This window comes from Marinobacter salinexigens, assembly GCF_008370345.1.
In the GTDB taxonomy this organism is placed as follows: Bacteria; Pseudomonadota; Gammaproteobacteria; order Pseudomonadales; family Oleiphilaceae; genus Marinobacter; species Marinobacter salinexigens.
Genome location: NZ_VTUU01000004.1, coordinates 230686 through 346028, shown reverse-complemented (window position 1 = coordinate 346028; position 115343 = coordinate 230686). Strand labels below are relative to the sequence as shown.

The following is a 115343-nucleotide window of genomic DNA, read 5'->3' as shown; positions in this document are numbered from 1 at the left end:
ACGATCTGATCCCCACCCTGGTCCGAGCCCTGGGGTACGGTGACTTTCTGCTGGCCGCATCCGATGATCTGATTTACAACCCGAGGACCATCAAGCACATTCTCCTCACCTCGTACCGCCGTAACCGAATCGTCATTGGTCCGAGCCAGGCTTACGTCAAAGCCGGTTCCCTGGCATCCAGTTACGCCCCTTTTCCGGTTATGGCAAACCTTGCTGCCCGCTTTATCAACACCTATTTCAGCGATGGGAAACTGCCCGCTCCGTCCTATCCTGAGAGCTATAAAGTTGAAGTGAACAAACAGGTTGCCAGATCACTGAATATCCCACTACCCGACAGAGATGAAATCGCGGAAACCGTCAATGTCCGGCTTGGTGATCATGGAGGGGCTGAACATGAGTAAGTCCAGGCTGGTGAAACACCAGGCCCCTCTTACCCGAAAACTACTCTTGCTGGGCGCGTTGCCAGCCGTTGTCATGTTCATCGTGCTGATGGTGTTTTTTACCACCGCACGACTGGAGGACGCCCGCAGGGATCTTTCCCAAAGCAGCCAGATGATGGCAGACAGCCTCGCCCCTGCCCTGGAATATGGCGTGGTGTCCGGCAACTCCATCGCACTCAATCAGGTACTGACCCAATCCTTGCGCCATAGCCGTGCTGAATGGATTCGGGTTTACGATGTACTGGGCGAGGAGCTGGGGTTCGTCAGCAATACTGACACAACACCGGCCGCCAACACCGAGCGTTACACAATCTACGAGGCGGAGATCCTCCAGCAGCCGCTGGAACTGGGTTCAGGTGGCGATGCCGAGTGGTTTGAACCGGACTACGGATTTGGCACTGGCGCTCTGCGGGTGGGTACCGTACAGGTTGGCGTGAATGTCGATCTGCTGGAAAGCCGTCGGGAAGACATCCTCTGGACGTCACTTGCCGTCGGTATTTCTCTGCTACTGTTCACCATGATTCTGATTAACCACTATCTCAATACCATTCTTTCTCCGATCCGGTTACTTTCCGACCGTATCAGCCGGCTTATCGACAGGGATTTCACGGAACAACCGGTGCACGACCATGGCAGCTCCCAGGAAGTGGTTGCTATCGAATACCAGCTTAATCAGCTTGCAGCTCATCTGGAGGAGCTCAGAACGTCCAGAGCCCACACCCTGAAAGCGTCCGAAGCGGCAAGGGAGAAAGCTGAAAAGGCCAACCAGGCGAAGTCGGAATTCCTGGCAACCATGAGTCACGAACTGCGCACCCCGCTGAACGGGATGCTGGGAATGATTGATCTCGTGCAGGAAGATCCGCTGACCACCAAGCAGTTGGATTACCTGGCAACGGCACGGCACTCCACCGAGGATCTCCTGACGGTCATCAACGACATCCTGGATTATTCACGGATGGACAGCGGCACTCTGGAGATTAACAGTCAGGAATTCGATCTGCGTCGCCTGATTACAAACTGCACGGCCACCTACCGGCAACTGGCCGAACAACAGGGATTAAACCTGAGTTTGAGCCTGTTCGGGAACTGGCCTGAAAACCCGGTAGTGGTTGGCGACGCGCCGAGGCTGAGGCAAATCATTGCCGGGCTGTTGGACAACGCCATCAAGTTCACCAACGACGGGTTCATCAATATTCAGGCCGGCTACCTTCCGCTCGAAGATAACTGCATCGTTCTGAATTGCTCCATCAGCGATTCCGGTTCCGGCATTCCGCTCGATCGGCTTCCGGACATCTTTAACTCGTTCCAGCAGCTCAACAGCGGCGATCAGCGTACTCATGGCGGCACCGGCCTGGGGCTGTCTCTGGTACAACGCCTGATCGAGCTTATGGGGGGCCATATCCAGGTGGAAACAGACCTGGGCAAAGGCTCGTCGTTCCGTTTTGAATTGCCATTTGATCTCGCGGCAGAGCAACCCCTGCACCCGAAATCAGAGCCCGCTAAGCTGGAACGAACCGAACCGGCTACCGGCAGAGCACTCGTTGTTGAAGACAACCTCGTCAACCAGCGGGTCGCCATTGCGATGCTGACCCGATTCGGGTTTGAAACCTCTGCAGCCAACAATGGGCGGGAAGCCCTGGAGATGATTCAATCAGGGCATTCCGGCTTTGACGTGATTTTGATGGACTGCCAGATGCCTGTGATGGACGGCTATGAAACCACGCGGCACATTCGCGACTGGGAGCGCAATATCGGATATGGCGAAACCCCCATCATCGCGCTAACCGCGGACGCACTGCCCGGCACGGAAATACAATGCAGGGACTCCGGGATGAACGACTACCTGGCAAAGCCTGTCAGGCAGGAAAACCTCAGGGAAGTACTGGGTCGCTGGATACAACTTGAGAAGCCATAAAGCCCGATAACAAAAACGCCCCGACAGGCTTTTCCTGACGGGGCGTTTTTGTATTTAGCCGGGACCAGAATTCAGGCGACTGGCTCACGCATAGTAACGAACTCTTCTGCAGACGTCGGGTGAATACCGATGGTTGCATCAAACTGTGCCTTGGTCGCGCCCGCCTTGATCGCCACCGCAAGCCCCTGAGTGATCTCTCCGGCATCTGCGCCCACCATGTGAGCTCCGAGGACCTTATCGGTTTCATCATCCACCACAAGCTTCATCAGACAGCGCTCGTCCCGCCCGCTCAGCGTGTGCTTCATGGGTCGGAATTCGGAGCGATAGATTCTGAGCGTATGGCCCTGCGCTCTGGCTTCGTCTTCGGTAAGGCCGACGGTACCAATGTTGGGTTGGCAAAAAACCGCGGTTGGAATAGCGGAGTAATCCATATCACCCTGCCCGTCGCCAAATAGCCTGCGGGACAGCACCATGGCCTGGGCAATGGCCACTGGCGTAAGCTGCGGTGTGCCGATCACATCACCAAGCGCGGTTATGGACGGTACAGCGGTCTGGAAGTGATCATCAACCACCACGTGTCCGCTGGCATTCAATGTGACACCGAGTTCCGTCAGGCCGAGCCCGTCCACCAGTGCCTTGCGGCCAGTAGCCGCCATCACCAGCCCGGTTTCAAGGATTTCGCCATTGGTCAGACGGACCTTGTAATGGGAATTTTCCGCCTCCACAGCCTCAATATTGACGCCGAACTGCAAGTCGATGCCCTTTTTACGCATCTCTTGCTCGGTAAAGCGGCGAATATCTTCATCGAATCCCCGTAGGAAGAGGTCGCCACGATAAAGTAGCGTGGTCTCTACTCCGAGTCCGTTCAGAATACCGGCAAACTCAACAGCAATATAACCGCCGCCCCAGACGACCGCGTGCTTCGGCAACTGAGGGAGATAGAACATTTCATTGGAGGTAAGCACGGATTCCTTGCCGGGAATGTCTGGTACAACCGGCCAGCTACCGGTCGCAATCGTAATATGGCCAGCAGTGTATTGCTTATCGCCAACTACCACGGTATTGGCATCCGCCAGCGAAGCCGTACCTTCGATCACCGTTACACCGGCATTCTCCAGAAGGCGTCCGTAAATGCCGTTCAGCCGCTCAATTTCAGCGTTTTTGTTGGCAACCAGGGTTGGCCATTCAAAGCGGGCTTCATCCAGCGGTAGCTTCCAGCCGTAGCCAGCTGCATCCTCAAGATCTTCATGAACGTGAGAGCCATACACAAACAGCTTTTTCGGCACACACCCAACGTTGACACACGTGCCCCCCAGGTACCGGGATTCCACAACAGCCACTTTTGCCCCCCGCTGGGCAGACATCCGGGCCAGACGAACACCACCAGAACCGGCACCAATTACGATCAAATCAAAATCATGGGTATCAGACACAGTGTCTCCTGTTGTTCAGCCAAACATCATCCGCGGCCTTCCGCCGCTGCCGCTCCTTCGGCGTGTACTTCCCTGAACAAAACGTGATCTTCAAAGTCACCCAGGCGGATCTTGCCAAGGCTTCGGAAACCTTCAGATTCATAAAATGGAAGATAACGGCTATTGCCGGTGTCCAGCACCAGACCGCTGCCGCGGGGGTTTTCGGAACAGAGCCTTTCCACGGCTTTCAGCAACACCCGGCCATACCCCTTGTTCTGGTATTTGGGATTAACCCCCATCAGGGGCAACTGATGAGCCAGGGGCTGGGGCAGCATGGATTGAATCGCGTGATGGTAATCAAGATACCGCCGGGTTGACGCAAAACCAGCGGTCAGCACCATGCGGATGCGCCAGCCAAGCTGCTCAGTGAGATTCATCCGGAGCTCCGGGTCACCGATAAACGCGACTGCTACGAGGGTATCATCCACCATAACGCCAATCGCATCCTGATCCAGTTCCATATAAAGCTCGATCAGCTCCCGAATCGTCGCCCGAACCCGGGTTTCGTACCCTGGCTTCCGGTGATCAAACAGGTACTGAAAGGTAGGCTCGTCCTTATAAGCACTAAAGAGAATGGACCGCGCCTCGTTCTCTGCCTCCGCATCCAGACGCACAATGACAGGCTCAATGTTGTTCTTGTTTTCATTGCCGTTGCTCATCAGCACTCTCCCGCATCGGGCCGGAGCCCATCGCTCCGGCATCCGGTTTTCAGAGTCAGATCGCCAGAGTCAAACGGGCCGAAATCAACCCGGGTTCCCGGGATCGGTCCATGGCGGCCTGATCAATGATCACACCATGTTCGGTTTTCAGCGTTTCCAGCCAGGCGGCCACATCCGCAAATGGCGCATCCTCAATCCAGACCCGGACTGCGTCGTCTCCGCTTGGTTCAAAGCGCTGCAGAGACAGCCCCCCATCTCTGGCAGATCGGGTGACCAGCGCCATCAGCGCTCTGCCGTCTGCAGGCGTATTAGCTGCTGAGGCATCCGAGCCGGAACCCGAAGAACCAAGGCGTTTGATTGTGGCCTCATTGGCTTGCATCCAGGCAAGCAGTTCAGTGGCGTTTTCCCGCTCCGATGCGGCCGTTTCGCTAAACACCATTGCCGGGCGCCATATTGCAAAATAGAGGATGCCGAGGAATACGGCCAGTGCAAGAACCATCAATGCCTGCTGGTCCCTGCGCGGCAGCTGATCATATTGCGCAATCAGTTTACCGACCGCGGGTTGGTCTTTGATCTTGTCAAACATACGTTATCCCCCAGAAACCGTCAGGCGACCGCGGGCACCATCAGCTTCATTCACCACAGATCCGATCTGTGCTTCCAGCCCACTGTTAGCCAATCCGTTGCGCAACGTACTCAGCCGCTCATAGCTGTCGGCCCGCACATCCACCACCAGCTCAGCCCTGTTACGGCTGTAATTGACGGAATTGAAATCAACGGACGCATTGGACGGCAGTTTTGAATACTGCTCGCCGGTAAACTTCATCAGTGTAATGAAATCCAGCTCAGGCCCCTCAGCACCCGCAACACGCAGCTGCCCCTGAATGACCCGGCGAACATTACCCGCAGTGGTTCGGCGGTCCTGCGGAAAAGCATTGCGATAGATCACCATAGCCTGTTGCTCAAGCTCACGGGCCTGCTTCTGGTGATAGAACCCCATCCCGACCTCAAGGGCTACCTGAAGCACAAACCATACGGCCGCAACTGCAATAAGTGGCTTCCATGGCTTCAGCGGGTTGGCCCTGTCGGCTCCAACCGCAAAACGGCCCTGGCACAGGTTGATCGGCTGACAAAGGTGATGATGGTGTGCATGGGCAAGCAGCTCCAGCGGCATCAGTTCCAGCGTTTCCGTCTTCACCGATAACCGACCGGTTGAACTCAGGCCAGACACGGCCGTCTGCTGAAACTCCAGATCGGATTCCGTGGCGTAAATCATCATCGGAACTTCCGCAACCACTTCTTCGGTCGGTGGAACGGCAAGGGTCTGCGCAAACATCTCCAGGTTTGCCGACTGCATACTGAGCCATTCACCACGGTCACTTGCCATCAAGACCTGTTCACCGGAAAGGCATATCGTCCAGCCACCTTCGGTCACCGGCAGCAAGGCGGCATCGGGGTAGATGGCGTCAAGGCGGATATGATCCCAGCCGCTGAATAGCGCAACCCACTGGGCCATACGCTCCTGATCGATGACGGCTACACCGTATCCGTCACTGCCATGGCGCCCCAATGCCAAATGAACGGAATCAATATCCTGAGCAATCTGCTCCTCAACCGCATAAGGCAAAGCCTGCTGAATGAACCGGGACTGTTTGGCAGGAATATCGGCGGTACAGAACAGGGCTTCATCGCCCGGAATCAAACCTGCAAGCAGGACATTCTCCAGTGCATTCTGCCCTAGCGTCTGCTCGATAACATCCCGAGGGTCGGCAGCCCCCTGAGCCTGGGTATGACCACTGGCATCCTGCAGTACCCAGTTGAACAACTGGGCTTCAGGATTCTGATCCAGGTCCGCCAGCGGCAGCGTTGGTCGCACATAAAGGCGATATGACATGGTTATCCTTCTGAAATGGTAAAAGGCTCTTTGGTTATTCTGTTCTTTTGCCCGGTATCCCTGCGAACCGTCCGGACTTCACCTTCCTGATTACGGAAAACGGTACTGACCATATTAACGACACGGTCATCGTAGGTAATCCGTGACACAACTTCAAAAAACCGGGTCTGAAGCGTCAAACCGGTCGATTTAAGGCCAAGGCCGGCAAACTCCGACCGGGCAAGAAAGTCCTGCAGGTTCTCAAACCGTTCTTCAAGCCTTGCTTCCAGAATAGACTCGGCCTGGGCGTCCGTCAGTTCCTCATGGAGACTTCTAAGGACCGGGGCTGGTGCAGTGTTCACGTTGATCCCCAGGCCGGTCACCGGAAGCGCCGTTACGTTCGGCTTGAGCGCCTGATAGATTTCTTCTGTCATACCCTCGATCAGGCGTAACTCAGAAACGCTGACAAACGGCTGGTTGCCCGCCCGATACCCGGGTTCGGCAACGAGATACTGGCCGTCTTCAGCACCATAGGCGCTGGTTGTCTGGTCATTGGAGTCAATCCAGTCGATCAAGGCATCAACGCGAATATCCGTTATACCAAGAACGGAAAGCAGCCGGGCGAACCGTTCCCGCACCACCGTATTCACTTCCCCGTTGGTACCAACCAGGTCATTCAGATTGATCCTGCCGCCCAGATCATCAATCTGAACCTGCACAACGCCATTGTCATCCAGTGGCAGAACGGCTGAATTTTTGGCCCAGAACTCGTCCAGGCTATCCACCATCAGGTTGTCTTCCTTGTCCTGATCAAAATCCCGGACCAGGATCTGTTTGGCAAACGATTCCGCCCCAAGGGCAATCGTCATCCCCTGCTGTTGTGCCAGGGCGTGACCCGCCTTGAAAACTCTCAGGCTCTGATGCTGCGTCATCCCAGCGGCCAGCATCACAACCAGCGCCATGGCTAACAGCACCATAATAAGAGCCACACCGTTCTGGCGGTTACCGGATGACAGTGGTGTCAGGCGTATCATTGCGCTAGGACCCCTGCTCCTGATTGGCCGCATTGTCTTCGCCCGCAGACTCGTCTTCATTCTCTTCCGCGTCGTCACCCTCTTCGGCTGATGCGTTGAAGTCATTGACCAGTCCCTGTGCTTCATCTACGTCGAAGTCGGGCAATACGAAGGTCCGTACAATCGTTCCAAAGACCTCATGCTCCAGAGTCAACTCCAGCCCGAGCGGCAGCGCAACAAGAGGCAGGCTGCCCTGCGTCAGGTTGGCCATCGTCTCATCGGTAGGCCATTGTTCCTGCCAGTTTGCGTTGTCATCCAGAAACCGGATTTCGAGATCCGTTACGCCTTCCAGCAACAACAGATCAACACTGTTATCCTCCTGCCCCTGATCCACATTCGGCCAATACCGGCGATGTAATTCATTGCCAGTATACTCCCAGGCAACCCGTTGCAGCTCACTGCGCCGGGTTCCCAACGGGTTTCGCCAACCCTGACGCGTCAGCATCAGAGAAAACCCTTCTTCCCGGGTCGTCAGCGCTGGCTGGTAGTCACCGTACACATCCCGTGCCGGTCGGTTTACCACCTGGGTGATGTCCCGCTCCAGTAACAACATGGCACGCTGAAGCCCATCAAACTGATCTGCTGCCACATCCACCCGGTCCCGGGATCGAACAACTCCGTTGATGACCTGCCATACCCCCAGGCCGATCACCGCCGTAATGGTAACGGCGATCAACACTTCCATCAGGGTAAAGCCATTCTGGCGAGCGATTTGGCGGAAGGCGAGACCGTGCATCAATTCTCCCCCACAAACGCCGACAGGGTATGCACGGGAGCCGGCTCAGAGCTGTTGCTGGTGTAGCGGGCTACGGTTACTTCGATACGGCGCATGGTCGGGTCTTCGGTGGCAAGCACACGGGTGGTGACTTGCCAGCGGTACGGGCCGTATTCCGTGTCGCGGGTGTTTTCCGAGATGCCCGGCAGTTCCTTTTCGAGGCGAAGTTCATTGATGCGGTTATCCGCCATCCAGGCTGCCAGCGTTTTATCCCGGACGCGTTCGTAGCTGCCAATGTACTGACTACCTACTTGCGCCGCGGCACTGGCAATCAGACCGAATACCAGTAATGCAACAAGCACCTCGATGAGCGTAAACCCGTTGTGCTTTCTCACAGGTCGTCCTCGTCATCCCCGGGCTGTCGCCATTCCAGTGGCGAAACCCCGTCGGAGGCGATCACGTGCATATAGTCGCTACCGGTACCCAGGGTAAATTCGAGTTCGAAAGGCGTTGTCTCGCCACTGGAGAAAAACACCACATCGGGGAGAAGTTCGTCTTCTGATGAGGCCAGTCTCGGCGCATCGCTCTCGATAAACTGGGTAACAACCATCCATTCAGGAAAGCTGCGAGCCTGGAAGATACGCTCTCCAGAACCCTTCCAATCGCCGGTCTGATCCTGGAAGGCCACAAACCGGTAGCCGGTTTCGGTGAGCTTCAGCCCCATCTCGAGGTTATTCATCACCGCCTGTTCCGATGCGGTCTGCATCAACAGGTACAGCTCCCGGATTTGATTCTCCATTTCGCGCTGCTGGGAGCTGCCGCCCATGCTGAAAACAGCCAGGGCAGCCAGCAAACCTACAATGATCAGGACAACCAGAATCTCAATGAGGGTAAAACCCTCCTGCCGGGTCCTGACTCGCACGCTCAATCAGCCCTTCTTGTTCCAGACACTGATATCAGCCGCATCACCGTCGCCACCTTCCTGACCGTCGGAGCCGTATGAGTAGAGGTCATAAGGGCCTTCAACACCGGGGCTCACGTATTGGTATACGGAACCCCAGGGATCTTCAGGAACGCTCTTAAGGTAACCATCCGGATTCCAGTTTTTCGGCTCCGGAGAACCACTGGGCTTGGAAACCAGCGCCTCCAGGCCTTGCTGAGTGGATGGGTAATGGCTGTTATCCAGACGGTAAAGGTCCAGGGCATTGGCAATGTTGCTAAGCTGGGTTTCCGCCACGGTCACCTTGGCCTGGTCACTCCGGCCCATGATATTCGGCGCAACGATCGCCACCAGAAGCCCGAGAATGACCATGACCACCATGATTTCGATCAAGGTGAAACCCTGGTTGGCAACGCGTTTGTTCATCATTGGTGTTGTCATCTTTTCACTCGTCATTGGCAGAAATTCCTTTCAAATGGTTCTTGAATCCATGGTTGTTCCGTAACGTGGTTGTCCCGGGAGATTAACCCACCAGGTTACTCATATTCAGAATCGGCAGCATAATAGCCAGAACGATAATGAGTACCACCACCCCCATGAACAACAACATCATAGGCTCGAACAAACCTACAATGGCTGCAATCTTGGACTGCAGAGTATTTTCCTGCATTCTTGCGGTCCGCTCCAGCATGCTGTCCAGTTCACCACTGGCCTCGCCGCTGGCGATCATATGCAGCATCATCGGCGGGAAATAGCCCGTCTGGTCCAGTGACCGGTGCAACGAGCCCCCTTCACTGACCTTCTTCGCCGCCTCCCGCAACTCCGTACGCAGAAAATCATTCGACAGCACTTCACCGGCAATTCTCATCGCTTCCACCAGCGGCACACCGCTCGTTGTCAGAATACTCAAAGTGCTGGCGTATCGAGCTGTATTTACCCCTCTCACCATTCCAGAAAATAATGGTAAATGAAGTAGTTGACGATGAAACTTCATGCGGAATCCAGGTTTGGTCAACGCAAACCGGAAACCAACCAGCAAAGCCACCAGCAGAATAAACAGATAGACACCGTAATTGCCCAGAAAATCCGACACCGCCAACATAGCCTGGGTCAGCGCTGGCAATTCCTGCCCCTGCTTGAGGAACACTTCAATGATATCCGGCACTACGTAAGTCAACAGGAAGACCACAATCGCAACGGCAACGACACTCAGGATGATCGGATAAATCGCCGCCAGCTGGATTTTTTGGCGCGCTTCCTGACGGCTTTCCGTGTAATCCGCCAGCCGGTTCAGAACCAGGTCCAGATGGCCCGCGTGTTCACCGGCAGCGACTGTGGAACGGTATAAACGGGGAAAGGCCCGGGGAAACTCGGCAAGGCTGTCTGCCAGGCTATAGCCTTCCATCACCTTTGCCCGTATGGCGATCAACATACTGCGAATACGGGGTTTGGTGGATTGTTGCGACGCCGCAGATAACGCCTGCTCAACGGGAATTCCAGACTGGATCAGGGTTGCGATCTGGCGGGTCACCAGCGCAAGATCGCTGGCGGACAACGAACCGCGGCTGCTGAAAGGCGTTGTCTTATTCTGTTTATCGGCCGCCGGCTCCACAGCCAGCGGCGTCATGCCCTTTTCCCGAAGCTGCTGCCTGACCGCCCTGGGAGCATCCGCCTCCATCACGCCCTGTTTCTGCTTGCCCCGGGAATCCAGTGCCTTGTATTCGTATGCAGGCATGACTTACTGGCTCCGGTGGGTGACGCGAAGGACCTCTTCGACGGTGGTCACGCCCTCCAATATCTTGCGGACACCATCGGCGTGAATACTGGGACCTCTCAACCGCGCTTCCTTCTCCAGCTCAAGTTCACCCGCGCGTTTGTGAATCAGGGCGCTGATCTCTTCATTGATTTCGACAACCTCATAGATACCGATTCGTCCCCGATAGCCAAGTTGATTGCAGTGATCACACCCTTTTGCGCGGTAGATCGATGGCGGATTTTCAGGATCCTGCTGCAGGAATTCGCAATGCTCGGCCGTTGGTGTGTAGGGCTCACGACACTCCTTGCACAATACCCGGACCAGTCGCTGGGCAACGATACCCACCAGACTGGACGAGATCAGGAATGGCTCAATCCCCATATCCATCAATCGGGTAATGGCACCAACCGCCGTATTGGTGTGCAACGTTGAAAGCACCAGGTGGCCAGTCAAACTGGCCTGTACCGCAATCTCTGCCGTTTCCAGGTCCCGGATCTCACCAATCATCACAACGTCCGGATCCTGACGAAGAATGGCCCTGAGCCCGCGGGCAAAGGTCATATCCACCTTGGTGTTGACCTGGGTCTGGCCAATGCCGGCCAGGTTGTATTCAATCGGGTCCTCGACGGTCAGAATATTCCGCGTACGGTCATTGATCTCCTGCAACGAGGCATAGAGCGTGGTGGATTTACCGGAACCGGTGGGACCCGTGACCAAAAGGATACCATACGGGCGGTTGATCAGTTTTCGCAGGGTGGTCAGATCCTGACCCGTCATCCCCAGCGACTCCAGACGGATCGCGCCGGCCTGCTTGTCGAGAAGACGCAGTACCACCCGCTCACCACTGGATGACGGCATGGTCGAAACCCGAATATCCACTTCCCTGCCAGCGACCCGCAAAGCAATGCGGCCATCCTGGGGAATTCGCTTCTCGGCAATGTCGAGCTTTGCCATAACCTTGATACGGGACACCAACAGCGGCGCCAGTGCCCGCTTGGGCTGCACCACTTCCCGCAACACACCATCAACCCTGAAACGCACAACCAGGCGCTTCTCATAGGTTTCGATGTGAACGTCCGAAGCGCTCGTCTTTACCGCCTCGGTAAGAATCGCATTGATCAGACGGATGATCGGCGCATCGTCTTCCTGCTCAAGCAGATCTTCCGTTTCAGGAACCGAATCCGCCAGCGAGGCAAGATCCATGTCATCGCCAATGCCCTCAACCATCTGCATCGCTTCGGCAGAATCGTTCTGATACGCCGCATTGAGGGCACTGTCGAACTGTGAGGGATCAATGGTAGAAAACCGCGCACGACCACCGCTGATCCGGTTCGCTTCCGCCAGCGCTGAGTGAGATGCACCGGGTTTAACCAGAATCACCGGCTCCCCGTCTTCCGAGCGCGTAAGGATGACGCCGTTACGCTTTGCGAACGTGAAAGGAAGACGGCCCAGCGGAGCATCCTGCTGCTGTAGTTCGGTTTCTGTCGTCAAGGTCGTTCTCGTTATGAAATTCTTTTTTGATTCAATTAATTCAGAAAGGCTACCACAGGATATGGGCCCGCTGAATAACTCTATACACTATACTGCCACTATTACGTTTCAGTCTGATAACCTGTGGGCCTTTTTTCTCAGCCCACTCAATTGCATCCGGGACGATCAATGCAGTTAAACGACCATAGGCTTCCTGGCATTCTCGCCCTGGCTGCAGGAGCCACCATGTTAGGTGTGACTGCCTGGCAGGGGTACAGTTTCTGGCAAAAGGAAAGCCAGAACCCGGGACTTCAAACCCAGAATGTCATTACATCCGAAGCACAACCCGCACAACAAGTGCCAACCGTTAACCTGGGATCACTGGCCCTGTTTGGAAACGCCGATGCGAAAACGGCTGCGGCGGCCCTGAGTACGGAAAATCTGCCTGAAACCAATCTTCGTCTGTATCTCAGAGGTGTTCTGGCTGCGGACGGAGATTTCCCCGGCAGCGCACTGGTCGAAGACGAGCAACGAAATACGGAAGCGTATCTTGTGGGCGATGAGCTGCCCGGTAACGCCACTCTCCGTTCAGTCCATCCCAACCGGATCATCATTGAACGAAGCGGCAAACTGGAGAACCTGTTTTTCCCGGAAGAAGACGACCCGTCGGGTATGTCTGTAGCGTCGAACACGACACCAGAGGCGACCCCGACTCCTGTTTCCGAACCCTCTCCCTCCCCGCGCGCGACCTCGACCGACAGCGCCGAGCAACAGCGCAGGGATGAGATACGCAGGCGCCTGGAACAACTCAGGGAACGCCTGCGCAATAATAACTGAGAAACGCCATGGCGCCGGCAGCCTCCTCCTCGTGTCGCCGCTCCATGGTTTTGCCAGCGCTGCTTCTGGCCACCGCCCTTGTTGGCGCGGTGGAGCTCAGCAACAGGTTGATGACGTACGTTCTTGAAACCTTCGGCACCGAAGCCCATCAGCGGCTCCAGAACTGGCAGCAGTTGGAATCCCTCGCCGCAAATGCCCCGGTCGACCGAAAACTCCGGCTGATTAACTCTTTCTTCAACCGTGTTGCTTTCGTAAGCGACATCCAGCACTGGGGCGAAGAAGACTATTGGGCAACCCCCGTTGAACTTCTAACCACCAATGGCGGAGATTGCGAGGATTTCTCCATTGCCAAATACCTCAGCCTCAAATCCATTGGTGTGCCGGATGACCAGCTCCGAATCGTTTATGTCAAAGCCCTGGAGCTGAATCAGGCGCACATGGTGCTGGCATGGTATCCCCAGCCAGACGCCGACCCACTGATTCTTGACAACCTCACAAATGACATTAAACCTGCATCTCAACGCACTGATCTTGAACCCGTTTACAGCTTTAACGGGGACGGTCTCTGGCTTAATAAATCCGGCGGTGAACGCACACGGGTTGGTCAGGCACAAAAACTGTCCCGCTGGCAGGAACTTAATAGCCGGCTGATGGAATCACTCCGGCACTGACCCGCGTTTTCATTCACACACCTCAAGATATCTACGCCGGCGCAGGACTGGTTAGCAACCCAACTAGATAACCTGACACCAACGGACTATCCTCATGGTATTGCTTACTTTGCACCGCGTAAGTGGCTAACCATGAGGATGCTTGCCCCTAATGCAAGACAGAAAAGGAATTCGCTCAGCCACAGAAGACAGTGAGAACCGGTTTTACGAGCTTATAGAAAGCCTTCCAATGGTCGCTGTCCAGGGTTACGACAGACACCGCCGCGTCATCTACTGGAATGAGGCTAGTGCCCGCCTGTATGGGTATTCCCGAGAGGAAGCCCACGGGCGGCTTTTGGAAGACCTGATCATTCCGACCCACATGCGTGATGACGTGATCAAAGCGCACCGTGCCTGGCTTGAGAACAACATCAACATCCCCTCCGACGAACTCGAATTGAGGCATAAACAGGGGCACCTGGTACCGGTTTATTCCAGCCATGTGATGATCAAACAGGAGAGCGGTGCCTGTGAGATGTTCTGCATCGACATCGGACTGGAAGAGCAGAAGCGCGCACGAGATGAGCTCTACCGAAAAGCGAGCTTCGATGATCTGACCGGATTACCCAATCGCAACTTCATGGAAACTGAGTTGTCGGCCAGACTGGATAAGGCTGATCGTCTGCAGGAGGAATTGGCGGTTGTTTTTATTGACCTCGACAACTTCAAGGTCATCAATGATACCTTGGGCCATCATCACGGCGACAATCTCCTCAAAGCCGTTGCAGACACCCTGAAACAGGAACTTCGAGACGGAGACCTTCTAACTCGCTTTGGTGGCGATGAGTTTGTCCTTCTGATATTCGATTTCGAGGGGCAAGAAAGCATACACGAACTTGTTTGCCGGCTGATTAACGCCCTCGAACATGAGGTTCGGCTTGAAGAGGATTGTTATCAGGTAACCGCCAGTTTCGGTGTTAGCCTGTATCCACATAACGGTGGAACCGTAGCAGAACTGATGGGTAACGCAGATGCGGCCATGTATCAGGCGAAGGAGACTGGTAAAAATGGCGTTTGCTTTTACACCCCCGACATAAACGACAGACTCGTCCACTATCAGGAAATCACCAACCTTCTCAGAGACGCTCTCAACAACGATGGCCTGGAATTGCACTTCCAGCCCCAGATCCATCTGGCAGAGCGGACGAGCAACTCCTGCGAGGCGCTGATTCGGTGCTTCCACGGCCAATCCCGGGCAGTGTCACCTGCCGTTTTCATCCCCGTGGCAGAGAAATCCGGCCTTATAAATCGTATTGGCGAATGGGTGATAGAGGCAGCATGCAAACAGCTCAGCGCATGGCAGAAAACGCCTCTGAATAATTTTCGGGTTGATATCAACCTCTCAGGACGACAGCTTACCAACCCGCATCTTGCGAACCACATTCTCGAAACCGTGAAACGTTACAACCTGCAGCCTCACCAGCTTGGGGTCGAACTGACTGAAAACGAGGTTTTCGGCAGCGATGAAAGTCAAACCAAACAGCTGGAGAAGCTGAAACAAGCTGGTGTACACATTTCAATCGATGACTTTGGTACTGGGTATTCTTCTCTCGTCTATCTCAGAAAGCTCCCGGTCAGCGGCATTAAAATCGACAGAAGTTTTCTCCAACATGCGATGCAGAATAACGCCGATATGGCCATCATGGAGGCCATGATTACAGTCGGCCACAGCTTGGGGTTAAGCGTGTTGGTTGAGGGTGTTGAAACAGAGGAGCAAGCCCAGCTCGTCACGAAACTGGGGTGTGATCTTGCCCAGGGTTTTCTCTACGCGAAGCCTATGCCGGCTCAAAAGATGGCAGAATTTCTGGAAAGCTTCTGACCGATTGAGCCCGCCTCCTTGGCGATTCGGTTACGGTGAATTCCTGTTAGCTAATCAGAAGGTTTCATTGTTACAGGCCCAACCATTCGCCTAACTGAAGATTGGTTTTCAGTCTCAATCGCTGCTGAAGCATCCCCTCAAAGACGCCCTCGACGGTTCGCTCCTGCCCCAGCAATGGCAGAGAGGCCTCAGCCTCCGAGAAGAACTGATCCTCACGAGACGTGCCCACGATGGCTTGTTCCCACCAGTTCAATACTCGTGGGTACGCCTCCTTGAGTAGCAGGTCCGCAGGCAGCTTTTCTGACTTCGATGCATTCGCAGTATGAGTCGCTGGCATCAGGTTCCAGAGATCATTGTTGTTCCATCGTGACCATGGAAAACAGTGGTCGACGTCAAACCGCTTCTCTTTGAGATTTTGGGCTGTCCATACACACTCTACCCTGCCAGTCTCGAGCTCCTGATTAATCATTTGACGGACAGCTGACGTATCGCGCCGGCCCTCAACCCACTGCAAACCACGATGATAGACATCCATGGAATAACGCAGATCCCAGCTTCCCATCAAATCAACCCATTCATTAACAATCGCAGGCTCGATCCAGCACGCATAGCGACTGAATGCATCCCAGAGGAATGAGGGAACACGGAAGGTACCGAACCGGGAAAGCGTTGCCTTATCCAAGCGCACGGGCGCCTTCTTGATGGTCATCCTGGCCGAACCGCCCTCAAAAACGGGACGGTTAGAGCCGGGCCAAGTCGTATAGTGCGCGGGATTATCGAGAATATTGCGGCAAGCCGCCTTGATCGCACGAAGAACCATCGGCGCAACATCCGCCGACAGCGACATACCCACGCTGAAATCCAAAGGCGAGAAACTCTGCAGCTTGTAAAAGTCCTGCGTTGCGAAGCTATAGCCGCGGCTACCTGGCGCTTGCCTCAGCTGATGCCTGAGAACCAGAGGGTGATAGAGCATAATCCAGAACAGCCCAACCGCGCCAAGCGGAATCTCCACCCAGTCATCGCTACGATTAAGCGCCAGGCCGGGCGCACCGTCCGCCATCCGGACGAGGGTTCGCAGCAAACCCAATTTGTAAGTCGAAGACTTATTATCATTAACGATGATGTGGCGGACTGTCGGCAAAGCGCCAGTGCCATCGTCCGCCAACCGAAATGCCAGTGTCTCCCAGGAAACTCCGTCCCTCTTCAGTTCATCCCTGCTGCGCTCTACCGGCACCGGAAGCGGGATCAATGCCCGGCGTTTGGCAAAACCCTCCAGCTCTTCCCTACTGACATCGTAAAAAAGTCGTTCGCCATCACCGGGCCCATGCCGGAGCGTGATCACCAGCATTCCACCCGGTGCCAAAAGCTGTGTCAGGATTCGAAACGCACGTTCACGATCAGAGGGCGGGACATGCATCCAGACTGCGGAAACAAGAATCAGATCGAAGCGATAGCTCAGCTTTCGGATCTTACCTAGATCGGGTAATTGATCGTCTAGCCAGTGAATACTCTGATCGCGAGTGGCGTTCTGCCCCAACTCTCGCAAGCCAGTTGCGGGCTCTACTGCGACGACGTCCCATCCCCGCCCAGCAAGAGCACTGGAATCGCGGCCGCTGCCTGCGCCGACGTCAAGAGCAAGGCCTGATTTATCGCCAAGGAAGGAGAGCCAGTCTTGGTGTACCTGTTCGAAGGTCAGGGACTGGTATTGGGTGAAGAAGTTTTGGGCGTTTTTGTTATAGGGACCGTAACTCATGCCGCCGCCAGCTTCGCTGCCTGCTGCCACATAAAGTTCGGCATTGGCGTTCGGAGTTTCCAGGTAATACTCATCGGCTGGGAACCGGTGTGAGACACGTAATCCACCTCACCATAATTCACAAACCCCATCGTGCGACCATATTCGTCTTTCGCCTGCTCTCTTACAAACAAGAACAACCGCTTGTTGATAGCTTGGTGTTGAATATAGTCCTTCCCTTTACCACGGTCAGGCCGGGAACTGTTTTGCGACTGCCAGTGGAATAACTGCTCATTGATGGCGTAGTCGTGGTACATGGTGGTTGGGGAGAACTGCTTTTCGTTTTTGTCCAAAGTGACAAACAGCAGCTCAATATTTTTATCCTGAATGACATATACACCTTCCCTCGATGGTGGCTGATGCTCGAACGTCATCGCACCAAAGCCAACCAGAATCTGCTCTCGGGAATAGCGGGCGTGCAATCGCAGCGGGACTTCCCGCAACTCCAGCATCGCCGGCTGCTCGTGTTTGGTTCTCGCCAATTTCCAGTCGAGCACGTCCATCAGCTCCTGCTCCAGCCCCAGCTTGCTGAGTTCTGCCAAGCTTTCTGTTAGCGAATCAAATTCCAGCTCTGGCCCTGCTTTCTGCCAGAAGTCGTAATGGCACATGAGTGCCTGGCGACCTTTCGGGTCGTCACAGCTAAACCCTGCGTGGCATAGCTTCTTAAGAAACAGCAGGTACTTGTGATCGTCGCAGATCAAAATCCGATTGTGGATAGCCTTCTTCGCCAGTTTAAACGAGTCATCGGCTCTGTCTTCGTCTTTTGCCTTGCTCACCAACTCGGCCCAACTGGCCCGTTTGTAGAGTTCGTTCAGGTCAATGTGGGGATGATGGGTTATGAAGTTCTTCAGCGTGAGGGGCTGAGTGAAATGCTGAGGGAACTGCCGAACAAGAGACACCAGCCGCTTCATGGTCAGCGTGGCTTGCCGGATGTTGCTCAGCACCATTTCCTGGGTTTTCTTGGTGAGCTCAATTCGGCAACCCAGTGGTGCATGGGGAAAGCCCTGCTTCAGTTCTTCCGAAATTGAGCGATCTGACTTACCCACCAGTGCCCGGAATTTATTGGCGAAATCATATTCAGGCCGAGAATTACCAACAAAGTCCAAGACTGTGCAGCAATCTTTGTCGTCAGCAAGGCGTAAACCCCGACCCAGTTGCTGAAGGAAGATGGTCAGGCTTTCGGTTGGGCGTAGGAATAACAGGGTGTCGACTTCCGGAATATCGACGCCTTCGTTGAAAATGTCGACCACACACAGCACGTTGATTTGCCCGGAGCGAATGGCTTGCTGCTTTTGTTGGCGTTCGTGGCTGTTGTCACTGGTGAGCACATCGGCCTTGATGCCGTGTAACAGGAGCTGCTCCACCATGAAGGTCGCGTGTTCACGGCTCACACAGAAAGCGAGAGCTTTCATGCTGGCTATATCGGTGACGATTTCCCGCAAGCTTCGCAGAATCTTTTTTACGCGATTCTGGTTGTGCGTATACAAGTTAGTCAACTGAGCAATATCGTAACGCCCACGACTCCAAGGAATAGTGCGCAGGTCGGTGTCATCATCTATTCCAAAATATTGGAAGGGGCAAAGGTGGCGGCGGTTGATGGCCTCCGGTAACCGGAGTTCGGCGGCAATCACGCCACCAAAGTCGCCGAGAATATCGCCGCCATCGTGTCGCTCCGGAGTCGCTGTCAGTCCCAGCAGTATTTCGGGCGAGAAGTGTTCCAATACCGCCCGATAACTCGACGCGGCAATGTGGTGCACTTCGTCGATTACGATGTAGTCGTAATAGCCTTCAGTGAGCTTTAGCTGATCCAGCTGGTTATTCAGAGTCTGAATCGAAACGAACAACTGCCGGTAGTGTTCCGGCAACTGGCCGCCTACCCAGAGTTCACCGAAAGCATTATTACGCAGCACGCCACGGTAAGCTTCCCGGGCTTGGCGCAGAATTTCTTCCCGGTGCGCCACAAACAGAAAGTGTGCGTTTGGTTTTGCTTTCAGGAAGCGCCGAAAATCAAACGCCGAGATCAGGGTCTTGCCGGTGCCAGTGGCGGCCACCACGAGGTTTCGGAAACGCTGGTGCACGTCCCGCTCAACAGAGAGTTGCTCTAGAATGTCTTTCTGATGCGGAAACGGCGTAATTTCGAAATAGTGGGAGGAGCCGGGAGCGCCCAACCCTTTTTGTTGTTTTAGTGCGCGGTTGAGCTTTTCGGTACTCTCAGCCCGGCCATCGAACCATTCAAAGTCTTCCGAAGCCCAATAGGTTTCAAAGGTGCTGAGCGATTTGTTGATGATGTGAGGGATTTCCTGAGCGGTGATCTTTAGATTCCACTCAAGGCCATTGGTCAGCGCCGATCGGGATAGGTTTGATGAACCGATGTAACCGGTGTGAAAACCCGTGTTCCGGAGGAACAAATAGCTCTTGGCGTGCAGCCTTTCACGCTCGGTGTTGTAGCTCAACTTCACTTCGGTGTTCGGCAGGCTCGCCAGATACTCAACGGCTTTGGCATCCGTTGCCCCCATGTAGGAGGTGGTGATGATTTTCAGCTCTCGGCCACTCGCGGTGAAGGCTTCCAGTTCTTTCCGGAATATCCGAATTCCGGCCCATTTGATGAATGAGACCAGCCAGTAAATCCGGTCCGCTGACAAAATCTCGCGCTTTAGCTCTGATTCCAGTGACAAGCCAGCATTACTGCCTGAAAATAACTCACTCTGTGTGAGCCCTGAAAGCGGAAAAACGTCTTCAACATACTGCTTCAGGTTCGCAGCAACCGGGCTTTCCAGTTCATAAAGCGCGGTAAGGATCTTTCCTTGGCTATCGAGGAGGTTCTCATCCAAGAACCCATCATCCTGCACCTTCCCCTTGAGCCACATCAGCAACTGATTCGATAACTCGATTTGCTCCTGAAGTCGGTTATCGCCCGAAGGCACCGACCCAATAGCGAACTCCAGAATGTTAGTCAGGAATCGTGACAACCATACGGATGCTTCCACACTGCTAAGCTGACGCTCGCCTACGTAAAATTGTTTCCGGTCCAATCTGTTTTCTACGAGACGGGTAATAAGCTGCTCGTAAATTCCGGTCTGCTGCATCGTGTACATCCCACCTTGATGACTTCCACAAGAACGGCGCTATGGCCACCGGCATTCTTTATATCCGCAATCAACGGCGACTCAGTCGTCCGTTGCATTGCTTTGTTCAACTATTTGGATTTCCGCTTCTGATAACCCATAGAGTTGATACACTAATTTATCTATCATTTTATCGGTCGACGCAATCTGAGACTCAAGTAATTTTGCTTTAGACGGGTTACCCTCAGTAGAAGCTCGCTTAACCAAATCCAACATGCGCTTTACTAAAACAACCATCTTGCCATGTCTTTCCTTTTCATCAGATTTTTCAAGATCAACGACATGTATCGGAAAACGTTTGCAATCCCGAATAAGGATTTTTTGGAAACGCATTTTAAATTCATCTAAAAATCTTTTCTGATGATAGAAATTTAGTAGCTTAGAATTAAGTATCCCCAAAATATACTCTAGAGAAATATCGCTCTTAGAAAGTAAATTAAATGCGTTCTGAGAATTATAAAGCTCATCGGAGGTTAAAGTAGACCATATCCGCAGACTACCCCAATCTATAATCTGTTTGACAAGAATACGTTTTTCCGTAAAAAAGCGTTGTTCTCTCGGGGCACCCAGCCAATCTCCATAGCTAATCCATGTTTCTCCATTCCAAGCAACATGGTACCTTCGGACATCGTTACCTTTTAGCAGCTTTTTGAAAGTCGAATCCTTTTTGTAATCAGCATGAAAAACCTTTTCCTCAATCTGTTTCTTCGTGTGCCCTTTGTACTTGTCATAGGGTGTAAAACCCAAACAAAACTCAACGAGCGTATCGAGTTGAACACCCTCACTTTCAATTTTTTTAAGAACTAAATGCTGCTCATCTGTCGTACTGATAGGCCATACAAAATCTGGACTTTGGGATAAATAGTCCACTGATAATTTGCCCGATACGTGAGCTGCATCCTTGGTTATAGATGTTATCCGTTCATATCCGCGATACGCTATTAAATTAACGGAGACACTAGGCTTTCGTGGGGTATTCCATGTAACTATTACAGTATCAACTTTTACTTCGCCCGCAGCAGATCCAAAAGATTCATTAGGCAATCTAGCGATATCTAGAAGCGTTGCTTCATTTATAATTTTTTCTCGCAATTCTGCATAGGATGCCTGAGAAAGAATAGAGGTAGGAACAATCATAGAAAAATAACCGGATTCATTCTTTATCAATGAAAAAGACTTTTCCATAAATGTTGCAAATAAGTTAATTCGATTATTTGCACAACTGTAATTCTTAAATATATATGACAACTCCTGCTCAGGAAAACCTTTCAAATCAACATATGGCGGATTTCCAATTATGCAGTCAAAGCCGCCGGCCTTAGATACCTCAGGAAAAGAAGATTCCCAATCGAATACATTTAAGCGGTACTCAATTTCATCATCTAAAATCTGCGATTCTTCAGAAAAGTAGATATTTGGGCCAATAAGCGAATTTCCGCATTGTATATTATGCCCTAAGTCTGGCAGAATTCTTTCTCTTGCTGCAATGAAATCTCGTTGAAGTTGTTGCTGAGTCTCCCCTTCAAGCACCTTTAGTAATAGCGAAAGCTTCGTAACTTCTACGGCCTGAGAATCCAGATCAACTCCATATATATTGTTCAAAAGAATTCGTTTTCGCTCATCAACCGTCAACCGCCATTCCCCTGTGGGAGTCTGATATATCTTAGGAGACTTTCCGCTTGAATGTCTCTTCAACTTACCTTTTTGCAGCTCTCCAGTTTCTATGTCAGTTGTATATTGCTTCAAATGCCAGTCGATTAAATATTGATAAGCTACAATAAGAAACGAACCTGATCCACATGCTGGATCTAACACTTTAATCTTCGCGGCGCTTAACACTGAAATCGGATTTTCAATATCAGGATTGGTGCCATTCAATATATTGCCTAGAGTTTTTTCCACGATGTAGTCGACGATATAACTTGGCGTATAGTACACGCCCCCCGATTTTCTAACTTCAGGCTTTTCTTCGATCTTAGCTTGATGAGATGCTGTCAGTCGAATTGTTTTACCTAAGAACTGTTCGTATACTTGACCAAGTATATCTGCTGGTAGTACAGAAAATTCGTAAGGTGAGTCTGGGTAATAGAGGTTAGAAATAATGTCTTTTAAAACTCTATCATCTACAATAAGGCCGGGAGTTAGGCTATCTCGTGCACCCCGCCCCTTTTCGCTGGAGAAATGAAAGAGTCCAGAGTTATAGCGGTCATCAGCTTCTTTAAAGAGCTCAACAAGGTTGTGGTATACCTCCCTCTTGTTTAAAAGCGAAGCCAAACGTTTATAGTCTTCAGTTCCTCGATCTTCGCAAATTCGTAAAAAAACAATACGATCAATAGTCTTTTGAACTGCGAAGTTTAAATCTCTAGCATCTAGTTCAGCATTTCTTAATGCCAGATTTTTAGCAAGTGAGCTTCTCCAGCCTTCAATTTCTTGAAGGAACGCTTTGTCAACAGTCTCCGTCCCTTTGTGCCTTTTAGAGTCTATAGTGTATTTATCAAAGGAACCTTTTAGTATTGCGTCCTTGGAAAAAATACTATAAATTTCATCCCACCTATTTACATATTCATCAAACTTGAAATAGCTAATGCGTGAGGTTGAAGCTTTTTCGTTTCGCTTTGGGCGTTTACGGCAATCGTAAATGGCGAATTCTTCGAAGTCAGTTAATATTGATACTGGTAGCTTGGCAGACCACCCATATCGCCTAAGTTGATATGCTGGCTCTGAGTCATCTCGAACATTAACAGATGGTTTTTTTGCTTCGAGAAAGAATTTGTACTGCCCATGAATAGAAAAAGCATAATCGGGCGCCTTTGTAGAACCTCCAATTTTGATCGAAGCCTCGTGAATTACATCCCTATATTGAGGCGCAAATCCAGATACATTATCCATATCCCAGCCTAGTTCGCGAAAGAATGGATCTAAGAATTCTTTCCGCATTTGAGCTTCGTTATACTTTTCCGATTTATAGAAATTTATATTGTTGCTGAAAGTGTCAACTAATCGTTTTACGATTTCTGGTGCTGGCATCAAACTTTCTCTTTTTAATAAACCTATAGGGTTGAACGGTTGCTTATGAAACGAACTCGGGCAATAAGTCGCCGAATCCCCAAATCAAAGTCCCGATAATCACTGTAATGTGAGCGAAATATCGTAATCTCTTTTCACCATCCGCAAGCAACGCTGCTTTCCCAACATCTCCCAATGAAACTGGGGCGCCGGGTGAATAGAAAGTTTCTTCTTGACCTTTTGTGGAAATCTTATATCCCAGAACTACGCCGCAAAGGGTAAGAACAGCACCAGACCTTCCGAACAAAGCAAAATGAGCGGTATAACCTGCCAGATCTGTCCAGATTTCTATGAACGAACAACCCCAAGCAATTACGGCTAAAACTGAAGCAGCAATGATCACTTGCTCTCCTTTTCATAGACATTATGACTCCCCACTAAGGGGCTGCCCCCACCTCGTGGGATAGCCTCAGCCAGAGCCACAATTTACGTGTTCACATGCGTAAAATCGTGGGGCAGCACCATGAAAAAACATAGCACAGTGTTCATTGGCCTGGTGACCTGCCCGCGGCGAATGAACGGGTTCGGGAACACACCTGGAAGAAAATCGATGAGCAAACACAGCAGCTCCGGGATACCTGGCTCGACCTTAAAGAACGCGGCGTCAAGGCCGAACAGCTAGCCATACTGAGTCCCTATCGCCCGGAAAAAAGCGGCGGTATCCGCGCAATGCAACAGCAATTCCCCGAAGAGGACTTCGTGATCAGCACCATTAGTAGTTACAAAGGTCTTCAATCGCCGTTTGTTTTCCTGGTCGATATGGAGAGTGGCGATTTCGCATCCCGCGAGGATCTTTGGTATGTGAGCGCAACACGAGCAACTGTTGGCCTACAGGCCTTCGCAAAGAACGAGAGCTAAACGAGGCGACTCCGTAGCGTCATAGATTGTCGCACCAGTCCCCCATACTGGTTTCACGTTGGCAACCAAGGGGGATTGAATGACCAGCTATCAAACCTACATCACCAGAGATACCGCAGGCGGTGCCAGCATCGCCAACTTCCCGGGCACAGTCCTTGAAATAGATGAACCCGATGTATTTGCGCTGGACATTTTGGATGCGCCAAACCTGAAAAGCATCCACATCAAACGGCTGAAATCCCTCAAGCGCCCACACCTGATGCTTAGCAATCTGCCAAAGCTTACCCAAGTGTAGTGGTCAACTCATCCCCACTCCTTATCGCTATTTCATAGCAAGGTGAGCGCATCCTCTCCTGCCCTAAAGCACCTACTTTCCCGTCATTCGATCACCCGTACACACCCACTCAAACCCGTCAGCAGACAACAACTGCTCGCCACCAAAACGGTATGCACATAACTTCCCTCCGGATTTTCCGGCGACACTATAGTCGAGACATGCGATATGCTCATTCAGTGGTTGCGGCTTTCCATTGAGCCAATAGTGTCCAACAAACACCGGTTTCTTTCCGTCGTAGCCCGGCAACACATCGGCTTCCACCGGGGTGTGGGGAATCTTTTCAATAATATCTTCTGGCACCATGGCCAGGTCACGATAGGTAAGGTCACCTCGCCGCCACCATTCGGTGCGAATATCGGTTCGCTTGTTGTCATCTTTATCGAAAAAGTGATGATCGCCTGGCAACGGAATTTCCAAACCTTTGAGCAAGGTCTCGATGGCTTCATAGGCCTCAGTACCCTTCCGGCTCGCCTGTTCCCATGTCTGTGGCAGCAGTTGGTGGTCTGCATTTACGTAGCCGGCTATAGCGGCGATCTGGTCCGGATGCCAGCAGGCGTGAACGACTCGAAACTCAGGTAGTTCCAGATAAACAGGAAGGGTTTTGAACCATTCGATCAGGCTTCGGTGTAGTTCGCTGCCCTCACCGACCTGCTCAAGAAAGGCTTTGTGCTGTTTCAGGTTCTTGTCGTTATGAGGCCGGAGATATTCGCCGGCGTTTTGCGGGTCCTCTGTCGCCCAGGCGACAGCGTTGAATTCATGATTGCCCATCACTGCCAAGGCGTTACCGCTCTCAACCATGCTGCGGGCAATGTTGACAGTCTCAATTTGTGCTGGGCCCCGGTCTACGAAATCACCCAGGAAAATCACTTTGCGTTCGGAGTGCTGCCATACTCCGTCAATTTCACGGTAATCCATTTTAGCCAGGAGAGCTTTGAGCTCTTCTGCGTAGCCATGGATATCGCCAATCAGGTCATACATCTAAATTGCTCCATCATTCGTTATTTCTGCGAATCCCTCGAGAAACGACATCAAGCTCCCTGCCTCCGGTCGCCTGATTGGCTACAGGCCCCTCGTGCCTGCTAATTACCTCACCGTTCAGACTCAATAGATAGGCTGCGTCCTTTTCGTAATAAAACCAATACTGCTTTATCTCTCCCCAGATTCCAAGTTCTCTCCCGTTTTCATACACATGCTCTTGAACACGACACTTCGCCACACCCAGCTGCTCATCAATAGAGAGCCGCCAGAAATCTTCAGGAAAATGCAGGTACCGCTGGTGTTCGCATACCGCCAACGCGAAAATCGGTTGGCTCTTTCGCACAAATCCGGTGTCCACCCAAATAAAAGGTTTGAATGCCTGGCGCTCTTCCTCCAGGCGGGATCTGATTTTCTGAATACGCGCATCAGCAACCTTGGCGTTTATTCCCACCGCCACGCACAAGGCTCTCAGAAAATTATCGCTACTGTATTTAAAATCAAAGTGACTTTGGCCTAACCCAAATTCGGGGTCATCCAGCACCACCTGAAGGCGCTCGAACTGGGCCTGCGTTGGCTTGCCGTAACCCATGGAACGAAGAATGTTGTCCCTTGCCTGACCAGCCACTCGCACTATCAGGTCGGTTTTGAAGTCGTCGATCATTCCCTCTCCCAAGTCAGCAGGTCCAGGGTGGACTGTAGCCGGCTGGAGTCGAATCCATCGCCATCAAAAAACCAGGCAGAGATTTCCTCGATCAAGGCTTGTTCCAACCTGCAGCCAAGCTTAAGTCTTTCGGAAACAGCTTCGGCGACACGATGATATTCGTCAAAGCAACCATTCTCTTTGCAGCAGGTGTTCATCGGATCGGTTTCGAACAGAGCTCGGGAGATTTGTTTTATGCTTGGTTTCTGGATCATCTAGCTCCTCCTGTATGGGACTTTTAGATCATCCAACAGTAGGGCGACAGCTGGTGTCGCTATCAGGCAGCATGCGTTAGGTATCGAATTATCAAGGAGACACGCTACGGACAAAGCGAAGCTACATGAGGAGAAGGAGCTTGTACTGAGACAGGGAGCAGCGCCCTAGAGCTCTACCGAGAATTATCTACCTGAGTTGACGCAACCTGTAACACATCAACGATTTCTTATCCTTATCCGTATTTTTGACACCACCATCGGTGAGTGCGTTGTACTTTCGCTCGGCCTCTTCAAAGGACATAAGCGCGCTTTCAAAACTGTCTGAGGGCGTCATACGGTCGATATAGTCAATCACCCAAAGTTTTTGGCTTAGCTCTTTTTCTTTTTTATCTTTCCCCATTCTGATCTCCTTCCTGGTCCCCATAACTGGAACAGCGATCGGTTTCGCCACATCGAACTTTGACACTGCCCCAACCAAGCGACAAGCATTGTCGCAAAGCTAGTTAGAAGCTTCATGAGCTTGAAAAGAAGCTCCGTTTTTTACACTGTACGAGCCAAGCCCCGCTCCAACGTCGAAGCAATCTCTTGACGCAACCACGCCGGCTCCAGAATATCGCAGTGCTGGGCCTGGGCAGTGAGCCACCAGCGCAAATCCTGGGTATCGCCCACGGTCACTATTATTTCGAAGGTGTTTTCGTCGATGTCCGTTGTCACCTGGTCAAAGCCCAGCGGCGATTCGATCAAGTGATTGAGCACTGGCTTATCGCAGCGTAGATGCAGAAAGATTGGTTCCCGGGAATGAAGAATCCCCATTGCACCGGAAGAAATGTATAGATCTAAATCAAAATCCTCAGGGCGTTCCACGGGTTGTTCAATGAGTTGCCCGCCAGATGCGCGGTGCAGAACTAATTGCCGAACACCCTCCCTACCCTCAATATTTCCGATCAGATAGACATTCGGATCCCGAAAAATAAGCCCCAGCGGGTGAACCAGAATTGCTTCTGGTTCTGGCCAGCTTCGGGCCTGGTAGATGAGCTCGCACCGGAATTCCTTTAACAGCGCCTCAGTGACTGTTTCTAGCACATCAGCGTCAATACCGGGCCTCTGGCCTCCAAGGCCGCGGTTAATTACCCGGATTCGATCAGGCCATTTCCCAAGTGGGCTTTTCTCCCGCAAAAGCGCCCTGTGAGCCTCTTCAAAATGCGGCTGTAAGTGCGAAAGGGCTCGCGGCGGGAGCATGGGCTTGAGATAGGCTCGGGCGAGCTCAAAAGTAAGTGCGGCTGGTAGATCAAGCGCTGGAATGATGTCCAGGGTTGCTTCCCGGTCAAATGACCAACGGTACGGGCGCGCATCGGTATCCACGAGAAGCGGGAAAAAAGCAGAAAGTTTTTCGAGATCTCTCTGTATAGAGCGCTTTGTGACGGACATTTCCCGGTCATTTAAACGCTCTGCCAGTTCCGTGGTGGTGATCGACTTCGGGAATCTTGGGACCATGCGGAGCATGGTGAGATATCTGACCGCCGTTTCGGACATGCATTCGCTCCTTGAATCTACAACCGCTGCATCAAGCAACCCGATGGATTGAACATGCCGGAAGACTATAGGAGCTAATGATAAGGAAAGAAAGTGATCAGATGACTTGCAGTGATCTGCCAGCACCGATTGCATTGGAATCAATCCAGCTGGAGAACTCACGATAAACGTCAGGGAAATAATGGAGGCGCGGGTCGGAATCGAACCGGCGTACACGGAGTTGCAGTCCGCTGCATAACCACTCTGCCACCGCGCCGGAAAAGATCGAAGGGATCAGATCTTTGTGCTCTCAGGTGGGCAATGAGAGACTTGAAATTGGAGCGGGAAACGAGATTCGAACTCGCGACCCCAACCTTGGCAAGGTTGTGCTCTACCAACTGAGCTATTCCCGCTCTTCGTTTTTGAGGTGTTGCCTCATCAACGGCTGCGTATTCTACGGATTCCGGTCCTGCCGTCAACACTTTTTTTACAAGTTTCTGTTTTTGCGGGTTTTTGAACAAAGTTTAGCCAGATGCCCCAGATCCCCACATGCAAGAGCAACCAACACCCGTGATACACTTGCACCTTCTCAACGGGGTGCCTTCCGTATCAGGAGGCTGAGACCATACCCGCGGAACCTGATCCGGTTTGGACCGGCGAAGGGATTGAGCATTCACCACGTTCATGGTGACTTCCGCAGTGGGCTCTACCCCAGGCCATTTCCGGAGGAATACCCGCCATGCCGAACCGCCTTTCCCCACTGCTGTCCGCCGCGCTTTTCTGCGTTGTGTCCTCCGTTCAGGCATCCGAAGAACTGACGATCTATACCCATCCTTCCTTTGCCTCTGAGTGGGGCCCCGGGCCGGCAATCACGGAAGCCTTCGAAGAACAATGCGACTGCCAGGTGAACCTGGTAGCATTGGACAGCGGCGGAGACATCCTGCAGCGGTTGAGACTGGAAGGATCAAGCAGCTCCGCAGATCTGGTGCTCGGGCTGGACACGGGCACCATGGAAACGGCCCGCCAGACAGGGCTGTTGGCACCACACGACATCGACCTGTCTGCGCTAACGCTTCCTGTCGATTGGAGCGACTCGCTTTTCGTTCCCTATGACTGGGGATACTTTGCCTTTGTGTACAACACCGAGCAGTTGCCAACCCCTCCCGCAAGCCTGGACGATCTGATCAACGCGCCAGACGACCTTAAAATCATCATTCAGGACCCCCGCACCAGCACGCCAGGGCTTGGACTGCTGTTGTGGATGCGTAGTGTGTATGGCGATCAGGCGCCTGAGAAATGGGTAAAGCTTAAGAACAAGATTCTGACGACCACAAAGAGCTGGAGCGACGGCTACTTCTCACTGTTTATGAATGGCGAGGCGCCCATGATTCTCTCCTACAGCACCTCGCCCGCTTACCATATGGCAATCGACAAGACCGATCAGTACCAGGCTGTACAGTTTGAGGAAGGCCATTACCTGCAAGTGGAAGTGGCGGCTCTGGTTGAGGCTTCTGAGCATAAAGCGCTGGGCCGGAAGTTTCTGGAGTTCATGCTCACCAGGGACTTCCAGCGCCACATTCCACTGAAAAACGTGATGTACCCCGCCACTGATCTGGGTGCGGAATTGCCTGGCGTGTTCTCGAAGCTGATACAACCTGAAACCACTCTGTATTTTGATCCGGCAGAGGTCGCGAGCAATCGGTCCAGGTGGCTCAATGAATGGCTGGACGCCATGACCCGGTGATGCACCCTCCCCTTTCCCATCCAGGCTGGCAGACCTGGCCCGGTGCCGTGTTTGCGATGGGTATCCTCGGGCTCAGTCTCTCGGGGCTGGGCGCTTTGATCTGGCAATCACCCGGGGTTGATATCACATCCCTCTGGCACAGTTCCTATCTGCGCGGAGTGATCGCATTTTCCTTCTCACAGGCGACCCTCTCGGTTGCACTCAGCCTCTTTGCGGCCATCCCTGTCGCCCGGGCCCTGGACCGTCACCGCAACTTCGCCGGTCGGAGTCTGCTGTTGCGATTGATGGAGCTCAGCCTGGTGCTCCCTACCATCGTCGCTATTTCCGGCCTGGTCGCTATTTATGGTCGACAGGGATGGCTTACCCCCATCATCAGTTACCTGGCACCAGCCCTGGACTGGAATCTCTATGGGCTATCGGGGATTGTTCTGGCCCATGTGTTCTTCAACGCGCCGTTGGCTGCACGCATCCTGCTTCAATCCTTTGAAAATATGCCATCTCAGCAGCGTAAACTTGCCAGTCAGCTCGGATTAGGGTCGCTCTGGCTATGGCGTACCATTGAGTGGCCGGCCATTCGAGGCATTCTCCCCGGCTTGGCCGGACTGATTTTTACCCTCTGCTTTACCAGTTTTGCCATTGTCATGACGCTGGGGGGCGGGCCATCCGCCACCACTCTGGAAGTGGCCATTTATCAGGCCCTGCGATTTGAATTCGATTTTGGCCGGGCCGCGTTGCTGGCACTGGTTCAACTGCTGGTTTGTGGCTCACTCTGGTGGGTTGTAGTTCGCCACAACACCAATGCCGCACTCATGCCCAACAGGGTTTCACAGGAGCATCCGAGCCGTCGTGACAGCACCGGCATCAGCCATATCACCGACAGCTTGATGCTCCTGTTTTTTTCAGCGTTCCTGGTGTTGCCCCTGGCCGCTATCATCTGGCGAGGTCTGCCTGGTCTGTGGGATGGTCAGGTAAGCCTTCTGCTTCCTGCCACGCTTCGTAGCTTTGCGATAGCGTTACCAGCAGGGGCACTGTCTGTCATCGTTGCATTGCTCATCGTGACCGCATCCGGTTCAACTCGATCCCGAATCATTTCGAGGCTGTGCGACATAGCCGCCCATTTCCCGCTGATTATCCCCGCAATCGTCATGGGTACGGGGCTATTCCTGTTGCTCAGGCCGAGCCTTGGCACCCGTTACGACGGATTTGCTCTTGTTGCGTTGATCAATGCGTTGATGGCATTGCCTTTCATAGTCCATTTGCTCCGGGGACCTTTGCAGGGGCTTGATGGCGATACCCTGAAGGTGGCGGACCAGCTCAACATTCGCGGCTGGTACCGTTGGCGCTGGTTGCACTGGCCACGCCTGAGAAAGCCCTTGGCTCTTTCAATGGCCTACGGTACGGCGTTATCCCTCGGGGACTTTGGTGTTATTGCGCTGTTTGGCACCCCCGCACAACCCACCCTCCCGGTGCTGCTGTACCAGCAACTGGGTAGTTATCAGATAGCCTCGGCGGCAGGTACCGGCCTATGGATCATCGCGTTGCTGCTGGCTAACTTTGGAATGTTCAATTTGCTTGGGCGGTCTCCACGCCTGAAAGAGTCCAACCATGCTTGATGTGCAGAACCTGACATTTTCCTATGCCCCGGAACAAACGCCGTGGACGTTCAGTTTTCAGTTAGAGCCTGGGGAATGTATTGCCATTCAGGGCCCCAGCGGGTCAGGTAAATCCACCCTGATGAACCTGCTGGCGGGATTCCTGACACCCCGGAGCGGAGACCTTCTCTGGAAAGGCAGGAGCCTGCTCAAGACAAAGCCCTGGGAGCGGCCGATAACCAGTGTCTTCCAAGAAAACAACCTGTTTGAGCACCTCAATGTTCTGCGCAATATCGGCCTGGGTATCCACCCCGGAATGAAGCTGTCAGTTGCTCAACAACAGGCTGTAGAGAATGGGCTCAGGGAAGTGGGCCTTGGCGGGCTTGGCAGGCGCATGCCGTCCGAGTTGTCCGGTGGCCAGCGCCAGCGAGTCGCGCTGCTTCGTGCCCTGCTTCGCGATCAGCCTTTACTGCTGCTGGATGAGCCGCTGACCGGGCTTGATGCAGAAACCCGGGCACTGCTGCGAAGTATGTTGCTGCAGCATAAGTCCCGGGGTACAGCCATTGTCCTGGCGAGCCATGATGAAGAAGATCGGCAACGGCTGGCGGATACTGTGTGGAATCTCTAAGCTAAGCGGTAAGAGCCTGAAAAACCAAGAGACTGGCAAGTATTGTGAAACCGGCTTCCCGCAATCAAGCATCCGATGAAAGCGGATCGGCGCCCGCCAATCACGGTCGCGTAACCCAAACCAATACCACATTGGCCATTCATGGCGATTGGACGCTGGGCGGCTACATGCCGCAGAAGTCGGTCGTCATGGAGTACTCGGCACGCAACCTCGGAGACCTGTCACTGGACCTTTCCGGCCTGGGTGTTGTGGATACATCAGGTGCCTCACAACTGGTTTCGCTGCTGGGCACAGAGCGCATCCGCAATACACTGGCGCAACCAGGCCTGTTACCGGATGAAACTGCCGCGTTACTCTCTACCGTTTGCGCTGCGATGACGGATAGAACCGAGCCCGCGGCGGAAAAGCACCCCTGGTGGATAAACCTGCTCTCCGAAACCGGTCAACGGGTAGAAAGCCTTTTCCAGCTGCTGAAGATGCTCAACGGGTTTATCGGCCAGACATTAGCCGCCCTGCTCTGGACCCTGCCTCGCCCCTGGCGTTGGAGGTTCACACCGTTTATAGCCGCCGTACAGGATACCGGCCTCAATGCCCTTCCCATCGTCGCTCTGCTGACCTTTCTCGTCGGGGCTGTTGTCGCCTTTCTGGGCGCGACGGTTCTTGAAGAATTTGGTGCCACGATCTACACGGTCAATCTCGTGGCGTTCTCGTTTTTGCGGGAATTCGGAGTGTTACTGGCCGCCATTCTGCTCGCCGGAAGAACCGCCAGCTCGTTTACTGCACACATCGGGGCGATGAAAGTGAATGAGGAGCTGGATGCCATCCGGACTCTGGGCCTCAACCCGATTGAACTGCTGGTTCTGCCGAGGGTCCTGGCGATGATTGTCAGCCTGCCCATCCTGGCGTTTGTCGGCATGATCGCCGGCCTGGTGGGTGGGGCCACGGTATGCGCGCTGGTTCTCGATATCTACCCCGCCCAGTTCATCGCTATCGTCGAGCGGGATATCGCCCTGCGGCACTTTCTTGTGGGGCTTTCCAAAGCGCCTGTCTTTGCCTTTCTGATTGCCGTTATCGGCTGCCTGGAAGGTTTCAAGGTTGGCGGTAGCGCCCAGTCTGTTGGCGAGCACACAACGTCCAGCGTGGTTCAGTCGATCTTCATGGTTATCCTGCTGGACTCCATTGCCGCACTGTTTTTTATGGAAATGGGGTGGTAAACATGCACGAGAACGCCCGCGAACACACGTCTACTTTCTCCAGCGCCCAACCGGTGATTGAGGTCCGGGGGCTGGTTAATCGCTTTGGTAATCATGTTATCCATGACGGCCTGGACCTTGATCTCCAGAAAGGCGAAATTCTCGGGGTTGTCGGCGGCTCCGGCACAGGAAAAACAGTTCTGCTGCGGACCATTATCGGGCTTAACAAACCGGCTGCCGGGCATATCCGGGTCTTTGGTCAGGACCTGGAACAGCTTTCAGCAAGGGAACGTTCCCAGGTGGAACAGCGCTTTGGCGTGCTGTTTCAGGGCGGAGCACTCTTCACGTCCCTGAATCTTCAAGAAAACATTGCGCTCCCCCTGATTGAACATGCCCACCTGCCCCGCCCGGATGCGGAGGCTCTTGCCAGGGTTAAACTGGCTTTGGCGGGTCTCCCTCCGGAAGCCGCTATCAAGTACCCCTCGGAATTGTCTGGTGGCATGGTGAAACGCGCCAGCCTCGCCCGGGCGCTCGCGCTTGATCCGGAAATTCTGTTTCTTGACGAGCCTACGGCAGGGCTGGACCCAATCGGCGCAGATGCATTTGACCGGCTGCTGGTCACCCTCAGGGATGCCCTTGGTTTTACCGTATTCCTGGTTACCCACGATCTGGATACGCTATACGCAAGTTGTGATCGGGTTGCGGTTCTTTCACAGAAGAAAGTGCTGGTTGCAGATACACTGGACCGCGTCGCATCCACCGACGACACCTGGGTTCAGGAATACTTTAATGGTCCACGGGGGCGTGCAGCCAGTCACAGCCCCCACGGCCTGTTACAGCATAATCACCGGGAGTAGTGATCATGGAGCCAAGGGCTCATCACGTGATTATTGGACTGTTTACCCTGGCAGCGTTCGCTTCGGCCATGGTCTTCGCACTGTGGCTGAGCAAATCTTCTGCTGATCGCGACTGGGCCTACTATCAGATCGGTTTTGACCATGCCGTCAGCGGGTTGGCGAAAGGGAATCCGGTTCTGTACAGCGGCGTCCAGGTAGGCGATGTGCTGGAGCTGAATCTCGACACCGAGGACCCGAGCCATGTGCGGGCGCTGATCAGAGTCGACAGCTCCATTCCGATTCGGGAAAACACCAAAGCCAGCCTGATCCTCGCCAATATCACAGGGAGCATGAGCATCCAGTTCAGCGGAGGCTCAACAGACAGCCCCATACTGACGGGTGACGAACAGCGCCCACCCCTGATAGTGGCCGAACCCTCCGCCTTCAGCAATCTCGTCAATAACGGAGAAAGCCTGCTCGCCCAGGCCGAAAGCCTGCTGACAAACGCTAACCGGGTATTTTCCGAGGCGAACATCGACAACCTTGCCGGAATCCTCGCCAATACCCGGGAGGCCTCTGATGCGCTCCTCGCCCAGCGAGAGGACTTTATTGCACTACTGGAGCAGTTTGATGCCGCAGCCATCCGGGCTGAGGAAGCCGCCATCAAGGTCTCTCAGGTTTCTGACAACGCCAACGACATCCTCGATCATCAGGGCCGGGAAGCTCTGGAAGCAATGACGCAAGCCCTCGCCACGATTCACACGGCAACACAGCGAATAGACCGACTGACAAGGGAACACGAAGGTGCTGTCGCCTCCGGCCTGCAAGGTATGGGCGAACTCGCGCCTGCTTTGCGGGAATTGCGCAGTACCCTGCGGAATCTTAATCAGTTCACCCGTCACCTGCAGGAGAACCCTTCTGGCCTGATCTGGGGAGGCGAAACCTTCAAGGAGATATCGGATTGATCACACACGTTGTAAAACGAACTCTGGGCCTGGCAGCGGTTGTCACCCTGGCTGGCTGTACTGTTTTTCCTAACCCGGAACCGCCGAGGGTTATGGATCTGTCGGTCTCCCAGCCGGTTTTCCAGGCGGTAGTTCGCTCGGATAAAACCCTTCGCGTAAACACACCCCAGGCTTCGGAGCCCTTTACCGGAACCCGGATTCTGGCCAAGCCCACACCCTATGAATACAGGGTTTACGGGAAAGTGCGCTGGCGCACGACAACACCGGTGCTGGTCAGGGATCTTCTGACGGAGAGTTTGAGGGCAAGCAACAGCTTTGGAACCGTCATCAGCGATGCCAGTTCTGCAGAAGCGGATGAAACACTGGTGAGCGAAGTGACGGCTTTCCATACCGAAAGCCACGGTGGAGACACTAATGCTGTCATCACCCTGCACGCCCAGATCGTAGACAACCGATCCCGATCGATTCTCTGCTCCAGGAGTTTCAGCAGCCTTGAGCGAGTGCAGAGCGACGATATCGAACGGGTTGCCAGGGCATTCAGTGTTGCCGGAGAAATCCTGGCGAGGGATATCAGCGAATGGGCTGCAACCTGCCGCTAGCTGGCTTTGCTATCAGGAAACAGGTCAGGCCACGCGGCTTTCAGGTACAACCCCATGGACCACAGTGTCAGCCCGGCCGCCAGATACAGCAACGCTATGGAAACATCGGCCCAGATCACTCCGGGAGGAAACGCCAGCAGACCCACGATTGAAGCCATTTGAGCCGTTGTCTTAATCTTGCCGATGTAAGAGACCGCAACACTGGCGCGGCTGCCGATTTCAGCCATCCATTCCCGCAGTGCAGAAATCACGATTTCACGGCCGATAATGACCGTTGCAGGAATCGTCAAGACGATCGCAGCATGCTCTTCAATCAGCACGGCCAAGGCGACCGCCACCATCAGCTTATCGGCTACAGGATCCAGGAAGGCGCCAAACGGCGTGCTCTGATCAAGCTTCCTGGCCAGGTATCCGTCCAGCCAGTCGGTGGCACCTGCGAGCGCAAAAATAGCGGCGCTGACAAGATAACTCCACTCCACCGGCAAATAGAAAATCACCACGAACACGGGGATCATGATGATGCGGGAAAGAGTGAGTATGTTCGGTAAATTCATGCTGTCCTTACTCGTCGTGCAGTGCTGCGTAGATGGCTTCTGCCAACGATTTACTGATGCCCTGTACCTTGGCCATCTCGTCGACACTGGCTTTGCGAATTTCCTGTATACCACCGAAGTAGCGAATGAGTTCCCGGCGACGTTTGGGCCCCACGCCTTCAATACCTTCCAGTGTTGACTGGCGTCGCTTCTTGTCCCGACGGGCGCGATGGCCGGTAATAGCGAAGCGGTGCGATTCATCCCGGATATGCTGGATAAGATGCAGTGCCGGAGAGTCCGCCGGAACCCGGAAGACGTTGTCGGTCATGGCGTCTATCAACTGCTCCATACCCGCCCGCCGAGTGACGCCCTTGGCGACACCAATCAGTGGTATATCAGAAATCCCCAGCTCATCAAAGACTTCCCGGGCAATATTCAACTGGCCTTTGCCGCCGTCGATAAAAACCAGGTCGGGGCGTTTGCCCTCCCCGGCCGTTATGCGCCGGTAACGCCGGGTAAGAACCTGACGCATGGCAGCGTAGTCATCACCGCCGGTGATCCCTTCAATGTTATACAACCGGTAATCACTTTTCAGCGGCCCATTCTCGTCGAAAACCACACAGGATGCGACGGTATTTTCCCCGTGGCTGTGGCTGATGTCGAAACACTCCATCCTTGAGGGCGTTTCTGCAAGGTCGAGCAAATCCCGCAAAGCCAGCAACCGGCGATACACGGTCTCCTTGCTCGCGAGATGGGTCAGAAGAGTCTGACGTGCATTGGTCATCGCCAGTTCAAGCCAACGCCGGCGCTCCCCCCTTACATTGCCCCGAATGCGGGTTTCCCGGTTTGCGGCTTCTGTCAGTGCCTCTGCAAGCAGTGCCTGACCATCTACATCGACCGGTACCAGAATGTCTCTGGGAATTTCACGACGGGTGTTCCCCCCGAAATAATACTGACCAAGGAAAGCGCTCAGCAATTCGCCTTCGGTCTGCTCGATGGAAAACCTCGGAAAATAATCCTTGGTACCCAGCACACGGCCGCCGCGTACAATAATGACGATAATACAGACAATCCCCGCATCCTGGGCAATGGCAATCACATCCGCATCGCCACCCTCGCTGTCCACGGATTGCTGTTCCTGAACATGGCGCAGGTGATTGATCTGGTCCCGGTAGGCCGCAGCCTTTTCAAACTCCAGCGCCTGGGAAGCCTCCTCCATGGCATTCATCAGATCGTGGATGATGACCGGGTTCTTACCCTCAAGAAACATGGTGGCGTGACGGATATCTTCCTGATAGTCCTCGGGGCTGATATAGCCAACGCATGGTGCCGTGCAGCGGTTAATCTGATACTGAAGGCACGGACGATTTCTGTTTCTGAAATAGCTTTCATTACATGATCTTATCCTGAATATCTTCTGTAATACATTAAGACTTTCCTTTACCGCTCCCGAGCTTGGAAAGGGTCCGAACCAGGTACCGCCACCTTTCTTTGTACGGCCACGACGGAACGTCAGTGACGGATAGTCACTGTGAGACGACAGATAGATATAGGGATAGGATTTATCGTCCCGCAGAAGAATGTTGTACGGCGGGCGCAGAGATTTGATGAGGTTCTGTTCAAGCAGGAGCGCTTCGGTTTCACTGCCGGTAATCGTCACTTCAATCGAATGGATCTTCGCGACGAGCGCCTGGGTTTTCGGGGAGAGGCCTGTCTGCCGGAAATAACTGCTGACGCGGTTTTTAAGGTTCCGGGCCTTGCCCACATACAGCACCTCCGAGGCTTCATCGTACATACGATAAACGCCCGGGCGCTCTGTGAGTTGTTTCAGGAAGCTTTTGCTGTCAAACTTCCAGATGTCGCTTTCTGGCTGATCAGACCTTTTCGGCATCCAGTAATCCAAGCCGTACAGCCATCAGAGCAAGCTCAACATCACTGGAAATTTCCAGCTTTTCAAAAATGCGGTAACGGTAGCTATTGACGGTTTTAGGGCTCAGGCAGAGTTTGTCGGAAATGTCCTGAACCTTCTGGCAATCCACCACCATCATGGCAATCTGCATTTCCCGCTCGGACAGCCGCTCGAAGAGCGACAGTTCGCCATCTTCGTCACGATCACCGCCAAGCTGCTTCAGCGCCATTTTCTGGGCAATTTCGGGGCTGATGTAACGCTGGCCAGAATGCGCCATGCGGATGGCACGCACCATCTCTTTGATGTCCGCGCCCTTGGTGATATACGCCGTAGCGCCACTTTGCATAACCCGCGTCGGATACGGATCATCCGCGCAGGCAGTCACCACGATTACCCGTATGGAATCATCAATGCGAAGGATACGGCGAGTCGCCTCAAGACCACCAATTCCGGGCATGCGGATATCCATCAAAACGATATCCGGGCGATCCTTGCGCACAAATTCGATGGCATCTTCACCCGAAGATACCTGCCCGATGACGTCCAGGTCGGGGTTATCGGCCAGCATCCGGGTAATACCGGAGCGAACCAGCTCATGGTCATCGACAACCAGTACCCTGATCAACATTCACCTCGTATACGGCTTTCGAAAACAGCGGAATTGTACTATCTACCGAGGATTCACGGTAGGTAGTGATCAAAATTATGTACTTTGATTGATGCTCAGGCCGGAGCGCCCAGCCCTGCGGTATTCTCCACAGGGTCAAACCAGACAACGAGTTCCCCACGCTTGACTGCAGCCCGTACACGATCCCGTTCTGCCAGTGGATTCTCGGTATCATTCAGACCATGGTAACGGGTGCAATACTCTTCCACCAGCCCGGCCACCTGATCTTCTGTCAGCAGGTCTGTATCGACTACGAATTTTTCCTGGCGTGGGTCAGGCTGCGGTTGGGTACCGGAATCGTCGGACATAGTTCCTCCTGCTGAAATCAACATGGTAAGGATTATGGCCGGGAGGGAGAAGTCCTTTTCTCCCCATTGACGGCTGGTCGGGGTCAGATGGTGTCGGTGGCGGTACGGAAACGGGCAATGACCTGCCGCATACCGACAGACTCCTGGCGAATCTGCTCACTGATGGTTCGGGTGGTTTCAACGTTTGCAATCAGAAAATCAGCACTCTCGTCCAACACGGCAGAACGGCGCCCTACCCGGCCAATTTCGTCCCTCTGGTAAACCACGGCTGAACCGATTTCTGCACTGTGCTTTTCCAGCTCCACAAACTGGAGCCTCAGGCTTTCCAGGTGGTCCCGCAATGCAACCAGGTTGTCGCGGTTATGGCTGCCAGCATTCCGCATTTCTTCCAGCAAACCATCAACACCGCCAACGCCTGAAACCAGATCCTGTACCCATTGTCCGATATCACGGGTTGATTCCGACGTGCGCCGGGACAGCGTTCTGACCTCATCAGCAACTACGGCAAAACCCCGACCATGCTCACCGGCCCGTGCCGCCTCAATCGCCGCATTCAGGGCCAGAAGATTGGTCTGCTCGGCAATATCGGCAATCACACCGATCACCTGTTCAATCTTGCCGGTGGATTCGTTCAGTGTATGAATGGACTCCGACACCCGGGAGATTACATCCACTGTATGTTCCGCAGCCTGCTCGCTGGCAACCAGCCGCTGCTGGACCTCCTCATTCGCGGCCACCGCGTCTTTCACAGTTTCGGCAGACTGGGCTGTCGCACCGTCAATCGCTGACGCCTGATCAGCAATCACCGCCATAGCCTGGGTAACATCCCGGATCTGTTGCCGGGTCTTTTCAGAGGCTTCCTGCAGGGACTCGGCACCAGTATCCAGGGCACCAGAACGGTCATCCAGCCCACCCGCTGCATTGCGGATATCAGCGATAAAATGCTCGAATCGGCTTACCAGGCCGCCGAGCGCCCGGCTTACGCCCGCAACCTCATCACGACCGGTTAATGACGGTACCCTGGTCAGGTCGGAGTTGGTTTCCATGTCGGTCAGATCCCGCTCCATTCTCTGCAGACGGAGGATCACAGACTGCCTCAACCACAAGGTCATTCCGATCACCACCAGCAGGAACAGCAACGAACCGGATGTGAGCCATACCTGCTGGTCCGAAAGGAAAGCGAGGAGCTCGTCAGCGCCACTGGAAACAGCTTCCCGGCTCTGCATCTGGCGCTCATTCATGGCGGACAACATCGGCTCAAGGCTAGGAAACAGATTAAAGTCCACCACCTTACCAACGCTGTAATAGCTTTTCTCGGCAATGCCTTCGGCCATATCATCCATAAGCGCCACGACCTTGGCATATTTTTCGCCATTTTCATCGGCCCACACAGTCAGCCCATCGCTGCTCTGTATGGCCAGCCAGTGTTCCGGCAATCTGCTACGAATCTTGTCAAAGGCTGGCTGGATTTCGTCCCATAGCAGCAGCTGAGCTTTTATTTTGAACGCAAGATCCTGCAGCTCGCGATGATCCTTCTCAAGATCCGCCAGCAGCCAGGACTCCTGCAGGCTGGTACGGATCAGCGTATTCGAAGCCTCTTCAGCCTTAAGAATAATGGTCCAGGACAGGGCTCCCAGCCCTGCCAGAGCAAAGACCGAGAGAAAAGCAAAGCACAGGATTCGGGTGCGAACGGTACCGAACATGACTACTCCAGCGGTGGGATTCTGCGGGCATGTTATGTCGAATTCATGACACTTTTATGTCACATGTCGTGACAGTATTTCGTTCGCCCAGCAGACTTCGCCCTTTTGCCCGCTTTTAAATCGCGCCCGCGTTCTCTATCATCGCCGCTTTTGAAAGACGGATGCCGATGAACCGTTCAGTTTTCCACCTCACCCTTCCGGTCCTCTTTGGATACCTGCCTCTGGGCATGGCCTTTGGGGTACTGTTTTCAACCCAACTCGATTATGCGTGGTGGATAGCACCCCTCATGGGCGTTGTGATTTACGCGGGCGCAGGCCAGATTCTGGCGGTCAGCCTGCTGGCCGCCCATGCGGGTTTACTGGAAGTGTTTGTGGCGATGCTTGTACTTAATGCCCGGCATCTGTTTTACGGCCTGTCGTTGCTCAGGCAGTTCCATGGTGCCGGGTGGCGCAAGCCCTATCTCATTTTCGGGCTCACGGATGAAACCTATTCCCTGTTAACCAGCCGCCCCCGAGGCCCGGATCGCGCCCATGAGCAGGAAATTGATTTCCGGATTACGGCTTTCAACCAGGGCTACTGGGTGATCGGCTGCGCTCTCGGCGCCCTGCTTGGCAAAAATGTCGCCTTCGACAGCACCGGAATCGAGTTCGCACTGATAAGCCTGTTCATCGTACTGACCATTGAACAACTCAAGGCCCTTGGGCAGAGCTTTCCGATTTGGTTAGGGGCTGGAGCCGCAGCTATTGCCGTCATGATACTCCCGCCGGCCCATCAGCTCATCGGTGCCATTGCCATTGTGACAGCCGTGCTGCTGTTGCAGTACGCCAAAACAAGGGATACGGAAAATTTTGAGGGGCAGGAACATGGCTGATGAGATCTACCTGGCCGGCTTTGTGGCACTGGCGGCACTGGCAACCTTCGCAACCCGGGTGATTCCTTTCCTGTTCCTGCAGGGGCATACCGATCATCCGCTGATAAAACATCTTGGCAGATACCTGCCTGCGGCAGTCATGGCTCTGCTCGCGGCGATATTTCTTCAACGCTCGGCTGATTGGAGCACAACAGTACCCGGCGTGGATGCCTTGATACCCGGGCTTCTGGTGGTGGGAGTACATCTGTGGCGACGGAACGCACTGCTGTCCATCGCCCTGGGAACTGCCAGTTATATGGTCATTCAACAGACCGGCTGGCTGGGGGGTTAACTCTGGTTTTCCAGATTGGCGACCAGGCGAGAATCCTGTACCGCCGCAGTTCTGTGCCTGACAATACCTTTGTATTCGTGGCTTTCGATCATCGCCATAAAGGCATCAATGGAAGGATAACGCACCAGCAACACCTGATCCCAGGATTCATCAGGCGGCGCAATTAACGAACCAACACTGCGCCCCGACCAGATAACTTCGGCACCGACGGATTTCACGCAGTCCGCCGCTTCCTGCATATACAACTTGTATGCTTCCCGGCCAGAACGCTCCGGAACATCCTCTTTATAATCTGCCCGCTCTCTGAACCTGAGCAGATTCAACATCACCACTGGCTGGTCTTTCGGGGTATCGGCGAGCACTCTCTCCAGTTGCTCGGGGGTGGGATTTACGGACTCCATTCTGATCCTCTTGTTCTGCACCATGTGCGGCCTACTATAGCCCACTCTTATGGCGGGCACACAAGCGTTTTCTGCGTTTTTTTCGATATGGTAACAGTCCAAATACCACCAGAATTAGACGAATAGCCAATATCCGCTAGGTAGCTTACTACCCGCCCATTCAATACACTGATCGGCTCCCCGGGGCCTCCCCCTTCTACTCTCTTTCGAAATCTGTGAGCCGCCATGACCATAGCTGACGTATTCCTTCAGACCCTTGAAACGACACTTCCCGTTTTTGCCATGGTCTTTATCGGAATGGGTCTTAAAAGAATCGGCTGGATTGACACATCGTTCATTCATACAGCCTCTGCCCTGGTGTTCAAGGCCACTCTGCCCACTCTCGTTTTCCTCAGCATTATCCGGGCTGACTTGAATGTCGCCCTGAACCCCGGCCTGCTGGTGTTTTTCCTTTGCGCAACACTGGTGAGCTTCGGCCTGACGTGGGCCTGGGCACGCTGGCGCGTCGCACCTGATGACCGGGGCGTCTATGTACAGGGAGCCTTTCGGGGCAACTGCGGGATTGTGGGATTAGCACTGGCTGCCAATCTCTATGGTGACTTCGGCCTGTCGGCGGGTGGCATTCTGCTCGGACTGGTCATCATCTCCTACAACGCGCTTTCCGTCATCGTCCTGCTTGCTCACCTGCCGGGCCAGAGCGCAAGTTGGCAAAAGATCCTGCACGACATCAGCAGAAATCCACTTATCCTCGCGGTGGTTTTCGCAATCCCCGTCGCATGGCTTGACCTCCAGTTTCCCAAATGGATCATGACATCCGGCGACTACTTCGCCTCATTAACCCTGCCATTGGCCCTTCTGTGCATCGGCGCCACAGTGTCCCTGAACTCGGTTCGCGGCGACAGCAGTACAGCCATAAGCTCCAGCCTCATGAAAATGGTCGTCATACCCGCACTCGGCACGCTCGCCGCCTGGCTTGTCGGCTTTGAGGGACCCGAGCTTGGGCTCCTGTTCCTGTATTTTGCCAGCCCCACAGCTGCTGCGAGCTTCGTGATGGTGAAAGCCCTGGGGGGCAATAGCCGTCTCGCGGCCAACATCATTGCGCTCACCACACTGATGGCCAGCGTAACGGTGACCCTTGGAGTATTTATTCTGCGCAGCACCGGTCTCGGCTGAGGGCACATCGGTGTTATCTACAGGTGGCATCTACAGGTGCTATCTACACACTTGAAGCCTATGGCCCGGTGGCAGTAAATTCAGAGGAGCACATACTGATGCCCTATTTTGAAAAGGACAGATGAATGACCGAAAAGCGATGGCATATTCTGGTTTCCGGCATTGTTCAGGGCGTTTACTACCGGGCATCAACGGAACAAGAGGCAAGGAAAATCGGGATCACCGGATACGCCAGAAATCTGCCTGACGGGCGGGTGGAAATTATTGCTGAAGGTACTGACCGGCAATTATTGCAGCTCAAAGAGTGGTGCCATCAAGGGCCGCCCGCAGCAAGTGTGGATGCCGTCGAAGTCAGCGAACAGTCTGCTACCGGAGAATTTTCAGAGTTCGGGGTTCGTTACTGAGAGGCAATAAAAAACCCCGGCATTTCTGCCGGGGTTCTCTTATTGGCGGAGAGGGAGGGATTCGAACCCTCGATACGCTATTAACGTATACACACTTTCCAGGCGTGCTCCTTCAGCCACTCGGACACCTCTCCAATAAACTGTTTCAAATCAGCAACCTCGTCGCTCATTTGAGGGCGCAAACTTTAATGGTTTTTCCCCCGCTTGGCAACTCCCTTTTGAAAATTCTCGAAAAAAATTCCCTGGACGCAGGCGCAGGCTAACCAACCGAGCATTTGCAGCGTATGGTTAGGGTCATACTCATAACAACAAGGAAATGCCCAATGATGATGAAAGCCGAACAGTCCACCCTGGTATTCATAGACCTTCAGGAAAAGCTGATGCCAGCCATCAGTCACGGACAGGAGGTTATTGACCAGTCCGTCATTCTAGCTACCATCGCTGGTCTTCTTGATGTTCCGGTTCTCGGCACCGAGCAGGTACCAGAAAAACTCGGTGCCAACGTCCCGGATATCCGGGAATTGTGCCAGCAGACAATCGGCAAACATCATTTTGACGCCTGCCCCGATGGACTGATCGACCAGCTTCCCGAAGGGCGCCATCACATCGTGGTCGGCGGATGTGAAACCCATGTCTGCATGCTACAGACCGCCATGAGCCTGCTGGATGCCGGCTTCAAGGTCTGGGTCGTGGCGGACGCCACCGGCTCCAGAAATGAATTTGACCGCGACGTGGCTCTGGATCGCCTTCATCAAAGCGGCGCAAATATCGTGACAACAGAAATGGTCGCCTTTGAATGGATGCGCGACTGCCGGCATCCCCGATTCAGGGATGTTCAGGCCCTGATCAAGTAAAGAGGTACTTCAATGCTCAACATGGACTTCTCAAAACGGGTGGTTATCAGAACCCAGGATCAGCCATGGGTACCCAGCCCTGCCGGAGGCGTTCTCAGAAAGCCCCTGGCCAGAGAAGAAGCCGAACGGGGGCACGCGACCAGTATCGTCCAATACGAGCCTGGCGCCTCCTTCAAGCGCCATGAACACCCTCTGGGGGAAGAGATCCTGGTGCTTGAAGGGGTGTTTTCAGACGAGACTGGCGATTATCCGGCCGGCACCTACTTGCGCAACCCACCCGGAACCGGCCACGCTCCGTACAGCACTAATGGCTGCACGCTGCTGGTGAAGCTCCATCAGTTCAACCCTCAAGACCGGGAACCGGTGCGTATCGATACCCGCTCGGCCCCCTGGTTACCCGGCAACGGCGGTCTTGAGGTTATGCCGCTCCATGATTTTGAAGGTGAACATGTGGCATTGGTGAAATGGCCAGCGAACGAGGTCTTTCAGCCCCACAGACACTTTGGCGGAGAAGAAATTCTGGTACTTTCAGGAGAGTTCTGTGACGAGCATGGCCGCTACCCGGAAGGCACCTGGATACGAAGCCCGCACCAGAGTACCCATCATCCGTTTGTTGAGCAGGAAACCGTGATATGGGTGAAAACCGGTCACCTGCCGCTCCCGTGGTGAGCCACCATGCAGCCCGGCTCAAGCCGGGCGTGGGATTTTTACGATATCACCGAAGGTGACATATTCGCTGCCGCCAAGGCGGCCAATGGGGTCGATTTTGTCACCATGGATTTTTAACCGCCCCTTCTCGTCTTCGCCGGTGACACTGTCATCCAGATAAATACCCTTCACCCGACCAAAGATAAGCGATTGCGGCGCCGCACCAATTTCCTTGATCTCTTCCAGCTCACAGGCCATGGCTACGCGACAGTCTTTCAACCTGGGCAGTCGTGATCCTTCGAACTCCACAACTTCCAGCCCGATATTCGTGAGCTCTGACTCGCCAAGAGGCAAGGTTCTGGAGGTTTCCGTAACAGCCGGAGCTAATTCCCGGTGAGCTATGTGAATCACGAAGTCCTTGCGGGCTTCGATATTGACCCGGGTATCCTTATTCGACTTATCCGTCGGTTTCTGACCAACAGACAACATGACCAGCGGTGGATTGCTGGTGACTGGAGTAAAAAAGGAAAACGGTGCCAGGTTGTATCCACCGTCAGGGTTTTCGCTCAGTACCCAGGCGATCGGCCTTGGTATAGCGGTCTGGGTCAGCACATGGTAGATACTTGTGGGATTCATCCCGTCAAAATCGACAAACATCAATCACCTCTTCTGAGTAAAAATCTCTTCCCGGATCCTCAGGCAAACACAGGGAGTGGCGCTATTTCTTCCTGTAGATGATCCCGGGATGACACTGCACCATCTCATAAAGGTGCGGCAAGCCGTTAAGGGATTCCGATGCACCAAGAATCAAATAACCGCCCGGGTTCAGCGTGGCGTGGATACGGGTGAGGATGTCCTTTTTGAGTTCCGCAGAGAAGTAGATCAGCACGTTTCTGCACATGACCACATCAAACTTGCCCAGCATGTATCGATCCAACAGGTTCAACTCCTTGAACTCGACCATGCTCTTGAGCTGCGGACGAATCTGCCAGCCCCCGTTAACCGAAGGCGTGAAAAACTGTTTCTGGCGCTCTGGTGACAAGCCGCGGCCAATGGCCAGCATCTCGTACTCCCCTTTTCGGGCGACTTCGAGAACACTCTTGGAAATGTCGGTGGCGGTAATGCGGACATCCCGCAGCTTACCCGGGCGGGTACGCCGGAATTCTTCCAGGATCATCCCGACGGAATATGGCTCCTGGCCCGTAGAACACGCAGCAGACCACATCCTGAGGGGTTGCGCCCCGTTGCGATCAGCAAACTCGGGAAGCAGTTTGTCCTGAAGAATTCTGAACGGATGATTGTCCCGGAACCACAGGGTTTCATTGGTCGTCATGGCATCGATGACAACCTCCCGAAGACCACTCCTTGCCGGACGTTTAAGGCGCTCGAGTAACTCCCCAAGAGAGTTCAGCTGGTTTTCCTCAAGAATACGACGCAACCGGCTCTTCACCAGGTACTGCTTGTTTTCGCCCAGCAAAATGCCACACGCATCCTGCAGGAACGTCTTGAAGGCTTCATATTCCTGTGGAGTGATATCCGCTTTCATTAGATCTCTGTTCTGAGTGGATCAGTGAGCGTCGCCGTCATTCCCGATCGATGATTTCCATCACTCGTTCGGCTAACTCATCAGGGCTGAACTTCGCCATAAAATCATCAGCGCCTACTTTCTGGACCATCGCCTTGTTGAACACGCCACTGAGCGATGTGTGGAGCATGATGTACAAATCTTTGAGCGACGGATCCGCCTTGCAACGCGTTACCAGGGTATATCCGTCCATTTCAGGCATTTCGACGTCGGAAATCACCAATTCGAGATGATCAGTCGCTTTGCTGCCATCCTGAGTAATTTCCTTCAGATACTCCAACGCCTGTTTGCCGTCGTTCCTCAGCACCACATCCATGCCGATCGCTGTGAGGCAGCGCTCAACTTGCCTTCTTGCCACTGAAGAATCATCGACCACCAGAACAGGCCGAAGGCCCGGTGCGCGCTCAGCACTCTTACTCACAATGGCTTCAGTTACGTCTTCCCGCAGCGGAGAAACCTCTGAAAGAATCTTCTCTACGTCGATGATTTCTACAAGTTTATCATCAATTTTTGTAACAGCGGTAAGGTAGACATCCTTTCCGGCCCCCTTTGGCGGAGGAAGGATCTCTTCCCAGTTCATATTCATGATCCGATCTACGCCCACCACCAGGAATCCCTGAGTCTTTCGGTTGTACTCGGTAATGATAATAAAACTGGACGCCAGCTCTTCCTGGGGAATGCCCGGCAGGCCAATGGACATGGCAAGATCAATAATCGGGATGGTTTCGCCACGAATATGTGCAACGCCGCGAACCACGGTCTTGCTGTTCGGAATCGACGACAACTTCGGGCATTGCAGGACTTCCTTCACCTTGAAGACGTTGATCCCATACAGCTGCCGCCCCCGCAGGCGGAACAGCAGCAGCTCCAGGCGATTTTGTCCAACCAGTTGGGTGCGTTGGTTAACGCTGTCCAATACCCCTGCCATGTTTGTCTCTCCAGCCTTTGGGAATTCACCCGGCATGCATTTTGCTGTTGTATTTATCAGGTAGTGTTCGACGGAAAGTCGACACTTTCGCATACAGTCAGCCCGATTATCGGCGGGCACGCCCGAATCCTTAGTGTTATTCGGAACTTTTGCTCCATAAACGACAGCATAGGACAAACTGACGCAGATGCGCACCACCATTTTGGCTACAACACTGGCAATATCCGCCTTTTCAGGAATTGCCTCGGCGCAAACCACCGCCGAACAGATCCGGGCCGCTGCGCTCCGGTTCCTTGACGGGTTTGCCAGTGAACAAGCTAGTGAAGGATATCGCGTCAGCTACGAAGCCGGGCAACTCGATGACCGGTTAGCCCTGGCACAGTGCGATTCCGACCTGCACGTTCAGTTCAGCGGGGACCCATGGGAAAGTACCCACCCCTCACTCCAGGTTGCCTGCGAAGGTAAACGCCCCTGGCGAATGTTTGTCACGCCAGAAGTCAATATTCATGGGCCAGCACTGGTCGCGACACGTGCCCTGGCAAGGGGTGAATCGCTCTCTGCCAGCATGGTGACCACCCAATCGGTGGTGGTGAACGCCAGTCGGCGGGGTTTCACGCGGCAGCTTTCTGACGTAAACGGCATGGAGATCCGAAGGGCAATCAACGCAGGTACGCTCATCACGCCGGATATGCTTTCCGCCCCCAACGCAGTGGAGCGCGGGGATCATGTTATTATCGTCGCCCGAAGCGGAACCTTTTCAGTCAGTTCCCGTGGAGAGGCGTTAGCAAGCGCAGCGGTGGGAGAACAGGTCAGGGTTCGTAATCTCCGTTCCGAACGTACAATCCGGGCCAATGTGATCGCGCCCGGGCGTGTCGAAATTCCCATGTAGTCCGGGTTGACAATGTCTGCCCCGGTTGCCGGCCGGCAAGCCTTTGCCCACAAACGGCAACCACTTGCAGGCAAGACTTCACCAGGTGAACGGAAGTTAATAAAAAAGATCCGGCTTTTCGCTAAAGAATCTGAATAGCGGGCCGCTAAACAGACATAAACTCGAGTAGGCCATGCATAGCGTGGCACCCAAACTAGCAGGTATTGATATGTCAGTTGACTTCAACGGAATTGGCCCCGGCCAGGTCAACACCCAAAGAACCACGGCCGACAAGTCCGGCGCCACCCAGACTGCCAAGCCGTCAACGGGTGAACAGGCACGCACGCAGGCCCAGAGTGCCCGTGGCGAGCAGGTCAGCCTGAGCAACCAGGCAAAGAATATGAAACAGCTCGAGCAGAAGCTCGGTGACTACCCTGAAATGGATGACGACCGTATTGCGCAGATCCGCTCCGCGCTGGAAAACGGCACATACAAAGTGGATGCCGAGAAGCTGGCCCAGAAAATGCTTGAGATGGATCAAAGCATTTTCGGATGATTAAATCATGGCCGCAATTGATGACTTGAAGCACCTCCTTTCTGAGGATGTCCGCCAGCTTGAAACACTGTCGGGCATCCTTAAGTCCGAGCAAGACTGCCTTGCCACATCAGATCTGAAATCTCTTCATTCTCTGACAGCTGAAAAGAACCAGCTACTCGGGCAGGTTCGCGAACGTGCGAAGCAGAAAATTCATGCGCTCGTGGCCATCGGTTTCCGCCCGGAAGCCGGAGAACCCTCCCGCTTTATTCGCAGCGCCGGCTTCGCTGAACTCTATGACCTATGGAAACAGGCGGATTCCGGCCTGCGCCAATGCCAGGAGCTCAACCGTCACAACGGTCGTGTTATGGGGCACCTGCAGACGCGACTGAACCGCCTGACCGATATATTCAGGGGATCAAGCGGCCAGCAGAAGCTTTACGGCGCGACAGGCCAGCAAACCTCCGTTTCCAGCAGAAACGTGCTGGCCAGCGCCTGAGATTTAGCGGGTATATATAGTCATACGCGAGTCCGGATGGAACCGGATGTCGTGGATGCTCACGTTACCCAGCGAAGGGGCTGCGCTGCCGATAACCCGAATGTTGTCCATTCGAATCTCGTCGATGCGCTCCGGCATGGCCAACACCAGCGCACCGTCATCCCGTATCGAGTAGCGCCCCTCACCCTCTCGAAAGTGAACACCGGAGATGGTCAGGTTGGAATCCAGAAAATTCAGCATGGGAACGAACACATTCGCCGTCAGTTTCAGGCCTTCGATCGCATCCACCTGATCGTCCTGCCCTTCCGCTGCAGCCGACGGCATTGCGGTCACTCCCGCAATCCGGGCCAGGAGTTTTGAATCGCCCTGCCCGGAAACCACTGCCAGCTCATCGTCGGTCAATTCGGACAGCCCGCTTCCTTTGTGGAATTCGCCGGTATAGAGCTCGCCGGCTTCAAAAGCCTGGGAAGCATTCGCACTGTTACTCGCCGCAAAACTGACCAACGGCTGAAATGGCAGGGTGACCATAGTCACCAGTGCAGCCGCATTGCGATAACGGGACTGGTGTTTCAGTACGCGATCCAGCTCTTTCTGGCTGATCCAGCCAGACTGGATAAATACCTCACCGAGCCGCTGGCCGGTTTTGTTTTGTAGCCGGAGCCCCTCTTCTACCTGAGTTTCAGTTAAATACCCACGATTGACGAGGAGTCGGCCAAGCCGAGACCTTTCCTCAAATCCCTGACGGATTCTCACTTGTTTCTCCTTTCTTCCAGTGAAAACCGTACAACCCGGCCCGGCAGTCTGATTATTGTTATCCTCTGGAGCTTAGTCGATTGGTCGGATTCCATCGCGAAAACCACCGAAAACCGGCGCAATCTGCTAACATCCTGCTCCATATAACGGGATACGTTGATTATTGCAGGATTCCCGGCCGTCACTCACCAGGAGATGCGTTTCCAAATGATAAATTCCGTAAAAACAACACATAATGTGATCCCCGCCCTGCTTTTTGCATTTATCGCCATGACCCTGACATCATTTGCACGAGCAGAGTCGCCAGATACAGCCGCTGAGCAAGCGCTTCCGGAAGTTCGAGTGGTCACCAGTGAGGGCGCTTTCACCCTCCAGCTCCGCCCTGATGTAGCACCGGAAACCGTTGATAACTTCCTGGAGTACGTAAACAGCGGTTTCTATGACGGCACAGTATTCCACCGGGTTATCCCCGGATTCATGGTTCAGGGCGGAGGGTTTACCGGAGACATGTCACGCAAGACAACCCGTGACCCGATTCGCAATGAGGCCACCCGCAGCCTGCCCAACCTTCGCGGCACAATTTCCATGGCACGTACCAACGCGCCCCACTCCGCCACCTCCCAGTTTTTCATTAACGTGGCCAACAACGGCTTTCTCGATGCCGGCGTACGGGGTGCGGGCTATGCCGTATTCGGTAAAGTGACCGAAGGTATGGGTGTTATCGACGCCATTGCGAGCAAGAAAACCGGCATGAGCAACGGAATGGCTGACGTCCCCGTCAACACCATCACGATCGAATCCATGTCTGTGCTCGACCTTGACCTCGACCCCGACGCCTGATCCGTGGCACAGCAGGTACTGAAGCCGGGGATCGAACCGGCAGATCTGGTCTGGAATGACGGCGTCCCTGAATCCACTCGCTTTGGGGACGTCTACTTCAGCCGGGATAACGGTCTGGAAGAAACCCGTTACGTATTTCTGGACAGAAACCGTCTCCGGGAACGATTTCAGGCGGTTGAGGATGGCGGGCACTTCGTCATCGCCGAAACGGGTTTTGGCACCGGCCTCAACTTCCTTGCTACATGGGAGCTGTGGCAGGAAGTTGTCGCAGACAAAAGTGCAATCCTTCACTTTGTTTCGGTCGAACGATTTCCACTAACTCCCGAAGACCTGGCCCGCGCGCTGGAATCCTGGCCGACTCTCGCACCTTTTGCAGAGGAGCTACGGGCAAACTACCCACCTCTGACCCACGGCGTTCACCGTATCCATCTGGCTGGTGGCCGAATTCGCCTGACGCTGTATTTCGGCGATATTCTGGACGCCTGGTCGGAGCTTTCCTTCTGTGCCGATGCCTGGTTTCTTGACGGCTTTGCGCCTTCGCTCAATCCGGAGATGTGGCTTGATCAGGCCATTGGCCACATTCGCTCTCACAGCAAGGCAGGTACAACACTGGCCACGTTTACCGCCGTCGGCAGAATCCGAAGGGCCCTCGCCGATTCCGGTTTCACCATGCAGAAGACTGCCGGATTCGGGCGCAAACGGGACATGCTTATCGGCGAACTCGAAGACCCGGCTCAAACACCCGATACGGGCATCAAAGAAAGCCACCCTGCCATCACCATTATTGGAGCCGGGATTTCGGGGTGCCTGCTGGCACGCAACCTGGCCGACAGAGGCGTACCGGTTACGCTGATTGAAGCGGCCGATGATGCCGGTTCTGCTGCGTCGGGCAATCGACAGGGCGCCCTCTACGTCAAGCTTGGCGTCGAATTCAATGACCAGACAGAACTGGCCCTGACAGCGCTCACATTCAGCCAACGGGCCTACAAACCCTATGAGGGCCGCTTCTGGCATCCGACAGGCCTGCTCCAGCTCGCGTGTGACGACAAAGAAGCTGAGCGCCAACAGCGCTTTCTTGAGCGCTCGCACTATCCCGAAAGCCTTCTGAGGCCCGTGGACAGCATGCAAGCAAGCGAACTCTGTGGCATCGCAACGCAGCACTCCGGGCTCTGGTTTCCCGGATGCGGTTGGCTGGAGCCTGCAAAGGCATGCACGCTGCTGGCTGAACATCCTTTGATTCAAAAACGCTACGGCGTTCAGGTGGAAATGCTGTCGCGGCACCGGGAACGCTGGCACATCTCGGCTTCGGACGGCAGCACCTTTGAATCAGAAACGTTAGTTCTGTGTACCGGGCACACGACCCCCGACCTGCTGCCGTTTAGCGGTAACATCCGCCTGAAACGCATCCGCGGTCAGGTCACTCATATTCCCTCGAACGATCTGAACAACCCGGACTGCGTCGTTTGTGGGCACCGCTATCTGAATCCCGTCAGTGATGAGTATGCGGTAACCGGCGCAACCTTTGACCTGCGGGATGATAACCCGGATGTCACTCTCGAAAGCCATCGTGAGAATCTCGACGAGCTGAATCAGATGCTACCGGGTGTGGGCGCCGCCCATTTACTGGAAGGGCTCACGCTGAACGATCTGACTGGCCGGGTGGCCTTCCGCTGCACAACTCATGACTACCAGCCAGTGGCAGGCCCTTGCGATATCGGCTCTGATCACTCGGGCCTCTACCTGTTTACCGGCCTCGGCAGCAAAGGCTTGACTTACGCCCCCCTGCTTGCCGAATACCTCGGGGACAGACTGACCGGGCAACCATCCTGCCTTCCGCTGAAGCTTCAACGCCGGGTAGACGCCAACAGGATACTCCGATAACTATGGCGATTTGTTAATAAACTGTTTCTGAAGTTTTTTGGCCATTCGCCGATAACCTGAATGAACCGTGTAGAAGTCGGAGTCATAACCATGTCCATATTCGTCAGTGAACCTGGTCGCCCGGTAGGCGCCCGAGTACCGGAAATATACCGGGGACGGCGCGTGGATGATGTGTCTGAACTGACCGAGAGCCACCCTGTGAACCCGAGCCGCAGCGAAGCGACCGATGCGGAGTTTCAACAAGCGGCGAATTCGGGCCGGCATAACCGGGCCCTTGAGGAATATGGCTCTGCTGGCGCCGGAGAAGCGCGATTAGAGCGGCCTTACCTTCCTGTCTCCAGCTTCTGCTCACCGGCGCTTTATGTCATTCCCGCAGCGGCGTCAGTCTCAGAAGCCTTGACGAGCATGGATGAACATGGCGTTCAGCACCTTGTGGTGATGTCAGAAGATAACGTTGCCGGGCTCGTAGAGCTACGGTGGTTGCTGGAATGGGTCCACAGGAACGGACCGGATGCCATGGCTCAGGGGCTGGTTCACATAGAACTGCCTGCATTTCTCACCGCCTCACCCGAAACCGATGCGCACCAACTCGCCCGGCTCATGCTGGCACATCGCCTGAGTGCCGCACTGGTTATTGATAGCAATGGCCATCCCACGGGTATTGTTTCGAGCACCGATTATTTGCGGCTCTACGCCAGCTCGGGCCAGCAACAGGGTCTGGTCTGACTTTATGGAGTCAGGATGACACCTTCGGGGCTCAACACAAGTACCTCCCAGCTGGCCCCTTTGCGGGCAAGAACCGTAATTTCATCGTCGCGGTAGTTCCCCAGGCTTTCAATACTGGAATCGGGGTCTTCCAACTGGTCACGCCATTCATTCAGGAATACCTCATCAGAGCCAGAATCACCTGATTCATTCAGGGAGACCCGGGCTGCAATTCCCTGGCGCTGTCCTGAAATAACGGCGCTACCCGTGAAATCTCCGTCGCTACTACCACCTACCACGAGATCTCCGTCAAATACGATGACAGAGGCCAGGACGTCATCGGCCTGATCAGCAGGGTCATTCAGGGTGATTGCCCGATCAATATCCCCCGACAACCCATAATTGAGCAGAAAACCCGCCGAGGTATTCGTGGCGGATTGGGTCAACTCGTCGTCACCGTCTTCCAAGGTCTGAACGCGATATTCAGCGGCACTGTTACCAACTAACCACAACCCGGTTTCGTCATACAGGCCATCCGTTACCGCCTCATCCCCGGACGTACCGACCTGCCTCACTGAAATGTCTGTTGATGCCGTGGAGGTACTGTAGAAATAAGCATCTACACCACCAATCACTGAAGCACCGTTGACGGCTCCCCGGGCGGAGCCAAACAAAGTAGGCGTCAGAGACGAGGAAGAAAGGCCGGCGACGGAATCGTCAGAAGATGATCCAACCTGGCGGCTCCAGGCGAGCGCTGGTACGTAGCTGGCACCATCGAGCGTGGCATCAATTCTCTGCAGGAAGCTGTCGTCGCCGCCAGCAGAGTGCTCTTCCGGCCAGGTCCCTGTTGTTTCTCCAGCAACGAGAACATAGCCGCTGTCTCCGGCCTGAGCGATGGCTTTCACAACATCATCGCCACTGGTTCCGGTGCGGATACTCCAGTCAGGCACGTATTCGCCACCGTTAGCGGCAGAGTCGTACCAATATCGATGTACCAGAACATCCTGCCCGCCATTGGAGATCGTGCCGGTAATCTCAGCATCGGTACTGTAGGCAACTGCAAGTTCGTAGCGATCAACCTTGGTTGCACCCGATGTGACCTCACGGGTCTGTGTCGACAGTGTTGGCTTCGGCGATGACAGAACAGCCGCAGGATCCGATACGTCGATGTTCTGAAGCAGCAACCCTTTCTGGTTGAATATCCTGACCTGAACCTGATCGTTGTTGGCGCTGTCGTAACCGGCCACGAATACCCTCCCGGAATGAGCCACGACCAGATCAGTGGCCACAAAGTCCTCGGTGGCGTTCAGCACTAGAGGCGTTACCAGTTCATTCAGGTTAACCCTCAGTACTGAGTCATCCGGTGCTCTGGCAAAGTTTTCGCGGCCGGCCTGGTATCGCTCATCCAGTGTCAGCAGGATAAACCGGTCATCCAGGGCAGGATTGGAATAACCGGCAGCATCAACCCGAATTCTGAAGCGCACTTCATCAACCTCAACCGGGAATGACAGAATGTCATTCTCTATCCAGCTGTTGTTTTCATAGGTTTCGGTAACAAACTCGGTGCCAAGCCGGGCTGTCGAACCGTCAGAATGCACAAGCTTCGCGGAATATTCCTGATCCCTCTCGCCTTCGAGTCTGGCAACATATTCCCCGGCAGTGCCAACATTCAGTGCGTCCCGCTCTCCACCTTTGGCCGTTTGCAGTAAAACGAACGGCTCGTTGTCATCAATGATCACGCTTGCCTTCACGCCGCTGTTGCTCTCACCCAGCCCTGCGAGGCCGGAGCGAACCTCAGTCAGGGTTATCAGCGCCGATTCCGACGGCTCGGGGAAGCTGTCATTAACCACTTCCAGCCGGATATAACACTCGGTAATGCCTGGCTCCAGCGTGACAACGCCTTTTGAGTAATAACCACTGTCGTCCTGTTCGTAAGTCAGATAGTCCAGTTGCTCAAGAAGCTGCGAACTGTTGCTTCCCAAAGCGACCAGATCCTGCCCGATAATGGCATCGCCGGCATTGGCGTCGCTGTAGTCGCAACGCTGGTGGGGAGCACTAACCTCCCCGTCGCAGCTGTCCGGGTTGTAGGGCGATGTTAGCTCAAAGGCAACCGCAACACGGGTCACAGAAGGTTGGTCCAGGATAATCTTCACCAGGACCGGATGCGTGTCTGCCGTCACTTCCTTGCTGCCAGTCACCGAACCATCAGCGGCATATTCGTTAATGGTAAAGGTGTGGGAACCGGTCGTTTCAAGATTCGGCAGTGAGCAATGTTCCCGGTAACCCTCCTCTGTTTCAGACACGGCACCTTCAACGTAAGTGTCTGTCTCGAGAGCAAGTGGATTGTATTTGACCTCCACGTCGAAAGGCTGGACCCCGGACATGCTGCCATCCGTGGTGACGAGGTTGATGTCGGATACTTTGCCAAGGTCCGCTTCGCCCCGGTTACCGCCGGTCAGGCCTGGAACACCTCGCATAATAACCCCCTGCCGGGCTTTATTACTGGTGTCTTCCAGTGCAAGCCAGGATGGAGCATTGGTAAGGGAATAATCGAGAATACCTTCACCACCATAGGCACCGAAGTTGTAGTAATACTCGACGCCGAGGTAGGCCGTTGAAGGAGGAACGCCCAGAATCGTCGGCTGATCCGGAGCCTTTTCGGTTTTACACGCGACCAGTGTGGCGCCCAGAAGAACGATGGTCAGAGAGCGGAAAGCAAGAGTAAAGAAAGAGGAAACATCGGCGCGCATGTATAAATCCGTTTAGCACATTATTGTTATGGGCATGGCCGGCCAATCTGCTCAGAACTCGTACGGGCGCCGGTTTACATACCGTTACAGATCATCGCCATGGTAGCCAATTTAGAGGCTGGGAGATCTGCGCGAGTTCTCAGATTCACCTGCCAGCCTGCGTCCCTGCATGGCTGGCACGGAAGGACCTATTCGGAAATAGTCAGTTGGCCATACCGTATTGGCCGAGAAGTTCAATCAGAGCTGATTCGTCACGAACTTCAACTCCCAGTTGCTCGGCTTTCGTTAATTTTGAGCCAGCCGCTTCACCCGCAACAACACACGCCGTCTTTTTTGAAACGCTGCCAGCTACCTTCGCCCCCAGTTTCTCCAACCGGGCCTTGGCCTCATCACGGGTCATGGCAGACAAAGTACCTGTGAGCACCCAGGTCTGACCCTGTAAGGGCTTTTCGCCCTCATGCACTTCCTCTTCCTGCCATTCGACGCCTGCCTGCTTCAGTGCATCCAGGGTTTCGCGGTTATGGGGTTGCTCAAAGAAACTGCGAATGTGGCCAGCAACGATAGGGCCCACGTCATTGACTGTTTGCAAGGTCTCTTCGTCTGCCCCGGCGATGGATTCGAGGGTTCCGAAATGGGATGCAAGGGATTTCGCGGTTGCTTCGCCCACTTCCCGAATGCCGAGAGCATAAAGGAAACGCCAGAGCACCGGGTTGCGAGCCTTATCGATCGCCGCAATCAGATTCGATGCAGATTTGTCCCCCATCCGCTCGAGGCCTGTAAGGTCTGCTTTTCTCAGGCGATAGAGATCAGCGACGGTTTCCACCAGCTCGCGGTCAACCAGAATGTCGATCCATTTATCTCCAAGGCCCTCGATATCCATCGCCTTTCGTGACGCGTAGTGACGGATAGCTTCCTTTCGTTGGGCCGGGCAGTAGAGACCACCAGAACAGCGCGCTACGGCCTCTCCTTCGATCTGTATAACGTCAGAGTCGCACACCGGACACTTCGAAGGGAGTACCACCCTGAGCGCGTTCGCGGGTCGCTTCTCCGGTACAACCTTTACCACCTGAGGGATGACATCGCCCGCTCTGCGGATGAATACCGTGTCACCGATGTGCACGTCCAGACGTTCGATTTCGTCCATGTTGTGCAGGGTAGCGTTGCTTACGGTCACGCCCCCGACGAACACCGGTTTCAGTCGCGCTACCGGGGTGACAGCGCCGGTGCGGCCAACCTGAAATTCAACGTCTTCAATGATGGTAAGTTCCTCCTGGGCAGGGAACTTCTGTGCAATGGCCCACCGTGGCGCCCTTGAGACGAAGCCGAGCTGGCGCTGGAGGTCCAGGCGATTGACCTTGAATACGATCCCGTCTATTTCATACGGCAACGAATCCCGCTTTTCCATCAGATCACGGTAGGCATCCAGGCAGGCCTGGGCGCCTATGGCTTTGCGCATTTCCGGGTTAATCCGGAACCCCCACTCTCTGACCCGTTGCAGGCCATCCCAGTGGTTGTCACCGAGATTCTGGCCTTCTGCTACGGCCACGCTGTAGGCACACATCTCAAGCGGTCGTTTCGCCGTGACCGTTGATTTCTTCTGCCGCAGGCTGCCAGCAGCGGCGTTACGGGGATTTACAAAGGTTTTCTCCCCCTGATCCGCCAGCCGCTTGTTCAGAGCTTCAAACCCCGCCTTGGGCATGTAGACTTCGCCACGGACTTCCACCAGTTCGGGGATTCCTGCTCCCCGCAGTTTTAGCGGGATCGAACGAATGGTGCGTATATTGGCGGTGATATCCTCACCGGCGTAACCATCCCCTCGGGTGGCTGCAACCGTGAGCACACCGTTCTCATAGGTCAGGCTGACGGCCAGGCCGTCAAGCTTGGGTTCGCAGACATACTCAACAGGATCTTCACTACCCAACCGGTCCCGAACCCTTCGGTCGAAATCTTCCAGCTCTTCCTCGCTGAACGCGTTGTCCAGAGACAGCATCGGGATACGATGAATGACTTCATCAAAAGAGGTTTCAGCAGAGCTGCCTACCCGTCGGGTCGGTGATTCGTCCGAGGCCAGTTCCGGATAATCCGCCTCCAGCTTTTGAAGTTCCCGAAACAGGCGATCGTATTCCGCATCCGGCACCCGAGGGTCATCCAGCACGTAATACTGATAGTTGTGGTTTTCAATCACCGACCTGAGTTCGTCAACCCGTTGTTTGATGTCCGGTGTGGCGTTGCTCATGAATGGTTGCTCTCGAATATCAAAAAAATGCCCGGAACGATCCGGGCATTGTCCAATCGGTTGTCACCCGTCGATCAGACCCGTCGGGAACGCTCTTTGCGTTCAAACTCGCGGATGCGCTGGCGACAATGCTCTATGGTTTGGGGTGTCATCACACTACGCCGTTCGTCCTTGAGCTCACCGCCCAGGTTACGCACCACGCACTGGGCGGTCTCCAGCATGAAGTCAAACGCCTGGAGGGCACTCGTTGGCCCTGGCATGCTCATGAAAAAACTGATTCCGGGGGTCGACAGGGTTTGCATATCCTCCGGCCGGAAGGTACCTGGTTCCACGGCATTTGCCACACTGAACTGTACCGGACTGGTGGTGTCTGATGATTCATGGCGGTGGTAAATATCCAGATCCCCGAATTCGAGACCACAGGCATCAAACAGTTTTTTCAGTGCGATACCCTGGAACTCATTTGCATCCCGGGCCAGGACGTTAATCACGATCACTTCCCTGGCCTCAGGGCGGTTTGCACCTGCTAACGGCTGGCTCCCCCGTGACGCAACATTTTCTCTGCGAGCGGTATCTTCCTCTACTTCGCTGGTGACGACAGGAGGCGGAACTTCCTGATTGTCCCCGGAAGCCTGGGCCACTTCAGGCTGATCGTCGTTGGCGCCCCAGCCAGCTTCAATCTCCGGTTCAAGATCATCGCGGGATGAGAAACCGGTATCGTCTTCTACGGCATTCTGCACGTCACTGTCGTCGGGTTCCTGAGCTGGCAGGCTATCCTTGACCGGACGGGTAGGTTTGGGGGGCGGCGTGGCAAATCGGCTGGGTTTCTCCGGTTTGACATACCCGCGCTCTTCCAGGGTTTCCCGGGAGATCGTCCTGGCACCGCCATTAGGCAGCTCCGGGTTGTACTCTTCGTCCAGCGGTGACTCTTCAAGATCATCGGCGCCCATTCCGGACGAAATGGCTATGGACTCTTTGCGAGCCCGCCGCATCCGTCGAACGCCGTCGATAACAATGCCGATGATAACCAGGGTACCGATGGCAATTAACCATTCCCTAAGTGACATAGTGCTGCTGTCCTGTTTGCAGATTCTGTAACGTTGCTACTCTAAGAAAAGCCCGTAACGAATACAACGCACACCCGGGCCAGATGGCGTTTTTGTCATGCTTGCCGATTTTCTACCCAGACATCGGATCAGGCCTCGGCAAGGGCCGCGGCTTCTTCCACATCCACCGAAACCAGACGTGAACAGCCCGGCTCGTGCATGGTGACCCCCATCAGCTGATCCGCCATCTCCATCGCAATCTTGTTGTGGGTAATGTAGATGAACTGAACTTGTTTGGACATTTCTTTGACCATATTGGCATAACGGCCCACGTTCGCGTCGTCCAACGGGGCATCCACTTCGTCCAGCATACAGAAGGGTGCCGGGTTGAGCTGGAAGATGGAGAATACCAGCGCAATAGCCGTCAGCGCCTTCTCACCCCCTGACAACAAGTGGATGGTACTGTTTTTCTTGCCCGGTGGCCGCGCCATGATCGCCACACCGGTTTCCAGAAGGTCTTCACCAGTCAATTCCAGGTACGCATTCCCGCCTCCGAAAACTTTCGGGAACAGAGCCTGCAGCCCACCGTTTACCTGATCGAAGGTTTCCTTGAAACGCTGGCGAGTCTCCCGATCGATTTTGCGAATCGCATTATCAAGAGTTTCCAGAGCTTCGATCAGGTCATCATGCTGGCTGTCCAGGTATGTCTTGCGTTCGCTCTGGACCTGATATTCTTCAATCGCTGCCAGGTTAATGGCTCCGAGCCTCTGAATACGATTGCCGATCTTTTCCAGCTCTTCAGCCCAATCCTTCTCGTTCGCCCCATCGGGCAACTGTTCCAGTATTTCCTGAAGTTTTACGTCCAGCTCTTTCAGCTGCTCCAGATGGTTACCCGAGCGTATCTCCAGCGCCTGGGACTCCATTTTAAGTTTTTCCAGACGTGAACGGACATCCTGAATTCTGTGATCGGTGCCGGTCCGGCCCTGCTCCTTGTCACGAACCTCCCGGTCGATTTCCTCCAGTGCATCCCGCGCCGCAGCCAGCTTTTCTTCTTCAGCCACTCGGCGGTCAAGCAAGCCTTCCAGCTGCATCTGAAGATCTTCCATAGGCTCTTCAGCACTCTCCCGGGATTCCCGGAGAATGTCCAGCCGCTCTTCAAGTCGTTCTTTCTGGAGCTGCATCCGTTCAATCGTCTGCCTGAGCGCATCCCTCTGGCTCGTGAGCGACTGTGTCTGCAACTGGAGTTGGTGGGAATGGTCCCGGTCGTGCCTCGCCTCCTGACGCAAACGATCCAGGTTCTCCCGCAGGCTGTCCCGTTGTTCCAGAAGACGCTCCTTTTCCTCGTCACTGTCTTCGGTCGCCATCAGGGCCTGCTGCCATTCCTCCCGGACATCCTCCAGGCTCTCCTGCTGGGACTCCCGGTTCATGGCAACATCCGCCAGATCCTCGCTGATGCGTTCAAGGCGGTCGTCGATTTGTTCAGCCCTTGCGCGCAAGCCACTGACCTGTGACTGCAAGCCGCTCAGCGCCCGCTCCGCATCGCCAAGAGCAGACTGGGCCTCCTCGCGAGCGGCCTCTGCGCGCTCGGCACGCTCCTGGTGTTCATCCAACTGCCCGGAAGCCTCTTCAAAGGCGGCTTCCGCCTCGGAAAGCTGATCGGTCAGCTCTTTGACCTTCTTCTGACGCTCAATCACCCCGACCTGCCCCTGATCAGAGTTCGGCATCAGTACCCAGTCCCGGGAAACCCACACGCCTTCCGGGGTAATTGCACTTTGCCCCGTGCTCAATGTAGCGCGAAGCCCCAGCGCATCCGACAAGGTGTCAACGGTCTCTATACCCGTTAGCAAAGAAGCTACACCATTAACGCCGGACACCTTGGCTGCCAGCCCGGTTCTGGTGGCGCCCGAATCCGATGCCGCGTCGACTACTGCAAGCCCCTTCGGAGCATGGCTGAAAGCTCCGTTAAGCGGTTCGATGCCTGCCAGAGACAATCCCTGAATGAATCGGCCGATTACCTGTTCAACCGCAAACTCCCAGCCGCTTTCAATGACCAGTTGGCTGGCAACCCGCGGAGAGTCGGTAAGACCGTGCTCCAAAAGCCAGTCCTGCAGTTCGTTATCCTGACTCCCCAGCTGTTCATCAAGCATCGCTTGTTGGGACTCCAGCGCAGCCCGCAACGACTGAACCCGCTGGCGCTGCTCGGAAACGGTCTGCTCTGCCAGCTTCTGAGCCTGACGGGCATCCTGCAGCTCTTCCTGAACGACACCAATCCGATCGGCGGCTTCCTCCCGACGAAATTCCAGGGTTTCCTGCTGCTCCAGCAGTTCCTCGAGTTCGGCACGATCAACCTGATCATCGAGCTGGGCTCGCTCGTCCTGCAGTTTCTGGTGGCGGGCAGACAGCTGTTCTATAGAGTCTTCGATTGACCGAATCCGGGACTCGGCAAGCTCGGCTTGTCTTCGGGCATCAGAGGAGCGGGAGCTGAATGCCTCCCATTGATGCTGCCACTGTGTCATGGCGTCTTCCGCCACCTGGAGTTTTTCTCCGGATTCCTCGGAGCGGATCGCCAGAGATTCCATTTCCGGCTCCATCATGTCCAGCTCTTCCTGGATCCGGGCCAGTTTGTCTTCGTCCTGCTCCAGTTCGCGGCTTACCTCCCGCTGGTTCGCCATCGCCTGATCCAGCTCTGCCGCGGTCTGGCGGCTACGCTCTTTCTGGTGCTCCAGGCTCTGCTCGATACGGGCAATGTCCGCACCCGCTTCGTAGTAGCGGGCCTGGGCGCGGTTAAAATGCTCCGTCCGGTCGTGATGGCTTTCCCGAAGTGATTCCAGAGACGTCTCGAGATTGACCCTCTCGGTAAGATGCTTTTCCAGTTCCAGTTCCGTATCCCGGATTTTTCCGCGCCAGGTTTCCAGATCATCATCCAGCGCCCGCCACCGCAGAACAGTCAGTTCCGCTTTTTTCTGGCGTTCATCTTTCTTGTACGATTTATACTTCTCGGCAGCGGCTGCCTGGCGTTCCAGATGCTGCAATTGCCGCCCCAGCTCCTCGCGAAGGTCGGTAAGGCGTTCCAGATTCTCCTGGGTACGGCGAATACGGTTTTCCGTTTCCCGTCGACGTTCCTTGTATTTAGAAATGCCCGCGGCTTCCTCGATGTAGATCCGCAGTTCTTCGGGTTTGGCTTCAATAAGCCGGGAGATCATTCCCTGCTCGATGATGGCATAACTGCGGGGGCCCAGGCCGGTGCCCAGGAACAAGTCGGTAATGTCCCGCCGACGGCATTTTGAACCATTGAGGAAGTACTCGGACTGCCCTTCCCGGGACACCCTTCGCCGCACGGAGATTTCGTTAAAACTGACAAACTCTCCCGGTGCTGTACCATCACTGTTATCGAAGACCAGCTCGATGGATGCCTGGCCGACTGGCTTTCGGGCACTGGAGCCATTGAAGATAACATCCGTCATGGATTCGCCACGCAGATACTTGGCGGAACTTTCACCCATGACCCAGCGCACAGCATCAATGATGTTGGATTTGCCACAACCGTTCGGCCCGACAACGGAGGTCATGTTGGTCGGAAAAGGCACCGTGGTCGGGTCAACAAAGGATTTGAACCCGGCAAGCTTGATGGATTTCAGGCGCATATCAGGCGCTCTCCTCCTCCCTGAGAATCTTGAGAACCTGCTGCCTCTGATGTTCACCGAAAGTCCGGATGACGGACTGAAGGCCTTCGGCATCATCACTGACTGCAGCGTCCGCTAACTGGCGGAAAAACGTCGCGGTGGCCGCGATATCCTCACGAAAATAATCCAGCGTCACGTAATAGGTACGACTTATGGCCGGACGGAAATTTTCCAGTGTTTCTTCAAGAAACGGATTTTCTACCAGCCGGTAGGCATAATGAATAAGCCCGAATCCGGCATCAATTACCTTCTCAGCGGCATCGGCACCGGTGGTATTAATGGCATCAACCACCGCCTGAAGTTCGCGTACCTGCCCCATCAGCCCACGGAGCTGGTCACCCGACCAGCGCTCCAGCACCTTCCTGCCCAGCATACACAGCAGATCGATATACATATCGTACAACGCATTGACGCTGTCCGCCGTCAAACTGGAGACCACCGCCCCACGCCGGGGAAAGATATTGACCAGGTGCCGTCGTTCCATAATCAGCAGCGCTTCGCGAACAGAGCCCCGGCTGACATTCAGCTCCCCGGCGACTTTGAGTTCCTGAATACGCTGCCCCGGCTTCAGTTCCCGGGTAACGATCCGTTGACCAAGATGCTGGGCGATTTGCTCGGACAGACTTTCAGGGGCCTGAAACCTCATAGAACCTGGTGCTCGCTTTGCAGACGACAGACTTACAAAGCGCCGAGTTTACCACAGCCTACCCGCATCCCAATCCCCCTTGTCGGACATTTTGATTGGTCACCAGAACCCTATGGCAATTATCTGCCGGATTTTTGGCAGCTCAGGCCAAAAATCCGAAATTTTGTTAGAACTCACTTGATATCTACAGCTTATCTTATTGTTTATACGTACTTTATATATTTAGGCACGGGATATGCTGAATACATGTTCAGTCACCTTTGAATCTGTCAGCGACCGAGTACACTCACGTGAAAAATATCCCGACTATCCAGCGCTCTGCTTCGCAGCCCAAAAAGCTCGCCGATTTGTGCCAGGCTCATCAGGAATGGGTCTCTGCGCCGGACGTGCTGACCCGACTCACCCGTCGCTTGTCCACCACTCTGGCACTGGAAACACAACTGGGCATTCTTGCTGAGGAGCTCGGCCAGATAATCCCATTTGATTCCATGAACTACCGTCACCGGATCAACCGTCAGGATTTCGTATTTTCCACCGGCATGGGTGGTCCACATCGCTGTGAATATCGTCTCAATCTTGAGGGCAACTGTTATGGCACGCTGCCCCTGAACCGTAGACAGCGCTTCAGCGAGGAAGAATTGCAGGGTGTAGAAACCATCATCAGCGTGGCAATCTGCCCGCTGCGCAATGCTTGCCAGTACCTGGCCATTGAACAGGCTGCCCTGACAGACGCCCTGACCGGCGTGGCCAATAAGCGAGCGCTGGATGAGGAACTGGCCCGCTGCAACCAGTTGGCCCAGAGGCACAATCAGCAATACTCGCTCATTTTGTGCGATCTGGATCATTTCAAGACGATCAACGACAACCATGGACACGTTGTCGGAGACCACGTGTTACGGATGGCGGCAGAGGCCATGGAACGCTCCTTGCGCACCTCGGATACGATCTACCGCTTCGGGGGTGAGGAATTTGCAGTGCTGTTGCCGTTAACCGGAGGGAAGGATGCCCGGGACGTAGCAGAAAGGCTTCGTATAGCGATTGGCAATATCAGGATAGACTGCGGCGACACCACGCTCTCGGTGACCACGAGTTGCGGTGTAGCCACTCATCTCCATGGAGAGACGACCGAACAATGGATCGCCCGGGCAGACGAAGCGCTGTATCAGGCGAAACACCTGGGACGTAACTGCACCCGGGTGTTTGCCTCAATCAGTTAACGGTGTTTGGAAGCTGGCTTGCGGGCGCTATCCCGACTATCCCGGCGCTTGCCCGGAGATTTGACAGGCTTGCTATCGCTGACCTGCCAGCTTTTGCCCCCTGCCTTTCGGCCCGCTTTTGCAGGAGCTTTACGGCGTTGGCGCTCCTGGGCCGCCTTCTCGTTCGGGGTCTTCTGTGGAATGGCGACCGGCGCGAGATCCACGGATCGACTCAGAGCGTCTACCGCCTTTTGATCAAGTTCTTCCCACTTTCCGAGCGTGAGTCGGCTCGGTAAAAAGGTAGAGCCGTACCTTACCCGCTTGAGTCGGCTGACCTTCACCCCCTGAGATTCCCACAAACGGCGAACTTCCCGATTACGACCTTCAAGCAACGTGACATGGAACCAGCGATTCATACCACTTCCGCCGGCCGGCGACACGTCCGTAAATTTCGCCATGCCGTCTTCAAGCAGGACACCTTCAAGCAGGCGCCCGATCATCGCGTCATCGACCTCACCAAAGACCCTCACCGCATACTCACGATCAATCTGACGGGATGGGTGCATCAGCCGGTTGGCCAACTCGCCGTCTGTTGTGAAAAGGACGAGCCCCGTGGTGTTGATATCAAGGCGGCCGATGGAAATCCACCGATGCTCTTTGAGGCGCGGCAAGCGATCAAACACCGTCGGGCGTCCCTCCGGGTCTTTGCGGGTAGTCACCTCACCTTCCGGCTTGTTGTAGATCAGGACCCGACGGACGATTTCTGCTGCCGAGGACACTTCAAGGCGCTTGCCATCAAGCTCGATATGATCGTCAACGGTGGCCTTTTGCCCCGGAGAAACCGGTTCTCCATTCAGCGTTAGCCGGCCAGCTTCAATCCAGCCCTCAACTTCCCGACGGGAACCAACACCTGCACGGGCCAGAAGCTTCTGGATACGTTCCGGCTCCTGCTGAGTCTCTGAACCATCTACGGGCTTTTTCGGGCGTTCTGACGCCATGAATCAAATCCTTTACTGAGAGACACGCTGGCCGTGTCAATGAAGTGTCTTTTCGTCTGAATCGTCGCTTTCAGGAGATTCAAACTCGATTTCCGCTTGCATGTTCTTTTCAATCTCCCGGCCAATCTCCTCAAGATCCCGCACTTCGGATAGTGGAGGCAGCTGGTCAAGACCGTTCAGATTGAAATAGTCCAGAAACTGCTTGGTAGTGGCATACATCGCGGGCCGTCCGGGAACATCGCGATGCCCGACAACACGCACCCACTCTCGCTCAAGTAGTGTGCGAATGATATTGCTGCTTACCGTAACGCCCCGTATATCTTCAATTTCACCCCGGGTAATAGGCTGACGATAGGCAATCAGTGCCAGGGTTTCCAGCAACGCCCGGGAATATCGCTGGGGCTTCTCTTCAAACAATCGTGCTACCCAGGAGGCATATTCCTCTCGTACCTGAAGACGGTAGCCACTGGCCACCTGGCGCAGTTCAAAGCCCCTTCCCTCGCAGGCCTGCTCCAGCAAAGCCATCACATGTTCCATCACCTGCCTTGCCGGCCGCTCATCTTCGGTGAACAATTCACGAAGCTGCTCTAGGGACAGAGGCTTGCCTGCCGCCAGCAATGCCGCTTCGGTAATCGCCTGAATTCGCCTCAGATGTTCATCATTCATATCCGTTAATCCAGTTCCGGTTATTCTCGTACCGCCGGGTATCAGCCTGTTGACCTGGCTCTGACATGAATGGGGCCCAGGACTTCGGCCTGAACCACTTCGATCAACTGCTCCTTGACCAGCTCAAGGGTAGCCAGAAAGGTCACCACCACACCCAGCTTGCCTTCTTCTGGAGTAAACAGGCTTTCAAAGCTGACAAAACGGTCGTCCTGAAGCACCGAAAGTATCGCCGACATCCGCTCCCGGGTAGACAGCTTTTCCCGTTCCACCTGGTGGCTGGTAAACAGGTCAGCCCGCTGCAAAACTCCACGCAGGGCCAGCAGCAACTCCTTCATATCAACATCGGGATGGGGCTGGCTGGATGGCAGTTTGGGCAACGAAGCAGATGCCACAAAATTATCCCGTTCGAGACGAGGCATCTGATCAATATCTTCAGCGGCTTTCTTGAACCGCTCATACTGTTGCAAGCGTCGGATCAGTTCAGCCCTGGGGTCCAGCTCTTCCTCGTCTTCACTGGCCTGACGAGGTAACAGCATCCGCGACTTGATCTCCGCCAACGTCGCTGCCATCACCAGATACTCAGCGGCCAGCTCAAAGCGCATGGACTCCACCACATCAATGTAGTCCATGTACTGGCGAGTGATTTCACTGACATCAATGTCCAGAATATCCATGTTCTGGCGTCGAATCAGGTACAGAAGAAGATCCAGCGGGCCCTCGAAAGCTTCAAGAAACACCGCAAGGGCATCAGGCGGAATGTAGAGATCCTTCGGTAGATCCACCACCGGCTTGCCCGACACCAGTGCAAGCGGAGACTGCTCTGATGCCTGGACGTCTTCTGCAACGTCTGCCGTAACCGTGGTGTCGTCCGTCATGCCCTATCTCCGGAGGAGGACTTCATTTCCGCTGACTATACCTGCCAGACGTCAGATCAGCGATAGCCCAGGCCCATCGCTGCGCGGACTTCGTCCAGAGTATCCCGGGCTGCGTCCCTTGCCTGTTCGCGACCTTCCTGCAAAATCGAATGAACGAGGTCGGGGTTGCTTTCATACTCCCGGGCTCGTTCATGCAGAGGCCGCTGTTCTTCGATGATGGCATCGATCAGCGGCTTTTTGCAGTCAAGGCAGCCGATACCGGCGCTACGACAGCCGTTCTGCACCCATTCCTGAGTCTCGCCATCAGAATAGATCTTGTGCATGCCCCACACCGGGCACTTCTCCGGGTCACCCGGATCGGTCCGGCGTACACGCTGCGGATCGGTCTGCATGGTGCGGACTTTCTGGGCAACAGTGTCCGGCTCTTCCCGAAGACCGATGTAATTGTTGTACGACTTGGACATCTTCTGTCCATCAAGGCCCGGCATTTTCGATTCTGGAGTCAGCAGGGGCTGCGGCTCCGGCAGGATGACCTTGCCGCCACCTTCGATATAGCCATAGAGGCGCTCCCGATCACCCAACGAGATGTTCTGCTGTTCTTTCAGCAAAGCCCGGGCGGTCTCGAGCGCATCGAGGTCACCTTCTTCCTGATAACGCTTTTTCAGATTCCGGTAAAGCTTGGCGTTCTTCTTGCCCATCTTGCCGATGGCGGTTTCCGCCTGTTCTTCAAAGCCCGGTTCGCGGCCATAAATATGATTGAAGCGCCGCGCTATCTCACGGGTAATTTCCACGTGGGATACCTGGTCTGCCCCCACAGGTACTTTACCTGCCCGGTACATCAGAATGTCCGCACTCTGAAGCAACGGATAGCCGAGGAAACCGTAGGTCGCCAGGTCTTTCTCCCGGAGCTTTTCCTGCTGGTCCTTGAAGGTGGGAATACGTTCAAGCCAGCCCAGCGGCGTAATCATCGACAACAGCAGATGCAATTCTGCGTGTTCCGGCACCTGAGACTGAATAAACATGGTGGAGGAACCCGGGTTTACGCCGGCCGCCAGCCAGTCAATAACCATGTCCCAGACACTCTGTTCAATCCCAGAGGGGTCGTCATATTGCGTAGTCAACGCATGCCAATCAGCTACAAAGAAGAAGCACTCGAATTCGTGCTGAAGTTTCACCCAGTTTTTCAGCACACCATGGTAGTGGCCAAGGTGAAGCTTGCCGGTCGGACGCATGCCGGACAAAACTCTTTGCTGGGAATCTACAGAACTCAAAGCGCGAACTCCTTCTTTTAAATGTTATCTGGCCATGATGCGCATGGCGATTCGGCATTATAAATAAAAAACCCCCGCACTGCAGAGCAGAAACGGGGGTTTTGACGAAAGAAGGGGCTTACCAGCCAGTCACTTCCTTCAGAGCCTTGCCGATATCGGCCAGACTGCGCACGGTTGTAACACCGGCGTCTGCCAGGGCAGCAAACTTCTCGTCTGCAGTTCCCTTACCACCAGAGATGATGGCACCTGCGTGACCCATACGCTTGCCCGGAGGCGCAGTAACACCAGCGATATAGGAAACAACAGGCTTGGTTACGTTCTCTTTGATGAACGCAGCCGCTTCTTCTTCAGCGGTACCACCGATTTCACCAATCATAACGATGGCTTCGGTTTCCGGATCTTCTTGCAGAAGAGCCAGGATATCGATGAAGTTGGAGCCAGGAATCGGGTCACCACCGATACCAACACATGTAGACTGGCCGAAACCGAAGTCAGTCGTCTGCTTGACGGCTTCGTAAGTCAGGGTACCGGAACGGGACACGATGCCGACCTTGCCCTTCTTGTGGATATGGCCAGGCATGATGCCGATCTTGCACTCGTCTGGAGTGATCAGACCCGGGCAGTTAGGACCAATCATGCGAACGCCTTTACGATCTACGTATTCTTTGGCGTACAGCATATCAATGGTCGGGATACCTTCAGTGATGCAAACGATCAGCTGAATACCAGCGTCGGCCGCTTCAATGATGGCATCTTTACAGAACGGAGCCGGTACGTAGATAACGGTGGCTTCCGCACCGGTTTTCTCAACCGCTTCGCGAACGGTGTTGAATACCGGCAGGCCCAGGTGCTCGGTGCCGCCCTTGCCGGGGCTAACGCCACCAACCATCTTGGTGCCGTATGCAACTGCCTGCTCAGAGTGGAAAGTACCCTGCGCGCCGGTAAAGCCCTGGCAGATAACCTTGGTGTCTTTATTGATCAGGATGCTCATTATTTACCCCCTGCGGCTTTAACGACTTGCTCTGCGGCATCCGCCAGGCTGCTGGCGGCGATGATGTTCAGGCCACTTTCGGCGAGTACCTTGGCACCCAGCTCAGCGTTGTTGCCTTCAAGACGAACCACAACCGGAACCTTAACACCAACTTCCTTAACAGCACCGATGATGCCTTCCGCGATCATGTCGCAGCGTACGATACCACCGAAGATGTTAACCAGAACCGCCTGAACAGCGTCGTCAGACAGGATGATCTTGAACGCTTCGGAAACGCGCTCTTTAGTAGCACCGCCACCTACGTCCAGGAAGTTTGCAGGTTGGCCACCGGACAGCTTGATGATGTCCATGGTACCCATGGCCAGACCAGCGCCGTTAACCATGCAGCCGATGTTGCCTTCGAGGGCAACATAGTTCAGCTCCCACTTGGCTGCTTCTGCTTCACGGGCATCTTCCTGTGAAGGATCGTGCATTTCGTGGATTTTCTTCTGACGGTACAATGCGTTGCCGTCGATACCAACTTTGGCATCCAGGCAGTGCAGATCACCAGCCGGCGTGATAACCAGCGGGTTGATTTCTACCAGTGCCAGGTCGCATTCTTCGAACAGCTTCGCCAGACCCAGGAATATCTTGGTGAACTGACCGATCTGCTTGCCTTCCAGGCCCAGTTTGAAAGCCAGTTCACGGCCCTGGTACGGCTGAGCGCCAACCAGCGGGTCGATTTCTGCCTTCAGGATTTTCTCAGGGGTCTCTTCTGCAACCTTCTCGATTTCAACACCACCTTCGGTGGATGCCATGAAAACGATACGACGGGTGCCACGGTCAACAACGGCACCGAGGTACAGTTCCTGATCGATGTCAGTAAGGGATTCAACCAGAATCTTGCTAACCGGCTGGCCATTTTCGTCAGTCTGGTAAGTTACCAGGTTCTTGCCCAGCCACTTTTCGGCAAACTCGCGAATCTCTTCTTTGCTTTTGACCAGCTTTACACCGCCAGCCTTACCACGGCCACCAGCGTGAACCTGAGCTTTAACAACCCAGCCATCACCGCCAATCTGGTCTGCTGCGTCAGCAGCTTCTTTCGGAGTATCGCAGGCAATGCCCTGGGATACGGGCAGGCCGTATTCAGCAAACAGCTGCTTGCCCTGATATTCGTGCAAATTCATAGTTAATGTCCCGTCTATTGATGGATAACCACGTACGGAAATGAACCCGCTGGCCCACCGCCATTGATGAACCTTAAGCGAATTCTGTTTAGCGGGCCAAGGATCGCCTGAACCCGCTGGTTACGCGCCTGAAAAGCTGCCTTTATGATGGCAGCGGGGCGCCACGAATGGCGCCCCGAATTTCAGAATTGCGTTACTTCTTCTTGCGGCGGTTAGCGACGTGAATCGCGCCACCAGCTACGGCCAGCGCCGCCTCATGCACAGACTCGGACAGAGTCGGGTGCGCAAAGCAGGTCAGAGCCAGATCTTCAGCGCTGGAACCGAATTCCATGGCGATAACGCCCTGGGCAACGATTTCAGAAGCTTGCGGTCCACTCACGTGGAAGCCAAGGATACGATCTGTCTTTGCATCAGCAATGATCTTGACCATACCCGAAGCCGCATTAGCGGCCATGGCCCGGCCATTTGCTGCGAACGGGAAGGTACCCACATTGTACTCTTCACCATCGGCCTTCACCTGCTCTTCAGTCTTACCGACCCAGGCAACTTCAGGCGTGGTGTAGATCACGTTCGGGATGCAGTCGTAGTTGACCTGCGGCTTGTGGCCAGCAATACGCTCCGCCACAACAACACCTTCTTCAGATGCCTTGTGCGCCAGCATCGGGCCACGAACCACATCGCCAACAGCCCAGACGCCAGGAGCTTCAGTCTTGCAGTTGTCATCAACGAAGATGAAACCACGCTCGTCCATGCTCACGCCGGAATCTTCAGCGAGGGCTCCGTCAGTATAAGGACGACGACCTACGGCAACGATCAGCTTGTCGAACTTGGCTTCCTGCTTGCCCTTGCTGTCTTCGTAGGTCACGTTGACCAGCTTGCGCTTGACTTCAGCGCCGGTCATGCGAGCACCGGTGATGATGTTCAGGCCCTGCTTCTGGAACTGCTTCAGCAGATCCTTGGCAATCTGCTGGTCAACGGCTGGCAGGAAGGTATCCTGCGCTTCGAGAACAGTGACCTCTGCACCCAGGCGAGCCCATACGCTGCCCAGCTCCAGCCCGATAACGCCCGCTCCGATAATGCCAAGACGCTTCGGCACTTCAGGGAATTCCAGAGCGCCTTCGGAGTCTACGATGTACTCACCGTCAAACGGCGCCGGCGGGATCTCGATTGGCTTGGAGCCAGTCGCGATGATCACGTTGTCCGCTTCGTAGGTAGAGGTTTTGCCATCCTTATCGGTAACTTCGACCTTACGACCGGCCAACAGCTTGCCGTGACCGTGGATAGAGGTAACGCCGTTAGCTTTGAACAGACCAGCAATACCGCCAGTCAGTTGCTTAACGATGCCGCCCTTGCGCTCCATCATCTTGGCAACGTCAATTTTCACGCCACTGGTCTGGATACCGAAACCATCGAAGTCATGGCTGGCTTCTTCGAACTTGTGGGTAACTTCCAGAAGTGCCTTGGAAGGAATACATCCCACGTTCAGGCAGGTACCACCCAGTACCTGGCTCTTGCCATCTTCGGACGTCCAGGACTCGACGCAAGCGGTTTTCAGCCCGAGCTGCGCGGCCTTGATAGCTGCTACGTAACCGCCAGGGCCGGCACCGATGACAATGACGTCGTACTTATCAGACATAATTTATCCCGTTTACTGATTCGTTGAGTGTCGGTTTACACGTCCAGCAGGATACGTGCGGGATCTTCGAGCATTTCCTTGATAGCAACCAGGAACTGCACAGCTTCCTTACCGTCGATCATACGGTGATCGTATGACAGAGCGAGGTACATCATCGGCAGGATCTCTACCTTACCGTTTACCGCCATCGGGCGCTCCTGGATTTTGTGCATACCCAGGATTGCAGTCTGAGGCGGGTTCAGGATCGGAGTAGAAATCAGTGAACCGAAGATACCACCGTTGGTGATGGTGAAGGTGCCACCGGTCATTTCTTCAATAGCCAGCTTGCCTTCTTTCGCTTTGGTGCCGTACTCGACAATCTTCTTCTCGATATCGGCCAGGCCCATCGCATCGGAATCACGAAGAACCGGAACAACCAGACCGCGGTCGGTAGATACGGCAACGCCGATATCCTGGTAACCATGATAAACCATGTCGTTACCGTCGATAGAAGCGTTAACCGCAGGGAATCGCTTCAGAGCTTCGGTTGCTGCTTTGGTGAAGAACGACATGAAGCCCAGCTTGATGCCGTGACGCTTCACGAAGCTTTCCTGGTATTGCTTACGCAGCTCCATAATCGGAGCCATGTTCACTTCGTTGAACGTGGTCAGCATCGCGGCAGTTTGCTGCGCATCGACCAGACGCTTGGCGATGCTCGCACGCAGGCGGGTCATCGGTACACGCTTTTCAACTTTCTCGCCCTGAGCAACATTCACCTCAGCAACGGGAGCTGCAGGCTTGGCTGCTGCCTGACCCTTGTTGCCGTCGATGAAAGACTGAACGTCTTCTTTGGTGACACGTCCATCTTTGCCAGTACCTTTTACAGCACTCGGATCAACGCTGTTTTCCTCGGCAAGCTTACGGGCTGCCGGGCTCAGGATTGCATCACCAGACGCTGCCGCAGGTGCTTCAGCCGGTGCTTCTTCAGCAGCAGGCTTGCTTTCTGCCGGCTTGGCCGCGCCAGCCGCACCTGCCTTGAACTTACCGATTACTTCACCGCTCTCGACGGTGTCGCCTTCGCCCTTAAGGATTTCCTCGATCACACCATCAGCAGGTGCAACAACTTCAAGGACAACCTTGTCGGTTTCGATATCGACAATCAGTTCGTCACGGGAACAGGCTTCACCCGGCTGCTTGTGCCAGGTCGCGACGGTACCCTCTGCGACCGACTCCGGGAAAACGGGGGATTTAATCTCAGTTGACATTACAATTCCTTAGTTCGGTAGCTCGTCAGATTTCAAACGCGTCGTTAACCAGTTTCTTCTGCTCTTCAATGTGAACCGACATATGGCCACAGGCAGGAGCAGCCGAAGCATCACGACCGGCATACTGAAGGTACAGCTTTGGATTCAGGCGCTGCAGTGCATTGCGCATATGGTGCTGACTACAGTACCAGGCACCCTGGTTCATCGGCTCTTCCTGACACCAGACAACGTGTTTGAGCTTCGGATACTGGCTCAGCAATTCGTCGAGGTCATCTGCCGGGAACGGGTACAACTGCTCGATACGGATGATGGCAACATCATCACGTTCGTCAGCTTTTTTCTTCTCCAGAAGATCAAAGTAGACCTTACCGCTACACATGATCAAACGGGTAACCTTCTTGGGATCGGAAGGCTCCTTCTCTGGCAATATGGTCTGGAAGGTACCTGACGTCAGGTCGTCCAGATCTGAAACAGCTTCCTTGTGTCGCAGAAGGCTCTTCGGCGTGATCGCGACCAGCGGCTTACGCAACGGGCGCTTGACCTGACGACGAAGCATATGGAACACCTGAGACGGCGTGCTCGGAACACAGACCTGGATGTTGTGTTCAGCACACAACTGCAGGTAACGCTCAAGGCGTGCAGAACTATGCTCTGGCCCCTGCCCTTCATAACCGTGCGGCAGCAACAGTGTCAGACCACACAGACGGCCCCACTTGTGCTCACCACTGGTCAGGAACTGGTCGATAACGACCTGAGCACCGTTGGCAAAATCGCCGAACTGAGCTTCCCAGACTACCAGTCCGTTAGGTGCGGTGGTCGAATAGCCGTACTCAAAGGCCATAACCGCTTCTTCAGACAGCAGAGAATCGTAAAGCTGGAAACTCGGCTGATCATCTGCGATATGCTGAAGGGAGATATGGGTTGAACCGTCTTTCTGGTTGTGAAGAACCGCATGACGGTGGGAGAAAGTACCACGACCAACGTCCTGACCGGTGATCCGGATCGGATGGCCTTCGCTCAGCAGAGAGGCGTAGGCCAGCATCTCACCGTAACCCCAGTTCAGCCCAAGAGCACCTGCGGTCATTTTTTCGCGGTCATTAACGATCTTTGACACCTGACGCTGAACCACAAAACCTTCCGGTACAGATGTGATCTGTTTGCCGAGTTTCTTGACGGTCTTGAGGTTTACACTGGTCTTACACTTGGCTGTCCACTCGTGTCCCAGGTAGGGAGTCCAGTCAACGTAGAGCTCTTTATTGGGCTCTTTGACCAGAGACTTGACCACGTGTTCGCCGTTATCCAGCGCGTCACGGTATTCGGTTTCGCTCTGCTTGGCTTCTTCTTCTGTGATCACGCCCGCAGCTACCAGCTCTTCGGCATACAGACCACGAGTCGTTTTGAGCTTGCGGATCTTTTCGTACATCAGTGGTTGGGTTGCCGCCGGTTCGTCCGCCTCGTTGTGACCGCGACGACGGTAGCAAACCAGATCGATAACCACGTCACGCTTGAATTCGTTGCGGTAGTCCATGGCCATCTGGGTCACGAACAATACCGCCTCGGGATCATCAGCGTTCACATGCAGGATCGGAGCCTGAACCATCTTGGCGACGTCCGTACAGTACTCTGTAGAACGGGCATCTTCCTGCTTGCTGGTTGTGAAGCCTACCTGATTGTTGATGACGATATGGATGGTGCCGCCTACCCCATAGCCCCGGGTCTGGGACATCTGGAAGGTTTCCATCACAACGCCCTGACCGGCAAACGCCGCGTCACCGTGCATGACAATCGGAACAACCTGGCTGCCATCGGTATCACCACGGCGATCCTGACGGGCACGGACTGACCCTTCAACAACCGGAGACACGATTTCGAGGTGAGATGGGTTAAACGCCATTGCCAGGTGAACCTCGCCACCCGGCGTCATGACGTTGGAAGAGAAGCCCTGGTGATACTTGACGTCCCCGGAGCCGGAATCCGCCAGTTTCTTACCCTCGAACTCATCGAAGAGTTCTTTCGGGTTTTTGCCGAGTGTATTCACCAGTACGTTCAGGCGGCCACGGTGAGCCATACCCAGAACGATTTCTTTCGCACCATAGGAACCCGCACGCTGAATAAGCTCATCCAGGCAAGGGATGAGACTTTCACCACCTTCCAGACCAAAACGCTTAACACCGGGGTAACGGGAGCCGAGGTATTTTTCCAGCCCTTCAGCTGCTGTCAGGCGCTCAAGGACGTGTTTGCGGGTTGACGCCTCATACTCCGGCCTGGAGCGTACCGGCTCCATACGCTGCTGGAACCAGCGCTTGATACGGGTGTCGACGACATGCATATACTCAGCGCCAATGCTCTGGCAGTAGGTCTTGCGCAGTCCTTCAACAATATCCGAGAGCTTCATCGTCTCGGACCCGAAGCTCAGAGAACCAGTCTGGAATTCGAGATCCAGATCGGCATCGCTGAGTTCGTGGAATTTGGGATCGAGATCTTCTACCGGTTCACGCTGCCATACGCCGAGTGGATCAAGCTTGGATTCCTGATGTCCGCGGAAACGGTAAGCGTTAATCATCTGCAGAACGCGAATTTGCTTCTTGTCTGCATCAGATGTGGCACTGGCGGGAACGCCGCTGGATGCCAGAAAACGCTGGTTACGGGAAATGTGCTCAAACTGTTCGCGAATTGAAGAGTGAACGACGTCCTGGCCTTGGTAGCCATCGACACTCGGCAGCTTTTCAAAATAGCTGCGCCACTCTTCCGGTACGGCGTTGGGGTCTGTCAGGTAGGTCTCAAAAAGCTGTTCAACGTAGGCAAGATTTCCACCCTGCAGGTGGGAAGTCTGCCATAACTGCTCCATGATGCTTTCGTGCATGTGAATAGCTCACCTTGGGCTGGTGCGGGGAGCCGGTATGGTCGGTCAGGGGTAATTCTCAGTCAATACGCGTTATTACGGCGTGACTTTAACCACCACACACGACATGGATGTTTTCCTATCCCCAGTGGTTTTTATACTCGGCAATCCGTTGAGAGCCTCTTAAGCTCCCGCGACGGCTTGCGTAGTGTGCACCCCTCTAAGACTTATGACTATAAGCCTTTGGTTGAAGGCCCCGCGCCATTGCAGGGCCTCCGAGGTGCTAGCCTGGTCAGAACAGTATAGCGTTTGCTGAGAATCCTGCTGCTTAAGTAGCCCGTTGCAACAGAAGGTTCCGGATATGGCCGATAGCCCTTGTGGGGTTCAGACCTTTCGGACAAACGCTGACACAGTTCATGATGCCCCGGCAGCGGAATACGCTGAACGGATCATCCAGATTTGCCAGACGATCTGCCTGGGCTGTATCCCGGCTATCAGCCAGGAAACGGTATGCCTGCAGCAGACCAGCAGGACCAACAAACTTGTCCGGATTCCACCAGAAAGATGGGCAGGAAGTAGAACAACATGCACAGAGGATACACTCGTACAGGCCGTCCAGCTTCTCACGATCTTCCGGAGTCTGCAGACGCTCAATGGCAGGCGCCGGCTTGTCGTTGACCAGATACGGCATGACCTTTTCGTACTGCTTGTAGAACAGGCTCATGTCAACAACCAGGTCACGGATGACCGGCAGACCTGGCAGAGGACGCAGAACCAGCTTGCCATTCTTGACCACATCCGATACCGGAGTGATACAGGCCAGGCCATTCTTGCCGTTCATGTTCATGCCGTCGGAACCGCAAACACCTTCACGGCAGGAACGACGATAAGCAACGGTGGAATCTTTTTCCTTGGCCAGAGCCAGGACATCCAGAACCATCAGGTCCTTGCCTTCCGGCAACTCGATCTCAACGTCCTGCATGTAAGGGGCGTTATCGGTTTCCGGATTGTAACGGTATAGGCTTACCAACATTTCGTACTACCCCCTTAATAAGTCCGGATCTTCGGCTCGAAGGTCTCAACGGTCTTCGGAGCAAAGTTCACATCACGCTTACCAACCCGCTTCTCAAGCGGGAAGTACATGGAGTGCTTGAGCCAGTTTTCATCATCACGCTCAGTGAAGTCATTACGGGCATGCGCACCGCGACTTTCCTTACGCTCGATAGCAGACTTGGCTGTCGCGTAGGCAACCTCAAACAGGTTGTCCAGCTCCAGTGCCTCGATGCGGGCAGTATTAAAGGCGTTACTGGTGTCAGTCAGCTTCGTCTTACGAACGCGCTCACCGATCTCTTCCAGCATCTTCAGACCCTTCTCCATGCTTTCGCCGTCACGGAATACGCCGAAATACAGCTGCATGCAGTTCTGGAGATCCTTACGAACCTGAGCAACATCTTCACCATCGGACGCGCTGTTCAGACGGTCCAGACGAGCCATGGCACGCTTGATGTCGTCCTCGCTGGCGCCATCAACCTCAAAGCCGCCACGAAGCTGCTCTTCAATGTGCAGGCCAGCCGCACGACCGAAGACCACGAGATCCAGCAGAGAGTTACCGCCCAGGCGGTTCGCGCCGTGAACAGATACACACGCAGCTTCACCGCAGGCAAACAGGCCAGGGATCGGCTGATCATTACCGTTCTCGTCCTGAGTCAGTGCCTGGCCGCCAACGTTGGTCGGAATACCGCCCATCATGTAGTGGCAGGTCGGAACAACAGGAACCGGAGCCTTAACAGGATCAACGTGAGCAAATGTCTTGGACAACTCACAGATACCCGGCAGACGCAGGTTAAGCGTTTCTTCACCAAGGTGGTCGAGCTTGAGGAGAACGTGATCCTTCTCTGGGCCACAACCACGACCCTCAAGGATTTCCAGAACCATGGAACGGGCTACAACGTCACGACCCGCCAGATCCTTAGCGTTGGGAGCGTAACGCTCCATGAAGCGCTCGCCCTCGGAGTTGATCAGGTAACCACCCTCACCCCGACAACCTTCAGTAACCAGAACACCAGCGCCATGAATACCGGTCGGGTGGAACTGCCACATTTCCATGTCCTGAACCGGGTAGCCTGCACGCAGGGCCATACCGATACCGTCACCGGTATTGATCAGGGCATTGGTTGTAGAGGAGTAGATACGGCCGGCACCACCGGTCGCGAGGACAGTCGCCTTACATTTAACGTAAGCAACTTCACCGGTCTCGATTTCGATGGCTACGACGCCAACCACTTCGTTCTTGCTGTTTTTGACGAGATCAACAGCATACCACTCGTTAAGGAAGGTGGTACCGCCCTTAAGGTTGGCCTGATAAAGGGTGTGCAGCAGCGCGTGACCAGTACGGTCAGCAGCAGCACAGGTACGAGCGGCCTGACCGCCCTTACCGAAATCCTTGGATTGACCACCAAACGGACGCTGGTAAATACGGCCCTGCTCAGTACGGGAGAACGGCAGCCCCATATGCTCAAGCTCGAAAACAGCCTGAGGGCCTACAGAACACATGTACTCGATCGCGTCCTGGTCACCGATATAGTCGGAACCCTTGACGGTATCGTACATGTGCCAGCGCCAGTCATCATTGGGATCAGCACTTGCGATCGCACAGGTAATACCGCCCTGGGCGGACACAGTGTGCGAGCGGGTTGGAAATACTTTTGTGATACACGCGGTATTGATACCGGATTCGGTCAGCTGCAGGGCGGCTCGCATACCAGCACCGCCACCACCGATAACAATCGCGTCATAAGACATGGTCTTGATGTTAGACATTGATTAAAGCCCCCAAAGAATCTGAATGCCCCAGACCACATACACGAACATGGTCAATCCACACGCTGCCTGAACCAGGAATCGCGGGCCCATGGACTTGATGTAGTCGGTAGTAACGGTCCAGAGACCAACCCAGGCGTGAGCGCCGAGGGACACGAGAGCCAGTAGACTGAAGATCCGGAACCAGGTCTGGCCGAACAGAGCAGACCAGGTTTCGTAATTCACATCTGATGTCAGCATGAAGCCAAGCAGAAAGATTGTGTACAACGCTAATACGTAGGCAGTTACCCGCTGGATCAGCCAGTCAAAGACTCCACTGCGACCCAGGTTCGTGACGCTGTTTACCATACCCAGACTCCTGCCAGAACGATGAGAATGACGGAAACCACAATAGTAATCTTCGCGGCGAGGCGGCCGCTCTCAAGATCTTCACCAATACCCATGTCCATAAACAGGTGTTTGATACCTGCAACAAGGTGGTAAAGCAGAGCAGACAAGATGCCCCAGATAATCAGCTTGGCAAGGAAGCTGTCCAGCAGTTCACTCACACGACCGAAGCCATCTTCCCCGGACAGGGAAAGCTGAAGTCCGTACAGCAGGAAGGCAACACCAACAAAAATGATGATGCCGCTTACGCGGTGCAATATGGACGTTATGGCTGGCAGTGGAAAATGAAACTTGCCGAGATCGAGATTTACTGGTCGTTTGCTATTCACAGCGCTCTCACACTCTCTCTTGGTACCGCAGGACCGGAAACCGGCAGCGGTTAGTTGGTATGTAAGGATCAGCGTGCAGATACGAAACCGGCACACGATTGGCTCAGGAGGGAGGCTTACACCGGTTGAATCTGCCGACTGGCGTCACCAGCAACCGGGTGTATCCCCGTTTCCGGGCTACGGATTATAAGGAGTAGCCCTAGTAATTACAAACCTGCAATACGGCCCCCACCGCGGTTTTGCAGGCACAACGGCAGCTATAAGGACTATTGACAAAATATATTTCTGCCCGAAAAGGCCGTCATTCGGGTTATCACGGATTTACTTGAGTTTATTAAAAATGAGTTTTCCACCCTCTTCCATTGACAAAAAAAGCCAACGCCCTATATTTTCCCGCCAGTTTTGCGATAATACGCGCCTTCTAGCGCATCTATAAATGCAGAAAAAGCTGTTTCAAGCTGATAAATAGGAGAGCACCATGACCGACAGGAAAGCCACGCTCTCGATGGGAGACACTACCATTGAGCTACCGGTTTATTCCGGCACCGTCGGCCCTGACGTTATCGACGTACGAGGCCTAGTCCAGGAAGGCGTTTTCACTTACGACCCCGGATTCGTATCCACAGCAGCCTGCGAATCAGCCATAACCTACATTGATGGCGGCAAAGGCGTTCTCCTGCACCGCGGTTACCCTATCGATCAGCTCGCCGAGCATTCAGACTACCTTGAAGTCTGCTACCTGCTCCTGCACGGAGAACTGCCGTCCGAGGAAGAGAACAAGCGCTTCCACGAGACCATCAAGAACCACACCATGCTGCACGACCAGATGCGCAACTTCTTCCACGGTTTCCGCCGTGATGCGCACCCGATGGCGATTATGTGTGGCGTTGTTGGCGCTCTGTCCGCCTTCTATCACGACCAGATGGACGTCACTGACGTGCATCAGCGCGAAATCACCGCCCATCGCCTGATTGCCAAAATGCCCACCATCGCAGCCTGGTGTTACAAGTACAGCCTGGGTCAGCCGTTCATGTATCCGCGCAACGACCTGTCCTACTCCGAAAACTTCCTGCAGATGATGTTTGGTGTTCCTTGCGAGGAGTACAAGCCCAATCCGATCCTGGCCAAGGCCATGGACAAGATCTTCATCCTGCACGCAGACCACGAGCAGAACGCGTCCACATCGACCGTTCGTCTGGCTGGCTCTACCGGCGCTAACCCTTACGCCTGTATCGCCTCCGGCATCGCAGCACTCTGGGGCCCGGCTCACGGCGGCGCGAACGAAGCCGTACTGGACATGCTGGCCGAGATCGGTGACGAAGCCAACATCGAAACGTTCATTGCGAAGGCCAAAGACAAAGACGATCCGTTCCGCCTGATGGGCTTCGGCCACCGGGTTTACAAAAACTTCGATCCGCGCGCCAAGGTTATGCGCGAAACTGCGCACGAAGTTCTTCAGGAACTGGGCCTGGAAAACGATCCACTCCTTCGGATCGCCCAGCGCCTCGAACAGATTGCCCTGGAAGACGAGTACTTCGTTCAGCGTCAGCTCTACCCGAACGTCGACTTTTACTCCGGCATCATCCTGAAAGCCATCGGTATCCCGACCTCCATGTTCACAGTGATCTTCGCCATGGCCCGTACCATTGGCTGGTTCTCTCACTGGAACGAGATGGTCAGCGGCAACTACCGCATTGGTCGTCCTCGTCAGCTGTACACCGGCTCCGAAAAGCGCGACTACCCGAAGAAGTAAGCCTCGCAGAGACTTCTTTTCCGGAAACAGAAAGGCCGCTCTTAAGCGGCCTTCCTGTTTCTGACGATCAGCAGAATATCTCCTGCAAACATTGATATTCCATTACTGACAGTCACCAGGCAGAAGTTTCGACTCCACATTCTGTCCGTAACAGGACCAGGTGATGTCACCTTCCGAATAGGTAGGCTCGAGAACGATGTATTCCGGCTCGCCATCGGCGTCTACACCCATCTCGACACCGATCATTCCGCCATCGTAAAGATCAATAGAAAAATTGCTCTGGGTATTTTCAACCAGTGGCTCAGGATACCCCAGATCAAGCATGGACTCCGGCCAGGCTTCATTTTCAAAGGCATAGTTCGTTACCTGCTCCTGAATGCTCAGTGCCTCGCTATAACCTATCGCAAAGCGAGCCCGTTCCTGATACTCCTTGTAGGCAGGAATCGCGACGGCCGCAAGCACACCAATAATCGCAACGGTAACAAGCAACGACGCGGCTCCGCCAGCACCACCGCCCACTCTGGGCACCATCAGGGACAACATCCAGGCCAGCAGGCTTCTCCGCGGATGATGGACCTCCCTTCCCTCCGCCAACGCAACTGCGGTCGCCATGCGTTTTGTCAGCCAGGGATAATCGCCGGTAAGCTCGTTAAACGACATCCAGAACCCATTAGTGGCCTGAACCTGCCCAATGTAGGCGTCAACGTTAATGGTTTTCCAGCGAGTGTCACCGGCAGCTATGGCGGCAATAGCTGCCCTGATATCTGCGCTCGACTCACAGCATGCAACACCGTAGCGATCACAGGTATATTCTTCGGCACGCCGCAATGCAGGCCCGACCACCGGAAGCAACGACCCAGGCATAAGGAAGGTACGCCATGTGAGATGTTTACGGTGAATATGCCCCAATTCGTGCCCGATATAGAAATCTATAGCTCCAGGCTGATCTTCAAGCGCATCAATGACATCCGTAAAGATCACGACGAAATGCCGACCAAGAAACTTCGTAGCCAGCGCATTGAAGAAGTCGGTGCGCAGAAGGTAGGCCTCCGGGACATCCTTGACACCCACCCTTTCGCAGCAACGAACCAACCGCTCGTGCAGATCTGGATACTGCTCTGCCGTTATTCTTACGCCCGAGCCTTTCAAATGGGAAATAAACGCAGAATGCGCAAACAGGAAAAAGAGGTAACCGAGCAACAGATAGAGCAGTACAATTCCAAAGGTACCAACAACCAGCGCCAGCCAGATCACAGCCGAAAACACGGCCGCTATTCTTAGTAGCGGCTTTTCATTTTTATAAACCAGGTTCATGCAATTCCCTCAACATGATGACCACATGGAGCCCCTGTCTCTTGCAGGCTCCGCCAGGACATGCTGCAGGAAAGGGGCCAGGAATCAGAACCTTGCCAGCCAACTAAACGAATGTGCTTCCCTGCAACAGACCCCGAAAGTATAGGAAGCCCGGTCCTCCTGGTCTATCGCAACAGGTCATGGCGTTACCGTTCTTTGCAATTACTCACATAACTCCCAAAAACACCCTCATCTACGCTATTCTCGCTAGTTGTCATAGGCGAATCACATCCAGACACATCGCTCGCCGAACAGCCACCCGTTTTTCATGGAGTAACACAATGACAGTAACCGCCACCTTCATAGGTCTTGGTGTTATGGGCTACCCAATGGCCGGACACCTTGCCCGCGCCGGTCTGACAGTAAAAGTATGGAACCGGACTCATGCCAAAGCAGAACAGTGGGCAAAGGAGTATTCGGGGACAGCCTGCGAGACCATCGCAGACGCCGTGCAAGGCGCAGATTTTGTCATGACCTGTGTGGGCGCTGACAAAGATTTGATAGAAGTCTATGAAGGTGACAGCGGGATCATTACCAATGCGCCAGAGGGAGCTATCCTGATTGACCACACAACCGCATCAGCCGGTGTGGCAGAGCGTCTCTCTGAGGCTGCCTCAAAACGCAATCAACCGTTTATTGACGCCCCCGTATCAGGTGGCCAGCAGGGCGCGGAAAACGGCCAACTCACCATCATGTGCGGTGGCCCGGATACAGCTTACGAAAAGGCACAGCCCGTGATGGATCACTACGCCCGGGCGCTTAATCTGATGGGGCCGGCTGGTAGTGGCCAGAAGACGAAAATGGTCAATCAGATTGCCATTGCGGGGTTGGTCCAGGGGCTCTCCGAGGCGTTGCACTTTGCCGAACAGGCCGAACTCGATGTCAGTAAAGTCGTGGACGTTATTTCAAAAGGTGCTGCCCAATCCTGGCAAATGGAAAATCGCTCCGGGACTATGATTGCAGGTGAGTTCAATCATGGCTTCGCGGTGGACTGGATGCGCAAAGACCTTGGCATCTGCCTTGAAGAGGCGCGCAAGGTCAGAGCCTCATTACCAGTAACCGCCCTGGTGGACCAATTCTATGGAGATGTGCAGGAAATGGGGGGGCGCCGCTGGGATACATCCTCCCTCATTCAACGGCTAAGAAAGTTCAGGAAATCCTAAAAAAACGGGGGCTTACGCCCCCTTTTTAAATTACTTTTTAGTTTTTTCCTGGGCCTGCCATTTACCGTTGACATACCAGGCAGACCAACCAGTCGCCTTGCCGTCCTTCTCAGACATGACGTACTGCTCCTTGGACTTTCGACTGTAGCGAATGACCGAAGGATTACCTTCCGGATCAGCTTCCGGTGCGTCCATCAGGAAATCGTACTTGGGATCGATTTCCTTCCGATGAGGCTTAATTTCCTTCACCAGAGGCGGACGGGTCTCCCGGTTTTTCGGGAATTTGCTAGCCGCGAGGAACAGGCCGGACGCACCGTCTCGCAGTACGTAGGTATCATCGACCTTTTGACACTGCAGCTCCGGCATAGGCACAGGGTCCATTTTAGGCGGCGCAGGCTCACCGTTCTTCAATAGTTTACGGGTATTCTTGCACTCCGCATTGGTGCAACCGAAGTACTTACCAAAACGGCCGGTTTTGAGCTGCATTTCCGAGCCGCACTTGTCGCACTCCAGAGTTGGGCCATCGTAACCCTTGATCCGGAAGGTTCCTGTTTCGATTTCGTAACCAGAACAATCCGGGTTATTACCACACACATGCAGCTTCCGGGTTTCATCGATCAGGTAGCTGTCCATGGCAGTACCGCACTTCGGACAACGACGTTTTTTGCGCAGCAGGCGGGTCTCGCCCTCACCTTCAACATCGTCGTCCGCGCTGACCACTTCGTCGCCCGAGACCAGGTTAATCGTAGTCTTGCAACGCTCCTTCGGCGGCAATGAGTATCCGGAACATCCCAGGAACACTCCCGTGCTGGCCACACGAATCTGCATATTCCTGCTACAGGTCGGACAGGGAATATCAGTCTCGGTGGGCGTGTTTGCCCGCATACCACCTTCACCCGCACCTTCAGCCGACTCGAGTTGCTGCCGGAAACGGCCATAAAAGTCGTTCAGTACGTTCTTCCAGTCGACATCACCCTCAGCGATTTCATCCAGCTCATCTTCCATCTTCGCAGTGAAGTCGAAGTCCATCAGGTTTGGGAAGGATTCAGACAACCGTTCGGTTACGATCTCCCCCATTTTTTCCGCGTAGAAACGACGGTTCTGAAGGCGGACATAGCCTCGGTCCTGAATGGTTGAAATGATTGAAGCGTAAGTGGACGGGCGCCCAATACCCTGCTTCTCAAGCTCTTTAACGAGGCTCGCTTCGGTGTAGCGCGGAGCCGGCTTGGTAAAGTGTTGCGATGGGTCCAGCTTATTCAGGTCAAGCACATCGTTAACCTGAATATCCGGCAGTGCCACATCTTCATCTTTTTTTGACGACTGTGGCGCCGCCTTGAGGAAACCGTCGAACTTGATGATACGGCCACGGGTGCGCAGCTCGTAGTCACCGTTAGCAACAACGATAGAGGTGCTGAGGAATTCCGCATCAGACATCTGGCAAGCGATAAACTGCCGCCAGATCAGGTCGTACAGCTTCTCAGCGTCCTTCTCCAGGCCGCTGATATCCGAGGGGCGACGGGCAACATCCGTCGGTCGAATGGCCTCGTGAGCCTCCTGAGCGCCTTCCTTGCTGCCGTATACCCGCGGGCTCTCCGGCAGGTACCGATCACCGAATTGCTTACCAATGAATTCACGGCAGCTGGCTACAGCATCCTGGCTCAGGTTCGTGGAATCGGTACGCATATAGGTAATGAAGCCAGCTTCGTAGAGTCTCTGAGCCAGCATCATCGTTTTCTTGACGCTGAAGCCCATACGGTTGCTGGCCGCCTGCTGCAGCGTTGAGGTAATAAAAGGCGCAGACGGACGAGACCTTGTAGGCTTGTCTTCGCGCTTGGCCACTTTGAAAGCGCCCGCTTTCAGGCGAGCGACATGATCGTTACTTTCAGTCTCGTTGACAGGACGGTAGTTCTTGTCCTGATAGCGAGTCACTTCGAATCGTACCTGCTGTGCAGCCTGACCCGGCGTCAGGTCCGCATGCAACTGCCAGAATTCCTCTGGCACAAATTTACGGATTTCCCGTTCACGTTCAACGATCAGCCGAACAGCAACTGACTGCACCCTACCAGCAGAAAGACCACGAGCCAGTTTCGCCCACAGCAGAGGCGAAACCATGTAGCCCACGACCCGATCAAGGAATCGGCGGGCTTGCTGGGCGTTGACCCGGTTGTTGTCGAGTGTTCCGGGGTCCTTGAAGGCCTCCTGGATCGCCCGCTTGGTGATCTCATTGAACACCACCCGACGATATTTTTCGGGCTCGCCTCCAATAGTCTGCTGCAGGTGCCAGGCGATCGCCTCTCCCTCGCGGTCCAAATCCGTTGCGAGATAGATGTGATCGGCGGACTTGGCCAGACGCTTGAGCTCGCTGACCACCTTTTCTTTGCCAGGAAGAATTTCGTAACGGGCGTCCCAGTTTTTGTCGGGATCAACACCCATCCGAGCAACCAGCTGCTCTCGGGCCTTACGTTTCTTGTGAGCTGCTTTCTCCTCCGGACTCATTTTCCGGGTTAGCGCAGCCTGGCGGGCACGTTCTTTCGGATCACTCTGAGATCCACTTCCACTCACGGGAAGATCACGAATGTGCCCCACACTCGACTTAACGATGAAGTCTGAGCCCAGGTATTTATTGATGGTCTTCGCTTTCGCTGGTGACTCGACAATTACGAGACTTTTACCCATATCGGAGATCTGTATCCTTGGCGATAAATCGGTCAATTATTCAGCAAACCGTAAACTCGCTGTAAAATCAGTCGGCTAGAAAACACACAAGCGCCGCTATTCTGTATAGGCTCACTGTTTTACAGGGTCAAGAATAGCAAGACAACCCATTCTTTGGTTTCCATCGCGCTTTTTTTCCCGGTGCCGGGAGTTATGGCCCTCCCGGCACAAACAGAAAGGCCCGGCATAAAGCCGGGCCTTTCAGGACATCGCCTCTTATTCCTCCAGGAAAATCAGAGACGCTCCCATACGGTCGCAATGCCCTGACCAAGACCGATACACATGGTGGATACACCATATTTACCGCCTTTGGCTTCGAGTACGTTAACCAGGGTTGTAGAGATACGGGCACCGGAGCAGCCGAGCGGATGGCCCAGGGCAATCGCACCGCCGTTCAGGTTAACCTTCTCGTCCGCAACAGCGGTCAGCTTGAGGTCCTTGATCACCGGCAGGGACTGACCGGCAAACGCCTCGTTCAGCTCCCAGAAGTCGATGTCTTCAACCTTCAGACCAGCACGCTTCAGTGCCTTCTTGGTGGCCGGAACCGGGCCGTAACCCATGATTGCGGGATCGCAACCGGCAACCGCCATGCTCACGATACGGGCGCGCGGCTTGAGGCCGAGGGCTTCTGCACGCTCTGCGGACATCAGCAGCATGGCTGCAGCGCCGTCGGTGAGCTGTGAAGAAGTACCGGCAGTCACGGTACCGTTCTTCGGATCGAACGCCGGACGCAGCTGGCCCAGGGACTCAGCAGTGGTCTCGGGACGAATGGTTTCGTCGTTTTCGATCAGCACCTTGAAGCCATTCTCGTCGTGACCTTCAACAGGCACGATTTCGTTCTTGAAACGACCTTCCAGGGTCGCTTCGTGGGCCAGGCGATGAGAACGTGCACCGAACGCGTCCTGCTGCTCACGGGTGATACCGTGCATCTTGGCCAGCATTTCTGCAGTCAGGCCCATCATGTTGGACGCCTTGGCAGAATACTTGGAAGCAGCCGGGTTGTGGTCAAAGCCTTCGGTCATGGGCACGTGGCCCATGTGCTCAACACCACCAACCACAAACACATCACCGTTACCGGTCATGATGGCCTGGGCCGCGGTGTGGATAGCAGTCATAGCGGAACCACACAGACGGTTCACAGTCTGCGCTGCAGATTCGTGAGGAATCTTGGTCAGCAGTGAAATCTGACGTGCAACGTTGAAGCCCTGTTCTTTGGTCTGGTTTACACAGCCCCAAATCACGTCTTCTACTTCTTTCGGGTCGAGCTTGGGATTACGCTCGAACAGTGCGTCGATCAGGACAGCCGACAGAGTCTCCGCACGTACATTGCGGAAACAACCGTTTTTGGCACGACCCATCGGAGTCCGCACGCAATCGACGACGACAACGTCTCTCGGATTCAGGCTCATAGATCTTTCTCCGTTCGGAAATCTCGTTCAGGGTTAGCCAAAGAACTTCTTGCCAGTCTTGGCCATTTCACGCAGCTTCTCGGTCGGATGGTACAGAGGACCGAGGTCTGCATACTTGTCTGCCAGTTCGACGAACTTGTCGACACCCATGTCATCGATGTAACGCAGGGCGCCACCACGGAACGGAGGGAAGCCGATGCCGTAGATCAGACCCATATCAGCGTCTGCTGCAGCTTCAACAATGCCGTCTTCCAGGCAACGAACAGTTTCCAGGCACAGAGGAATCATCATGCGAGCGATGATTTCTTCTTCGTCGAAGTCCTTCTGACCATTAACAACAGGCTCGATCAGCTTGTAGGTCTCTTCGTCTGCAACCTTTTTCTTCTTACCCTTGCGATCCAGTTCGTACTTGTAGAAACCGATGTCGTTCTTCTGACCGTAGCGGTTATTTTCGAACATGACGTCAATGGCGGACTTGTTCTCGTCCTTCATCCGATCGGGGAAGCCTTCAGCCATAACTTCGTTGGCGTGCTTGGCAGTATCCATGCCCACAACGTCGAGGAGGTAAGCAGGACCCATTGGCCAGCCGAACTTCTCCATGACCTTGTCAACTTTCTGGAAGTCGGCACCATCGCGGACCAGGCCGGCAAAGCCGCCGAAGTACGGGAACAGGACACGGTTAACCAGGAAGCCCGGGCAGTCGTTTACGACGATCGGGGTTTTGCCCATGGCCTTGGCGTACGCAACTGTAGTCGCGATCGCGCGATCACTGGTCTTTTCACCGCGGATAACCTCAACCAGCGGCATCATGTGTACCGGGTTGAAGAAGTGCATACCACAGAAGTTTTCCGGGCGCTTCAGGTTCTTGGCCAGAAGGTTGATGGAAATTGTGGAGGTGTTGGACGTCAGGATAGCGTCTTCACGAACCTGATCTTCAGTTTCGCACAGAACAATGTCCTTGACCTTCGGGTTTTCAACAACCGCTTCAACAACCAGGTCTACGTTCTTGAAATCACCGTAATTCAGGGCCGGAGTAATGCTGTTAAGAACATCCGCCATCTGGTCAGGCTTCATCTTGCCGCGGCCTACGCGCTTGGTCAGCAGGCCTTTGGCCTCCTTCAGACCCAGCGCGATACCTTCCGGCGCAATATCCTTCATGATGATAGGCGTGCCTTTCAGTGCGGACTGGTAGGCCACACCGCCACCCATGATACCGGCACCAAGTACGGCAGCCAGTTTGACGTCAGAAGCTTCTTTCTCCCATGCGCTGGCTTTTTTCTTCAGCGCCTGGTCGTTCAGGAACAGACCGACAAGACACGCGGCAACGTTGGTCTTGGCCATTTTGGCGAAGCCTTTGGCTTCAACCTCAATCGCCTTGTCACGGGTCATGCTGGCATGCTTCTGCATGGTCTTGATGGCTTCAACCGGCGCAGGATAGTTCTTGCCAGCTTTGCCACCGACGAAGGCTTTGGAGATCTCGAACGCCATCATGCTTTCCATAGCGTTCAGCTTGATCTTGCCTTTCTTTTCTTCGCGACGGGCCTGATTGTCGAGCTTGCCTTCGTTGCACTGGTTAATAATGGCAACAGCAGCGTCAACCAGCTTGTCAGCTTCGACTACAGCATCAACAGCGCCAACCTTGAGTGCGGCATCAGCACGATTTTCGGTGCCACCACAAATCCACTCAACAGCATTGTCAACACCAACCAGACGTGACAGACGGACCGTACCACCGAAGCCCGGGAAGATACCAAGCTTGACCTCGGGAAGGCCTACTTTCGCCTTCGGAGCCATAACACGGTAATCAGTCGCGAGGCACATTTCGAAACCACCACCCAACGCGATACCGTTGATGGCGGTTACGGTCGGGAACGGCAAATCCTCAACGGCGTTAAATACTTCGTTAGCTTTCAGGTTGTTGGCAACCAGATCTTCTTCTGAGCCAGCAAACAGCTCAGTAAATTCTGTGATATCCGCGCCAACAATGAAGCTGTCTTTAGAACTGGTTACAACCAGCCCCTTCAGATTCTTCTGCGCTTTGATAGCGTCGGTAGCGGCACCCAGCTCTTCAATAGTGAGACGGTTGAACTTGTTCACTGACTCGCCCTGCAAGTCGAAGTTCAACTGAGCGATCCCGCCTTCGATCTCTTTAACCGTGATGGCTTTACCTTCGTAAATCATCAACTGATCTCCAGTCTGTGTTTGGAACTGCTTTCAGCTGGCAAAAAGGCATCTCCAGACACCCTGATACCGGCTGTTTGTGCAGCGAGATTTCGGTCACTGCCCGATCAATCGATTCAAAATTCATACAGTCGTTTGAATCGTGAGGGCACACGATGAAAAAAAAACGGGCGTTTGTCAATTTCTTTCTTGTCGAAAGGACGCAAAAGTCTCCGCTGTACCGGAGGCGTCGGAAGAAAGGACTACAGGAATTGTTGTAGTTCAGTGGCGCAGGCAACACACCACCGGCAAAACCGGAACTTCATCACGTAAATTTAAAAGTTATTTACAGTTACCGCCCGGAACGCCGGCAAAACCGCTTGATTGGCCGACTCAGTTACTTTAACTTCGATCTACGACTTTGGTCCACAACCATAGCCGGTTTTAGTCTACAACAATAAAACGCACTACGGAGAAGCTTCCGATGAAAGACACTCGCCTGCGGGTCCAATCGCTGGTCATAGCACTGATTCTCTTGGCATTTACATCACTCGGCGCTCGCGCTGCAGAAACATCCGACAGCTTCCTTTCCGACCTGCATACTTTTCGCATAAGCAACTACATGGCTCTTGATGCCTACTACAAATTCAGCGCCAACGGCGACACCAACACCCTGAATGAAATTGTGGCGGGCATTAATGCCGCAAACGATGCAATGGACCGCCTGGGCGGCGACTCCACCGGCGTACTCACGGGTGAGCAGGTAGGAACCCTCAGTCAGGAGTTCGACAAGTTCAAGAACCTGATGCGTGACAATATCAATGATGTCCGCAAAACCGGCTACCCGGACCTCCGGCTTGTCTCGGACATGGCCAATCAGGCCCTGGAGATGAACAACATGGCCACTGAACTCTATGAAACTGCCCGTGAGAGTAACGAAACAGCCACCAGCCCAAGGGTTGAAGCCGCCCGCTCTGCAGCCGTTAAAATGGCCCAGATGATGGCCAAATACTCTGCCCGAACCAATTCTTCGGTCTCCCAGACATTCCAGGGTTCCGCTTCAGAAACGCCTCTGGATGTGCAAGCCCGGGAGTTCGACGCCCTGCTCTCGACAGTGAAGAAAGGAAACAGCTCTGACAAGGCATTGAAGGCGGCCATTGAAGACGTTGCCTCGAAGTGGCTGTTTATCCGCAACTCCTATATCAACTACAACGAAAACAACGTCAGCTTCGTTATCGACCGCTACTCAAAGGGCATACTGAAGGGCCTGGCCAATACCATCGATCTGCTGGATGGCACAGCCTGATTCGACACCCGGCGGGCGTAATTGCCCGCCAACCCTCACTTTTTCTTACTCATTTAATTGATACCCGTCAGTTTCCCACTACACTTTTGAGAACCGTTTTGGAGTACTATTCTTGTATCCAGACTGAATTCAAAAGGAAAGGAGTAAGACCATGTCTGCTTTCAAGAAAATGCTTGTCGCCATTGATCTGACCGAGGAAGCCCCTCAGGTCCTGGACAAAGCGAAAGCTATGAGCGAAGCGCACAATGCAGAACTGTTACTGGTTCACGTGGTAGAGCCCGTTGGCTATGCCTACGGCGGCGATATCCCCATGGATCTGACCGAACTTCAGGATCAACTGGACAAAGCCGCCCACGAACAGATGGAAAGCTACGGCAACCAGTATGGCGTAGACAAAGCCCGGCAAGTGGTAGCGGTGGGACGCCCGGAATCAGAAATTCACCGGATAGCGAAAGAAGAAAGCGTGGATCTGGTTATTGTCGGCAGTCATGGCCGAAAAGGCTTCCAACTGCTTTTGGGCTCAACTGCCAATGGCGTGCTGCACGGCACCGAGTGCGACGTACTTGCCGTTCGGATTAACTGATCCGGGATTCAGATGTGCCCGGAAGCTCCGCCTCCGGGCATCCCGGCCACCTACCGGCCGGAACCGACGTTCAGCACCAAGCCTAACAAATCTCTTCCCCTGTCATTTTGGTTTCAAGCTTCCTGAGCTGACTTTCCAGCGAAAAACTTACACTTGAGGCCATAGAAAAGAAGTTAAGCAGCGCTTTCAGGTTACTGTCGCCCTCACACACTGAGTGAATGCGTTGCCACAGCGCCTGATTGACAAGTTGCAAACGCTGGTTACGCTCGACCAGACCTTTAAGATCCCAGTCCGGCTCTTTGTGGTTGCGCATCGCAAAGTATTGTTGAAGAAGATAATCGCTGACGCTACGCATGATGAACTCGTCAGAACTGGCAAACGGCAGATGATGTACCGCCATCGACCTCAGCTCGCTCAGTACAGGACATCCACTGTTGGCCATCTTGAGCCCCAACAAAGACCGCAGAGCTTCTTCCAGTGAGGTTCGCTTGGTGTAGCTCCTGCGATCATCCGTAACCTTCACGTCGACCTTCTGATAGGCATCGTCTGACCTGAAGGCTTCAACAACCGGGAGGATCTCAATGGCAGCCGGACAATGGGATGTGCCCGACGCCTTCAAAGGACAACTGGAGCATTGGCAGTGAGCCAGTTTCGTCCAGGATGGCAAGGGGGACTCAGGTTCACCGGGGCAATCCGTTACCCGAAACTCTACCGTCCTGCCGTCATCAAACCTGAAATCGTAATTTACGTTCATCCGTTGGCCTGTTCTTCCAGCTCCATCCATCGTTCGATCACCTGCTCCAGCGTAGACTCCTTCTCCGCCAGGGATTCCAGTGTGGCCGATACTTCATTCGGCGGGCCTGAATAAAAATCAGCACCGGCAATCGCTTCGTGCAGCTGGGCGATTTCCCGTTCCAGTGCCTCGATTTGTCCAGGCAACTTCTCTAACTCAAGTTTAAGCTTATAACTCAACTTTGCGGGTTTTCTTTTTGCGGACTCGTCCACAGCTTTTGCGGATTCTTTAACCTCAGACGGCTTCGCTGAACCGGCAGACTTTCCTTGATCCCGGCTTTGCCTATCCGAACGATCAGGGGAACGCTCCGAAGGGAAGCAACCGCCCTGACGGCGCCAGTCAGAGTACCCACCAACATATTCACGAACCTTACCAGATCCGTCGAGAAAGAGTGTTTCAGTTACCACATTATCGAGAAATTCCCGGTCGTGACTGATCACTATAACGGTGCCCTTGAATTCCGCTAACTGCTCTTCCAGCAACTCAAGAGTCTCGACATCAAGATCGTTAGTCGGCTCATCGAGTACCAGTATATTGGCGGGCTTACTGAATAGCTTTGCCAGCAGCAGACGCGCCCTCTCTCCACCGGAGAACACGCTGACCGGTGACCTTGCTCTTTCAGGAGTGAACAGGAAGTCCTGTAAATACCCCAACACATGCTTCTTCTGGCCATTTATCTCGATAAATTCACGACCTTCTGACAGGTTATCCAACGCATTGCGACTGAGGTCCAACTCCCCCCTGAGCTGATCAAAATAGGCGACTTCGAGATTGGTACCCAGACGGATGGAGCCTTCGGTCGGCGCCAGATCTCCCAGCAGAAGGCGTACCAGTGTCGTTTTCCCGGTACCGTTCTCTCCAACCAGTCCAATCTTGTCCCCACGCAGGACGGTCAGATCCATTCCACTAACGACATTCGCGTCATCACCCCAGGAAAAACCAGCATTAACCGCTTCTACGACAAGCTTTCCGGAACGCGCTGCATCTTCTACCGCAAAGCTGGCTGTTCCAGACCTCACCCGGCGCTGGCGATGTTCTTCTCTCATAGCTTTGAGAGCGCGTACCCGCCCCATATTTCTGGTTCTCCGGGCCTTTATACCCTGCCTTATCCAGGCTTCTTCCTGCTTGAGTCGCTTATCGAACAAGGCATTCTGCCTTTCCTCTTCCTCAAGAGCCTTTTCCTTGAGATCGAGATACCGATCGTAGGTTGCGGCGAAACTGATAAGCTGGCCACGGTCCAGCTCAACAATGCGGGTCGCCATACGTCTGATGAACGCACGGTCATGGCTGACGAACAACATGGCACCACGGAACTGCCCCAACGCCTCTTCGAGCCAGGCAATTGCCGGAACATCGAGGTGGTTTGTCGGCTCGTCCAGCAAAAGGATATCCGGGTCCGCCACAAGCGCACGGGCCAGCAGAACACGGCGCTGCCAACCACCTGACAGCGTATTCAGCGTCCGATCAGGCTCAATGCCATACTGGCCGAGAACGGCATTTACTTTCTGATCCAGCCGCCAGCCATCCAGCGCCTCCAACCTCTCCTGGACCTTCATCAAACGCTCCAGGCTTGCCTCATCCGCCTGCTGGGAGAGCCGATGAAATTCGGCCAACAATTCGCCGGTTTCAGGAAACGCTCCGGCGACCACATCATAGGCGCTACGCTGGTCGTCAGACGGCAGATTCTGGGGCAACACGGAAAGAACCGAGCCATCCTCCAGACGAACGACACCGCTATCCGGCTCCACATCACCAGCAACAATCTTCAGTAACGTCGACTTACCCTCGCCGTTACGACCCAGCAGACAAACCCTCTCCCCGGCTTCGATAACAAGCGACGCATGGTCCAGCAACGGGTGCATGCCGAATGCGAGAGATAGGGAATCCAGTGTTAACAGTGGCACCTTGGAATTTACTCCTTCTCGGAAATGGTAACGGTGTCGCCTACCCGGATCTGGCCTTGCGATTCGTGTATGGCGTTCATGCCGAAAATAACGCCGTCTTCGGTGCGCCGGAAACCAGAGAGCGTCTTTAGTGGCTGGACCTCCGGGTCCTTAATCCCGGAATCAGGATCCACCGTGGTCAGAACACACCGGGAACATGGCTTCACCAGACTGAACACCGTTTCTCCAACAAGTAACTGACGCCAGCTGTCTTCATCCCAGGCAGTATCGCCATCAACCACAATGTTCGGCCTGAAACGCCGCATTTCCACCGGCACCTCAAGGCGTTCATTAAGATCACCCAAGGAAGCAGTATTCGTAATCAGAAATGGAAATCCGTCAGCAAAGCTCACCCGACGACGGTCAGAAACCCGGGCAACATCCACCTGTCTGAAGGATTCATCAGGCATGTACACAAAACGGAATTTTTGCCCGCAAAACCGGCTTAGCGCCTCGTTGGCCTCAGTCTCTCCGACCAAGGCCTCAGCCCAATCCCGCCACACAAGCGCCCGGAGAGCCTCGGCAGTCGGACGTAGCTCGAAGCGACCCTCTCCAGGAATGTCGACGGTTACCACGCCACCGCTTAATGACGTAGCGATTCTTGCCAATTGAGGGTATTTCCTCTGGGTGATGAAAGACCTTTCTTCGTCAATGATCATCCACCGGCGATCACCAACCGGACCGAAGTCGTCCAGATCAAAACTCTGCACTTCAATACCCGCCAATGATTTGACCGGATAAACCCAAAGTGACTGAACGTTCATAGCCCTTTACCTCCCGACATCCTGTGGTTAACGAACAAGCGGTTGATTATACCTGACGAGCCAGACGGTTACCGACTTTCCGGGCGGCCAGAAACGAAAAAACCCAGTCTCTTCCGAGACCGGGTTTTTTGAAATCTGGAGCGGGAAACGAGATTCGAACTCGCGACCCCAACCTTGGCAAGGTTGTGCTCTACCAACTGAGCTATTCCCGCAGTGCTATCGAGTTGATGTCGACAACGGAGGCGTATTCTACGGATCGAGCGCCGTCCGTCAACATTTTTCCAAAACTTTTTTTCAATTTGATTTTAAGACCAAAAATCTGATCAGAAATCCCTCAATCGGGTTAAAAAATCAGCCAAGCGGCCCGAGTTCACCTCTATTTTTGCACGGACTACTGACCAAATCGCTTGCCCTGGGTGAGATAGTCCTGCTCTTCGGCGGAGGAAACGCGCTTCAGCACCTTGTTCCGATGCGGGAAACGCCCAAAACGCAGGATGATGTCCCTGTGGTCCCGAGCCGACTGCACAAAACTTCCCAAAAATTCACCCAGTATCCCGGTGGTCGAGGCAGACAATTGTTCATAGCACTCCACTGACAGCTCCTGATCCTCCTTTCTTTCGGAATGTTGTAGCGGCATATAGAGAAACGCACGCTGAACCGGCGGCAACGACACATCCATCCCCTTCTCCATCGCCCTTCGGCACAATTTCCGTGCCTGACGATCCTGCTCGAAAGCCAGCGCGCCACCACGATAAATATTTCGGGAGAACTGGTCGAGGAGAATGATCTCTGCGAGACAACCGCCAGGCTCGGTGCGCCAATGCTCCAATCCATCTTCAGAGGCGAACAACACCATCGACAAAAACCGCCGGCGTATTTCCTGATCAAACTTTCGGTCGGAACGGAACCAACGATTACGATGAAACCCGTCAGGTAAGCCATCGGAATCAATTTCACCGAACCAGAAATCCAGAATCTCTTTCCAATCGAACATTCCTTCGTACCTTGTTATGTTATGTAGATCAAAACGATGAATCAGGAGCCTTTATGAGCCGCCGCATTATTCTGTTGGCACACGGAAGCAGTGACAAGCGCTGGTGTGAAACCTTTGAAGGGCTGGCCCAACCAACACTGGACGCAGTACCTGACTCACTCATTGCTTACATGGAGCTGGCCTCACCTTCTCTGCAGTCGGTCATTTCCGACGCTGCAAAGGAAGGCGTTACCGAGTTCTCCATAATCCCGCTTTTCCTTGCCGCTGGCCGGCACCTGCGTAAGGACGTCCCGGCAATGATCAGGGAACTTGAGCAATCATTAGGTGTCACCATTGACCTCGGTGCACCGGTTGGTGACAACCCCTTGCTGGGCTTCGCGATCCGCGATCTGGTACAGCAACAGGTTTCTAGCTGATCACAACCCGACAAACTGATGCCCATGGGAGGTATGGTATGAATACGTCCGTACTCGTCACTGGAGGCACAGGCTTTATCGGCCGACTACTGTGCCAGCAACTCCTGGCCCGCGGTCATGACCTGACGATCCTGAGCCGGCAGACTCCCGAACGGGTGAAAGCAATCTGTGGAAACGTGGCTACCGTAAGGTCCGTTGATGAACTACAGCGGCACAACGGCTTCGACGCTGTCATCAACCTCGCCGGGGAAGGCATCGCCGACAAACGCTGGAGCCAGAAGCGAAAACAGGTTCTCCGCTCCAGCAGAATTGACCTTACCAGAACCCTGATCGAGAGTATGGGCAGTTGGCATAAAAAGCCAGCCGTCCTCGTCTCCGGCTCAGCGGTCGGGTTTTATGGCGATCAGGGTAGTCAGATCGTTACGGAACAAACTGCTCCCAACGAAGAGTTCACTCACCGATTGTGTCAGGATTGGGAAGCCGAAGCACTGGCTGCGGAGACCTACGGCGTGCGTGTCTGCCTGTCCCGAACCGGTATTGTTGTCGGGCCAGATGGTGGATTTCTCAAGCGCATGATTCCACCTTTCCGGCTGGGGCTTGGCGGCCGACTGGGAAACGGGACGCAATTCATGCCATGGATCCACAGAAACGATGTGGTGAACGCGCTGTTGTTCCTGATGGAAAACGGGGAGGCCAGCGGCCCCTTCAACGTCGTCAGCCCGAACCCATCAACCAACGCTGATTTCACCCGCAGCCTGGGCCACGTACTGAATCGACCGACACCTTTTCCCGCGCCGGCAGCATTGCTCAGCCTCGTACTCGGTGAGATGTCCCGGTTACTGCTTACCGGCCAGCGGGCCATTCCACAGAAACTTCAGTCATCCGGATTCAGTTTCAGTCATGCCGATCTGGAACCAGCGCTAGCGGATGTGCTGTCATCCGGGAGAACGTAAAACGTAAATAGAAACGATAAGGCGTGAACGAAGCGATAAGGAGCGGTAGAAAGAAATCTGAACTTTTTTGAAAAAAGTCGTTGACACATCAGGGAGCCTTACTTAATATACGCGCCACCTCGACGAGGCAAGGTTGAAAAGAACGTTGCGTCCCCTTCGTCTAGTGGCCTAGGACTCCGCCCTTTCACGGCGGCAACAGGGGTTCGAACCCCCTAGGGGACGCCAATCTTTTTCAACTGAGAAAGGAGCGTTACGCTCCTTCCCTTCAGACAGTTTTACCAGTGTGCTTTCCTTTTTTTGTGCTTCCAGGGCCATGCGCCTTTTGGTCTTTCATTACAAAGACACCAACACCCACAAAAAAGCCCAAGATAAGCAAAACTGTCACAATACCAGCGATAACGACCGCATCCATATACATTTTAAAGCCCTCCAGCCTTAACTAATTCAATGAATTCAGGTTACGCCGCTACCCGCCTGTGAGTATTGATCTACGTCAAGCAACCAGACAGCCGCCAGATACATACAACTACTTAATACCAACAAATTTCCCTCGCGTTTTCCTGCATTTGCACAGCATTCGCCAGAAACTACTGCTATAGTCGAAAAGTGATGTCTTATCCGCTTTTCAAAACAGCATCAGGTGGCGAAGCTTTACGACATGCCGAAATTGTCGACACGCATACAACGTTTTCGTAAAGGCTCACCGCTTTCGTTCAGATTGCTGGCCTGGATACTGCTATTCATCTCCCTGTTTACGCTGATAACGTCGGCTGTTCAGATATACTCCGACTACCGCAAGGACATCTCGCAGATAGACAGGCGAATGGAAGTGGTCGAATCCGGCTACTCATCGAGCCTCGCCAGGAGCCTGTGGGCGCTTGATCAGAAGCTCCTTCAGACCCAGATGGAAGGCATCCTCAGCCTTCCCGATATTGTTCACCTGAGATTGCGAATCGAGCCCGATTCTGAGCTTGTTATGGGTGAAATTCCCCGGGATTCCGAAACCACCAGCCACAGCTTTGAACTGGTTCATCAGGGTGATGAAGACTTCAAACTGGGTGAACTGACCATTACCGCTGATCTGGACAGGGTATACAAGGAAATGGAACGGAAGGTTGCCATCATTCTGACAACCCAGTTCCTCAAGACCTTGCTCGTTTCCATACTGATCATCTGGATTTTTCAGCATTTTGTAGCCCGCCACCTGACTACGATGGCGAACTATGCCCGGGATTTCTCACTCAAGAACCTGTCCAGGCCACTGATACTTGATCGCCCCGACACACACACAAACCGTACGGATGAATTGGGCAAAGTTATTTCCGCGATTAATCAGATGCGGGAGCGACTCAATGAAGACATTGGCCGCCAGGAAAGGGATGCAGCTGAAATCCGCAAGTTCTCCAAAGCGATTGAACAAAGCCCCTCCTCCGTGCTGATCTGTGACCGTCAGTGGCACATCGAATTCGCCAACCAGAAGTTTACCCAGCTGACTGGCTATGACGCCCACGCCATTGTCGGCAAGCATCCGGGCTCCTTGGCTGACAACAACCTAGAGAATCGTGAGAGCAGGCACCTCTGGCAGTCGATCCGCCTCCAGGTCCAGCGAGTAGGTGTCTGGCAGGGGGAGGTAAACAGTATCCGGAAAAGTGGTGAGAGGTTCTGGGAACAGCTGATTGTCACCCCTATCAAAGATGGCAATGGGGAAGTCACAGGCTACCTGATTCTCGGGGAAGACATCAGCATCCGGAAACGCTATGAGCAACAGTTACTCAGGCAGGCCAATTACGACATTCTCACCGGGCTGCCAAACCGGATGCTGGCTCTCGATCGCCTGAAGCTCGCCCTCGCCCAGGCCCGCCGGGAGAACTCCCAGGTCGGCGTAATGTTTCTTGACCTGGATAATTTCAAGCATATCAATGACACACTCGGGCATGATGCGGGTGATACCCTGTTGATTGAAGCAGCCCGACGTATATCGAGTTGTCTTCGGGGAACCAGCACCGTCGCCAGGCTCGGTGGCGACGAGTTTCTGGTGATCCTGCCCGGCCTGACCGGTCCGGATTCGTCTTCGCAGGTTGCGGAACGTATTCTTCAGACGTTCTCAGCGCCCTACATCCTTAACGGCCAGGAAGTGTTTGTCACCACCAGTATCGGCATTGCAATCTTCCCGTCCGACTCCGACAACAGCGGCACCCTGCTACAACACGCCGACGCTGCCATGTATCAGGCCAAGCACAAGGGCAAAAGTGCCTACGCCCATTTTGCTCCGGAGATGACCGAGGTATCCCACGAGCGCCTGCAAATGGAATCCCGGATGCGACGGGCCCTCGAACTCAATGAATTCGAGCTTTATTTTCAGCCGATTGTTCATACCGATTCAGGCCGACTAGCCTCTGTAGAAGCCCTGCTCCGGTGGAATAATCCGGCAATGGGCATGGTCATGCCTGACCGATTCATTCCATTAGCGGAAGAAACCGGCCTGATTATCCCCATTGGTGAATGGGTTCTCGAGGAAGCCTGCCGTGCCGCCTACAGTTGGCGGGAAGCCACCGGCCTGGATATCGGCGTTGCGGTAAATGTATCACCCCGCCAGTTCCGTGACCCCGGATTTACCGGCACGGTCATGCACGCCCTGAAGAACTCCGGGTTACCGCATAATCAGCTGGAACTGGAAATTACTGAGCGCCTGATCCTGGATAATTCGATCGAAACCGCAGAAATCCTCAGACAACTCGATAGCGCTGGTATCCAGCTGTCGGTCGATGATTTTGGTACAGGTTACTCAGCATTGAGTTATCTCAAGAGCTATCCTTTCGATACCCTTAAAATAGACAAATCCTTTGTTCAGGATGTCATGAAGGAATCCGATGATGCCTCGCTGGTAAGAGCCATCATCAATATGGCCCACAGCCTGGGATTAAAGGTTATCGCAGAGGGCGTCGAAGAAGAGGCGCAAACCCATTTCCTTAAACAGGAAGGCTGCGATCTGTCCCAGGGATATTTCTACAGCAGACCACTTCCGGCAGATGAATTTGAAAGCTGGTTAAGGACCAATCAGCGAGTCGTTCAGGCCTGAAGCAGCAGGATAACGGTTCCCATGGATGACACCAGACTTGTCGTTAATTGCGGCAGTTCATCACTCAAGCTCGCACTGTTCGATGCCCAGGATCGCTTAATCACCTCGGCCCTTGCCGAACGCCTGAACAGCTGTAACGTTCGGGCCACCATCAGCGGCAAAGACAGTCCGGTCGCCTTGCCTTCGGAAGCCAGCCACACGCAAGCCCTGGAAGCCCTGATCGACGAGTTTCGAGCTCTCGGGCTGATGCCTTCTGCTCCATCAGCAATTGGCCACCGAGTCGTCCACGGCGGCGAGACCTTTCGTCACTCGGCCCTCATTGACGACGCTGTTCGGGAAGCCATTGATGCCTGTTCCGGTCTTGCGCCCCTGCACAACCCGGTCAACCTGACAGGTATTGACGCAACAAGAGCAATGTTTCCGCGCGTACCTCAGGTAGCCGTTTTCGATACAGCCTTCCACCAGACACTGCCACGAAAGGCGTTCCACTATGCCGTACCTGAGTACTGGTATCGCGATTGGGGCGTGAGGCGATATGGATTCCATGGTACCAGCCATAAATATATGGCTCAGGAAGCTGCACGACGGCTTGGGCAGCCTCAGTCGAATACGTCCATCATCTCCTGTCACCTGGGAAATGGCTGCAGTATTACGGCGATCCGCAATGGCATCAGTGTGGATACCAGTATGGGGCTTACCCCGCTGGAAGGGTTGGTGATGGGAACCCGAAGTGGCGATGTTGATCCTGGCTTGTTCGATTATCTGGCAACCAAAGGCTTGTCTGCAAAAAGGGTTAATAAAGCTCTGAACTCGGAAAGCGGGCTTTTGGGAATTTCAGGTCAGACGAATGACATGCGCACACTCTGCGACCTGGCCGACAATGGCCACGAGGCCTCGAATCTGGCAATTGATATCTTCTGCTTCCGGCTGGCAAAGTATATCGGGGGCATGATGACCTCCCTGAGCCGGCTCGACGCTCTGGTCTTTACCGGAGGTATCGGTGAAAACAGCCCCCGGATACGGCAAATGACACTGGAGAACCTGACTATATTGGGTTTCAGCATTGATCACGAAGCCAATAAAAACCATGGCCGCCAGGCTGATGGCCGTGTAGACGAAAAGAACTCCCGCTTCCCGGTACTGGTTATTCCCACTAACGAAGAACTGGTCATCGCCCGGGAAGCCGCACGCTTTGCTCACGCACCCGATCCCGCCTAGCTCAGCACAGACACCAGGATATCCGCTATGGCTAAAAGTCTCTTTATTGCGCCCACGTCAATCGACGCCGGCCTGACCTCTGTCTGCCTCGGCCTACTCAGAGCCCTGGAGCGGGTTGGGGTCAGCGTGGGTTTCTATAAACCGTTTTGCCAATCTGTCCATCAAAGCGAACATCTGCACAACAACGGCCAGGACTCATCCGTCGAGTTCATCCGTACCCGCAGTCATCTTGAGCCCCCTACCCCCATTCCCCTGAAAGATGCTCAGCAACGGCTCAACAGAGGCATGTCGGATCTGCTGATGGAGAATGTTGTCGGCGACTACCAGAAAGTCGCCAATGATGTGGATGTGGTCATCATTGAAGGGCTGGTACCTGACCGCAGCGAAGCATACATTGCGAGACTCAATGTCGAGGTTGCCCGGAACCTGGGCTCGGAAGTCATTCTGGTATCGCCACCGAAAAGTCGATCACCGGAAGAATTGGACGAAGAACTGGAATTTTCCGCCCGGCTATTCGCCAACCCCTCCGATCCGGACGTCATTGCAATCATTCTCAACAAAGTCGGCGAACCCGTCGACGCCGGCCTGTCCGCCCAGAGAATTCTGCCGTCGTCGAAACTCCCTGCCCTGGACTATCAACAACTCTGCAAGGTGTTCTCGAGCCAGAAATTCCGCCTGCTGGCCTCCATCCCCTGGCAGCCTGAACTGCTGGCTCCGCGGATGTCGGACGTTGCCCGCGAACTGGGAATGCGCTTCCTTCACGAAGGCCAGATGCACACCCGACGAATCCACAAGGTGTCTGTCTGCGCCCGCACTATTCGCAACATGACCGACACTCTTAAGCCAGGAACATTAATGGTCACCCCCGGGGATCGGGACGATATTATTGTCGCTACGGCTGTCGCGGCGCTCAACGGCGTTCCTCTGGCCGGGTTGTTACTGACAGGTGATCTGATGCCCGATCCGAAGGTAACTGAGTTGTGCAGGGGCGCGCTGGATACCGGGCTCCCGGTATTGATTTCAGAGACCAACACGTACGAAACAGCACACCAGCTCGCCAATCTTTCCAGCGCCATCCCCCTGGACGATCCGGAGCGGATCGAAAAAGCCATGGAAATGGTTGCCACCCGGATCGACACAGACTGGTTGCAAGAGCATCTCAAAGTTCAGCGTCAGAACCGGCTTTCACCTCCCGCCTTCCGTTACGAGCTATCCGAGCGTGCGCGGAAGGCGAACAAACGCATCGTGTTGCCTGAGGGCAATGAACCAAGAACCGTTCAGGCCGCTATTATCTGCCAGCAACGGAAACTGGCCCGCTGCGTACTCTTGGGAGAACCGGCTGAAATCGAACGTGTTGCGCTTTCCCAGGGCGTGGCCCTTCCTGACGGGATTGAGATTATTGATCCCGCAGATGTCCGCCACCGGTACGTTGAAGCCATGGTAGAACTACGCAAACGTAAAGGGCTGACGCCTGCCATGGCGCTGGCAATGCTAGAGGATAACGTCGTTCTCGGAACCATGATGGTTGCACGGAATGAAGCCGATGGACTGGTATCGGGAGCTGTCCATACCACGGCCAATACCGTTCGCCCAGCCCTTCAGCTGATCAAGACCCATGACCAGGCGAAAGTGGTATCGTCCATATTCTTCATGCTGCTACCACAGCAGGTAGTGGTATACGGTGACTGTGCGATCAATCCGGATCCTGATGCCGAAGAGCTTGCGGATATTGCCATCCAGAGCGCCCAGTCGGCAGAGGCGTTCGGGATAGAGCCGATTGTCGCCATGATCAGTTACAGCACAGGGGAATCCGGTAGCGGTCAGGACGTGGACAAGGTGCGTGAGGCTACCCGGATTGCCCGTCAAAGACGTCCTGATCTGCTGATTGATGGCCCGTTACAATATGATGCCGCCGCTATAGAAAGCGTCGCCAAAAGCAAGGCGCCAAACAGCAACGTTGCTGGCAGGGCTACGGTTTTCGTCTTCCCGGATCTGAATACAGGAAACACCACCTACAAGGCAGTGCAACGAAGCGCAAACGTGGTGAGTATCGGCCCAATGCTGCAGGGCCTGAGGAAGCCGGTGAATGACCTGTCCCGGGGCGCATTGGTTGACGATATCGTCTTTACCATTGCCCTCACAGCTGTTCAGGCGAGGCAAGTAGAACTGGCGGGGCTGAACTGAGTCAGTCCCCGCTCGGGAGCAATCAGCGCTTAACGCTTTTCTGGCGCGTTTTCCTGATTCGACGTCCCTTTTTCAGGTCATTGTCCTTCTTGACCTTCTGTCTTGGGGTCAACCTGTCGACCTTGCCGGCAAACGGGTTGTCACCGCCTTTGAACTCAAAACGGATGGGCGACCCCGTCACCTTGAGCACCTTGCGGAAGGTATTCTCCAGGTAACGTTTGTAGGCTCCAGGCAAAGACTCAACCTGATTACCATGCACAACGATGATCGGCGGATTGGACCCACCCTGGTGCGCATAGCGAAGCTTGATCCTGCGCCCCTGAACCATGGGAGGCTGATGCTGGGCAATGGCATCCTGCAGGATCGCTGTGAGGCGATTGGTTGGCCATTTCGCCATCGCAGACTCATAGCAGTCCTGAACGGAGTCGTACATCACACCCACACCTGAGCCGTGCAAGGCTGAGATATAATGCTTGTCAGCGTAGTCCAGAAAATCCAATCGGCGCTGAACCTGTTCCTTGACCCTGGCGCGTTCTTCCGGGTCCATGCCGTCCCATTTATTGACCGCAATAACGAGCGAGCGACCGGCATCGAGCACAAACCCAATCAGGTGCAGGTCCTGATCTACCAGGCCTTCCCTCGCATCGATCACAAGAATTACCACGTGGGCATCATCAATCGCTTGAAGGGTTTTGATAATGGAGAACTTTTCGACCGTTTCCTTGACGTTCTTCCGGCGTCGAACCCCGGCGGTGTCGATCAGGGTGTACTTCTCGCCCTGCCTTTCATAAGGAATGTAGACACTGTCCCGGGTGGTTCCCGGCATGTCGTAGACAACAACCCGGTCTTCACCCAGCATGCGGTTAACCAGTGTCGACTTGCCGACATTAGGGCGCCCTACGACACCAATCCGGATGCCCGGATAGCGTTCCGCACGATCCTGCTCTTCACGCTCTTCCTCGGAGGGCAGCAACGTCTCAAGCAAAGAACGGATTCCCCGGTTATGGGAAGCAGCAATCAGGAACGTGGATTCAAAGCCAAGGCTGAAGAAATCCGCCGCAGCTACATCCGGATCCTGACCATCAGTCTTGTTCACTACCAGGTGCGCCTGCTTCCCGGAACGCCGGAGGTGGTCGGCAATCATCTCGTCGCCACCGGTCAGACCCGCACGCCCATCCACCAGGAACAAAACGATATCGGCTTCTTCGACAGCCTGCAGAGACTGACGAGCCATCTCAGCATCGATACCGACTTCATCACCGGTCAGGCCACCAGTATCAATGACAATAAAGCGCTGACCTTCGTAGTTGCCCTCACCATATTTCCGGTCCCGGGTAAGGCCCGGGAAGTCCGCGACCAGAGCATCCCGGGAACGGGTCATCTGGTTAAAAAGCGTCGACTTGCCCACATTCGGGCGGCCAACAAGAGCAATTACTGGGGTCATAATCAGTCGCTACACAAAAAAAAGGAAACCGCCCCGACAAACTTCGGGGCGGAAAAATCAATCAATCTGGCGAATCTTGAACACTGCCATATCGCCGCTGTTGCCAAAAACCAGCAGGTTACCATCGCTCAGGCGCTGAACCGGTACGCGAATACCCTCATCATCGAACTCCATCTGGCCAATGAGGCTGCCATCCTCACGCGAAAGAACGTGGAGATATCCCTCAAAGTCCCCCACGACAAGGTAATCCTCGTAGACCATGGGCTGGGTCAGTTGGCGCCATGACAGGCCATCCTGTGTCCACAGTTCCCGGCGATCCGACCCACGCAAAGCAATAACGTCTCCGTTAACGGATGCAAGGTAGATATTGCCGTCACCAATCATGGGTGACTGAAGGGTTGATGCCTTGCGGCTCCAGATTTCCTGCCCAGTACGGATATCAACTAATGACAGCTTGCCCTGATAACCCGCAACGAGTATCGCCGAATCCAGAACCAGCGGCTCGCCACCGATATCGACGAGCCTCTCCAGTTCAGTCCGCCCCTGAGGCAACCCTACTTCATACTGCCACACCGGCTGCCCGGAGTCCGCAGACAGCGCAATCAGCTTACCGTTGGAAAATGATGCAATGACGAGATCGCCGCCCACGAGAGGCGACGCTGCAGCCCGCATGGCCAGAACAGGAACAACACCGTCGTATTGCCACAATTTCTCCCCGTCACTGACATCAAAGGCCAGCACGCGGCCATCGGTCGTCTGGGTGACGACAATGCTGCCATTGGAGCGAGGTGAGGAAAGGACTTCAGTCGGCAACGATGTGCGCCATAGCTCACTGCCATCCTCGCGGGACAAAGCAACCAGGTCGGCTTCCCGAGTCGTCAGGTAGAGTTTCTCTACGTCACCACCAAGGCCGGAAAAAATCCGGTCTTCAAGCTCCGTCTCCCAGACGACCTTACCGTTCTCCCGCTCAACCGCAACCAGTTCCCCGTCTGCCGAGGCGGCGTAAAGCAGATCACCAGTATTCAGCGGTGCCAGGTACAGAAATTCCTCATCGTGCCCGTCGCCGACAGACATACTCCATACCTGATCGAATTCAACCGTCTCATCAATATCAGGGACCGGTACCGGCTGTTCAAAGGTATCAGTCGTGCTGCAGCCTGCCAGCCCCATGGCCGCCAGCAGACCACCGATCAGTCCAGCGCGGACAAACCTGTTGCGCTGATAACGCATCAGGCATCCTCCCCTACGCCAAGATCGGACAGTTTCAGATCCAGAACGCCGCTACGGCCCTGCTGAGCTTCCTCACGGGCGGCCAGATACGCCGCTCGCGCACCTTCACGGTCGCCCTGAGCCAGCAGAATATCGCCCTTCAGTTCGGAGAATATTGCGTTGAAGCTGTCTGCTTCGCCTGCGGAATCGATCGTCGCAAGCGCAGCGTCGTACTGTTCAGCGGCGAACTGGGCGCGGGCCAGACGGTTGCGGACAACTAATGCCAGCGCCTGATTGTCGCCGGACTTTTCAAGGGCCCACTTCAGTGAATCGATCGCAGCTTCCGGCTGATCAGCGGTAAGTTGCTGACGAGCGAGAATCAAGTTGCCATACACCGCATACGCACTGTCGGCAAAGTCCTCACGCAGGGTCTTGGCCACGTACTCTACGGTATCGCCGCTGGTTTCATCAGCCTGATTGCTGAACGCGTTGATCAGGTTGGCGAACTCATTCGCGGCTTTGGTGCGCTGCTCAGCCTGATGGTTCTGCCAGGCCTGCCAGCCGAAAACAATCGCCAGCGCAGCACCAACACCGATTAACAGGGAGGTTCCGTTATTCTTCCACCAGTCTTTAATCGCCTGGATCTGTTCTTCTTCGGTGCGCATCTCAGCCATGGTGGCTCCTGTAGTCGAATCTTTTTACTTTTATGTGGTTTGAATTCAGTGTTTCAGTGCGTCAGCCAAAACAGAGGCCAGCTCCGCCTGGCCAACTTCCCGTTGGTCTTCAGCAGCCCGCAGGGGCTTGAGGCCCGCTGTTCCGTTTTCAATCTCATTGTCACCGAGAATGACGGCGTAACGAGCTCCGCTGCGGTCAGCCTTTTTCATCTGACTCTTGAAGCTACCACCACCACAATGAGTAATAACTGTCTTGCCCGGCAACGCGGTGCGGAGATTTTCGGCGAGCGCCATAGCAGATGCAACTGCGTTATCGCCCATGGCGGTAACATAGACATCAGCGTCGCTGTTCACCGATTCAGGAATCAGATTCAGGGTCTCAAGCAACAGGATCAGCCGCTCTACGCCCATGGCGAAACCAACGGCACGGGTGGGTTTGCCCCCCAGTTGCTCTACCAAGCCGTCATACCGGCCACCGGCACAGACCGTGCCCTGGGCGCCAAGGCTTTCGGTGATCCACTCGAATACAGTCTTGCCGTAGTAATCGAGCCCACGAACCAGGGCTGGATTAACGGTGTAGGTCACGCCGGCCGCATCGAGAAGCGATTTCAGGCGATCAAAGTGCTCGCGAGACTCTTCATCAAGATAGTCATCAAGGCTCGGTGCATTCTCAAGAATCTTTCGGGTAGCCTGATCCTTGCTGTCGAGGATGCGAAGAGGATTGGTCGCCAGACGGCGCTGGCTATCAGCATCAAGGTCTTCCTTGAATTGGCTCAGGTAATCAACCAGAGCCTGGCGGTAAACCTTACGCGCTTCCGAGGTTCCAATGGAATTGATTTCCAGCCTGGTGTGCGTGCTCAGGCCAAGCGCCTTCCAGAGACGGGATGTGAGAATCAACAATTCGGCATCAATATCCGGGCCGTCCATCCCAAAACATTCCACCCCAATCTGGTGGAACTGGCGATAGCGGCCTTTCTGTGGACGTTCGTGGCGGAACATCGGGCCGGTATACCAGAGCCGGCGGGTCTGGTTAAAGAGGAGGCCGTGCTCTTCCGCTGCACGCACACATCCGGCCGTTCCTTCAGGGCGCAAGGTCAGGCTATCGCCATTGCGATCCTCAAAGGTATACATTTCCTTTTCGACGATGTCCGTCACTTCGCCAATTGAGCGCTTGAACAGGTCAGTCTGCTCTACAATTGGCATACGGATTTCCTGGTATCCATACTGTGCCAGGACGCCCCGTACGGTACTCTCCAGATACTGCCAAACCGGCGTCTGTTCCGGCAGGATGTCGTTCATCCCGCGAATTGCCTGAATTTTTGCCAAGTTAAACCCTTAAACGTTAATCTGAATATTAAATCTGCAGGAGCTGACTTTGTCAGTCTCCGGAGCGAGCGATGATCGCCTCTTCCTGCTCCTGGCGCCGCTCAACTTCTTCACGGATCAACCGTTCAAGGTCATCGGTGAGCGTTGCGTTTTCAAGTTTCTGATTTGGTTTACCTGCCATGTAGAACAGGTTTTTGGGACTACCGCCGGTCAGCCCCAGATCAGCTTCCTTGGCCTCACCCGGACCATTGACGATGCAGCCGATAATCGCCACATCCATGGACGTATTGACGTCTTCGAGTCGAGCCTCGAGATCGTTCATGGTCTGGATAACATCAAAGTTCTGCCGTGAGCAGCTCGGGCAAGCAATAAAGTTGATGCCACGGCTACGCAGACGAAGACTTTTCAGAATGTCGTAACCGACTTTGATCTCCTGAACCGGATCAGCCGCGAGAGACACGCGAATGGTATCGCCGATACCGTCCATGAGCAGCATGCCAAGGCCAATCGATGATTTAACCGTACCTGAGCGGAATCCTCCGGCTTCGGTAATGCCAAGATGCAACGGCTGCTCGATCTGCGAAGCTATTTTGCGGTAGGCCGCAACCGTCATGAACACTTCAGAGGCTTTGAGACTTACCTTGAAATCCTGGAAATCATGGCGATCAAGAATGTCGATGTGTCGCATCGCGGACTCAACCAGCGCTTCCGGCGTCGGCTCTCCATACTTTCGCTGGAGGCTCTTTTCCAGAGAACCGGCATTGACACCGATCCGAATGGGGATATTGCGATCCCGGGCAGCATTGATTACCGCACTCACGCGGTCGTCACGGCCGATATTGCCCGGATTGATACGCAGGCAATCGACTCCAAGTTCAGCAACTCGCAACGCGATCTTGTAATCGAAATGGATATCGGCGACCAACGGGACCGAAACCAGCTGACGAATCTTGCCGAATGCCTCGGCTGCGTCCATATCCGGTACCGATACCCGAACGATATCAGCGCCAGCATCCTGGATCGCCTTGACTTGCGCAACGGTAGCGTCAACGTCGCAGGTGTTGGTGTTTGTCATGCTCTGCACGGCGATGGGGGCATCGCCACCGACAGGCACATTACCAACCATGATCTGGCGGGACTTGCGTCGGATGATCGGAGATTCGTGTTTCATGGATTACAGACCAATATCGTTTGATTCTTCGGAGATTCAGATTGTCAGGGTAAATTCTGACCGATTATTTACGACGGGGTAATCGCCCATTTCCAGGGGTTCTCCCTGGAAACTGATGGTGCTCACGGCGTCCACTGCACCAATCACCACGGTCAGGGGCAGGTCACCGACCACGTCGAGATTATCGCCTGCCCGCTGAAGGGAGCTGACCAGCCGATTCCCGTTCGAATCACTGATTCTCACCCAGCAGTCTCTGACAAAGCTGATCTGGAGCCGACCGGTGTTGTCTGCCGCTATGGCTTGCACTGACGGTTCTGACACGGACTCAGGCTGGTCAGACTCGAGGACTTCGACAACACCCTCTTCTGACTGCACAGGCACCTCAACCTCAGCAGCTACTGTTTCTACAGAAGGCTCTTCGACCGACTCAGACGCTACATCCTCTGCAACTGGCTCGGCATCACTGACTGCCTCTGAATCAGGCACTGGCTCTTCGACGGAAACGTCTTCAACTACAGACTCTGGCACTGAAGGTCCCGGTGCTTCTGCGTCAGACGCAGGAGCCGACTCTTCAATGACCTCGCCAGGTTCCTGACTGTCTGGCGCGACCGTTTGCTGGGCAGGTAATAGAAAATGCACCACGACCCAGGCTACCAAACCAATAATTGCCAACAGAAAAACCGCCTTTGCCGCACGACGTTTCCGGCTGCGACGGCGTTCAATATCCACCAGTGGGCTGGCTTCAAATTCCTGTTTGCGCTGCTCGCGCATCGGTTCCAGTTCCTGATCCAGATCCGCAATGAGGCGGTCCGCATCCAGTCCCACATGGACGGCATAGGCCCTGACATAACCTTTAAGGAAGAGTTCACTGTCAATCTTCCCATAATCACCAGCTTCAATCGCCTGAATGACGGCAGGCCGCAAATGCTGGACATTGGCGATGTCGTTAACATCAAGCCCTCGGGATTCCCGGGCCTTTTTCAGCCGTAATCCGACCGGATTATCGTTCACTGGCTGGGTAACGTCTTCATTGGCCATTAGACATCAACACCTTATATTGTTGGTATTCGTCTGACTCCGGATAATTATTTTTCAACTGAAGTGCCAGGCTGGCTTCCTGGTCACGATCATCGAGGCTGTGAGCAATCCGGATACCAGTCCAGAGGCTTTCCGCAGAGTGACGCATGCGAGTATCCCGCTGCATCATAGAAGTGAGGCGACTGTAGTAACGGCTGGCAGCACTGTAGCGCCCCTGCTCGACCAGTACCCGAGACAGCGACAACAAAGGACGGGCATCGCCCCGGGAGAGTTCAACCGCGCGTCGGTACGCTGCTTCTGCGTCCTCCAGCTTGCCCAACCGCTCCTGGGTCATTCCCAGATTGAAGAAAACCGAGCCTCGGTCCGGGTATTCGGTATCCCGGGAAGCAGCGGTAAACTGGGCGCTTGCGTCTTCAAACCGCTGCTGGCCATAGAGAAACGCACCGTAGTACACCCGCCCGCGGGTATAATCACTATCGCTGCTGATCGCTTGCCTGAAGCTCTTCTCAGCCAGCTCAGCCTCACCTTCGGCGTTGTAAACAAGTCCCATAGCTGAGCGGGCTGCAGCGCTGTCAGAGTCGAGCTCCAAAGCACGATCCAGGTGGTGACGTGCCCGATCCAGATTGCCCTGGCCAATGTAGGCCGTACCCAGACGGACATAATTGGCGATGGCATCCTGTCGATCAGCTTCCCTGGCAAAGGGGCTGTCCGTCGTTGTAACGCAGCCTGTGACCAAGACGGTGGCAATAAGAGCGGCCACGACAGAGAGAAATCTGCTTTTCGTTTTGAATGTCACAGTCCTGCAATCCTCGCTAACTGATGTATGGTTCCAGATCAGGGATTAACCTGTTGAACCTGAATGTAACGCTGGCTTCGACGGGTGCGGTCTTCCACCCGGCCAACAAGCTGGCCACAGGCGGCGTCTATGTCGTCGCCACGGGTGGTCCGGATAGTCGCAATATACCCGAGTTCGTTCAGCACCGTCTGGAACCGACGGGTTGCGTTCCTGCTCGGTCGCCGGAAATCGCTCTCCGGGAATGGATTGAAAGGAATGAGGTTGATCTTGCAAGGAAGCCCTCGCAGCAGCTCAGCCAACTGCCGGGCGTGTTCCGGCTGATCGTTCATCCCTTCAATCACGGTATATTCGATGGTTGCTTTCCGTTTGTCAGGCAGGCCGGACAGATAGCGCCTGGTGGCCGCCAACAACTCGGAAATCGGGTATTTTTTGTTCAGAGGAACGAGCTTGTTGCGGAGCTCATCATTGGGGGCATGAAGCGAAATGGCCAGTGAAACATCGGTAACTTCACCCAGGCGATCAAGGGCTGGCACCACACCGGATGTGCTGAGTGTTACGCGCCGTTTTGAAATACCGTAGGCGTTGTCTTCCATCATCAGATTCATGGCATCAACAACGTTGTCAAAGTTGAGCAACGGCTCACCCATGCCCATCATGACCACGTTAGTGATCGGACGATCCGGACCCGGCTCGAATGGCATGAAGGCTTTACGGGCCACCCACACCTGGCCGATGATCTCGGCAGCGGTCAGGTTCCGGTTGAAACCCCGTTTTCCGGTTGAACAGAAAGTGCAGTCAAGGCTGCAGCCAATCTGCGAGGACACACAAAGAGTTCCCCGCTCACCATCCGGAATCAGAACAGTTTCCACACTGTTGCCATTGTCCATCCGCATCACCCATTTGCGGGTGCCGTCTTTGGAGGTTTCGTCATAGATCACTTCCGGCCCACGGACTTCAGCAACGAGCTTGAGCTTGTCCCTCAGGGACTTGCTCATATTGGTCATTTGATCGAAGTCATCAACCCCGCGCTGATGAATCCATTGAAGGACCTGCTGCGCGCGGAAGCGCTTTTCGCCCAGGGACTCGAAATAGGCCTCAAGCTTGGCTTTCGGCATCCCCAGCAAATTGGTTTTTTCAGCAGCAGCTGTCATGTCATAACCTCGATCAGATAACCAATCCGGAAGCGAGCCAGCAGCGGCCCGCTTCCAGCGACAACCTTAGCCGCGCGGGCAGATTTCGTTGTCGTTAAAGAAATACGCAACTTCGCGCTCGGCAGAAGCAGCGGAATCAGAGCCGTGAACGGCGTTCGCATCGATGGAAGAAGCAAAGTCAGCACGGATGGTGCCGGCATCAGCTTCTTTCGGGTTGGTGGCACCCATCAGCTCACGATTCTTAAGGATGGCGCCTTCACCTTCCAGAACCTGAACAACAACCGGGCCAGAGGTCATGAATGCAACCAGGTCATTGAAGAACGGGCGCTCTTTGTGCTCAGCGTAGAAGCCTTCTGCCTGCTCCTGGGTCAGGTGCATCATCTTGGCGGCTACAATGTTCAGGCCAGCTTTTTCAAAGCGGCTGTAGATTTCACCGATCACGTTCTTTGCTACCGCGTCGGGCTTGATAATCGAGAGCGTGCGCTCGTTTGCCATGATCTTTCTCCATTTGAGTTCGGGTTAAAATTCCGGCCTGCGATTATACGCAGTCCGGCGCCAACTGCCTACCGCACTGAACGAAGGCGGGTAACAACATCAACAATTTGCGCACTGGCGAAAACCACTTCCTCATGACTGGTGAAACGACCAAAAGAAAATCGTAGCGCTCTGTGGGCCTGCTCATCACTGAGACCAATCCCCCGCAGCACGTAGGATGGTTCGATGGTTGCCGAAGCACACGCCGATCCAGAA

Annotated in this window: 103 protein-coding genes, 5 tRNA genes and 1 riboswitch (2 of these 109 only partly in view); of the genes, 37 read left to right on the top strand and 71 right to left on the bottom strand. The window is 54.4% G+C overall.

Annotation, left to right across the window (positions count from 1 at the left end):
• Both FWJ25_RS11225 and FWJ25_RS11220 read left to right on the top strand, forming a co-directional pair.
• Window positions 1-401, top strand: partial view of an ABC transporter substrate-binding protein gene (locus FWJ25_RS11225; RefSeq protein ID WP_246166771.1) — the final stretch only. 568 nt of this gene lie to the left of the window's left edge; 401 of the gene's 969 nt are visible here — the last part of the coding sequence; the start codon falls outside the window, past its left edge; the stop codon is at window positions 399-401.
• Window positions 394-2355, top strand: coding sequence for an ATP-binding protein (locus FWJ25_RS11220; protein WP_149600365.1), 1962 nt, complete (start codon window positions 394-396; stop codon window positions 2353-2355). Before FWJ25_RS11225 ends, FWJ25_RS11220 begins: the two co-directional genes overlap by 8 nt.
• A 71-nt stretch (window positions 2356-2426) precedes the next feature.
• On the opposite strand, the gene gorA is transcribed toward FWJ25_RS11220, so the two are convergent.
• The 11 genes from gorA to gspE all read right to left on the bottom strand — a co-directional run bounded on the left by gorA (window position 2427) and on the right by gspE (window position 12334).
• The gene (gorA, locus tag FWJ25_RS11215) at window positions 2427-3788 is read right to left on the bottom strand and encodes a glutathione-disulfide reductase (RefSeq protein ID WP_149600364.1); all 1362 of its coding nucleotides are present in this window, start codon (window positions 3786-3788) and stop codon (window positions 2427-2429) included.
• A gap of 26 nt (window positions 3789-3814) precedes the next feature.
• Window positions 3815-4486, bottom strand: coding sequence for a GNAT family N-acetyltransferase (locus FWJ25_RS11210; RefSeq protein WP_149600363.1), 672 nt, complete (start codon window positions 4484-4486; stop codon window positions 3815-3817).
• Window positions 4487-4541: 55 nt separating this feature from the next.
• Entirely contained in the window at window positions 4542-5072 is a 531-nt protein-coding gene (locus FWJ25_RS11205) for a type II secretion system protein M (RefSeq protein WP_149600362.1), read from the bottom strand.
• A 3-nt stretch (window positions 5073-5075) separates the two neighbouring features.
• On the bottom strand, window positions 5076-6380 hold the full coding sequence (gene gspL / locus FWJ25_RS11200; protein WP_149600361.1) for a type II secretion system protein GspL: 1305 nt from the start codon (window positions 6378-6380) through the stop codon (window positions 5076-5078).
• A gap of 2 nt (window positions 6381-6382) precedes the next feature.
• Window positions 6383-7393 (bottom strand): type II secretion system minor pseudopilin GspK, encoded by a 1011-nt coding sequence (gene gspK, locus FWJ25_RS11195; protein WP_149600360.1) that lies wholly within the window; start codon window positions 7391-7393, stop codon window positions 6383-6385.
• Between the two features lie 4 nt (window positions 7394-7397).
• Window positions 7398-8168 carry a type II secretion system minor pseudopilin GspJ gene (gspJ, locus tag FWJ25_RS11190; RefSeq protein WP_149600359.1) on the bottom strand — a complete coding sequence of 257 codons (771 nt, stop codon included), beginning with the start codon at window positions 8166-8168 and terminating at the stop codon, window positions 7398-7400.
• On the bottom strand, window positions 8168-8542 hold the full coding sequence (gspI, locus tag FWJ25_RS11185) for a type II secretion system minor pseudopilin GspI (protein WP_149600358.1): 375 nt from the start codon (window positions 8540-8542) through the stop codon (window positions 8168-8170). Before gspI ends, gspJ begins: the two co-directional genes overlap by 1 nt.
• Window positions 8539-9069, bottom strand: coding sequence for a type II secretion system minor pseudopilin GspH (gene gspH / locus FWJ25_RS11180; protein ID WP_149600420.1), 531 nt, complete (start codon window positions 9067-9069; stop codon window positions 8539-8541). Before gspH ends, gspI begins: the two co-directional genes overlap by 4 nt.
• A 6-nt stretch (window positions 9070-9075) precedes the next feature.
• Entirely contained in the window at window positions 9076-9513 is a 438-nt protein-coding gene (gspG, locus tag FWJ25_RS11175; RefSeq protein WP_188093617.1) for a type II secretion system major pseudopilin GspG, read from the bottom strand.
• Between the two features lie 97 nt (window positions 9514-9610).
• A complete protein-coding gene (gene gspF, locus FWJ25_RS11170; protein WP_149600357.1) occupies window positions 9611-10822 on the bottom strand; it encodes a type II secretion system inner membrane protein GspF in 1212 nt (403 codons plus the stop codon).
• A 3-nt stretch (window positions 10823-10825) separates the two neighbouring features.
• On the bottom strand, window positions 10826-12334 hold the full coding sequence (gene gspE, locus FWJ25_RS11165; RefSeq protein ID WP_149600356.1) for a type II secretion system ATPase GspE: 1509 nt from the start codon (window positions 12332-12334) through the stop codon (window positions 10826-10828).
• 168 nt (window positions 12335-12502) lie between these two features.
• Here gspE and FWJ25_RS11160 point away from each other — a divergent pair, with 168 nt between their 5' ends.
• From FWJ25_RS11160 to FWJ25_RS11150, 3 genes are all read left to right on the top strand, one after another.
• Window positions 12503-13150, top strand: coding sequence for a type II secretion system protein N (locus FWJ25_RS11160; RefSeq protein ID WP_149600355.1), 648 nt, complete (start codon window positions 12503-12505; stop codon window positions 13148-13150).
• 8 nt (window positions 13151-13158) lie between these two features.
• Window positions 13159-13821, top strand: coding sequence for a transglutaminase-like cysteine peptidase (locus FWJ25_RS11155; RefSeq protein WP_149600354.1), 663 nt, complete (start codon window positions 13159-13161; stop codon window positions 13819-13821).
• A gap of 151 nt (window positions 13822-13972) precedes the next feature.
• The gene (locus FWJ25_RS11150; RefSeq protein WP_149600353.1) at window positions 13973-15679 is read left to right on the top strand and encodes a putative bifunctional diguanylate cyclase/phosphodiesterase; all 1707 of its coding nucleotides are present in this window, start codon (window positions 13973-13975) and stop codon (window positions 15677-15679) included.
• Window positions 15680-15749: 70 nt separating this feature from the next.
• Here the strand turns inward: FWJ25_RS11150 and FWJ25_RS11145 are convergent, their stop codons facing one another.
• From FWJ25_RS11145 to FWJ25_RS11130, 4 genes are all read right to left on the bottom strand, one after another.
• Window positions 15750-17462, bottom strand: a complete 1713-nt coding sequence (locus tag FWJ25_RS11145; protein ID WP_246166769.1) for a class I SAM-dependent methyltransferase — start codon at window positions 17460-17462, stop codon at window positions 15750-15752.
• Window positions 17429-20557, bottom strand: a complete 3129-nt coding sequence (locus FWJ25_RS11140; protein ID WP_149600352.1) for a DEAD/DEAH box helicase — start codon at window positions 20555-20557, stop codon at window positions 17429-17431. The genes FWJ25_RS11145 and FWJ25_RS11140 overlap by 34 nt, the downstream gene beginning before the upstream one ends.
• 81 nt (window positions 20558-20638) lie before the next feature.
• A complete protein-coding gene (locus tag FWJ25_RS11135; protein ID WP_149600351.1) occupies window positions 20639-23623 on the bottom strand; it encodes an Eco57I restriction-modification methylase domain-containing protein in 2985 nt (994 codons plus the stop codon).
• A gap of 43 nt (window positions 23624-23666) precedes the next feature.
• Window positions 23667-24005 (bottom strand): hypothetical protein, encoded by a 339-nt coding sequence (locus FWJ25_RS11130; RefSeq protein WP_149600350.1) that lies wholly within the window; start codon window positions 24003-24005, stop codon window positions 23667-23669.
• A gap of 326 nt (window positions 24006-24331) precedes the next feature.
• Between FWJ25_RS11130 and FWJ25_RS11125 the strand changes: the two genes are divergently transcribed.
• Window positions 24332-24520, top strand: a complete 189-nt coding sequence (locus FWJ25_RS11125; protein ID WP_149600349.1) for an ATP-binding domain-containing protein — start codon at window positions 24332-24334, stop codon at window positions 24518-24520.
• A gap of 79 nt (window positions 24521-24599) precedes the next feature.
• Complete coding sequence (locus FWJ25_RS11120; protein ID WP_149600348.1) at window positions 24600-24815, top strand: hypothetical protein; 216 nt, start codon at window positions 24600-24602, stop codon at window positions 24813-24815.
• Between the two features lie 72 nt (window positions 24816-24887).
• Here the strand turns inward: FWJ25_RS11120 and FWJ25_RS11115 are convergent, their stop codons facing one another.
• The 7 genes from FWJ25_RS11115 to FWJ25_RS11085 all read right to left on the bottom strand — a co-directional run bounded on the left by FWJ25_RS11115 (window position 24888) and on the right by FWJ25_RS11085 (window position 28675).
• Window positions 24888-25835, bottom strand: coding sequence for a metallophosphoesterase (locus FWJ25_RS11115; protein WP_149600347.1), 948 nt, complete (start codon window positions 25833-25835; stop codon window positions 24888-24890).
• A gap of 13 nt (window positions 25836-25848) precedes the next feature.
• Entirely contained in the window at window positions 25849-26496 is a 648-nt protein-coding gene (locus tag FWJ25_RS11110) for a hypothetical protein (protein WP_149600346.1), read from the bottom strand.
• Window positions 26493-26750: a hypothetical protein gene (locus FWJ25_RS11105; RefSeq protein WP_149600345.1), complete on the bottom strand. Its 258-nt coding sequence runs from the start codon at window positions 26748-26750 to the stop codon at window positions 26493-26495. The genes FWJ25_RS11110 and FWJ25_RS11105 overlap by 4 nt, the downstream gene beginning before the upstream one ends.
• 187 nt (window positions 26751-26937) lie before the next feature.
• Window positions 26938-27150, bottom strand: a complete 213-nt coding sequence (locus tag FWJ25_RS11100) for a hypothetical protein (protein ID WP_149600344.1) — start codon at window positions 27148-27150, stop codon at window positions 26938-26940.
• A gap of 140 nt (window positions 27151-27290) precedes the next feature.
• The gene (locus FWJ25_RS11095) at window positions 27291-28499 is read right to left on the bottom strand and encodes a helix-turn-helix transcriptional regulator (RefSeq protein ID WP_246166768.1); all 1209 of its coding nucleotides are present in this window, start codon (window positions 28497-28499) and stop codon (window positions 27291-27293) included.
• Window positions 28466-28539, bottom strand: a tRNA-Cys gene (locus tag FWJ25_RS11090). Before FWJ25_RS11090 ends, FWJ25_RS11095 begins: the two co-directional genes overlap by 34 nt.
• Window positions 28540-28599: 60 nt before the next feature.
• A tRNA-Gly gene (locus FWJ25_RS11085) sits at window positions 28600-28675 on the bottom strand.
• 170 nt (window positions 28676-28845) lie between these two features.
• Window positions 28846-28944, top strand: a riboswitch (TPP riboswitch).
• 57 nt (window positions 28945-29001) lie between these two features.
• Between FWJ25_RS11085 and thiB the strand changes: the two genes are divergently transcribed.
• The 7 genes from thiB to FWJ25_RS11050 all read left to right on the top strand — a co-directional run bounded on the left by thiB (window position 29002) and on the right by FWJ25_RS11050 (window position 35819).
• Complete coding sequence (gene thiB, locus FWJ25_RS11080; protein ID WP_149600343.1) at window positions 29002-30006, top strand: thiamine ABC transporter substrate binding subunit; 1005 nt, start codon at window positions 29002-29004, stop codon at window positions 30004-30006.
• Window positions 29982-31619, top strand: a complete 1638-nt coding sequence (gene thiP / locus FWJ25_RS11075; RefSeq protein ID WP_246166766.1) for a thiamine/thiamine pyrophosphate ABC transporter permease — start codon at window positions 29982-29984, stop codon at window positions 31617-31619. The genes thiB and thiP overlap by 25 nt, the downstream gene beginning before the upstream one ends.
• On the top strand, window positions 31612-32226 hold the full coding sequence (locus tag FWJ25_RS11070; RefSeq protein WP_149600342.1) for an ATP-binding cassette domain-containing protein: 615 nt from the start codon (window positions 31612-31614) through the stop codon (window positions 32224-32226). The genes thiP and FWJ25_RS11070 overlap by 8 nt, the downstream gene beginning before the upstream one ends.
• Before the next feature lie 167 nt (window positions 32227-32393).
• Window positions 32394-33440 carry an MlaE family ABC transporter permease gene (locus tag FWJ25_RS11065; protein WP_149600415.1) on the top strand — a complete coding sequence of 349 codons (1047 nt, stop codon included), beginning with the start codon at window positions 32394-32396 and terminating at the stop codon, window positions 33438-33440.
• A 2-nt stretch (window positions 33441-33442) separates the two neighbouring features.
• Window positions 33443-34276, top strand: coding sequence for an ABC transporter ATP-binding protein (locus FWJ25_RS11060; protein ID WP_149600341.1), 834 nt, complete (start codon window positions 33443-33445; stop codon window positions 34274-34276).
• Between the two features lie 5 nt (window positions 34277-34281).
• Window positions 34282-35220 carry an MlaD family protein gene (locus FWJ25_RS11055; RefSeq protein WP_149600340.1) on the top strand — a complete coding sequence of 313 codons (939 nt, stop codon included), beginning with the start codon at window positions 34282-34284 and terminating at the stop codon, window positions 35218-35220.
• The gene (locus FWJ25_RS11050; protein ID WP_149600339.1) at window positions 35217-35819 is read left to right on the top strand and encodes an ABC-type transport auxiliary lipoprotein family protein; all 603 of its coding nucleotides are present in this window, start codon (window positions 35217-35219) and stop codon (window positions 35817-35819) included. Before FWJ25_RS11055 ends, FWJ25_RS11050 begins: the two co-directional genes overlap by 4 nt.
• Here FWJ25_RS11050 and pgsA read toward each other — a convergent pair.
• The 5 genes from pgsA to FWJ25_RS11025 all read right to left on the bottom strand — a co-directional run bounded on the left by pgsA (window position 35816) and on the right by FWJ25_RS11025 (window position 40939).
• Window positions 35816-36373 (bottom strand): CDP-diacylglycerol--glycerol-3-phosphate 3-phosphatidyltransferase, encoded by a 558-nt coding sequence (gene pgsA, locus FWJ25_RS11045; protein WP_149600338.1) that lies wholly within the window; start codon window positions 36371-36373, stop codon window positions 35816-35818. The two genes, FWJ25_RS11050 and pgsA, sit on opposite strands and share 4 nt — an antisense overlap.
• 7 nt (window positions 36374-36380) lie before the next feature.
• On the bottom strand, window positions 36381-38243 hold the full coding sequence (uvrC, locus tag FWJ25_RS11040) for an excinuclease ABC subunit UvrC (protein WP_149600337.1): 1863 nt from the start codon (window positions 38241-38243) through the stop codon (window positions 36381-36383).
• Complete coding sequence (gene uvrY, locus FWJ25_RS11035) at window positions 38227-38886, bottom strand: UvrY/SirA/GacA family response regulator transcription factor (RefSeq protein WP_149600414.1); 660 nt, start codon at window positions 38884-38886, stop codon at window positions 38227-38229. The genes uvrC and uvrY overlap by 17 nt, the downstream gene beginning before the upstream one ends.
• Window positions 38887-38984: 98 nt before the next feature.
• A complete protein-coding gene (locus tag FWJ25_RS11030; protein WP_149600336.1) occupies window positions 38985-39236 on the bottom strand; it encodes a YheU family protein in 252 nt (83 codons plus the stop codon).
• 83 nt (window positions 39237-39319) lie between these two features.
• A complete protein-coding gene (locus tag FWJ25_RS11025; protein ID WP_149600335.1) occupies window positions 39320-40939 on the bottom strand; it encodes a methyl-accepting chemotaxis protein in 1620 nt (539 codons plus the stop codon).
• Window positions 40940-41106: 167 nt separating this feature from the next.
• Between FWJ25_RS11025 and FWJ25_RS11020 the strand changes: the two genes are divergently transcribed.
• Both FWJ25_RS11020 and FWJ25_RS11015 read left to right on the top strand, forming a co-directional pair.
• Complete coding sequence (locus FWJ25_RS11020) at window positions 41107-41811, top strand: AzlC family ABC transporter permease (protein ID WP_149600334.1); 705 nt, start codon at window positions 41107-41109, stop codon at window positions 41809-41811.
• Window positions 41804-42142, top strand: coding sequence for a branched-chain amino acid transporter permease (locus FWJ25_RS11015; protein ID WP_149600333.1), 339 nt, complete (start codon window positions 41804-41806; stop codon window positions 42140-42142). The genes FWJ25_RS11020 and FWJ25_RS11015 overlap by 8 nt, the downstream gene beginning before the upstream one ends.
• Here the strand turns inward: FWJ25_RS11015 and FWJ25_RS11010 are convergent.
• Window positions 42139-42543, bottom strand: a complete 405-nt coding sequence (locus FWJ25_RS11010; protein ID WP_149600332.1) for a DUF1330 domain-containing protein — start codon at window positions 42541-42543, stop codon at window positions 42139-42141. The genes FWJ25_RS11015 and FWJ25_RS11010 overlap by 4 nt on opposite strands.
• A 225-nt stretch (window positions 42544-42768) precedes the next feature.
• Between FWJ25_RS11010 and FWJ25_RS11005 the strand changes: the two genes are divergently transcribed.
• Entirely contained in the window at window positions 42769-43716 is a 948-nt protein-coding gene (locus FWJ25_RS11005; RefSeq protein WP_149600331.1) for an AEC family transporter, read from the top strand.
• Between the two features lie 125 nt (window positions 43717-43841).
• The gene (locus FWJ25_RS11000; protein ID WP_149600330.1) at window positions 43842-44120 is read left to right on the top strand and encodes an acylphosphatase; all 279 of its coding nucleotides are present in this window, start codon (window positions 43842-43844) and stop codon (window positions 44118-44120) included.
• 43 nt (window positions 44121-44163) lie between these two features.
• Here FWJ25_RS11000 and FWJ25_RS10995 read toward each other — a convergent pair.
• Window positions 44164-44254: transfer RNA gene (locus FWJ25_RS10995), tRNA-Ser, on the bottom strand.
• Window positions 44255-44443: 189 nt separating this feature from the next.
• Here FWJ25_RS10995 and FWJ25_RS10990 point away from each other — a divergent pair.
• Window positions 44444-44974 carry an isochorismatase family protein gene (locus FWJ25_RS10990; RefSeq protein ID WP_149600329.1) on the top strand — a complete coding sequence of 177 codons (531 nt, stop codon included), beginning with the start codon at window positions 44444-44446 and terminating at the stop codon, window positions 44972-44974.
• Window positions 44975-44986: 12 nt separating this feature from the next.
• On the top strand, window positions 44987-45643 hold the full coding sequence (locus FWJ25_RS10985) for a cupin domain-containing protein (protein WP_149600328.1): 657 nt from the start codon (window positions 44987-44989) through the stop codon (window positions 45641-45643).
• Window positions 45644-45661: 18 nt separating this feature from the next.
• Here FWJ25_RS10985 and FWJ25_RS10980 read toward each other — a convergent pair whose 3' ends face one another.
• From FWJ25_RS10980 to FWJ25_RS10970, 3 genes are all read right to left on the bottom strand, one after another.
• Entirely contained in the window at window positions 45662-46279 is a 618-nt protein-coding gene (locus tag FWJ25_RS10980) for a flavin reductase family protein (protein ID WP_149600327.1), read from the bottom strand.
• Between the two features lie 61 nt (window positions 46280-46340).
• Entirely contained in the window at window positions 46341-47168 is an 828-nt protein-coding gene (locus FWJ25_RS10975) for a CheR family methyltransferase (protein ID WP_149600326.1), read from the bottom strand.
• 37 nt (window positions 47169-47205) lie between these two features.
• Window positions 47206-48135: a chemotaxis protein CheV gene (locus FWJ25_RS10970; RefSeq protein WP_149600325.1), complete on the bottom strand. Its 930-nt coding sequence runs from the start codon at window positions 48133-48135 to the stop codon at window positions 47206-47208.
• Window positions 48136-48322: 187 nt separating this feature from the next.
• On the opposite strand from FWJ25_RS10970, the gene flgA reads away from it, so the two are divergent.
• From flgA to FWJ25_RS10955, 3 genes are all read left to right on the top strand, one after another.
• On the top strand, window positions 48323-49024 hold the full coding sequence (gene flgA / locus FWJ25_RS10965; RefSeq protein ID WP_149600324.1) for a flagellar basal body P-ring formation chaperone FlgA: 702 nt from the start codon (window positions 48323-48325) through the stop codon (window positions 49022-49024).
• Window positions 49025-49232: 208 nt separating this feature from the next.
• Complete coding sequence (gene flgM, locus FWJ25_RS10960) at window positions 49233-49559, top strand: flagellar biosynthesis anti-sigma factor FlgM (RefSeq protein ID WP_149600323.1); 327 nt, start codon at window positions 49233-49235, stop codon at window positions 49557-49559.
• A gap of 7 nt (window positions 49560-49566) precedes the next feature.
• Complete coding sequence (locus FWJ25_RS10955; RefSeq protein ID WP_149600322.1) at window positions 49567-50037, top strand: flagella synthesis protein FlgN; 471 nt, start codon at window positions 49567-49569, stop codon at window positions 50035-50037.
• 3 nt (window positions 50038-50040) lie between these two features.
• On the opposite strand, the gene FWJ25_RS10950 is transcribed toward FWJ25_RS10955, so the two are convergent.
• Window positions 50041-50790 (bottom strand): cyclic di-GMP-binding domain-containing protein, MshE-related, encoded by a 750-nt coding sequence (locus FWJ25_RS10950; RefSeq protein WP_149600321.1) that lies wholly within the window; start codon window positions 50788-50790, stop codon window positions 50041-50043.
• Between the two features lie 207 nt (window positions 50791-50997).
• Between FWJ25_RS10950 and FWJ25_RS10945 the strand changes: the two genes are divergently transcribed.
• The 3 genes from FWJ25_RS10945 to FWJ25_RS10935 all read left to right on the top strand — a co-directional run bounded on the left by FWJ25_RS10945 (window position 50998) and on the right by FWJ25_RS10935 (window position 54237).
• Complete coding sequence (locus tag FWJ25_RS10945) at window positions 50998-51630, top strand: peptidylprolyl isomerase (protein WP_149600320.1); 633 nt, start codon at window positions 50998-51000, stop codon at window positions 51628-51630.
• A 3-nt stretch (window positions 51631-51633) separates the two neighbouring features.
• On the top strand, window positions 51634-53511 hold the full coding sequence (gene mnmC / locus FWJ25_RS10940) for a bifunctional tRNA (5-methylaminomethyl-2-thiouridine)(34)-methyltransferase MnmC2/FAD-dependent 5-carboxymethylaminomethyl-2-thiouridine(34) oxidoreductase MnmC1 (protein WP_149600319.1): 1878 nt from the start codon (window positions 51634-51636) through the stop codon (window positions 53509-53511).
• 90 nt (window positions 53512-53601) lie between these two features.
• Window positions 53602-54237 (top strand): CBS domain-containing protein, encoded by a 636-nt coding sequence (locus FWJ25_RS10935; RefSeq protein WP_149600318.1) that lies wholly within the window; start codon window positions 53602-53604, stop codon window positions 54235-54237.
• A 2-nt stretch (window positions 54238-54239) separates the two neighbouring features.
• Here the strand turns inward: FWJ25_RS10935 and FWJ25_RS10930 are convergent, their stop codons facing one another.
• From FWJ25_RS10930 to FWJ25_RS10910, 5 genes are all read right to left on the bottom strand, one after another.
• Window positions 54240-56966: a hypothetical protein gene (locus FWJ25_RS10930; protein WP_149600317.1), complete on the bottom strand. Its 2727-nt coding sequence runs from the start codon at window positions 56964-56966 to the stop codon at window positions 54240-54242.
• A gap of 202 nt (window positions 56967-57168) precedes the next feature.
• Window positions 57169-59202, bottom strand: a complete 2034-nt coding sequence (ligA, locus tag FWJ25_RS10925) for an NAD-dependent DNA ligase LigA (protein ID WP_149600316.1) — start codon at window positions 59200-59202, stop codon at window positions 57169-57171.
• 74 nt (window positions 59203-59276) lie between these two features.
• Window positions 59277-60269 (bottom strand): cell division protein ZipA, encoded by a 993-nt coding sequence (gene zipA / locus FWJ25_RS10920; RefSeq protein WP_149600315.1) that lies wholly within the window; start codon window positions 60267-60269, stop codon window positions 59277-59279.
• A 128-nt stretch (window positions 60270-60397) separates the two neighbouring features.
• Window positions 60398-63892: a chromosome segregation protein SMC gene (smc, locus tag FWJ25_RS10915; RefSeq protein WP_149600314.1), complete on the bottom strand. Its 3495-nt coding sequence runs from the start codon at window positions 63890-63892 to the stop codon at window positions 60398-60400.
• Between the two features lies 1 nt (window position 63893).
• Window positions 63894-64577 carry a GntR family transcriptional regulator gene (locus FWJ25_RS10910; protein WP_149600313.1) on the bottom strand — a complete coding sequence of 228 codons (684 nt, stop codon included), beginning with the start codon at window positions 64575-64577 and terminating at the stop codon, window positions 63894-63896.
• A 290-nt stretch (window positions 64578-64867) separates the two neighbouring features.
• Between FWJ25_RS10910 and FWJ25_RS10905 the strand changes: the two genes are divergently transcribed.
• A complete protein-coding gene (locus FWJ25_RS10905) occupies window positions 64868-65794 on the top strand; it encodes a GGDEF domain-containing protein (protein ID WP_149600312.1) in 927 nt (308 codons plus the stop codon).
• Here the strand turns inward: FWJ25_RS10905 and rluB are convergent.
• From rluB to sdhC, 13 genes are all read right to left on the bottom strand, one after another.
• Complete coding sequence (gene rluB, locus FWJ25_RS10900) at window positions 65791-66771, bottom strand: 23S rRNA pseudouridine(2605) synthase RluB (protein ID WP_149600311.1); 981 nt, start codon at window positions 66769-66771, stop codon at window positions 65791-65793. The genes FWJ25_RS10905 and rluB overlap by 4 nt on opposite strands.
• 36 nt (window positions 66772-66807) lie before the next feature.
• Window positions 66808-67437, bottom strand: a complete 630-nt coding sequence (gene scpB / locus FWJ25_RS10895) for an SMC-Scp complex subunit ScpB (protein WP_149600310.1) — start codon at window positions 67435-67437, stop codon at window positions 66808-66810.
• A gap of 41 nt (window positions 67438-67478) precedes the next feature.
• A complete protein-coding gene (locus tag FWJ25_RS10890) occupies window positions 67479-68312 on the bottom strand; it encodes a segregation and condensation protein A (RefSeq protein ID WP_149600309.1) in 834 nt (277 codons plus the stop codon).
• 56 nt (window positions 68313-68368) lie between these two features.
• Window positions 68369-69583, bottom strand: coding sequence for a tryptophan--tRNA ligase (locus FWJ25_RS10885; RefSeq protein ID WP_149600308.1), 1215 nt, complete (start codon window positions 69581-69583; stop codon window positions 68369-68371).
• Between the two features lie 118 nt (window positions 69584-69701).
• Complete coding sequence (gene sucD / locus FWJ25_RS10880) at window positions 69702-70574, bottom strand: succinate--CoA ligase subunit alpha (RefSeq protein WP_149600307.1); 873 nt, start codon at window positions 70572-70574, stop codon at window positions 69702-69704.
• Window positions 70574-71740 (bottom strand): ADP-forming succinate--CoA ligase subunit beta, encoded by a 1167-nt coding sequence (gene sucC / locus FWJ25_RS10875; protein ID WP_149600306.1) that lies wholly within the window; start codon window positions 71738-71740, stop codon window positions 70574-70576. Before sucC ends, sucD begins: the two co-directional genes overlap by 1 nt.
• 193 nt (window positions 71741-71933) lie before the next feature.
• Window positions 71934-73376: a dihydrolipoyl dehydrogenase gene (gene lpdA / locus FWJ25_RS10870; RefSeq protein ID WP_149600305.1), complete on the bottom strand. Its 1443-nt coding sequence runs from the start codon at window positions 73374-73376 to the stop codon at window positions 71934-71936.
• Window positions 73377-73411: 35 nt separating this feature from the next.
• The gene (gene odhB, locus FWJ25_RS10865) at window positions 73412-74620 is read right to left on the bottom strand and encodes a 2-oxoglutarate dehydrogenase complex dihydrolipoyllysine-residue succinyltransferase (RefSeq protein WP_149600304.1); all 1209 of its coding nucleotides are present in this window, start codon (window positions 74618-74620) and stop codon (window positions 73412-73414) included.
• A gap of 25 nt (window positions 74621-74645) precedes the next feature.
• A complete protein-coding gene (locus tag FWJ25_RS10860) occupies window positions 74646-77483 on the bottom strand; it encodes a 2-oxoglutarate dehydrogenase E1 component (protein ID WP_149600303.1) in 2838 nt (945 codons plus the stop codon).
• A gap of 307 nt (window positions 77484-77790) precedes the next feature.
• Window positions 77791-78495 carry a succinate dehydrogenase iron-sulfur subunit gene (locus tag FWJ25_RS10855; protein ID WP_149600302.1) on the bottom strand — a complete coding sequence of 235 codons (705 nt, stop codon included), beginning with the start codon at window positions 78493-78495 and terminating at the stop codon, window positions 77791-77793.
• A gap of 14 nt (window positions 78496-78509) precedes the next feature.
• Complete coding sequence (gene sdhA / locus FWJ25_RS10850) at window positions 78510-80282, bottom strand: succinate dehydrogenase flavoprotein subunit (protein WP_149600301.1); 1773 nt, start codon at window positions 80280-80282, stop codon at window positions 78510-78512.
• A gap of 3 nt (window positions 80283-80285) precedes the next feature.
• On the bottom strand, window positions 80286-80630 hold the full coding sequence (gene sdhD, locus FWJ25_RS10845) for a succinate dehydrogenase, hydrophobic membrane anchor protein (protein WP_149600300.1): 345 nt from the start codon (window positions 80628-80630) through the stop codon (window positions 80286-80288).
• Window positions 80624-80998, bottom strand: coding sequence for a succinate dehydrogenase, cytochrome b556 subunit (gene sdhC / locus FWJ25_RS10840; RefSeq protein ID WP_149600299.1), 375 nt, complete (start codon window positions 80996-80998; stop codon window positions 80624-80626). The genes sdhD and sdhC overlap by 7 nt, the downstream gene beginning before the upstream one ends.
• A gap of 478 nt (window positions 80999-81476) precedes the next feature.
• Here sdhC and gltA point away from each other — a divergent pair, with 478 nt between their 5' ends.
• The gene (gene gltA / locus FWJ25_RS10835) at window positions 81477-82751 is read left to right on the top strand and encodes a citrate synthase (RefSeq protein WP_149600298.1); all 1275 of its coding nucleotides are present in this window, start codon (window positions 81477-81479) and stop codon (window positions 82749-82751) included.
• A gap of 102 nt (window positions 82752-82853) precedes the next feature.
• Here gltA and FWJ25_RS10830 read toward each other — a convergent pair whose 3' ends face one another.
• Window positions 82854-84065, bottom strand: coding sequence for a M48 family metalloprotease (locus tag FWJ25_RS10830; RefSeq protein WP_149600297.1), 1212 nt, complete (start codon window positions 84063-84065; stop codon window positions 82854-82856).
• Window positions 84066-84385: 320 nt separating this feature from the next.
• Between FWJ25_RS10830 and FWJ25_RS10825 the strand changes: the two genes are divergently transcribed.
• The gene (locus FWJ25_RS10825) at window positions 84386-85267 is read left to right on the top strand and encodes an NAD(P)-dependent oxidoreductase (RefSeq protein ID WP_149600296.1); all 882 of its coding nucleotides are present in this window, start codon (window positions 84386-84388) and stop codon (window positions 85265-85267) included.
• A gap of 30 nt (window positions 85268-85297) precedes the next feature.
• Here FWJ25_RS10825 and topA read toward each other — a convergent pair whose 3' ends face one another.
• The 3 genes from topA to fadB form a co-directional block, all read right to left on the bottom strand.
• Window positions 85298-87943 carry a type I DNA topoisomerase gene (gene topA / locus FWJ25_RS10820; protein ID WP_149600295.1) on the bottom strand — a complete coding sequence of 882 codons (2646 nt, stop codon included), beginning with the start codon at window positions 87941-87943 and terminating at the stop codon, window positions 85298-85300.
• A gap of 272 nt (window positions 87944-88215) precedes the next feature.
• Window positions 88216-89391, bottom strand: coding sequence for an acetyl-CoA C-acyltransferase FadA (gene fadA, locus FWJ25_RS10815; RefSeq protein ID WP_149600294.1), 1176 nt, complete (start codon window positions 89389-89391; stop codon window positions 88216-88218).
• A 33-nt stretch (window positions 89392-89424) separates the two neighbouring features.
• Complete coding sequence (fadB, locus tag FWJ25_RS10810) at window positions 89425-91572, bottom strand: fatty acid oxidation complex subunit alpha FadB (RefSeq protein ID WP_149600293.1); 2148 nt, start codon at window positions 91570-91572, stop codon at window positions 89425-89427.
• 463 nt (window positions 91573-92035) lie between these two features.
• On the opposite strand from fadB, the gene FWJ25_RS10805 reads away from it, so the two are divergent.
• Both FWJ25_RS10805 and FWJ25_RS10800 read left to right on the top strand, forming a co-directional pair.
• Complete coding sequence (locus tag FWJ25_RS10805; RefSeq protein WP_149600292.1) at window positions 92036-92857, top strand: hypothetical protein; 822 nt, start codon at window positions 92036-92038, stop codon at window positions 92855-92857.
• A gap of 151 nt (window positions 92858-93008) precedes the next feature.
• Complete coding sequence (locus tag FWJ25_RS10800) at window positions 93009-93440, top strand: universal stress protein (protein ID WP_149600291.1); 432 nt, start codon at window positions 93009-93011, stop codon at window positions 93438-93440.
• 82 nt (window positions 93441-93522) lie between these two features.
• Here FWJ25_RS10800 and FWJ25_RS10795 read toward each other — a convergent pair whose 3' ends face one another.
• The 5 genes from FWJ25_RS10795 to FWJ25_RS10775 all read right to left on the bottom strand — a co-directional run bounded on the left by FWJ25_RS10795 (window position 93523) and on the right by FWJ25_RS10775 (window position 97934).
• The gene (locus tag FWJ25_RS10795; protein ID WP_149600290.1) at window positions 93523-94194 is read right to left on the bottom strand and encodes a DUF6901 family protein; all 672 of its coding nucleotides are present in this window, start codon (window positions 94192-94194) and stop codon (window positions 93523-93525) included.
• Complete coding sequence (locus FWJ25_RS10790) at window positions 94191-96137, bottom strand: ATP-binding cassette domain-containing protein (protein WP_149600289.1); 1947 nt, start codon at window positions 96135-96137, stop codon at window positions 94191-94193. Before FWJ25_RS10790 ends, FWJ25_RS10795 begins: the two co-directional genes overlap by 4 nt.
• 8 nt (window positions 96138-96145) lie before the next feature.
• Window positions 96146-96940, bottom strand: a complete 795-nt coding sequence (locus tag FWJ25_RS10785) for an MOSC domain-containing protein (protein WP_149600288.1) — start codon at window positions 96938-96940, stop codon at window positions 96146-96148.
• Between the two features lie 136 nt (window positions 96941-97076).
• Window positions 97077-97152, bottom strand: a tRNA-Gly gene (locus FWJ25_RS10780).
• 179 nt (window positions 97153-97331) lie between these two features.
• The gene (locus tag FWJ25_RS10775; protein ID WP_149600287.1) at window positions 97332-97934 is read right to left on the bottom strand and encodes a DUF924 family protein; all 603 of its coding nucleotides are present in this window, start codon (window positions 97932-97934) and stop codon (window positions 97332-97334) included.
• Window positions 97935-97987: 53 nt separating this feature from the next.
• On the opposite strand from FWJ25_RS10775, the gene FWJ25_RS10770 reads away from it, so the two are divergent.
• The 3 genes from FWJ25_RS10770 (at window position 97988) to FWJ25_RS10760 (ending at window position 99528) form a co-directional block, all read left to right on the top strand.
• Window positions 97988-98350, top strand: a complete 363-nt coding sequence (locus tag FWJ25_RS10770; RefSeq protein WP_149600286.1) for a sirohydrochlorin chelatase — start codon at window positions 97988-97990, stop codon at window positions 98348-98350.
• A gap of 38 nt (window positions 98351-98388) precedes the next feature.
• Window positions 98389-99303, top strand: a complete 915-nt coding sequence (locus FWJ25_RS10765) for a TIGR01777 family oxidoreductase (RefSeq protein WP_149600285.1) — start codon at window positions 98389-98391, stop codon at window positions 99301-99303.
• Between the two features lie 149 nt (window positions 99304-99452).
• Window positions 99453-99528 (top strand) — tRNA-Glu (locus tag FWJ25_RS10760).
• A gap of 40 nt (window positions 99529-99568) precedes the next feature.
• Here FWJ25_RS10760 and ccoM read toward each other — a convergent pair.
• A complete protein-coding gene (ccoM, locus tag FWJ25_RS20485; RefSeq protein WP_188093611.1) occupies window positions 99569-99721 on the bottom strand; it encodes a cytochrome c oxidase subunit CcoM in 153 nt (50 codons plus the stop codon).
• 240 nt (window positions 99722-99961) lie between these two features.
• Here ccoM and FWJ25_RS10755 point away from each other — a divergent pair, with 240 nt between their 5' ends.
• The 3 genes from FWJ25_RS10755 to pta are packed head-to-tail and all read left to right on the top strand — an operon-like array spanning window position 99962 to window position 105784.
• Window positions 99962-102382, top strand: a complete 2421-nt coding sequence (locus FWJ25_RS10755; protein ID WP_149600413.1) for a bifunctional diguanylate cyclase/phosphodiesterase — start codon at window positions 99962-99964, stop codon at window positions 102380-102382.
• Between the two features lie 21 nt (window positions 102383-102403).
• On the top strand, window positions 102404-103600 hold the full coding sequence (locus tag FWJ25_RS10750; RefSeq protein ID WP_149600284.1) for an acetate/propionate family kinase: 1197 nt from the start codon (window positions 102404-102406) through the stop codon (window positions 103598-103600).
• Window positions 103601-103627: 27 nt separating this feature from the next.
• Complete coding sequence (gene pta / locus FWJ25_RS10745) at window positions 103628-105784, top strand: phosphate acetyltransferase (RefSeq protein WP_149600283.1); 2157 nt, start codon at window positions 103628-103630, stop codon at window positions 105782-105784.
• Between the two features lie 22 nt (window positions 105785-105806).
• Here the strand turns inward: pta and der are convergent, their stop codons facing one another.
• From der to FWJ25_RS10695, 10 genes are all read right to left on the bottom strand, one after another.
• A complete protein-coding gene (der, locus tag FWJ25_RS10740) occupies window positions 105807-107228 on the bottom strand; it encodes a ribosome biogenesis GTPase Der (RefSeq protein WP_149600282.1) in 1422 nt (473 codons plus the stop codon).
• A 57-nt stretch (window positions 107229-107285) separates the two neighbouring features.
• On the bottom strand, window positions 107286-108458 hold the full coding sequence (gene bamB / locus FWJ25_RS10735; protein WP_149600281.1) for an outer membrane protein assembly factor BamB: 1173 nt from the start codon (window positions 108456-108458) through the stop codon (window positions 107286-107288).
• Window positions 108458-109111, bottom strand: a complete 654-nt coding sequence (locus FWJ25_RS10730) for a YfgM family protein (RefSeq protein WP_149600280.1) — start codon at window positions 109109-109111, stop codon at window positions 108458-108460. Before FWJ25_RS10730 ends, bamB begins: the two co-directional genes overlap by 1 nt.
• Window positions 109112-109156: 45 nt before the next feature.
• On the bottom strand, window positions 109157-110437 hold the full coding sequence (gene hisS, locus FWJ25_RS10725; protein ID WP_149600279.1) for a histidine--tRNA ligase: 1281 nt from the start codon (window positions 110435-110437) through the stop codon (window positions 109157-109159).
• A gap of 52 nt (window positions 110438-110489) precedes the next feature.
• Window positions 110490-111608, bottom strand: coding sequence for a flavodoxin-dependent (E)-4-hydroxy-3-methylbut-2-enyl-diphosphate synthase (gene ispG, locus FWJ25_RS10720; protein WP_149600278.1), 1119 nt, complete (start codon window positions 111606-111608; stop codon window positions 110490-110492).
• A gap of 36 nt (window positions 111609-111644) precedes the next feature.
• A complete protein-coding gene (locus FWJ25_RS10715; RefSeq protein WP_149600277.1) occupies window positions 111645-112646 on the bottom strand; it encodes a RodZ domain-containing protein in 1002 nt (333 codons plus the stop codon).
• Window positions 112636-113442, bottom strand: coding sequence for a type IV pilus biogenesis/stability protein PilW (pilW, locus tag FWJ25_RS10710; RefSeq protein WP_149600276.1), 807 nt, complete (start codon window positions 113440-113442; stop codon window positions 112636-112638). The genes FWJ25_RS10715 and pilW overlap by 11 nt, the downstream gene beginning before the upstream one ends.
• 38 nt (window positions 113443-113480) lie before the next feature.
• The gene (gene rlmN / locus FWJ25_RS10705) at window positions 113481-114593 is read right to left on the bottom strand and encodes a dual-specificity RNA methyltransferase RlmN (protein WP_149600275.1); all 1113 of its coding nucleotides are present in this window, start codon (window positions 114591-114593) and stop codon (window positions 113481-113483) included.
• Between the two features lie 66 nt (window positions 114594-114659).
• A complete protein-coding gene (gene ndk / locus FWJ25_RS10700) occupies window positions 114660-115088 on the bottom strand; it encodes a nucleoside-diphosphate kinase (protein ID WP_149600274.1) in 429 nt (142 codons plus the stop codon).
• A gap of 68 nt (window positions 115089-115156) precedes the next feature.
• Window positions 115157-115343, bottom strand: partial view of an IscS subfamily cysteine desulfurase gene (locus tag FWJ25_RS10695; protein WP_149600273.1) — the 3' portion only. 962 nt of this gene lie beyond the right edge of the window; the window shows 187 of its 1149 coding nt (coding positions 963-1149); the start codon falls outside the window, past its right edge; the stop codon is at window positions 115157-115159.

Coding starts and splice junctions, on each gene's coding strand:
- FWJ25_RS11220 (WP_149600365.1), top strand. CDS start 394: ATGAGTAAGTCCAGGCTGGTGAAACACCAGGCCCCTCTTACCCGAAAA.
- FWJ25_RS11210 (WP_149600363.1), bottom strand. CDS start 4,486: ATGAGCAACGGCAATGAAAACAAGAACAACATTGAGCCTGTCATTGTG.
- FWJ25_RS11205 (WP_149600362.1), bottom strand. CDS start 5,072: ATGTTTGACAAGATCAAAGACCAACCCGCGGTCGGTAAACTGATTGCG.
- gspL (WP_149600361.1), bottom strand. CDS start 6,380: ATGTCATATCGCCTTTATGTGCGACCAACGCTGCCGCTGGCGGACCTG.
- gspK (WP_149600360.1), bottom strand. CDS start 7,393: ATGATACGCCTGACACCACTGTCATCCGGTAACCGCCAGAACGGTGTG.
- gspJ (WP_149600359.1), bottom strand. CDS start 8,168: ATGCACGGTCTCGCCTTCCGCCAAATCGCTCGCCAGAATGGCTTTACC.
- gspG (WP_188093617.1), bottom strand. CDS start 9,513: ATGAACAAACGCGTTGCCAACCAGGGTTTCACCTTGATCGAAATCATG.
- gspF (WP_149600357.1), bottom strand. CDS start 10,822: ATGCCTGCATACGAATACAAGGCACTGGATTCCCGGGGCAAGCAGAAA.
- FWJ25_RS11160 (WP_149600355.1), top strand. CDS start 12,503: ATGCAGTTAAACGACCATAGGCTTCCTGGCATTCTCGCCCTGGCTGCA.
- FWJ25_RS11155 (WP_149600354.1), top strand. CDS start 13,159: ATGGCGCCGGCAGCCTCCTCCTCGTGTCGCCGCTCCATGGTTTTGCCA.
- FWJ25_RS11150 (WP_149600353.1), top strand. CDS start 13,973: ATGCAAGACAGAAAAGGAATTCGCTCAGCCACAGAAGACAGTGAGAAC.
- FWJ25_RS11140 (WP_149600352.1), bottom strand. CDS start 20,557: ATGCAGCAGACCGGAATTTACGAGCAGCTTATTACCCGTCTCGTAGAA.
- FWJ25_RS11135 (WP_149600351.1), bottom strand. CDS start 23,623: ATGCCAGCACCAGAAATCGTAAAACGATTAGTTGACACTTTCAGCAAC.
- FWJ25_RS11125 (WP_149600349.1), top strand. CDS start 24,332: ATGCAACAGCAATTCCCCGAAGAGGACTTCGTGATCAGCACCATTAGT.
- FWJ25_RS11120 (WP_149600348.1), top strand. CDS start 24,600: ATGACCAGCTATCAAACCTACATCACCAGAGATACCGCAGGCGGTGCC.
- FWJ25_RS11115 (WP_149600347.1), bottom strand. CDS start 25,835: ATGTATGACCTGATTGGCGATATCCATGGCTACGCAGAAGAGCTCAAA.
- FWJ25_RS11110 (WP_149600346.1), bottom strand. CDS start 26,496: ATGATCGACGACTTCAAAACCGACCTGATAGTGCGAGTGGCTGGTCAG.
- FWJ25_RS11105 (WP_149600345.1), bottom strand. CDS start 26,750: ATGATCCAGAAACCAAGCATAAAACAAATCTCCCGAGCTCTGTTCGAA.
- FWJ25_RS11100 (WP_149600344.1), bottom strand. CDS start 27,150: ATGGGGAAAGATAAAAAAGAAAAAGAGCTAAGCCAAAAACTTTGGGTG.
- thiB (WP_149600343.1), top strand. CDS start 29,002: ATGCCGAACCGCCTTTCCCCACTGCTGTCCGCCGCGCTTTTCTGCGTT.
- thiP (WP_246166766.1), top strand. CDS start 29,982: ATGGCTGGACGCCATGACCCGGTGATGCACCCTCCCCTTTCCCATCCA.
- FWJ25_RS11070 (WP_149600342.1), top strand. CDS start 31,612: ATGCTTGATGTGCAGAACCTGACATTTTCCTATGCCCCGGAACAAACG.
- FWJ25_RS11065 (WP_149600415.1), top strand. CDS start 32,394: ATGCCGCAGAAGTCGGTCGTCATGGAGTACTCGGCACGCAACCTCGGA.
- FWJ25_RS11060 (WP_149600341.1), top strand. CDS start 33,443: ATGCACGAGAACGCCCGCGAACACACGTCTACTTTCTCCAGCGCCCAA.
- FWJ25_RS11055 (WP_149600340.1), top strand. CDS start 34,282: ATGGAGCCAAGGGCTCATCACGTGATTATTGGACTGTTTACCCTGGCA.
- pgsA (WP_149600338.1), bottom strand. CDS start 36,373: ATGAATTTACCGAACATACTCACTCTTTCCCGCATCATCATGATCCCC.
- uvrC (WP_149600337.1), bottom strand. CDS start 38,243: ATGCCGAAAAGGTCTGATCAGCCAGAAAGCGACATCTGGAAGTTTGAC.
- FWJ25_RS11030 (WP_149600336.1), bottom strand. CDS start 39,236: ATGTCCGACGATTCCGGTACCCAACCGCAGCCTGACCCACGCCAGGAA.
- FWJ25_RS11025 (WP_149600335.1), bottom strand. CDS start 40,939: ATGTTCGGTACCGTTCGCACCCGAATCCTGTGCTTTGCTTTTCTCTCG.
- FWJ25_RS11020 (WP_149600334.1), top strand. CDS start 41,107: ATGAACCGTTCAGTTTTCCACCTCACCCTTCCGGTCCTCTTTGGATAC.
- FWJ25_RS11015 (WP_149600333.1), top strand. CDS start 41,804: ATGGCTGATGAGATCTACCTGGCCGGCTTTGTGGCACTGGCGGCACTG.
- FWJ25_RS11010 (WP_149600332.1), bottom strand. CDS start 42,543: ATGGAGTCCGTAAATCCCACCCCCGAGCAACTGGAGAGAGTGCTCGCC.
- FWJ25_RS11005 (WP_149600331.1), top strand. CDS start 42,769: ATGACCATAGCTGACGTATTCCTTCAGACCCTTGAAACGACACTTCCC.
- FWJ25_RS11000 (WP_149600330.1), top strand. CDS start 43,842: ATGACCGAAAAGCGATGGCATATTCTGGTTTCCGGCATTGTTCAGGGC.
- FWJ25_RS10990 (WP_149600329.1), top strand. CDS start 44,444: ATGATGATGAAAGCCGAACAGTCCACCCTGGTATTCATAGACCTTCAG.
- FWJ25_RS10985 (WP_149600328.1), top strand. CDS start 44,987: ATGCTCAACATGGACTTCTCAAAACGGGTGGTTATCAGAACCCAGGAT.
- FWJ25_RS10980 (WP_149600327.1), bottom strand. CDS start 46,279: ATGTTTGTCGATTTTGACGGGATGAATCCCACAAGTATCTACCATGTG.
- FWJ25_RS10975 (WP_149600326.1), bottom strand. CDS start 47,168: ATGAAAGCGGATATCACTCCACAGGAATATGAAGCCTTCAAGACGTTC.
- FWJ25_RS10970 (WP_149600325.1), bottom strand. CDS start 48,135: ATGGCAGGGGTATTGGACAGCGTTAACCAACGCACCCAACTGGTTGGA.
- flgA (WP_149600324.1), top strand. CDS start 48,323: ATGCGCACCACCATTTTGGCTACAACACTGGCAATATCCGCCTTTTCA.
- flgM (WP_149600323.1), top strand. CDS start 49,233: ATGTCAGTTGACTTCAACGGAATTGGCCCCGGCCAGGTCAACACCCAA.
- FWJ25_RS10955 (WP_149600322.1), top strand. CDS start 49,567: ATGGCCGCAATTGATGACTTGAAGCACCTCCTTTCTGAGGATGTCCGC.
- FWJ25_RS10945 (WP_149600320.1), top strand. CDS start 50,998: ATGATAAATTCCGTAAAAACAACACATAATGTGATCCCCGCCCTGCTT.
- FWJ25_RS10935 (WP_149600318.1), top strand. CDS start 53,602: ATGTCCATATTCGTCAGTGAACCTGGTCGCCCGGTAGGCGCCCGAGTA.
- FWJ25_RS10930 (WP_149600317.1), bottom strand. CDS start 56,966: ATGCGCGCCGATGTTTCCTCTTTCTTTACTCTTGCTTTCCGCTCTCTG.
- ligA (WP_149600316.1), bottom strand. CDS start 59,202: ATGAGCAACGCCACACCGGACATCAAACAACGGGTTGACGAACTCAGG.
- zipA (WP_149600315.1), bottom strand. CDS start 60,269: ATGTCACTTAGGGAATGGTTAATTGCCATCGGTACCCTGGTTATCATC.
- smc (WP_149600314.1), bottom strand. CDS start 63,892: ATGCGCCTGAAATCCATCAAGCTTGCCGGGTTCAAATCCTTTGTTGAC.
- FWJ25_RS10910 (WP_149600313.1), bottom strand. CDS start 64,577: ATGAGGTTTCAGGCCCCTGAAAGTCTGTCCGAGCAAATCGCCCAGCAT.
- rluB (WP_149600311.1), bottom strand. CDS start 66,771: ATGGCGTCAGAACGCCCGAAAAAGCCCGTAGATGGTTCAGAGACTCAG.
- scpB (WP_149600310.1), bottom strand. CDS start 67,437: ATGAATGATGAACATCTGAGGCGAATTCAGGCGATTACCGAAGCGGCA.
- FWJ25_RS10890 (WP_149600309.1), bottom strand. CDS start 68,312: ATGACGGACGACACCACGGTTACGGCAGACGTTGCAGAAGACGTCCAG.
- sucD (WP_149600307.1), bottom strand. CDS start 70,574: ATGAGCATCCTGATCAATAAAGACACCAAGGTTATCTGCCAGGGCTTT.
- sucC (WP_149600306.1), bottom strand. CDS start 71,740: ATGAATTTGCACGAATATCAGGGCAAGCAGCTGTTTGCTGAATACGGC.
- lpdA (WP_149600305.1), bottom strand. CDS start 73,376: ATGTCTGATAAGTACGACGTCATTGTCATCGGTGCCGGCCCTGGCGGT.
- odhB (WP_149600304.1), bottom strand. CDS start 74,620: ATGTCAACTGAGATTAAATCCCCCGTTTTCCCGGAGTCGGTCGCAGAG.
- FWJ25_RS10860 (WP_149600303.1), bottom strand. CDS start 77,483: ATGCACGAAAGCATCATGGAGCAGTTATGGCAGACTTCCCACCTGCAG.
- FWJ25_RS10855 (WP_149600302.1), bottom strand. CDS start 78,495: ATGTTGGTAAGCCTATACCGTTACAATCCGGAAACCGATAACGCCCCT.
- sdhA (WP_149600301.1), bottom strand. CDS start 80,282: ATGTCTAACATCAAGACCATGTCTTATGACGCGATTGTTATCGGTGGT.
- sdhD (WP_149600300.1), bottom strand. CDS start 80,630: ATGGTAAACAGCGTCACGAACCTGGGTCGCAGTGGAGTCTTTGACTGG.
- gltA (WP_149600298.1), top strand. CDS start 81,477: ATGACCGACAGGAAAGCCACGCTCTCGATGGGAGACACTACCATTGAG.
- FWJ25_RS10830 (WP_149600297.1), bottom strand. CDS start 84,065: ATGAACCTGGTTTATAAAAATGAAAAGCCGCTACTAAGAATAGCGGCC.
- FWJ25_RS10825 (WP_149600296.1), top strand. CDS start 84,386: ATGACAGTAACCGCCACCTTCATAGGTCTTGGTGTTATGGGCTACCCA.
- topA (WP_149600295.1), bottom strand. CDS start 87,943: ATGGGTAAAAGTCTCGTAATTGTCGAGTCACCAGCGAAAGCGAAGACC.
- fadA (WP_149600294.1), bottom strand. CDS start 89,391: ATGAGCCTGAATCCGAGAGACGTTGTCGTCGTCGATTGCGTGCGGACT.
- fadB (WP_149600293.1), bottom strand. CDS start 91,572: ATGATTTACGAAGGTAAAGCCATCACGGTTAAAGAGATCGAAGGCGGG.
- FWJ25_RS10805 (WP_149600292.1), top strand. CDS start 92,036: ATGAAAGACACTCGCCTGCGGGTCCAATCGCTGGTCATAGCACTGATT.
- FWJ25_RS10800 (WP_149600291.1), top strand. CDS start 93,009: ATGTCTGCTTTCAAGAAAATGCTTGTCGCCATTGATCTGACCGAGGAA.
- FWJ25_RS10795 (WP_149600290.1), bottom strand. CDS start 94,194: ATGAACGTAAATTACGATTTCAGGTTTGATGACGGCAGGACGGTAGAG.
- FWJ25_RS10785 (WP_149600288.1), bottom strand. CDS start 96,940: ATGAACGTTCAGTCACTTTGGGTTTATCCGGTCAAATCATTGGCGGGT.
- FWJ25_RS10775 (WP_149600287.1), bottom strand. CDS start 97,934: ATGTTCGATTGGAAAGAGATTCTGGATTTCTGGTTCGGTGAAATTGAT.
- FWJ25_RS10770 (WP_149600286.1), top strand. CDS start 97,988: ATGAGCCGCCGCATTATTCTGTTGGCACACGGAAGCAGTGACAAGCGC.
- FWJ25_RS10765 (WP_149600285.1), top strand. CDS start 98,389: ATGAATACGTCCGTACTCGTCACTGGAGGCACAGGCTTTATCGGCCGA.
- ccoM (WP_188093611.1), bottom strand. CDS start 99,721: ATGTATATGGATGCGGTCGTTATCGCTGGTATTGTGACAGTTTTGCTT.
- FWJ25_RS10755 (WP_149600413.1), top strand. CDS start 99,962: ATGCCGAAATTGTCGACACGCATACAACGTTTTCGTAAAGGCTCACCG.
- FWJ25_RS10750 (WP_149600284.1), top strand. CDS start 102,404: ATGGATGACACCAGACTTGTCGTTAATTGCGGCAGTTCATCACTCAAG.
- pta (WP_149600283.1), top strand. CDS start 103,628: ATGGCTAAAAGTCTCTTTATTGCGCCCACGTCAATCGACGCCGGCCTG.
- der (WP_149600282.1), bottom strand. CDS start 107,228: ATGACCCCAGTAATTGCTCTTGTTGGCCGCCCGAATGTGGGCAAGTCG.
- bamB (WP_149600281.1), bottom strand. CDS start 108,458: ATGCGTTATCAGCGCAACAGGTTTGTCCGCGCTGGACTGATCGGTGGT.
- FWJ25_RS10730 (WP_149600280.1), bottom strand. CDS start 109,111: ATGGCTGAGATGCGCACCGAAGAAGAACAGATCCAGGCGATTAAAGAC.
- ispG (WP_149600278.1), bottom strand. CDS start 111,608: ATGAAACACGAATCTCCGATCATCCGACGCAAGTCCCGCCAGATCATG.
- FWJ25_RS10715 (WP_149600277.1), bottom strand. CDS start 112,646: ATGGCCAATGAAGACGTTACCCAGCCAGTGAACGATAATCCGGTCGGA.
- rlmN (WP_149600275.1), bottom strand. CDS start 114,593: ATGACAGCTGCTGCTGAAAAAACCAATTTGCTGGGGATGCCGAAAGCC.
- ndk (WP_149600274.1), bottom strand. CDS start 115,088: ATGGCAAACGAGCGCACGCTCTCGATTATCAAGCCCGACGCGGTAGCA.